Source organism: Massilia sp. DWR3-1-1, assembly GCF_049898325.1.
Taxonomy (GTDB): Bacteria; Pseudomonadota; Gammaproteobacteria; order Burkholderiales; family Burkholderiaceae_D; genus JAFCUW01.
Genome location: NZ_JAFCXL010000018.1, coordinates 1 through 105796, shown reverse-complemented (window position 1 = coordinate 105796; position 105796 = coordinate 1). Strand labels below are relative to the sequence as shown.

General features: G+C 65.1%; 113 protein-coding genes and 1 pseudogene. 60 read left to right on the top strand and 54 right to left on the bottom strand.

Going from position 1 to position 105796, the window contains the following annotated elements; translation table 11 throughout:
- Positions 1 to 425 precede the first annotated feature (425 nt).
- Positions 426 to 914, top strand: coding sequence for a hypothetical protein (locus ACP7EY_RS18415; RefSeq protein WP_426196154.1), 489 nt, complete (start codon positions 426 to 428; stop codon positions 912 to 914).
- Positions 915 to 1038: 124 nt separating this feature from the next.
- On the opposite strand, the gene ACP7EY_RS18410 is transcribed toward ACP7EY_RS18415, so the two are convergent.
- The 5 genes from ACP7EY_RS18410 to ACP7EY_RS18390 form a co-directional block, all read right to left on the bottom strand.
- Positions 1039 to 1947: a hypothetical protein gene (locus tag ACP7EY_RS18410; RefSeq protein WP_426196152.1), complete on the bottom strand. Its 909-nt coding sequence runs from the start codon at positions 1945 to 1947 to the stop codon at positions 1039 to 1041.
- A gap of 269 nt (positions 1948 to 2216) precedes the next feature.
- The gene (locus ACP7EY_RS18405; protein ID WP_426196150.1) at positions 2217 to 2999 is read right to left on the bottom strand and encodes a helix-turn-helix domain-containing protein; all 783 of its coding nucleotides are present in this window, start codon (positions 2997 to 2999) and stop codon (positions 2217 to 2219) included.
- A gap of 30 nt (positions 3000 to 3029) precedes the next feature.
- Positions 3030 to 3686: a response regulator gene (locus ACP7EY_RS18400; protein ID WP_426196149.1), complete on the bottom strand. Its 657-nt coding sequence runs from the start codon at positions 3684 to 3686 to the stop codon at positions 3030 to 3032.
- Positions 3676 to 4476 carry a sensor histidine kinase gene (locus ACP7EY_RS18395; protein ID WP_426196148.1) on the bottom strand — a complete coding sequence of 267 codons (801 nt, stop codon included), beginning with the start codon at positions 4474 to 4476 and terminating at the stop codon, positions 3676 to 3678. Before ACP7EY_RS18395 ends, ACP7EY_RS18400 begins: the two co-directional genes overlap by 11 nt.
- A complete protein-coding gene (locus tag ACP7EY_RS18390) occupies positions 4473 to 5522 on the bottom strand; it encodes a diguanylate cyclase domain-containing protein (RefSeq protein WP_426196147.1) in 1050 nt (349 codons plus the stop codon). The genes ACP7EY_RS18395 and ACP7EY_RS18390 overlap by 4 nt, the downstream gene beginning before the upstream one ends.
- Positions 5523 to 6179: 657 nt before the next feature.
- Between ACP7EY_RS18390 and ACP7EY_RS18385 the strand changes: the two genes are divergently transcribed.
- Together ACP7EY_RS18385 and ACP7EY_RS18380 are read left to right on the top strand one after the other, a co-directional pair.
- Positions 6180 to 6749, top strand: coding sequence for a sigma-70 family RNA polymerase sigma factor (locus tag ACP7EY_RS18385; protein WP_426196146.1), 570 nt, complete (start codon positions 6180 to 6182; stop codon positions 6747 to 6749).
- Positions 6750 to 6973: 224 nt separating this feature from the next.
- A complete protein-coding gene (locus tag ACP7EY_RS18380) occupies positions 6974 to 7363 on the top strand; it encodes a hypothetical protein (RefSeq protein WP_426196145.1) in 390 nt (129 codons plus the stop codon).
- Positions 7364 to 7831: 468 nt separating this feature from the next.
- Here the strand turns inward: ACP7EY_RS18380 and ACP7EY_RS18375 are convergent, their stop codons facing one another.
- Entirely contained in the window at positions 7832 to 9046 is a 1215-nt protein-coding gene (locus ACP7EY_RS18375; protein WP_426196143.1) for a hypothetical protein, read from the bottom strand.
- Between the two features lie 113 nt (positions 9047 to 9159).
- On the opposite strand from ACP7EY_RS18375, the gene fumC reads away from it, so the two are divergent.
- The 3 genes from fumC (at position 9160) to ACP7EY_RS18360 (ending at position 11268) form a co-directional block, all read left to right on the top strand.
- Positions 9160 to 10548 carry a class II fumarate hydratase gene (gene fumC, locus ACP7EY_RS18370; RefSeq protein WP_426196141.1) on the top strand — a complete coding sequence of 463 codons (1389 nt, stop codon included), beginning with the start codon at positions 9160 to 9162 and terminating at the stop codon, positions 10546 to 10548.
- Between the two features lie 61 nt (positions 10549 to 10609).
- A complete protein-coding gene (locus tag ACP7EY_RS18365) occupies positions 10610 to 10843 on the top strand; it encodes an RNA-binding S4 domain-containing protein (RefSeq protein WP_426196139.1) in 234 nt (77 codons plus the stop codon).
- 140 nt (positions 10844 to 10983) lie between these two features.
- Complete coding sequence (locus tag ACP7EY_RS18360) at positions 10984 to 11268, top strand: hypothetical protein (protein ID WP_426196137.1); 285 nt, start codon at positions 10984 to 10986, stop codon at positions 11266 to 11268.
- A 67-nt stretch (positions 11269 to 11335) separates the two neighbouring features.
- Here the strand turns inward: ACP7EY_RS18360 and ACP7EY_RS18355 are convergent, their stop codons facing one another.
- The 8 genes from ACP7EY_RS18355 to ACP7EY_RS18320 all read right to left on the bottom strand — a co-directional run bounded on the left by ACP7EY_RS18355 (position 11336) and on the right by ACP7EY_RS18320 (position 17821).
- Complete coding sequence (locus ACP7EY_RS18355) at positions 11336 to 12982, bottom strand: DUF692 family multinuclear iron-containing protein (RefSeq protein WP_426196135.1); 1647 nt, start codon at positions 12980 to 12982, stop codon at positions 11336 to 11338.
- 14 nt (positions 12983 to 12996) lie between these two features.
- Positions 12997 to 13278: a DUF2282 domain-containing protein gene (locus ACP7EY_RS18350; RefSeq protein ID WP_426196133.1), complete on the bottom strand. Its 282-nt coding sequence runs from the start codon at positions 13276 to 13278 to the stop codon at positions 12997 to 12999.
- 51 nt (positions 13279 to 13329) lie between these two features.
- Complete coding sequence (locus ACP7EY_RS18345) at positions 13330 to 13530, bottom strand: YjfB family protein (protein WP_426196131.1); 201 nt, start codon at positions 13528 to 13530, stop codon at positions 13330 to 13332.
- Positions 13531 to 13594: 64 nt separating this feature from the next.
- A complete protein-coding gene (gene mobB / locus ACP7EY_RS18340; RefSeq protein WP_426196129.1) occupies positions 13595 to 14077 on the bottom strand; it encodes a molybdopterin-guanine dinucleotide biosynthesis protein B in 483 nt (160 codons plus the stop codon).
- A gap of 25 nt (positions 14078 to 14102) precedes the next feature.
- Positions 14103 to 14759, bottom strand: a complete 657-nt coding sequence (locus tag ACP7EY_RS18335) for a general secretion pathway protein GspB (protein ID WP_426196127.1) — start codon at positions 14757 to 14759, stop codon at positions 14103 to 14105.
- Entirely contained in the window at positions 14760 to 16364 is a 1605-nt protein-coding gene (locus tag ACP7EY_RS18330) for an AAA family ATPase (protein ID WP_426196125.1), read from the bottom strand. It abuts the gene before it with no gap.
- Positions 16365 to 16377: 13 nt separating this feature from the next.
- A complete protein-coding gene (locus tag ACP7EY_RS18325; protein WP_426196123.1) occupies positions 16378 to 16863 on the bottom strand; it encodes a hypothetical protein in 486 nt (161 codons plus the stop codon).
- A 34-nt stretch (positions 16864 to 16897) separates the two neighbouring features.
- The gene (locus tag ACP7EY_RS18320; protein WP_426196162.1) at positions 16898 to 17821 is read right to left on the bottom strand and encodes a LysR substrate-binding domain-containing protein; all 924 of its coding nucleotides are present in this window, start codon (positions 17819 to 17821) and stop codon (positions 16898 to 16900) included.
- A gap of 158 nt (positions 17822 to 17979) precedes the next feature.
- On the opposite strand from ACP7EY_RS18320, the gene ACP7EY_RS18315 reads away from it, so the two are divergent.
- From ACP7EY_RS18315 to ACP7EY_RS18275, 9 genes are all read left to right on the top strand, one after another.
- Positions 17980 to 18246, top strand: a complete 267-nt coding sequence (locus ACP7EY_RS18315) for a hypothetical protein (protein WP_426196122.1) — start codon at positions 17980 to 17982, stop codon at positions 18244 to 18246.
- A 222-nt stretch (positions 18247 to 18468) separates the two neighbouring features.
- Complete coding sequence (locus ACP7EY_RS18310; RefSeq protein WP_426196121.1) at positions 18469 to 19320, top strand: SDR family NAD(P)-dependent oxidoreductase; 852 nt, start codon at positions 18469 to 18471, stop codon at positions 19318 to 19320.
- 32 nt (positions 19321 to 19352) lie between these two features.
- Entirely contained in the window at positions 19353 to 20285 is a 933-nt protein-coding gene (locus tag ACP7EY_RS18305) for an AraC family transcriptional regulator N-terminal domain-containing protein (protein WP_426196119.1), read from the top strand.
- A gap of 112 nt (positions 20286 to 20397) precedes the next feature.
- Positions 20398 to 22389, top strand: coding sequence for a CocE/NonD family hydrolase (locus ACP7EY_RS18300; protein ID WP_426196117.1), 1992 nt, complete (start codon positions 20398 to 20400; stop codon positions 22387 to 22389).
- Between the two features lie 227 nt (positions 22390 to 22616).
- Positions 22617 to 23498 (top strand): BadF/BadG/BcrA/BcrD ATPase family protein, encoded by an 882-nt coding sequence (locus ACP7EY_RS18295; RefSeq protein ID WP_426196115.1) that lies wholly within the window; start codon positions 22617 to 22619, stop codon positions 23496 to 23498.
- Positions 23499 to 23503: 5 nt separating this feature from the next.
- Positions 23504 to 24610, top strand: a complete 1107-nt coding sequence (gene nagA, locus ACP7EY_RS18290) for an N-acetylglucosamine-6-phosphate deacetylase (protein WP_426196113.1) — start codon at positions 23504 to 23506, stop codon at positions 24608 to 24610.
- Between the two features lies 1 nt (position 24611).
- Positions 24612 to 25622: an SIS domain-containing protein gene (locus ACP7EY_RS18285; RefSeq protein ID WP_426196160.1), complete on the top strand. Its 1011-nt coding sequence runs from the start codon at positions 24612 to 24614 to the stop codon at positions 25620 to 25622.
- Between the two features lie 2 nt (positions 25623 to 25624).
- A complete protein-coding gene (nagZ, locus tag ACP7EY_RS18280; RefSeq protein WP_426196111.1) occupies positions 25625 to 27115 on the top strand; it encodes a beta-N-acetylhexosaminidase in 1491 nt (496 codons plus the stop codon).
- A 188-nt stretch (positions 27116 to 27303) separates the two neighbouring features.
- Positions 27304 to 28611 carry a tetratricopeptide repeat protein gene (locus tag ACP7EY_RS18275; protein ID WP_426196109.1) on the top strand — a complete coding sequence of 436 codons (1308 nt, stop codon included), beginning with the start codon at positions 27304 to 27306 and terminating at the stop codon, positions 28609 to 28611.
- A 101-nt stretch (positions 28612 to 28712) separates the two neighbouring features.
- On the opposite strand, the gene ACP7EY_RS18270 is transcribed toward ACP7EY_RS18275, so the two are convergent.
- Positions 28713 to 29723 carry an IS1595 family transposase gene (locus tag ACP7EY_RS18270; protein WP_426196107.1) on the bottom strand — a complete coding sequence of 337 codons (1011 nt, stop codon included), beginning with the start codon at positions 29721 to 29723 and terminating at the stop codon, positions 28713 to 28715.
- 487 nt (positions 29724 to 30210) lie between these two features.
- Here ACP7EY_RS18270 and ACP7EY_RS18265 point away from each other — a divergent pair, with 487 nt between their 5' ends.
- Positions 30211 to 31281, top strand: coding sequence for a flavodoxin family protein (locus tag ACP7EY_RS18265; protein ID WP_426196105.1), 1071 nt, complete (start codon positions 30211 to 30213; stop codon positions 31279 to 31281).
- Between the two features lie 14 nt (positions 31282 to 31295).
- On the opposite strand, the gene ACP7EY_RS18260 is transcribed toward ACP7EY_RS18265, so the two are convergent.
- The 10 genes from ACP7EY_RS18260 to rpsP all read right to left on the bottom strand — a co-directional run bounded on the left by ACP7EY_RS18260 (position 31296) and on the right by rpsP (position 40136).
- The gene (locus ACP7EY_RS18260) at positions 31296 to 32084 is read right to left on the bottom strand and encodes an SDR family oxidoreductase (RefSeq protein ID WP_426196103.1); all 789 of its coding nucleotides are present in this window, start codon (positions 32082 to 32084) and stop codon (positions 31296 to 31298) included.
- A gap of 111 nt (positions 32085 to 32195) precedes the next feature.
- Entirely contained in the window at positions 32196 to 34946 is a 2751-nt protein-coding gene (locus tag ACP7EY_RS18255; protein WP_426196101.1) for a M16 family metallopeptidase, read from the bottom strand.
- Between the two features lie 139 nt (positions 34947 to 35085).
- On the bottom strand, positions 35086 to 35535 hold the full coding sequence (locus ACP7EY_RS18250) for a CBS domain-containing protein (protein WP_426196099.1): 450 nt from the start codon (positions 35533 to 35535) through the stop codon (positions 35086 to 35088).
- A gap of 82 nt (positions 35536 to 35617) precedes the next feature.
- Positions 35618 to 35962, bottom strand: a complete 345-nt coding sequence (locus tag ACP7EY_RS18245) for a DUF3579 domain-containing protein (RefSeq protein ID WP_426196097.1) — start codon at positions 35960 to 35962, stop codon at positions 35618 to 35620.
- A 161-nt stretch (positions 35963 to 36123) separates the two neighbouring features.
- Positions 36124 to 37086 carry a CobD/CbiB family protein gene (locus ACP7EY_RS18240; RefSeq protein WP_426196095.1) on the bottom strand — a complete coding sequence of 321 codons (963 nt, stop codon included), beginning with the start codon at positions 37084 to 37086 and terminating at the stop codon, positions 36124 to 36126.
- Between the two features lie 121 nt (positions 37087 to 37207).
- Positions 37208 to 37870 (bottom strand): CoA pyrophosphatase, encoded by a 663-nt coding sequence (locus ACP7EY_RS18235; protein ID WP_426196093.1) that lies wholly within the window; start codon positions 37868 to 37870, stop codon positions 37208 to 37210.
- Positions 37871 to 37966: 96 nt separating this feature from the next.
- Positions 37967 to 38353, bottom strand: a complete 387-nt coding sequence (gene rplS, locus ACP7EY_RS18230; RefSeq protein WP_426196091.1) for a 50S ribosomal protein L19 — start codon at positions 38351 to 38353, stop codon at positions 37967 to 37969.
- A 164-nt stretch (positions 38354 to 38517) separates the two neighbouring features.
- Entirely contained in the window at positions 38518 to 39279 is a 762-nt protein-coding gene (gene trmD / locus ACP7EY_RS18225) for a tRNA (guanosine(37)-N1)-methyltransferase TrmD (protein ID WP_426196089.1), read from the bottom strand.
- Positions 39280 to 39311: 32 nt separating this feature from the next.
- Positions 39312 to 39860: a ribosome maturation factor RimM gene (gene rimM, locus ACP7EY_RS18220; RefSeq protein ID WP_426196088.1), complete on the bottom strand. Its 549-nt coding sequence runs from the start codon at positions 39858 to 39860 to the stop codon at positions 39312 to 39314.
- An 18-nt stretch (positions 39861 to 39878) separates the two neighbouring features.
- Entirely contained in the window at positions 39879 to 40136 is a 258-nt protein-coding gene (gene rpsP / locus ACP7EY_RS18215) for a 30S ribosomal protein S16 (protein WP_426196158.1), read from the bottom strand.
- 221 nt (positions 40137 to 40357) lie between these two features.
- Between rpsP and ACP7EY_RS18210 the strand changes: the two genes are divergently transcribed.
- On the top strand, positions 40358 to 40780 hold the full coding sequence (locus ACP7EY_RS18210; protein WP_426196086.1) for a hypothetical protein: 423 nt from the start codon (positions 40358 to 40360) through the stop codon (positions 40778 to 40780).
- 33 nt (positions 40781 to 40813) lie between these two features.
- Here the strand turns inward: ACP7EY_RS18210 and ACP7EY_RS18205 are convergent, their stop codons facing one another.
- The 9 genes from ACP7EY_RS18205 to ACP7EY_RS18165 form a co-directional block, all read right to left on the bottom strand.
- Positions 40814 to 42808 carry a hypothetical protein gene (locus ACP7EY_RS18205; protein WP_426196084.1) on the bottom strand — a complete coding sequence of 665 codons (1995 nt, stop codon included), beginning with the start codon at positions 42806 to 42808 and terminating at the stop codon, positions 40814 to 40816.
- A gap of 273 nt (positions 42809 to 43081) precedes the next feature.
- Positions 43082 to 44884 carry an acyl-CoA dehydrogenase gene (locus tag ACP7EY_RS18200; protein WP_426196082.1) on the bottom strand — a complete coding sequence of 601 codons (1803 nt, stop codon included), beginning with the start codon at positions 44882 to 44884 and terminating at the stop codon, positions 43082 to 43084.
- 86 nt (positions 44885 to 44970) lie between these two features.
- Positions 44971 to 45903 (bottom strand): electron transfer flavoprotein subunit alpha/FixB family protein, encoded by a 933-nt coding sequence (locus tag ACP7EY_RS18195; protein ID WP_426196080.1) that lies wholly within the window; start codon positions 45901 to 45903, stop codon positions 44971 to 44973.
- A gap of 26 nt (positions 45904 to 45929) precedes the next feature.
- Positions 45930 to 46679 carry an electron transfer flavoprotein subunit beta/FixA family protein gene (locus ACP7EY_RS18190; RefSeq protein WP_426196078.1) on the bottom strand — a complete coding sequence of 250 codons (750 nt, stop codon included), beginning with the start codon at positions 46677 to 46679 and terminating at the stop codon, positions 45930 to 45932.
- A 213-nt stretch (positions 46680 to 46892) separates the two neighbouring features.
- The gene (locus tag ACP7EY_RS18185) at positions 46893 to 47150 is read right to left on the bottom strand and encodes a sulfurtransferase TusA family protein (RefSeq protein WP_426196076.1); all 258 of its coding nucleotides are present in this window, start codon (positions 47148 to 47150) and stop codon (positions 46893 to 46895) included.
- A gap of 143 nt (positions 47151 to 47293) precedes the next feature.
- Positions 47294 to 48199, bottom strand: coding sequence for a CPBP family intramembrane glutamic endopeptidase (locus tag ACP7EY_RS18180; RefSeq protein WP_426196074.1), 906 nt, complete (start codon positions 48197 to 48199; stop codon positions 47294 to 47296).
- Positions 48196 to 48669 (bottom strand): MarR family winged helix-turn-helix transcriptional regulator, encoded by a 474-nt coding sequence (locus tag ACP7EY_RS18175; RefSeq protein WP_426196073.1) that lies wholly within the window; start codon positions 48667 to 48669, stop codon positions 48196 to 48198. The genes ACP7EY_RS18180 and ACP7EY_RS18175 overlap by 4 nt, the downstream gene beginning before the upstream one ends.
- A 127-nt stretch (positions 48670 to 48796) precedes the next feature.
- On the bottom strand, positions 48797 to 48988 hold the full coding sequence (locus ACP7EY_RS18170) for an SDR family oxidoreductase (RefSeq protein ID WP_426196071.1): 192 nt from the start codon (positions 48986 to 48988) through the stop codon (positions 48797 to 48799).
- A 12-nt stretch (positions 48989 to 49000) separates the two neighbouring features.
- A complete protein-coding gene (locus ACP7EY_RS18165) occupies positions 49001 to 49153 on the bottom strand; it encodes a hypothetical protein (RefSeq protein ID WP_426196166.1) in 153 nt (50 codons plus the stop codon).
- Here ACP7EY_RS18165 and ACP7EY_RS18160 point away from each other — a divergent pair.
- Positions 49113 to 49280: pseudogene (locus ACP7EY_RS18160) on the top strand (transposase); the annotation flags it as partial. The gene ACP7EY_RS18165 and the pseudogene ACP7EY_RS18160 sit on opposite strands and share 41 nt — an antisense overlap.
- Here ACP7EY_RS18160 and ACP7EY_RS18155 read toward each other — a convergent pair.
- Positions 49279 to 49611 (bottom strand): hypothetical protein, encoded by a 333-nt coding sequence (locus ACP7EY_RS18155; RefSeq protein WP_426196164.1) that lies wholly within the window; start codon positions 49609 to 49611, stop codon positions 49279 to 49281. The pseudogene ACP7EY_RS18160 and the gene ACP7EY_RS18155 sit on opposite strands and share 2 nt — an antisense overlap.
- Before the next feature lie 480 nt (positions 49612 to 50091).
- Between ACP7EY_RS18155 and ACP7EY_RS18150 the strand changes: the two genes are divergently transcribed.
- Positions 50092 to 52104, top strand: coding sequence for a hypothetical protein (locus ACP7EY_RS18150; protein WP_426196069.1), 2013 nt, complete (start codon positions 50092 to 50094; stop codon positions 52102 to 52104).
- 182 nt (positions 52105 to 52286) lie between these two features.
- Here ACP7EY_RS18150 and alaS read toward each other — a convergent pair whose 3' ends face one another.
- The 3 genes from alaS to ACP7EY_RS18135 form a co-directional block, all read right to left on the bottom strand.
- Positions 52287 to 54896, bottom strand: coding sequence for an alanine--tRNA ligase (alaS, locus tag ACP7EY_RS18145; RefSeq protein ID WP_426196067.1), 2610 nt, complete (start codon positions 54894 to 54896; stop codon positions 52287 to 52289).
- A gap of 77 nt (positions 54897 to 54973) precedes the next feature.
- On the bottom strand, positions 54974 to 55708 hold the full coding sequence (ugpQ, locus tag ACP7EY_RS18140) for a glycerophosphodiester phosphodiesterase (protein ID WP_426196065.1): 735 nt from the start codon (positions 55706 to 55708) through the stop codon (positions 54974 to 54976).
- Positions 55692 to 55988: a DUF1294 domain-containing protein gene (locus ACP7EY_RS18135; protein WP_426196063.1), complete on the bottom strand. Its 297-nt coding sequence runs from the start codon at positions 55986 to 55988 to the stop codon at positions 55692 to 55694. Before ACP7EY_RS18135 ends, ugpQ begins: the two co-directional genes overlap by 17 nt.
- A gap of 159 nt (positions 55989 to 56147) precedes the next feature.
- Here ACP7EY_RS18135 and ACP7EY_RS18130 point away from each other — a divergent pair, with 159 nt between their 5' ends.
- Entirely contained in the window at positions 56148 to 56675 is a 528-nt protein-coding gene (locus ACP7EY_RS18130) for a hypothetical protein (protein ID WP_426196061.1), read from the top strand.
- Between the two features lie 63 nt (positions 56676 to 56738).
- Positions 56739 to 57137: a DUF3597 domain-containing protein gene (locus ACP7EY_RS18125; protein ID WP_426196059.1), complete on the top strand. Its 399-nt coding sequence runs from the start codon at positions 56739 to 56741 to the stop codon at positions 57135 to 57137.
- A gap of 22 nt (positions 57138 to 57159) precedes the next feature.
- On the opposite strand, the gene ACP7EY_RS18120 is transcribed toward ACP7EY_RS18125, so the two are convergent.
- Positions 57160 to 58209, bottom strand: a complete 1050-nt coding sequence (locus ACP7EY_RS18120) for a serine endopeptidase (RefSeq protein WP_426196057.1) — start codon at positions 58207 to 58209, stop codon at positions 57160 to 57162.
- Positions 58210 to 58335: 126 nt separating this feature from the next.
- Here ACP7EY_RS18120 and ACP7EY_RS18115 point away from each other — a divergent pair, with 126 nt between their 5' ends.
- Positions 58336 to 60069, top strand: a complete 1734-nt coding sequence (locus ACP7EY_RS18115; protein WP_426196055.1) for a cation:proton antiporter — start codon at positions 58336 to 58338, stop codon at positions 60067 to 60069.
- A gap of 28 nt (positions 60070 to 60097) precedes the next feature.
- Here the strand turns inward: ACP7EY_RS18115 and ACP7EY_RS18110 are convergent, their stop codons facing one another.
- The 4 genes from ACP7EY_RS18110 to ACP7EY_RS18095 all read right to left on the bottom strand — a co-directional run bounded on the left by ACP7EY_RS18110 (position 60098) and on the right by ACP7EY_RS18095 (position 64252).
- The gene (locus ACP7EY_RS18110) at positions 60098 to 60490 is read right to left on the bottom strand and encodes a VOC family protein (RefSeq protein ID WP_426196053.1); all 393 of its coding nucleotides are present in this window, start codon (positions 60488 to 60490) and stop codon (positions 60098 to 60100) included.
- Positions 60491 to 60572: 82 nt separating this feature from the next.
- Positions 60573 to 60923 carry a DUF4870 domain-containing protein gene (locus ACP7EY_RS18105; protein ID WP_426196051.1) on the bottom strand — a complete coding sequence of 117 codons (351 nt, stop codon included), beginning with the start codon at positions 60921 to 60923 and terminating at the stop codon, positions 60573 to 60575.
- 207 nt (positions 60924 to 61130) lie between these two features.
- A complete protein-coding gene (locus tag ACP7EY_RS18100) occupies positions 61131 to 62741 on the bottom strand; it encodes an FAD-dependent oxidoreductase (protein WP_426196050.1) in 1611 nt (536 codons plus the stop codon).
- Complete coding sequence (locus ACP7EY_RS18095; protein WP_426196048.1) at positions 62741 to 64252, bottom strand: polyamine aminopropyltransferase; 1512 nt, start codon at positions 64250 to 64252, stop codon at positions 62741 to 62743. Before ACP7EY_RS18095 ends, ACP7EY_RS18100 begins: the two co-directional genes overlap by 1 nt.
- Positions 64253 to 64318: 66 nt before the next feature.
- On the opposite strand from ACP7EY_RS18095, the gene ACP7EY_RS18090 reads away from it, so the two are divergent.
- The 6 genes from ACP7EY_RS18090 to ACP7EY_RS18065 are packed head-to-tail and all read left to right on the top strand — an operon-like array spanning position 64319 to position 69034.
- On the top strand, positions 64319 to 64705 hold the full coding sequence (locus ACP7EY_RS18090; protein WP_426196046.1) for a DUF350 domain-containing protein: 387 nt from the start codon (positions 64319 to 64321) through the stop codon (positions 64703 to 64705).
- A gap of 24 nt (positions 64706 to 64729) precedes the next feature.
- Entirely contained in the window at positions 64730 to 65770 is a 1041-nt protein-coding gene (locus tag ACP7EY_RS18085; RefSeq protein ID WP_426196044.1) for an SPFH domain-containing protein, read from the top strand.
- Between the two features lie 9 nt (positions 65771 to 65779).
- A complete protein-coding gene (locus ACP7EY_RS18080) occupies positions 65780 to 67222 on the top strand; it encodes a DUF4178 domain-containing protein (protein ID WP_426196042.1) in 1443 nt (480 codons plus the stop codon).
- Positions 67219 to 67410 (top strand): hypothetical protein, encoded by a 192-nt coding sequence (locus tag ACP7EY_RS18075; RefSeq protein ID WP_426196040.1) that lies wholly within the window; start codon positions 67219 to 67221, stop codon positions 67408 to 67410. The genes ACP7EY_RS18080 and ACP7EY_RS18075 overlap by 4 nt, the downstream gene beginning before the upstream one ends.
- Positions 67407 to 67802: an adenosylmethionine decarboxylase gene (gene speD, locus ACP7EY_RS18070; RefSeq protein ID WP_426196038.1), complete on the top strand. Its 396-nt coding sequence runs from the start codon at positions 67407 to 67409 to the stop codon at positions 67800 to 67802. The genes ACP7EY_RS18075 and speD overlap by 4 nt, the downstream gene beginning before the upstream one ends.
- Positions 67799 to 69034: a CaiB/BaiF CoA transferase family protein gene (locus ACP7EY_RS18065; RefSeq protein WP_426196036.1), complete on the top strand. Its 1236-nt coding sequence runs from the start codon at positions 67799 to 67801 to the stop codon at positions 69032 to 69034. The genes speD and ACP7EY_RS18065 overlap by 4 nt, the downstream gene beginning before the upstream one ends.
- A 9-nt stretch (positions 69035 to 69043) precedes the next feature.
- Here the strand turns inward: ACP7EY_RS18065 and ACP7EY_RS18060 are convergent, their stop codons facing one another.
- Both ACP7EY_RS18060 and ACP7EY_RS18055 read right to left on the bottom strand, forming a co-directional pair.
- Entirely contained in the window at positions 69044 to 69370 is a 327-nt protein-coding gene (locus ACP7EY_RS18060; RefSeq protein WP_426196034.1) for a hypothetical protein, read from the bottom strand.
- A 129-nt stretch (positions 69371 to 69499) separates the two neighbouring features.
- Positions 69500 to 70708: an MFS transporter gene (locus ACP7EY_RS18055; protein WP_426196032.1), complete on the bottom strand. Its 1209-nt coding sequence runs from the start codon at positions 70706 to 70708 to the stop codon at positions 69500 to 69502.
- 93 nt (positions 70709 to 70801) lie between these two features.
- Here ACP7EY_RS18055 and ACP7EY_RS18050 point away from each other — a divergent pair, with 93 nt between their 5' ends.
- Complete coding sequence (locus ACP7EY_RS18050; RefSeq protein WP_426196030.1) at positions 70802 to 71692, top strand: LysR family transcriptional regulator; 891 nt, start codon at positions 70802 to 70804, stop codon at positions 71690 to 71692.
- Here the strand turns inward: ACP7EY_RS18050 and ACP7EY_RS18045 are convergent.
- From ACP7EY_RS18045 to ACP7EY_RS18030, 4 genes are read right to left on the bottom strand one after another with little or no spacing between them, the layout of a single operon-like run.
- On the bottom strand, positions 71683 to 72573 hold the full coding sequence (locus ACP7EY_RS18045; RefSeq protein WP_426196156.1) for a hypothetical protein: 891 nt from the start codon (positions 72571 to 72573) through the stop codon (positions 71683 to 71685). The two genes, ACP7EY_RS18050 and ACP7EY_RS18045, sit on opposite strands and share 10 nt — an antisense overlap.
- Positions 72573 to 73352 (bottom strand): hypothetical protein, encoded by a 780-nt coding sequence (locus ACP7EY_RS18040; RefSeq protein WP_426196028.1) that lies wholly within the window; start codon positions 73350 to 73352, stop codon positions 72573 to 72575. Before ACP7EY_RS18040 ends, ACP7EY_RS18045 begins: the two co-directional genes overlap by 1 nt.
- A gap of 1 nt (position 73353) precedes the next feature.
- Positions 73354 to 73848: a hypothetical protein gene (locus ACP7EY_RS18035; protein WP_426196026.1), complete on the bottom strand. Its 495-nt coding sequence runs from the start codon at positions 73846 to 73848 to the stop codon at positions 73354 to 73356.
- Between the two features lie 22 nt (positions 73849 to 73870).
- Positions 73871 to 74161, bottom strand: a complete 291-nt coding sequence (locus tag ACP7EY_RS18030) for a DnaJ domain-containing protein (RefSeq protein ID WP_426196024.1) — start codon at positions 74159 to 74161, stop codon at positions 73871 to 73873.
- A 136-nt stretch (positions 74162 to 74297) separates the two neighbouring features.
- On the opposite strand from ACP7EY_RS18030, the gene ACP7EY_RS18025 reads away from it, so the two are divergent.
- The 4 genes from ACP7EY_RS18025 to ACP7EY_RS18010 all read left to right on the top strand — a co-directional run bounded on the left by ACP7EY_RS18025 (position 74298) and on the right by ACP7EY_RS18010 (position 79572).
- The gene (locus tag ACP7EY_RS18025; protein ID WP_426196022.1) at positions 74298 to 76058 is read left to right on the top strand and encodes a glutamine--tRNA ligase/YqeY domain fusion protein; all 1761 of its coding nucleotides are present in this window, start codon (positions 74298 to 74300) and stop codon (positions 76056 to 76058) included.
- Between the two features lie 128 nt (positions 76059 to 76186).
- On the top strand, positions 76187 to 78043 hold the full coding sequence (locus ACP7EY_RS18020; RefSeq protein ID WP_426196020.1) for a CHASE domain-containing protein: 1857 nt from the start codon (positions 76187 to 76189) through the stop codon (positions 78041 to 78043).
- Positions 78044 to 78337: 294 nt separating this feature from the next.
- Entirely contained in the window at positions 78338 to 78955 is a 618-nt protein-coding gene (locus tag ACP7EY_RS18015) for a glycine-rich domain-containing protein (RefSeq protein WP_426196018.1), read from the top strand.
- A gap of 188 nt (positions 78956 to 79143) precedes the next feature.
- On the top strand, positions 79144 to 79572 hold the full coding sequence (locus tag ACP7EY_RS18010) for a hypothetical protein (protein WP_426196016.1): 429 nt from the start codon (positions 79144 to 79146) through the stop codon (positions 79570 to 79572).
- Positions 79573 to 79591: 19 nt separating this feature from the next.
- On the opposite strand, the gene ACP7EY_RS18005 is transcribed toward ACP7EY_RS18010, so the two are convergent.
- The gene (locus ACP7EY_RS18005; RefSeq protein ID WP_426196014.1) at positions 79592 to 79849 is read right to left on the bottom strand and encodes a hypothetical protein; all 258 of its coding nucleotides are present in this window, start codon (positions 79847 to 79849) and stop codon (positions 79592 to 79594) included.
- 280 nt (positions 79850 to 80129) lie between these two features.
- Here ACP7EY_RS18005 and ACP7EY_RS18000 point away from each other — a divergent pair, with 280 nt between their 5' ends.
- A complete protein-coding gene (locus tag ACP7EY_RS18000) occupies positions 80130 to 80384 on the top strand; it encodes a hypothetical protein (RefSeq protein ID WP_426196012.1) in 255 nt (84 codons plus the stop codon).
- A gap of 9 nt (positions 80385 to 80393) precedes the next feature.
- On the opposite strand, the gene ACP7EY_RS17995 is transcribed toward ACP7EY_RS18000, so the two are convergent.
- On the bottom strand, positions 80394 to 81287 hold the full coding sequence (locus ACP7EY_RS17995; RefSeq protein WP_426196010.1) for an SDR family oxidoreductase: 894 nt from the start codon (positions 81285 to 81287) through the stop codon (positions 80394 to 80396).
- Positions 81288 to 81299: 12 nt separating this feature from the next.
- Here ACP7EY_RS17995 and ACP7EY_RS17990 point away from each other — a divergent pair, with 12 nt between their 5' ends.
- The 4 genes from ACP7EY_RS17990 (at position 81300) to ACP7EY_RS17975 (ending at position 84930) form a co-directional block, all read left to right on the top strand.
- Entirely contained in the window at positions 81300 to 82331 is a 1032-nt protein-coding gene (locus tag ACP7EY_RS17990; RefSeq protein ID WP_426196008.1) for a CDP-6-deoxy-delta-3,4-glucoseen reductase, read from the top strand.
- A gap of 98 nt (positions 82332 to 82429) precedes the next feature.
- Positions 82430 to 83710 (top strand): MFS transporter, encoded by a 1281-nt coding sequence (locus ACP7EY_RS17985; protein ID WP_426196006.1) that lies wholly within the window; start codon positions 82430 to 82432, stop codon positions 83708 to 83710.
- A gap of 57 nt (positions 83711 to 83767) precedes the next feature.
- Positions 83768 to 84430 (top strand): DUF1345 domain-containing protein, encoded by a 663-nt coding sequence (locus ACP7EY_RS17980; protein ID WP_426196004.1) that lies wholly within the window; start codon positions 83768 to 83770, stop codon positions 84428 to 84430.
- A 140-nt stretch (positions 84431 to 84570) separates the two neighbouring features.
- Complete coding sequence (locus ACP7EY_RS17975) at positions 84571 to 84930, top strand: HPF/RaiA family ribosome-associated protein (RefSeq protein WP_426196002.1); 360 nt, start codon at positions 84571 to 84573, stop codon at positions 84928 to 84930.
- Positions 84931 to 84982: 52 nt separating this feature from the next.
- On the opposite strand, the gene ACP7EY_RS17970 is transcribed toward ACP7EY_RS17975, so the two are convergent.
- Positions 84983 to 85783, bottom strand: coding sequence for a helical backbone metal receptor (locus tag ACP7EY_RS17970; protein ID WP_426196000.1), 801 nt, complete (start codon positions 85781 to 85783; stop codon positions 84983 to 84985).
- Between the two features lie 93 nt (positions 85784 to 85876).
- On the opposite strand from ACP7EY_RS17970, the gene ACP7EY_RS17965 reads away from it, so the two are divergent.
- Positions 85877 to 86824, top strand: coding sequence for a GGDEF domain-containing protein (locus ACP7EY_RS17965; RefSeq protein WP_426195998.1), 948 nt, complete (start codon positions 85877 to 85879; stop codon positions 86822 to 86824).
- A gap of 65 nt (positions 86825 to 86889) precedes the next feature.
- Positions 86890 to 88335, top strand: a complete 1446-nt coding sequence (sbcB, locus tag ACP7EY_RS17960) for an exodeoxyribonuclease I (protein ID WP_426195996.1) — start codon at positions 86890 to 86892, stop codon at positions 88333 to 88335.
- A gap of 15 nt (positions 88336 to 88350) precedes the next feature.
- Here the strand turns inward: sbcB and pyrF are convergent, their stop codons facing one another.
- Entirely contained in the window at positions 88351 to 89178 is an 828-nt protein-coding gene (pyrF, locus tag ACP7EY_RS17955) for an orotidine-5'-phosphate decarboxylase (RefSeq protein ID WP_426195994.1), read from the bottom strand.
- A gap of 164 nt (positions 89179 to 89342) precedes the next feature.
- Here pyrF and ACP7EY_RS17950 point away from each other — a divergent pair, with 164 nt between their 5' ends.
- From ACP7EY_RS17950 to ACP7EY_RS17895, 12 genes are all read left to right on the top strand, one after another.
- Positions 89343 to 89954 carry a LemA family protein gene (locus ACP7EY_RS17950; RefSeq protein WP_426195992.1) on the top strand — a complete coding sequence of 204 codons (612 nt, stop codon included), beginning with the start codon at positions 89343 to 89345 and terminating at the stop codon, positions 89952 to 89954.
- Between the two features lie 4 nt (positions 89955 to 89958).
- Positions 89959 to 90804, top strand: coding sequence for a TPM domain-containing protein (locus ACP7EY_RS17945; RefSeq protein WP_426195990.1), 846 nt, complete (start codon positions 89959 to 89961; stop codon positions 90802 to 90804).
- An 11-nt stretch (positions 90805 to 90815) separates the two neighbouring features.
- A complete protein-coding gene (locus ACP7EY_RS17940; RefSeq protein WP_426195988.1) occupies positions 90816 to 91337 on the top strand; it encodes a TPM domain-containing protein in 522 nt (173 codons plus the stop codon).
- Between the two features lie 70 nt (positions 91338 to 91407).
- Positions 91408 to 92172, top strand: a complete 765-nt coding sequence (locus tag ACP7EY_RS17935) for an SDR family NAD(P)-dependent oxidoreductase (RefSeq protein WP_426195986.1) — start codon at positions 91408 to 91410, stop codon at positions 92170 to 92172.
- Positions 92169 to 92633 (top strand): MarR family winged helix-turn-helix transcriptional regulator, encoded by a 465-nt coding sequence (locus tag ACP7EY_RS17930; RefSeq protein WP_426195985.1) that lies wholly within the window; start codon positions 92169 to 92171, stop codon positions 92631 to 92633. Before ACP7EY_RS17935 ends, ACP7EY_RS17930 begins: the two co-directional genes overlap by 4 nt.
- A 134-nt stretch (positions 92634 to 92767) precedes the next feature.
- Entirely contained in the window at positions 92768 to 93187 is a 420-nt protein-coding gene (locus ACP7EY_RS17925; RefSeq protein WP_426195983.1) for an organic hydroperoxide resistance protein, read from the top strand.
- 432 nt (positions 93188 to 93619) lie between these two features.
- A complete protein-coding gene (locus tag ACP7EY_RS17920) occupies positions 93620 to 93916 on the top strand; it encodes a transposase (protein WP_426195981.1) in 297 nt (98 codons plus the stop codon).
- Complete coding sequence (locus ACP7EY_RS17915) at positions 93913 to 94254, top strand: flagellin (protein WP_426195979.1); 342 nt, start codon at positions 93913 to 93915, stop codon at positions 94252 to 94254. The genes ACP7EY_RS17920 and ACP7EY_RS17915 overlap by 4 nt, the downstream gene beginning before the upstream one ends.
- A 286-nt stretch (positions 94255 to 94540) precedes the next feature.
- Positions 94541 to 94861, top strand: a complete 321-nt coding sequence (locus ACP7EY_RS17910; protein WP_426195977.1) for a hypothetical protein — start codon at positions 94541 to 94543, stop codon at positions 94859 to 94861.
- Positions 94862 to 94999: 138 nt separating this feature from the next.
- A complete protein-coding gene (locus ACP7EY_RS17905; RefSeq protein WP_426195975.1) occupies positions 95000 to 95416 on the top strand; it encodes a VanZ family protein in 417 nt (138 codons plus the stop codon).
- A 339-nt stretch (positions 95417 to 95755) separates the two neighbouring features.
- Positions 95756 to 96361 carry a hypothetical protein gene (locus ACP7EY_RS17900; protein ID WP_426195974.1) on the top strand — a complete coding sequence of 202 codons (606 nt, stop codon included), beginning with the start codon at positions 95756 to 95758 and terminating at the stop codon, positions 96359 to 96361.
- A gap of 305 nt (positions 96362 to 96666) precedes the next feature.
- Positions 96667 to 97524: a pirin family protein gene (locus tag ACP7EY_RS17895; protein ID WP_426195972.1), complete on the top strand. Its 858-nt coding sequence runs from the start codon at positions 96667 to 96669 to the stop codon at positions 97522 to 97524.
- Positions 97525 to 97544: 20 nt separating this feature from the next.
- On the opposite strand, the gene ACP7EY_RS17890 is transcribed toward ACP7EY_RS17895, so the two are convergent.
- Entirely contained in the window at positions 97545 to 97907 is a 363-nt protein-coding gene (locus ACP7EY_RS17890; protein ID WP_426195970.1) for a hypothetical protein, read from the bottom strand.
- A 406-nt stretch (positions 97908 to 98313) separates the two neighbouring features.
- Here ACP7EY_RS17890 and ACP7EY_RS17885 point away from each other — a divergent pair, with 406 nt between their 5' ends.
- The 8 genes from ACP7EY_RS17885 to ACP7EY_RS17850 all read left to right on the top strand — a co-directional run bounded on the left by ACP7EY_RS17885 (position 98314) and on the right by ACP7EY_RS17850 (position 105647).
- Positions 98314 to 99339 carry an asparaginase gene (locus tag ACP7EY_RS17885; protein WP_426195968.1) on the top strand — a complete coding sequence of 342 codons (1026 nt, stop codon included), beginning with the start codon at positions 98314 to 98316 and terminating at the stop codon, positions 99337 to 99339.
- Positions 99340 to 99597: 258 nt separating this feature from the next.
- Entirely contained in the window at positions 99598 to 100455 is an 858-nt protein-coding gene (locus ACP7EY_RS17880) for an alpha/beta hydrolase (protein WP_426195966.1), read from the top strand.
- Positions 100456 to 100613: 158 nt separating this feature from the next.
- The gene (locus ACP7EY_RS17875) at positions 100614 to 100880 is read left to right on the top strand and encodes a hypothetical protein (protein ID WP_426195965.1); all 267 of its coding nucleotides are present in this window, start codon (positions 100614 to 100616) and stop codon (positions 100878 to 100880) included.
- Between the two features lie 91 nt (positions 100881 to 100971).
- Entirely contained in the window at positions 100972 to 101664 is a 693-nt protein-coding gene (locus ACP7EY_RS17870) for an HAD family hydrolase (RefSeq protein WP_426195963.1), read from the top strand.
- Entirely contained in the window at positions 101661 to 102803 is a 1143-nt protein-coding gene (locus ACP7EY_RS17865; RefSeq protein WP_426195961.1) for an MGDG synthase family glycosyltransferase, read from the top strand. Before ACP7EY_RS17870 ends, ACP7EY_RS17865 begins: the two co-directional genes overlap by 4 nt.
- Positions 102800 to 103282: a hypothetical protein gene (locus tag ACP7EY_RS17860; RefSeq protein WP_426195959.1), complete on the top strand. Its 483-nt coding sequence runs from the start codon at positions 102800 to 102802 to the stop codon at positions 103280 to 103282. The genes ACP7EY_RS17865 and ACP7EY_RS17860 overlap by 4 nt, the downstream gene beginning before the upstream one ends.
- A 105-nt stretch (positions 103283 to 103387) precedes the next feature.
- Positions 103388 to 103702, top strand: a complete 315-nt coding sequence (locus ACP7EY_RS17855; RefSeq protein ID WP_426195957.1) for a hypothetical protein — start codon at positions 103388 to 103390, stop codon at positions 103700 to 103702.
- 298 nt (positions 103703 to 104000) lie between these two features.
- Positions 104001 to 105647, top strand: coding sequence for a methyl-accepting chemotaxis protein (locus ACP7EY_RS17850; protein WP_426195955.1), 1647 nt, complete (start codon positions 104001 to 104003; stop codon positions 105645 to 105647).
- Positions 105648 to 105796: the final 149 nt, after the last annotated feature.

Here is a 105796-nt window from a genome sequence, read left to right as displayed (position 1 = left end):
GCTGGGCCATCGACCTGCGCCGCATCGGCAACGCCGAGCGCTTCCTCGCAGCGGCGCTCGGTCACTTCAGCGCTTGAGCTCGAAAGAAACTCAACAGCTAACGGTGAAAGCGCCTTTTTTTTGCACGTAATAACTCGGCTCCCAGGTGTTGACTGAATGCGCGCGGCGCGTCAGTCAAGAGGCGATACATCAGAAAAGTTTTAACGGCCTGCTTATCTTGATCCTACACAAAAAATTTCCGAATACATACAGCAAATATCAAACTTTTGCGCGCGGCTAAACCGGATAATTCCTACTTGTCGTATCGCGACATGAAAGAATCGAAAGAGGTCAAGTATGTATCGATGCGCGCATCGCCGTCAACTCATCGCCCTGCACGCTTCCAATGTTGTCACGACGAAAACGGAGGCCCTATGGAAATATGGATGACTTCATCGACGGGAAATGCCAATTTATCCGCAGCTTTTCTGATGGCACAGCAGCTCCTCGAGCCAGCTTTCAACAAGCACTTTGCTCACATCAACTACGGTAAGGGCTTGATTGAACTGCAATATCATGCCCTCTTACACACAGCACAAACCCGCGTTTTCGGTGAAACAAAAAAATATATCAAAATGTCCCATACTGCACAGATTACTTCGCTGGTCGAGTTGCCACGCGACTTCGAGAATAGCGACATGATCGAAAAAATTGCGACTTCACTTACCAGATCGTTCGGCCGCCTCAAAAGTCTTCGGATCGATGATTTTGACTTGGAGAAATTTTCCGCTGATTACGCAAATTTCGCTGTCCGGGAGGGGTGGATTGCCTTACTTCCTCCGCAAGTAACTCTGAATGGGCAAGCGCTGTCCCGCGCAACGATCGAATACCTGCACAATCCGAAACGACGCATCTCTCGGAGCGGCACTGCCTGATAATGCGACCGGGAGACCGCTTGAACGCGGGGAAATCGAACATCGACGGGAACCGATATAACTGTCGGGGACAGCGCCGCTCCTGGCGCTCATCAAAAGGGATCAGTCATTCAGAACGCGAACATCAGGAATCGAATTCATTGGCGAAAATCACGCGATTGATATAGTTATCCAGGTGCTTAGGCAGTACAACGTTCACGGGTTTTTTGCGCGTCTGATAACAGGGCAAGAGGGAGTATTGCAACATTAACATCAGACGGTATTCCCGAGTCGGTGCCTGACCTTTGTGAATGCCTGAAGTATCGACCGCAAATGCGCTACCCATGCCACCAAGGGCTACGGCAAAGCGACTATGGTCGAACGATTCGGCCATCTCCTCGTCCGTCCAAAAACGTTGGCGCAAGGTCTGACCGCTGCAATGCGTGCCCTTGACGTAGACATGTGGGCCGCAAAACTCATCAACGTTGGTCAGGTAGACCATCACCTTGAGAAACCGCCAATCGTCTGTGTCTCGATGGAAGCGCTGCAGGTCGCTGACACCGGCCAGTTCAGGAGATGACCAGCGGATTACCATTGCTGACAAAGTTGGCTTGCACCCGATGTAATCTGTTGCTAGCCGGAGCAAACACGGACTGTTGGCAAGGGACAGTATATGCGGACATGCGATGACATCTGCCAGGCAAAAATCCGCTAAGCGCGTTCCCGGCGGGGCATTTTGCATGCAAAATGCCGCCCTGCTGATATCGCGGTCCGTCAGATATTTGTCGCGTAGAAAATCAACGATCTCAAGGCATTCTGCTTTTCCAAGCAATGTCCCAAGGGGTGCATAGCCATCACGGTGCAGTCTATCCTGTAGTGCCTTTTGCGTGTGCTCCCCGGCGCGATGGTCATCCCGCTGGTTGCGACGAACGTACTTGCAGATCATCGATACAAACAATGCGCGCAGTCGACTGTTAGTGACAATTCTGTTCAAGTAGAACGTCATGCAGTTGATCTGCCCGCTTATAGTGATACGCCGAAAGATATTTTTCATAATCGATGCATTCGAAATTATCTGCTGATGTACCGGTTGCCAGGTACGGATATGGCGTGCTCAGGCGATGACGCTGGGACCGGAACCTCGTTACCACCTAAAAAAATACGGATGATGACAATCGCGACGAGCGCGAACAAGGTCGCACCGACAACTACAAGGCGCGATCGATTTAACTGCCGCGTTACAAATAAACGTCGCTCACGTTTTCGCAATTCGTCCTCCCACGTAAAAAATCGATCGCATCAAAATTTCAGTAGCACCACGAGCTATCCTGAAATTAGCTGCGGCGTTCTAGTGACATCTAACACGGCGAGCAATTGCTCACGGTCGTGCACTTCCACCAGTCTTCCCGTAATCGAAACACCGTGATGTGCATTGAACCTGGCGATCAGGCGGCTCACGGTTTCCACTGTCGTGCCAAGATAGCTACCGATATCACCGCGCGTCATACTCAGGCGGAATGAACGACCGGAATAGCCTTGACGCTCGTATTTATTGCTCAGGTCAAGCAAAAAACTGGCAAATCGCTCATCAAGGTTGGACAGTGATAACACGCACGATCTTTCATGATCATCCGCAAGCGCACGGCTCATCGTCTTAACGAAGCGCTCGGTAAATTGGGGCGCATCGGCCATCGCCTGTTTCAGGTGACGATAAGAAACCTCACAAAGTTCGCTATTTTCAAGAGCCATCACTCGCACGCAGTGCACACCAGTAGCAATCGCATCCATGCCAATAATATCTCCCGGCATATAAAACTTTACTACATGCAAAATCCCGCTGGGATCGCGCCTGAGCATTTTCAACTGGCCAAATCGCACGATATACAGCATGTCGAATTTATCGTTTTCAGTGCACAGGATCGCGTTGCGATCAATCCTCCGTTTTCCATAAATTACGCTGTCGAACACTTCCGAATCAATCGCTTGAAACAGCGTCGGAACACAAGCTCGGCGAGCACCGCAGAGTGCACAAGTGGGCAGCTCTTTCACCGCAGCCGCCTCCCCCATCGCTGGCGCCCTGATGCAACCTTTGAAATCGTTCTCCATTACAAGTACTCCCAATGCCGGATGGGGCTATTATTTTCTGGGTGCGGGACCAACCAGTCCCTGTTCAATTGCGTAACGTGCGAGTTGAGCATTGCTGTGCAGGTGCAGTTTTTCCAGCAAGCGCGCACGATGCGTCGAAACTGTCTTGGGACTGCGGTCCAGTCTTGCTGCGATCGCCCCGATACTTTCCCCAGCAACGATCTGCATCATGATGTCGAACTCTCGAGGCGTGAGCGCATTTTTTCCGGCGATTTCACCGCGCTGGACCTGCCTGACCAGAAGGTCGTTCAAGAAATTACTGAATTGCTTTCCGCCGCCTGCCACCTTTCGCACGGCATGGATGAGCCCAGACAAACTCACACTCTTGGTCAGGTAGCCATCCGCACCCGCTTTCAATGCCCGCAGAGCATACATTTCCTCGCCATAAGTGCTGAGGATGACAACGGCGGTGTGAGGCGCCATTCTTTTAATATGCTGCAGGAGGGCCAATCCATTCTCGTCAGGGAGATCGATATCGACGAGGGCGACATCAACATGTCGAATAGCCAATTGAGTCATTGCCTCAGCTGCGCACATCGCTTCACCCACGACCTGGATATCGGCATCGGTCTCGATCATTTGGCGTACACCGGCAATCGCCATGGGATGGTCGTCGACCAGCAGTACCGAGATTGATTTAGCGCCCATAACAATAACCGAGTGGGATGGCGAGAGATATGCACATGCCATGGCCGGGATGCGTGTCGACACTCAACAGCCCGCCAGCCTCGGCAACCTGTTCGCGCATGCCAACCATGCCAAGCGAGCCGCCGCCCCGCACGTCGGCTGCAGGTGCCCCAACACCATCGTCCTGCGCAACGGCGATCAGTAGCTGATCACGTTGATAGACGCGTAAATTCAAATGAGATGCATGCGAATGCTTTTCAGCATTGGTGATCGCTTCGCTGACGACCCGGTAGATGATACGTGCATATTCCTCAACAAATGGCAGGCACTCGAGGCTGGCATCGGTATGAAATGTGACTTGAATGCTGCTACGCCGCGCCAGGCTTTTAGCCTGCCAGGCAAGGGCGCCCCACATACCCATCTGCTCAAGCAAGGTGGGACGAAGATCAGTGCCAATTTTGCAGATTGTCGTGAACGCGGCTTCGGCGAGAATTTCGGCATCGTACAGTAGCGTGTTGGCCACTTCACCACGGTGCAATTCCCGAGCGATGGCCACGCTGATACACGATTTGATGCCTGTCAACGCAGCACCCAGATCGTCGTGAATTTGTCGAGCCAGTTGCCGCCGCTCGCAGGCCAACAACTTATCGCGCACGATATCCTGCCGCCGCCTGCCAGGTAAAAAGCGGCGCGAGGTGGACGCTCCCCCTCCCTGAACCGCTCCCGCCGGCACGTCGCACTGACGATGCGACAATGAGGCGTCAGTCGGCGTATTGCGATGGGCGGCTTGAACGCTTTTTTTGCTGCTCATTTTTTTTCGCTCAGCAACGCGCCTGCGCGGTCGACGCCGTCGGAAGCGAAATCCTTCGACAACAAGGCGGGCAACTCATGCGGTGAAATCGTGCGCCGCCCAGCCGCTTCAATGTCCGGATCACAGATCGCCATCTGGCGCCCGCCCTGCCGCTTTGCGGTGTACATTGCCTCATCAGCACATGCGAGCAAAGTTTCTGCATCGCTCCCATGGTCAGGAAAAAATGCCAAGCCGACACTGCCGCCGATTCGGTAACATCCGGACTGCAGCGAGAAAGGCTGGGTCATCTGGTCGACGAGTTTCCTGCCGACTTCTCTGGCTGTGCCGCGGCGTGCTATCGATGGCAGAACTACCACAAACTCGTCCCCGCCGAATCGCCCGATGGTGTCGGAACAGCGTACGACACCCTGAAGCCGCGCTCCGACAGCGCGCAACAGGGCATCGCCAACCATATGTCCATGGCAATCGTTAATCGTCTTGAAACCGTCAAGATCGAGAAATAAAAGCGCCAACATCTCATTGGCATTCTGTGCCGAACGCAATCCGCTTTCCAGGGCGCTGAGCACCTGCGCCCTGCCGGCCAGGCCGGTGAGAGAGTCGCGGCCGGCACTTAGCCGTTCCAGATGCAATGCATGATCGGCATAAGTGAGGTCATGTAACACAGAAACATAGTTCTCAACGGCACCACTCCCGTCTCGCATCACGGTCGTCACTTCTTCGGCGCGATACGCAGATCCATCTGCACGGCGCACGCATAAATAACGCTTCCAGCCACCACCAAAAATTGATGACTCTTTTAGCGAACAAAAGCTTTTATATGATAAATTTTTGCTACTTGAAGTAAAAATTTCAGCAATTGAAACTCCGGATAAATCACGGAATCGAAAACCACTCTGCCTCTCGAATTCCAGATTTGTCCATACAACCCTTTCATCTTTGTCGATAATAATAATCGCATCCCCCGCCAATTCAATTGCCTTTTCCAGCAACGGATTTTTTAACGGCCCCTCGGCACCGGACTGAAAATCACAAGCGACTGCACCCATTCACATCTCCCGTACGTGAAATGATGAAACAGAGTTACTTATATTAGTTACTCTAGCTATATTATATATATTTAACAATTTCGTTATAACCAAGGCATATCGACGTGCCTCAATTAAATTCTTTATGGAAATTATTTTAATTGTTAAAAAATAAATTTAACTTTCCCAATTTCCTTGGTGACCATTCGGTGCACTGGCATTCCCTCTGACACGCAGTTTACAGTCATCAAAAATCTCACGGAAAACCAAAACTAGATCGCAATCAAGAATCACGACTGCTCCTATGCCGTTGGGGTAATCCAACGTCTTTCCTTCGACGCCCCCAAATCACTGTCTTCATGCTGCATATTCACAAGAAAAATGTCAATGAAATTTACTACTTGTGGTATTTATTTTACCAAGGTTACATTTCCTATTTGTAATGTTACATGCCGAAAGTAATTTTTTCTTTCCCTTTTTTACGTTGAAATTTTGATCGAATTTTTAAAAATTTCCTTAATGCCAGACACAAGATCGCACACCTTAAGTATTAAGAAATTAATTGGCGAGAATCAAAAAATAGATCGATGCTATTGACAAAGGTCGTCCATAAATTATTTGCACCGGATAAATTTTCCAGTAGGGGTTATTGCGCCTTTACATCCTGGAGAGACCATCGTGGACGAAAAAGAACTCGATCAGACTTTGATAGACAATGCAAAAATCGGAGACCTTGACAGCTTTTCAAAGCTGGTGGCCAAATACGAGCGACGGATTTATCGATTGGTCTATGGTGTTTTAAAGCATGACGAAGATACCGAGGACGTTACCCAGGAGACTTTCCTCAACGCATACAGAGCGCTGCACACATTTCGGGGCGATGCATTGTTCTATACATGGCTGTACAGAATCGCGCTGAACCGGGCATTCCATCGGCGCACGCAGCAGCGCGTGCTCAGCACCCACTTTGAATCGAATGGCGAAGAAGTGCTAACGGCTGAACATGGATGGGACGAAGAGACGCCTAACGAGAGCCCTGCTGGGCGGCTTGAACAAAAGCAAGCACTACAAATTGTCGAGCGAATCCTCACGGAGATGCCGGAGCAATTCGCCGACGCCCTCATCCTGCGCGTGCTTGACGGTATGAGCTATGGGGAAATTTCCCAGATTCGGACAATCTCGCTGAACACGGTGAGAACCCGCATTTTCCGGGCACGGGCAATACTTGCAGAACGAATCAAAGAGTGAACATCTATACGCGGGTCATCCACGTGGCCTCGAGAATAAATTGATGTGAACAGCGCTTTTCCACGTTGCTTGGAAAAGCAAGATATTTCCACTTGGTCCACGTCAGGGATGCAGTGCTTCGAGCGCCTACGCTGTGATTGCGCGTCACAGTTTTGGCGGCAGGCTTAGCCCGGTAGCCTCAATACCCGGGCACCATGACTCACTACCGGGATTGAGGGAGGCGTATGTTAATTCGCTTGATTGCTGCGCATCCGGCGCTCTTCGTCGACGGATTGCCGCCTTTTACATCGACGCTGCCCGAGGGCTGGTATGCCATTGCCCACACCTTATGTTGTTCCATCGAGGACCGCCTGACACGGGAGCAACTGGCAATCTGCAGCGTCGCCCGCATCACGGCGTCCTTGGGCAAACTTGATTTTACAATGATGGGTATTTACCCAAAGGCGATCGATTTGCTCATTGATGGGGCGGGCTTGCTCAGCAGAGTGACCTGCCAGGAGTGCGGCGAGCGCCCGGCCCGCTTCCGCGGCAGCAAGGTCAATAGGACACTGTGCAATTTCTGCGAATTGGAGCGCTGCATCCGTGAAAATCGTGCCTGGGCACCGAAGCATTAACATGATGAGGGGCCGACGATCGATGCATCGCTCGGTGGATCACGAGCCACCGACAGGCAATGCTGCTACACCGTGTCGATGCCGCTGCCAATGCGCGATTTACGACGATTTTTATATGCATAAAGCGCGAGCCCATAACTTGAGCAATCGGTTCGCGCAGAAATTGCATCTGGAGAAAGGCGAAAGAAGGCTTTCTTGCTTCGCCCGAACAGTATTCTGGAGACCGAGCGCCAGGTATCTCCTGGCGTCGTCTCTGGCCGGTTGCATCCGGCGCCCCGTCGCACTGGTTGGCTGCGGGACCGCTTCCACGACAGGCGTTTCCTCAACGGTTGTCTGGTGCTCGCGCCACCTATCGTTGGTGACTGCGCAGACCCGTGTCGCGTCGTGAAATTAGTATAGCGTAAAAAACAATCTTGTGTAGACAAATTCCCCTAACGAATCAGGGGGCCTGTTGTGCCCACAGCAGCGTCAATGGGCCGGCACCGTATTGGCCACCGGCGCCTCTTCCACCGGCGCCGCCGCCGGCGCCGCACGGCCCGGCATCAGGCGGTTCTTGACGCTGGCGATCAAGCTGGGCTTGGGCGGCACAGGATCGGCGGCGGCGGCCGTGACGGGGTCATCCGTTTTACGCTTGGATGCGGCTTTTTTGCGCTGACGCAGCATCATCACGCCCAGGCCGGCAACCAGGCTGAGGATGATGGCGGCAACGATGCCGATCACCAGCCATGGCCGGCCGGCACTGGGCTCAGGCGGCGCCGAGCCCATCGGCACCAGCTTCGGTGGCAGCGGCTTGGGCGCCGGCTTGACCACGGGCGCGGGCGCCTCGTGCGCTGCCGAAGCCGCAGCGGACGCCTCGTGCCCCGCTGCAGCGGGCGCTTCGTGCCCCGCCGTCGCCGACGCTGCGTGCGCGGCCACCGCTGACGCTGCGCCACCTTGCAAGGCGGCGCTCAGGTGCTTGACCTTGTCTTCCAGTTCCGCCAGGTGGGCGTTCAAGGCGGCATTCTTGGCGTCGAGGGCGGCACACACGCCCGCATCGGCACTGGCCACGCGGGGCCCGCACGCGGGCGCGGCGCGCTGCAGCGTCTGCCGATGGGGCGCGGCGGCGGGCAGCGGGACGAACGGCAGCGCGGCGACCACTTTCGGCATCACCACCTTGGGCACGTGCGGCGCTTGCGCTTGCAGGTGCGCCACCGCCACTGGCGGCGGCGGCACGACGGGCGCCACCGCGGGCAAGGGCAGCGGCGCTGGCGGGACCAGCACCGGCGGCGGCGGCGGCGGCGGCGGCGGCGCCGGATTCGGATCGGGGGTCAGCCACAAGGTCAGTTGGCGCACCGATTTCTGGCCGTTTTCGCCCAACGAGAAGAAAATCGGCAGGTGATCACCTTTCACCGGCATCGACGAACTGATGTGCAGATAGCGACGCCCATCGCGCCGGAAGGTGGTGATATTGGCACCGGCCAGGGCCGGATGCATGGCAATGTTGGCGCCCCGATACACCTCGGCGTCGGCCAGCCCGGCCTGGATGGGCACGCTGTCGCTGGCCGCCCCCAGCAGTTCAATATCTGCCGACAGGGGCTGGCCGATGTGCGAGCGCAGGTGGGCGTCGCCCAGTTCGACGGCGTCGGCGAGGACGGGCAAGGCGGCGCACAGCGCGGCGACGAGACAACAATAGCGAAAATGCATGAAATCGATCTTTGACGATGCTCAGCGGGTGGCAAACAGTGACACCCCAGTATGGTTAACGCGCGTTGGAGTAAACTCTTTAGTTCGGGACCCAATTAAAACCAGGATTCATCATGGCAAGCAGGATTGAGAAAGACAGTTTTGGCCCGATCGAGGTGGCCGCGGAGCGTTTGTGGGGCGCGCAAACCCAGCGCTCCCTGCACCACTTCCATATTTCTACCGAGCGCATGGGGCCGGAATTGATCGGGGCGCTGGCGCAAGTGAAGCGGGCCGCCGCCGAAGTGAACCGCTCGCTGGGCAAACTCGACGACCGCCTGGCCGACGCCATCATCGCCGCCGCCGACGAAGTGCTGGCCGGCGCGCATGCCGACGAATTTCCGCTGGCCGTGTGGCAGACCGGTTCGGGCACCCAGTCGAACATGAACATGAACGAGGTACTGGCCAACCGCGCCTCGGAACTGCTCGGTGGCGAGCGGGGCGAAGGCCGCCTGCTGCATCCGAACGACCACGTCAACATGGGCCAGTCGTCGAACGACATCTTTCCCACCGCCATGCACGTGGCCGCCGCCCAGGCGCTGCTGCAGGCGGTGTTGCCGGCACTGGCACAACTGCGCGGCACGGTCGAGCGCAAGGCGGGCGAGTTTGCCGACATCGTCAAGATCGGCCGCACCCATTTGCAGGATGCCACGCCGCTGACGCTGGGCCAGGAATTTTCCGGCTACGCCGCCCAGCTCGAATACGCCGGACACCAACTGCAGCACGCCCTGCCCGGCGTGCTGCTGCTGGCCGCCGGTGGCACCGCCGTCGGCACCGGCCTGAACGCCCATCCCCAGTTCGCCGGCCGGATTGCCAATGAACTGGCAACGCGCACCGGGATCGGCTTCATGACGGCGCCCAACAAGTTCGCCGCCCTGGCCGGCCACGACGCCCTGGTGGCCGCGCACGGTGCCCTGAAAACCCTGGCCACGGCGCTGATGAAAATGGCCAACGACGTGCGCTGGATGGCCTCCGGGCCCCGCTCGGGCCTGGGAGAAATCAGCATCCCCGAAAACGAGCCGGGCAGCTCCATCATGCCCGGCAAGGTCAATCCCACCCAGTGCGAAGCGCTGACCATGCTGTGCTGCCAGGTGTTCGGCAACGACGTCGCCATCACCATCGGCGCCGCCTCGGGCAATTTCGAGTTGAACGTGTTCAAGCCGATGATCATTCACAATTTCCTGCAAAGCGCACGCCTGCTGGCCGATGGCATGCGCTCGTTCGACGCCTATTGCGTGCAGGGCATCGAGCCGAACCTGGAGCGCATCGCCGAACTGATGGCGCGCTCGCTGATGCTGGTGACGGCACTGGCGCCGCACATCGGCTATGACCGCGCGGCGCAGATCGCCAAGCTGGCCCAGCACGAAGGCTTGACCCTGAAACAGGCCGCCCTGCAACTGGGCTTTGTCACCGAACAGCAGTTCGACCAATGGATCGTGCCAATCGACATGACCCGCCCTGGCTAATTCCCCCCAGCACGATCATGTGTGCGTTTTTTAACAAACAATATTATTTCATTAAGATATTATGCAGAAACTGACTTTTGAACTCAACAGTGACTTCGTGGAAGTGAACCAGCTGCTCAAACTGGTCGGCCTGGTCGACAGCGGTGGCGCCGGCAAGAACCTGGTGGCCAGCGGTGCCATCAAGGTCGACGGCCAGCCGGAATCGCGCAAGACGGCCAAGATCCGCGCGGGCCAGGTGGTCAGCGTGGGCGATGTGCGCATCAGCGTGGTGGCGGGCGAGCCGGAAGGCGCCTGACAGCGGCAGTCACGACTGCGCTGCGTCAGCTTCGGAACGCGGTGAGCGAGGGGGCGCCGCGCAGGTTTGTGGAAACACAACACTGCTCGCGTTTGCTTGCTTATATTATAAGACGTGACTAACCGGCCAAAGGGGATGCCATGAACGGGCCCAACGATAACCAGCCAACCCAGCAGCGGCTGATCGGCGATCTGCGTGCCGTCATCGAGAATGCGGAAGAGTTGCTGAAAAATACGGACCAGTACACCAGCATGCTGTACCAGGGCGCGCGCGCCAAACTGGCGCAGGCCTTGAGCGCCGCCACCGATGAACTGGCGCGTTTCGAAGAGGCCCAACTCGAGCGCATGATGGTGGCCACCCAGGCCGCCAGCGTCCAGCACGCCGACAGCACCGGCGAAGCGCGCATCTTGCGGGCGTTTCATTAATTAAGTAACGTCACGCTCGACCGGCAACGGCGCCCCCCCCGCGGCGCCGTTGTTGCGTCGATCGCCATCACACCAGGCAGCCCAGCGCCACCCACTGCGCCAGCGCCGCACCGATGTCGAACGCCGGCTCGTGCGCAAAGGCGGCGTCGAGTGCGCTGCCCACCGTGCCGCCGCGCGCGAGGCAGTCAATCGCGGCCCAGCGCGCCGGCGTCAGCGCCACCACCTGGGCCTGCCAGCGGGGCCGCACCACGATCAGCTGTTCGGGCGACGCCATCGTCGGTGGAAATGCCTGGCCGTGGTGGGCCTGCCACAAGCTCGCCACTGCCCACGGCGAGGCCAGCAGGCTGGCCGCCGGATGCCAGCCAAAGCGCGCCGCCTCGCACTGCGCGGGCGACAAGGCCGCCAGCGCGTCCGCGCGCAGCGCCTCCGTATCGGGCGCAAAATACGCCCGGTGCACGGCCCATTCGAGGCGCGCCATGTCGGCCAGGTAGGGATAGCCGGCGGCCGGCGCGAACCGTTCCAGGAATGGCGCCAGCGCGGCGCCGAAGCGGTGCAGGTCGGCGTCGGCCGACGGCTGCGCCAGGCCAAAAGCGCCGCTCAAGCCCTCGAAAAATTCCTCACCCACCAATTGGCGCAGCACCGGATAGGCGCCCGCCAGGGTCTTGTGCCAGGTGCCGGCCAGCTGGCCCCGGTACATGGCCAGCCGGGCGCTGACGGCCGCGCCGTCGCCGGCGAAATCAGCGATATCGACGCCGCTGCGATCGAACAGGGCCGCGCCGAAGCGCCGCTGGCGCCCGGCCAGGTCGGCCTCGTCCACGGGCCAGGACGGCGCCGGCCGGGTCGACCAAACGGCCAGCGCGCCCGCTGCGGCAGTTTCGGCAGCGGCGGCAGCTCCGGCAACTGCGGCCGCGATGGCGCGCGCCTTGTCGACTTCGGCCAGCAGCACGGGTAGCGGCGGCACATCGGTGTCCCATTCGATCAGCGCCGGCGTCGCCCCGAAGGTGGCCAGCGCGTCCCGGTACAGCGCCCACACCGCCTCGGCAATTGGCGCCCCATGGTGGTCGACCAGCGCGGTGGGCGTGACGAGGTGGCCAGCCAGGTGGATTTCGCCCACCGTGCCCGGCGCCAGCGCGGCCAGCGTCGTTAGCGCAGCGCGCGCGTCCTCGCCATGGTTGCACTGGTTGACGTACAGGTTGTTCACATCGAGCAGCAGGCCACAGCCCGTGCGGCGCGCCAGCGCGGCCAGAAACTGCGCTTCGTTCATCGCATCGTCGCGGTAGCGCAGATAGGTCGAGACGTTTTCCAGCAGGATGGTGCGGCCCAGCGCCTCCTGCACCTGCTCGACGCGGTTGGCCACGAGTTCAAAGGCGGCGCGGCCCAGCGGCAGGGGCAACAGTTCGTTGAGCTGGCGGTCGGCCAGCGCGCCCCAGCTCAGGTGCTCGGAAATGAGCACCGGCTCGATGCGCTCGGCCAGGCGGCGCACGCGCTCGAGATGGTCGGTGGAAAAACCGTGCGCCGAGCCCAGTCCCAGGCCGACGCCGTGCAGGCTGACGGGATAGTCGCGGCGCAGACGTTGCAGGACCTGGCCGTCCCAGCCGGACAGGTGCAGGAAATTTTCAGTGTGCACTTCGAGCCAGCCGACGGCCGGCCGCTGCTCGAGGAATTGGCGGTAATGGGGCGCGCGCAGGCCGACACCGACGCCCAGTTCGGCCATGGCGGCGCGACCGATTATTTGGCGACGGCGCCCATGGCGGCAGCGCCCTTGCCATCGGCCAGTTTGCCGCCGGCCTTCAGGCAGCTGCCCTTGACGACATATTTCCACTCGTGGATGCTGTTGTCGGCCTTGGCCATGCCGGCGCAACCGTGCGCGCCGTCAGCGGCGGCGCAATCGTTCTGCCCTGCCTTGGCCACGCCGAAGCACTGCTCCTTGTCGACTTTTTTGTCGTCGGCGGCGGCGGCGGTGCAGACGCTCGCCAGGGCGGCGGCAAGGAGAAGATGGCGTTGGTTCATGGTCGCTCCAGTGGAATGTAGAGCGATTCTACACTGTCGCCACCGCGCGCGTCAGGCCTTGGTGTTGATGGTGTTTCCCAGGTGCGAAGGCAGATTTTGCACCGACGGCGCCGGCTGCACGGCGTCGAGCAACTGGGTGGCGGTGGAGGCGGCGATGTCCTGCGATTTCTTCAGCATGGCCAGACCGACTTCCTGCGCATTGCCTGTTTCGGCCATGCTCGTTGAGAGTTTTGCAATACCGGCGATGTCCATGGGAGTCTCCTGTGGTGGGCGTCTACTTCGGTAACGGTCCCCGCGCACAAAACTTTAATGGTATTTACAGGCGATCGTTCAACCAGGCCAGCACCGCCTGCGGACGGTTCAGGTCCAGCCAGGCGACGGCGGCCGGCGCATCGGCCGGGCGCGGCGCATCCGAGGCCACCGCGACGATGTGCGCATCGTTGACGTACAGGGCCGGCTTGCCCAGCGACGGCCGGAACACTTCGAGCTTGTCGATCGGCTCCCACTTGTAGCCCTCCACCACCGTCAGGTCGGCCGGCGCCAGGCGCGCCAGGTGCTCGGTGAGCGACGGCTCCGGCTCGCCGCGCAGTTCGCGCATGACGGCCAGGCGAAACGGCGAAGCGAGCATCACTTCGGCGGCGCCGGCCATGCGCAGGCGCGCGCTGTCCTTGTGGGGCGGCTCGAGCAGGACATCGTGGTGGCTGTGCTTGATGACATTGATGCGCAGACCGCGCGCGGCCAGCGCGCCCACCAGGTGCTCGAGCAAGGTGGTCTTGCCGCTGCCGGACCAGCCGACCACGCCGAGAACCGTGTTCGTATTCGTATCAGTAGGCGACTTTATAGCGGGTTCCCCTGTAGTTCATCAAGGCCGCCCTTGGCAGCAGCTTTTCCAGCACCAGCCCGGGCGCGACTTCCTCGCCTTCGTGGCGCAACACCTTGTCGATCAGGACCAGCCGGTCGGCCGGATTGCTCGAATACATATAGCCGCCGAAGCGCACCTGCGGAATCGCCGCGCGCACATTGTCGGGCAAGTCGCGCAGCGCTGGCAGGTGTTCGTCGTCGACGCTGGCCGCGGCCGGCGCTGGCCCATTGGCGGGGGCGGCGGCATTGACGGGGGCGGCGGCAGCGACCGGCGCGGCGCGTGGCGGCGCCGGTGGCGCTGCCTTCGGAAGCGCCGGCGTCGATGCCGGCGCCACCGCCAGCGGCGGCGCGCTCGCGGGCGCCACGCTGAGCGCGGCGGGCGCTGGCGCTAGCGCTGGCGCGGTCGTGGTCGGCGCCGGTGCCGGCGCGCGCAGCGCCCACACCACGGCGCCCACCACCAGCGCGGCGGCCACCCCGGCCCCGGCGCCGATCCATGCCACGCCGCGCGCGCGCGCCGCGCGTGGCGCCGGCGTCCCCACCGGCACCGCGTCGAGCGTGGGCGCATGGCCCAACTGGCGCTCGGCCTGGGCCTTTTTCAGTGCTTCGAGAATGTATGACATCTATCGTCCCTGCGGTTTGGCCGCCAGCAAGCGGGGCTCGGCCACGCCTGCCAGCTGGTTCAGGCGCATGTAGGTGCGCGGCCCGGCGACGCCGTCCGCTTTCAGATTTTGCTCGGACTGGAACTGGCGCAGCTGGGTGCGCGCGCGGCGGTCGAACGCAATCCCCAGCGCCGGCGCCGGCGTGCCGTTGACCTCGGCCAGGCGGGCGGCGATCCAGTCGACATCGGCGCCCGTATCGTCCAGCGTGACCTGGTCGCGAAAGCCGCGCGGCGCCGACCACACGGTGGTGTACTGGCCGTCGAAGCGGGCCGCCACCGAGGCCACGCTAAGCTGCTGGGTGACGCCGTTCATGCGCAGGGTCGCCGTCGAATCGGTCAGCTTGACCAGCACCACGTAGCCGACCTGCGCGCCTTCGTGCAAGGTGAGAATCGCCGGACGATCGAGCAGGCGCAGTTCGTACAGCCCGCCCTTGCCCTGGTGGCAGTGCAGATTGACCTTCAGCGCCGCCTGGCACGGCGTGCCGGCGCCCAGTTTGGCGCCCCACAGGGCGGCCAGTTCGGGCAAGGCGTCGTCGATGCTGCCATAGGCTGGGGTGGCGACCGCTGCCGGGACGACAGGCGCCGCTCTTGGCGTGGCGGGCGTGGCCGGTGCTGTCGCCACCGCTTTCGGCGCCGGCGCTGGCGCGGTCCTGGCCGCCAGTTGCCACAGCCCCGCGCCGGCGGCGGCGCCGGTCAGCAGCAGCGCGGCGGCCAGCGCCCAGCGCCGCCGGCCGGCCGCGCCAGGGGCGGCGCCGAACACCTCGGCGGCGGCGCGGCGCAGGATTGGTCGGCTCACCTGCGCGGCATTTTCCACGTAGGCACCGAGCAGGGCGCGGTCGCACAGCAGGTTAATGCGGCGCGGCACGCCGCCGGTGAGCGCATGAATCAGGCCCATCAGGCGACGCGGGAAGGGCCTGACGGCGCCGGCACCGGCCACCGCCAGGCGGTGCGCCACGTAGCTGTTGGTTTCCTGCGCCGACAGGGAACCCAGGTGGTAGCGGGCGATCACCCGCTGCGCCAGTTGCTCCAGTTCGGGCCGCGCCAGCATGGCGCGCAACTCGGGCTGGCCGATCAGGATAATCTGCAGCAGCTTGCGCTCGCTCGTTTCCAGGTTCGTCAGCAGGCGCAGTTGTTCGAGCACGTCGGCCGACAGGTTCTGCGCTTCGTCGATCACCAGCACATTGTTCAGGCCGCGCGCGTGGCTCTCGAGCAGGTAGGCGTTGATGGCGTCGACATAGGTTTTCACGCTGACCGCGCCGGCTCCCGCGGGCGCGAGCGTGATGCCGAATTCATCGCAGATCGACAGCAGCAGCTCTTCCACCGACAGTTTTGGGTTGAAGATGTAGGCCAGCTTGCAATCGGGCGGAATCTGCTCGATGAAGCAGCGGCACACGGTGGTCTTGCCGGCGCCGATTTCTCCCGTCAGCAGGACGAAGCCGCCGCCGCTGCCCACGCCATAGAGCAGGTGTGCCAGCGCCTCGCGGTGACGCTCGCTCATGAACAGATAGCGCGGATCGGGCGCGATCGAGAACGGCGGCTGCTTGAGGTTGAAAAATTGGGTGTACATGGACTCGACTGGACTATTGGGCGGGCGGCAGCGGCTTGTATTTGAGGCAGTAAATCTTCGATTTATCCTTGAAATAGACGATCTGGCTGCCCGGCTGCGCTTCGCGCACGGGGTATTTTGTCGCATCCTGCGGACGGTGACGGGGTCCGGCCTGCAGCCGGATCATCTCGTCGAGCTTGTCGGGCTCGACATCGATCACGGCGGCCAGGAACACCACCTCGCTGCTGTCGTCGCTGACCATCACCTCGTTCACCTGCGCGCCCCACAGATTGGCTTCCACCTTGAACCACCAGGCGCCCCCTTCGCGCTTGTAGGACGGGCCGAAATGCTCGACCAGCCAGCCGTAAAAATAGGCGTTGTCGAGCTGGCTACGGCACAGCAGCGCGCTGCCAATGACCTGGCTGAAGGTCGATGGCGCCGCGCCGGCGGGCGCCGCGATCAGGGACCATGACAGCGCCAGCGCGACGCCGGCGCGCTCGAATACTCTGTGCTGGGGCATGCGGGTGTCCGGACGAAGGGGAAGCTGCAGCGCATTATGCCATGCCGGCGCCTAACCACGGATCGCTCTCGGGATGGGGGAACTGCGCGCTCATGAAGTCGACAAAGCCGCGCACCTTGGCCGAGAGCAGCCTGCGGCTCGGGTACACCATCATCACCGACAGCTGCCCCAGGCGCTGGCCCGGCAGCAGCCGCACCAGCCGGCCCCGGTCGAAATCGTCCTTCACCGAAAACGAGGTTTGCAGCATCACCCCCATGCCGGCCAGTGCCGCGTGGCGCAGCACCACGCCGCTGTTGGAGACCATGCGGCTGTGCACCGGCACGCTGACCTGCTTGCCCTCCCACTCGACCATCCAGTGGTGGCGCAGCTGTTCGTAGGCGAAGTTCAGGCACGGGTGCGCCGCCACCTCGAGCGGGGTGGCCGGCGCGCCGTGGCGCGCCACATACTCGGGAGACGCGCACAGCACCACCGTCGACATGGCCAGCCGGCGCGCGATCAGGGTGCTGTCGAACTTCTGCAGGTCGATGAAGATGCCGACGTCGTACGCCTCCTGCACCAGGTCGACGTCGTGATCGGACAGCGTCACGTCGAGCACCACGCCGGGCATGCTGGCGGCAAAATGCGGCAGCAGCGCCGCCAGCTGGGCCTGGCCGAAGCCGGGCTGGCAGTAGATGCGCAGGTTGCCGGTGGGCTGGCGCGCGCTGCTCGAGGCGATGGCGTCGGCGTCGTCGATGTCGGAGAGGATATGGCGCACCCGCTCGACATACTGGGCGCCCGTCTCGGTCAGCGACAGGCGGCGCGTGGTGCGATTGAGCAGGCGCGTGCCCAGGTGCGCCTCGAGATCGGCGACGTTGCGGGTGACCACGGCGGCCGACATGTCAAGGGCGGCGGCGGCGCGCGCGAAGCTGCCCAGTTCGACAACGCGGACGAACACGCGCATGGATGCCAGACGGTCGATGATGCCCCCTATTATTGCTGAATGCGAAATTGTGCATTGCGATTATTCGTCTTTTTTGTGCCAAACGCAAGTAGTAGACTGCTTCACATGGAAAGATCACCAGGTCTTCCGCGCCGCAGCCGCTGGCTGGACGCTCATTCATTTTCAGGAGCCACACCATGCATGCCAAATCCCTCGTCGCCGCCGCACTGTTTGCCGCCGCCCTCAGCCCAGCGTTTGCCGCCGATGCCGCCCCTGCCGCCGCAACCCCGGCTGCCTCCGCCGCCGCAGTGAGCGTGACCGCCCAGGCGCTGAACCTGCAAAACGTCGCCAGCGTGGCCATTCCCGCCGGTCGCAGCCGCGCCGAGGTGCATGCCGAAGCGGTCGACTTCGTGGCCCACTACAAAACCATGCTGGAAGTGCAGCTGGAACTGGCCAAGAACTAATCACCCTGTCAAATACGGCGGCGCCAGCGTGCGTCGTCGACCAGATGCACAAGGGCCGGGTCGAGAACGACCTGGCCCTTTTTTTGCGTGCGGCGTCCGCAGCCTGCTCGCACGATTGCACCATTGCGCCAGCACCCTGGAGTTTCAGGCAAGCGCGCCACGCTGCCAACTTTTACCATGCTCTTCGTCGCCACCCCGGTGGTTCATCAACGGAGCATCAGCATGAGTCAGCAAACGATCGACAAAGTATGGTTCGTCACGGGCGCCGCCCGCGGCATCGGCGCCCGCGTGGTCGAAGCGGCCCTGGCGGCGGGCGACCGGGTGGTCGCCAGCGGGCGCGATCTGGCGCAGTTGCAGGCCGCGTTCGGCCACGTCGATGGCGCGCGCATCGCGCTGCTGCGGCTTGATGTCGCCAGCGCCGACAGCGCCCTCGCAGCGACCACGGCGGCGCTGGCCTGCTTCGGCCGCATCGACGTGCTGGTCAACAACGCCGCCTACGGCCTGCTTGGCAATTTCGAAGAACTGAGCAGCGCCGAGATCGAGCAGCAGTTCGCCGTCAACGTCCACGGCGTCATGCACATGCTGCGCGCCGTCCTGCCGGCCATGCGCGCGCGCCGCTCGGGCCATGTGATCAATATCTCGTCGATTGCCGGCGTGACCGGCTTCGACGGCGCCGCGGTCTACTGCGCCAGCAAATATGCCATCGAAGGGCTGTCGGCATCGCTGGCGCTGGAACTGGCCCCGTTCGGCATCGCCGTCACCGTCGTCGAGCCGGGCTTTTTCCGCACCGACTTCCTCGACGCCTCCTCGGTACGCTACGGCGCCGCCTCGATCGACGACTACGCGGCGCGCGGCAAGGTGGCCGATGCCTACGGCGCCTACCACGGCAAGCAGCCGGGCGATCCGGTCAAGCTGGGCGCGGCGATCGTCGAGCTGGCGGCGATGCAGCCGCCGCCGCGCCAGTTCCTCGCTGGCAGCGACGCCCTCGCCATGGCCGGCGCGGCGCTGGCGGCGCGCCACGCCGAAATGCAGGCCAGCGCGGCCCTGTCGGCATCGACCGATCATCGCGATTGATGGCCCATGCCGGGCGCCTGTATGCTGTGCAGATGGACCCCGATCACAGCAATCCCCTCGACGCCGGTGTGCGGCGCCTGGCCGCGCAGCTGCTTGCGGCCGCGCCGCGCGACGGCAGTTTCGCGCTGGGGGTGGGCGGCGCCCACGCCGTGCGCACCTCGGCCGTCAGTAGCGAACTGGTGCATGGCATGCACCGCCCCGCCCTTTGCATCGTCGCCCAGGGCGCCAAGACGGTCATGCTGGGCACGCAATCGTTCGACTACGATCCTTCGCGCATGCTGATTTTTTCGCTCGATGTGCCGATCGCCGCGATGATCCGGCAAGCCAGCGTGGCGGCGCCCTACCTGTCCTTGCGGATCGACTTCGACCTGGTCCGCCTGGCCGAATTGATCCTGCAGGTCTACCCGGACGGCGTGCCGCCGCTGCGCCAGCAGCACGCCGTCTACGTGGCCCAGGCCAGCGCGGCGATCATCGACGCCGCCACGCGGCTGGCGGCGCTGGCCCGGCAGCCGGACGACGCCGCCTTGCTGGCGCCCTTGATCGTCGATGAAATCCTGATTCGCCTGCTGCGCAGCCCCTTCGGCGGCCGCCTGGCCCAGCTGGGGCACGTCGAATCGCACCGGGTGTCCCGGGTGGTGGCGTGGATCCGCGACCATTTCGATCAGCCGATGCGGGTCGATGACATGGCCGAACTGGCACACATGAGCGCGTCGTCGCTGCACCAGCAATTCAAATCGCTCACGTCGATGAGTCCCCTGCAATTTCAGAAAACCCTGCGCCTGCAGGAAGCGCGCCGCCTGATGCTCGCCACCGGCGTCGACGCCGGCATCGCCGGCCAGCAGGTCGGCTACCTGAGCGCGTCTCAATTTAGCCGCGAATACGCGCGCCACTTCGGCAGCGCGCCCTCGCGCGACATGCTGCGCCTGCGCAGCGGCGGCGTCGATGCCGTCGCCTTTACCCAGTAGGCGGCGCCGGCCCGGGCCTTTATGATACTGTGTCCGCGGCCAGCCAAGTGCCTGGCTTCAAGCGCGTATTTACGGCCGCTTCATGCCGTCCACCAGTTCAACAAGGCCCGCCATGCCGTCACGTTTTGCCCGCCGTCTCAGCCCCGTCGCACTCGCCACCACCATGCTGCTGGCCGCCGCCGCCCATGCGCAGACCACCCCGGCCGTCGCCGCTCCCGCGCTGTACCCGAACTATCCGTCGGAGACGCCCGCCGAATTTGTCCCCGTCACCGCCAGCTTCAATTACATCAAGCGCGCGGTGATGGTGCCGATGCGCGACGGCACCCGGCTCAATACCATCGTCATCATCCCGCGCAACGCGCGCGGCGCGCCGATGCTGCTCACCCGCACGCCGTATGACGCCAATGGCCTGGTCAGCCACGCCGACAGTTCCGACCTGGGCACGATCCTGCAAGGCTACGACAATGCCGCCGACGTCATCGTCGACGGCGGCTACATCCGCGTGGTGCAGGACGTGCGCGGCAAGCACGGCTCCGAAGGCGACTACGTGATGAACCGGCCGCTCGCCGGCCCCCTGAATCCGACCCCGGTCGACCATTCCACCGATACCTGGGACACCATCGAGTGGCTGACCAGGAATGTGCCGGAATCGAACGGCAAGGTGGGCATCATCGGCATCTCGTACGACGGCTTCCTGCCGCTGATGGCGCTGGTCAATCCCCATCCGGCGCTCAAGGTGTCGGTGCCGATGAATCCGATGGTCGACGGCTGGATGGGCGACGACTGGTTTCATCACGGCGCCTTCCGCCAGATCAATCTGTCGTACATGCTCGAGCAGGTGGTCACCCGTCGCGGCGACGCCAAGTGGTTCACCGGCACCCACGACGATTACGACACCTTCCTGCGCGCCGGCTCGGCCGGTGAACTGGCGCGCCAGCGCGGCGTGACGCAAAGCGGCTTCTGGAAAAAGCTGACGGCCCACCCCGCCTACGACAGCTTCTGGCAGGAACAGGCGATGGACAAGATCCTGGCGCGCCAGCCGGTGACGGTGCCGACCCTGCTGGTGCACAGCCTGTGGGATGCCGAAGACATCTACGGGGCGATTGCCGTGTACAAGGCGATCAAACCGAAGGACAGCGCCAACGACAAGGTGTTCCTGGTGATGGGGCCGTGGTCGCACGGCGGCGGCATCGGCGACGGCAGCAAACTGGGCGCCCTCAATTTCAACGCCGACACCGCCCTGCACTTTCGCCAGGAGATCCTGCGTCCCTTCCTCGACCGCTACCTGAAGGACGCACCGGCCGGCGCCCCCGCCCCGGTCCAGATCGCCCCGGTGTCGGCGTTCGAGACGGGCACCAACAAGTGGCGCAGCCTGCCATCGTGGCCGGCCGGCTGCGCCAGCGGCTGCGCCATCCGGCCGACCCCGCTGCGGCTGGCGGCCAATCAGCGCCTGGTGCTGGGCGGCGCCGCCGCGCCGGGCGCCGCGCGGGCCTACGACGAGTACATCGCCGATCCGGCCAAGCCGGTGCCGTACCGCGCCCGCCCCCTCAACTACGGCTACGACGAAGCGAAGGGCCAGACCTGGCCGCGCTGGCTGGCCGACGACCAGCGCGAGGCGTCCGGCCGCACCGACGTGCTGACGTTTACCACCGAGGTGCTGACGGCGCCCGTGAAAATCGCCGGCGAGCCGGTCGCCAAACTGGTCGCCTCCACCAGCGGCACCGACGCCGACTGGGTGGTCAAGGTGATCGACCTGTACCCGGACCAGGTGGGCAGCGATGCGGCCATGGGCGGCTACCAGTTGATGATCTCGGCCGACATCTTCCGCGGCCGCTACCGCGAGAGCTACCAGCACGCCAGGCCGCTCGCCGCCAACCAGGCGCTCGGCTATCAGTTCGCCCTGCCCACGGCCAACCACGTGTTCCTGCCGGGCCACCGCATCATGGTGCAGATCCAGTCGAGCTGGTTCCCCCTGTACGACCGCAATCCGCAGACCTTCGTGCCCAGCATTTTCGAGGCCACACCGGCCGACTACAAGAAGGCCACGCAGCGGATTTACCACAGCAGCTTTGTCGAGCTGCCCGTGGTCGAAGCGGCGCGCTGACAGGGCGCGGGGCGGCGCCCTCGGCGCCGCCCCCTCATCAATACCAGCCAACAAACCAGTTGGCACCCCTTCCATCGAATATTCGATATTAATCAAGGCATTACAGAATTCCCGGACGCCGACGAATCGATACCAAAATCAGCATCATCAATACCAATTAAATACCTATTGACAGCACCAGCGGCCCTACCTATAGTGGCCCGATTCTCCCCATCGGGCTATTCACCATGATCGACTATCTCATCGGCGTCGACGGCGGCGGTACCGGCACCCGGGTGCGCCTGGCGCGCGCCGACGGTACCGAGCTGGCGCAAGGGCACGCCGGCCCGTCCGCCCTCGCCCACGGCATCGACAATGCATGGCGCGCCGTCACGGCGGCGGTGCACGAAGTGTTCGCCAACGCCGGCCTGGCCGTGCCGCCCTGGTCCGCCGTCGCCATCGGCCTGGGCCTGTCCGGTGTCCACAACAAGGACTGGGCCGCCGCCTTTATCGCCGCCCAGCCCGGCTACGGCGCCATCGTGCTCGACACCGACGCCACCACCACCCTGCTGGGCGCCCATGCCGGCGCGCCGGGGGTGATCGTCGCCATCGGCACCGGCAGCGTGGGCCAGGCCCAACTGCCCGACGGCAGCATGCGCGAAGCGGGCGGCTGGGGTTTTCCCGCCGGCGACGAAGCGAGCGGCGGCTGGATCGGCCTGCGCGCCGTCAACCTGGTCGAGCGGGTGGTCGACGGGCGCGCGCCCGGCTCGGCGTTTGCCGCCGCACTGATCGACGCCTGCGGCGGCTCGCGCGACGCCATCCAGCGCTGGCTGGGTGGCGCCAACCAGACCGCCTACGCGCAACTGGCGCCGATCGTCGTCGCCCACGCCGCATCCGACCCCGCCGCCCACGCCATGCTCGAAGCGGCCGGCCTCGAAGTGGCCAGCCTGGCGCGCGCGCTCGATCCCGACGGCCAATTGCCGCTGGCCCTGTGCGGCGGCCTGGGTGCACCCCTGCGCGCATTCCTGCCGCCGCAACTGGCGGCCCGCTGCGGCACGCCGCAAGGCGACGCCGCCAGCGGCGCCCTGCGCATGATCGCCCGGCACCTGCAACCGAACCTACAAGGCTGACACCCATGCGCACTTCCGTTTCCGGCAATATCCTCACCCCCGAAGGCTGGGTCCACGGCAGCATCGACTTCGCGCGCCGCATCGTCGCCATCGACGGCGCGGCGGTCGACCCGGACGCCAACGGCGACCCGTTCATCCTGCCCGGCTTCATCGACCTGCACGTGCATGGCGGCGGCGGCCGCGACGTCATGGAAGGGGGCGACGCCGCCCACGTGATCGCCGCCGTCCACGCCCGGCACGGCACCACCAGCCTGCTGGCGACGACGATGACGGCGCCGCCGGCCGACATCGTCGCCGCCCTGCAGGCGCTGGGCCAGGCCTGCGCCAATCCGCGCAAGGGCGGCGCGCGCATTCTCGGGGTACACCTGGAAGGGCCCTTCATCAACCCCGGCAAGCTCGGTGCGCAGCCCGATTTCGCCAGCGTCGCCAGCATCGACGACGTCGCCGCCCTGCAGGCGCACGCGCCGCTGCGGCTGATCACGGTGGCGCCGGAAATGCCGGGCCACCTGGCGCTGGTGCGCGCCCTGACCGAGGCCGGCATGCGCGTGCAGATCGGCCACACCACCGGCAGCTACGAGGACGGCGTGGCCGCGCTGGCCCACGGCGCCTCAGGTTTCACCCACCTGTTCAACGCCATGAACCCGCTGCACCACCGCAGCCCCGGCATGGTGGGCGCAGCGCTGGCGCACGCCGACTATGCCGAGATCATCCCCGACCTGCTGCACGTGCACCCGGGCGCCATCGCCGTGGCCCTGCGCGCGATTCCCCACCTGTACTGCGTGACCGATTCGACCGCCGCCACCGGCATGCCCGATGGCCAGTACATGCTGGGCCGCCAGGTGGTCCACAAGTGCATGGGCGGCGTGCGCCTGACCGACGGCACCCTGGCCGGCAGCACCCTCACCATGGACCAGGCGCTGCGCAACCTGGTCCAGACGATGGGCCTGGACCTGGCCGACGCCTCGAAGCGGGTGTCGACCAATGCCGCCGATTACCTGGGTGAAGCGGAGCGGGGGCGGCTGCTGGCCGGCTGCTTCGCCGACCTCGTCGTGCTGGACCGCGGCCTGAATCTCCAGGCCGTGTATATCGAAGGAGAAGCGTGTGAGCTCTAAAATGCTGGAAGAAGCCCTGTCCGCGGGTCAATGCGTGGCGCGCCAGCTGGCGCAGGATGCCGACCGTTACGCAGAACTGGGTCGCAAGCTGCGCTCGACCAATTTCAATACCGCCCTGACCATCGCGCGCGGCAGCTCAGACCACGCCGCCAACTACTGCGCCTACCTGATCATGGCGCGCCTGGGCCGGGTGGTGGCGTCGCTGCCGATGTCGCTGCTGACCCTGTACAAGTCGCCGCTGCTCACGCGCGACACGCTCACCATCGCCATTTCGCAATCGGGCCAGAGTCCCGACGTCGTCGAGCCGACCGCCTACTTCCGCGACGGCGGCGCCACCACGGTGGCGCTGGTCAACGACATCGACTCGCCGCTGGCCCACGCCGCCGAATGGGCCATGCCGCTGCACGCGGGCAAGGAGCACAGCGTGGCCGCCACCAAGAGCTTCATCACCAGCCTGGTGGCCGGCGCGCGCCTGGTGGCGCACTGGCAGAACGACGCCGAACTCAAGGCGGGCCTGGAGGCGCTGCCGGACGATCTGGCCGTGGCCGGCGGCAGCGACTGGTCGGCCGCCATCGAGGTGCTGGCGCCGGCGCGCAACATCATGGTGGTCGGACGCGGCATCAGTTTTCCCATCGCCCTCGAAGCGGCCCTGAAACTCAAAGAGACCTCGGCCCTGCAGGCCGAAGCGTTCAGCGGCGCCGAGATCAAGCACGGCCCGATGGCGCTGATCGAAGACGGCTATCCGCTGCTGATCTTCGCCACCCGCGGCCCGGCCCAGGCCGGCCTGCTGCAACTGGCTGCCGAAATGCGCGGGCGCGGCGCGCGCGTGCTGCTGGCCGCCCCCGCCGATGTCGCCGAGCGCGACCTGACGCTGCCGCTGGCCGCCCATGCCGACCTCGACCCTATCGTCGCCGTGCAGGCCTTCTATGTCATGGCCGCGCAACTGGCCAAGGCACGCGGCATGGACCCGGACCGGCCGCGCCACCTGAGCAAAGTCACCAGGACCAATTGAGCATGCGCGCCCCTCTGACTTCCCGTGAACGCGCGGGCCGGCTGATCATGGTGCGCATCGGCGGCACCGAGCTCGATGCCGCCACCAGCGCCCTGCTGCAGGCGAACGCCGTGCGCGGCGCCTGCCTGTTTCGCAACAACATGCGCGACGCCGCCCAGTTGACGGCCCTGAACGGCGCACTGCGCGCCGTGATGGGCGACGGCGCCCTGCTCGCCCTCGACCAGGAAGGCGGCGCCGTGGTGCGCTCGACCTGGGTACCGGCGCCGCCATCGGCGATGGCGCTGGGTGCGGCCGACGACACCGACCTGGCGCGCCGCACCGGCGCCGCCGTCGGCCGCGCCGTCAAGGCGCTGGGCTTCAACTGGAACTTCGCGCCCGTGCTGGACCTGAACAACAACCCGCACAATCCCGTCATCGCCGAGCGCTCGTTCGGCGCCGACCCGCAGCGCGCCACCGCGCTGGCGCTGGCCTGGATGGCCGGCAGCGAGAGCGCCGGCGTGGCCTGCTGCGTCAAGCACTTTCCCGGCCACGGCGACACCAGCGTCGACTCGCACCGCGACCTGCCCACGGTCGACAAGCCACTGGCCGAACTGGCGCAGTGCGAACTGGCACCGTTCCGCCAGGCGGCGGCCCACGCGCCGGCGATGATGACGGCGCATATCATCTACCCCACCCTGGACGCCGAGTTCCCCGCCACCATGTCGCGCCCCATCCTCACCGGGCTGCTGCGCGAACAATGGGGCTACCAGGGGGTCATCATCACCGATGCCATGGACATGCACGCCATCGCCCACCGCTATGGCGCCGGCGCGGCCGCCGTCAGGGCGCTGGCGGCCGGCGCCGACATGGTCATGGCGCTGGGCGACGCTGCCGCCGTCGAGCAGACCATCGCCGCGATCGCCGCCGCCATCGACGACGGCACCCTGGCCGACGCCGATGTGGACGCCAGGCTGGCGCGCCTGGACGGCCTCGCCCTGGCCTATCCGTGCGCGCCGCGCGCCTATGCGGAAGACGCCGATGACCGCCTGCTGATGGCCGAAGGCTGGCGGCGGGGACTGACCGCCTATGGCGCGCCGCGGCGCCCCGCACCAGGGGCCAGGCTGCGCCTGGTGATGCGCCAGGACCGGGTCAGCGACGGCGTCTCCGAGCCGGGCGTGTCGGCAGCGAGCCTGGCGGCCTCGCTGGGCCGCTTGTACGACGTCGAGCTGCGCACGTTCGCCGACGCCGAGCAGTTCGACTGGTCCGCCCTGCCGTCCGATGGTCGCTACACGGTGCTGGCCTCGACCTCGCGCCTGCGCTACGGGCCGGCCGCCAGGGCGCAGTTCCGGCCCGACCTGCACCTGGCCTTGTGGAATCCGTACCAGGCGCTCGACATCGACGCCCCCGCACTGATCACGTATGGCTTCGCGGCGCCGGCGCTGGCTGCGGTCAATGACTGGCTGGGCGGCACGGCCGAAGCGCAGGGCAGCGCGCCGGTACCCGGTTTCGCCTGAGGGGCGCCGCCGTCACATTCTGTTGCAAGCAATTGCGAGCGGCGTTGCCGGCCTTTATGGGACAATACGCTCTTCCGCCTGGCCTTGTCTTTTTGTCAGGCATTATGCGGCGCAAGAAAATCCGTGCTGCGTAACACCTGACGCAGTCGAGCGCATTTTATGTTTGTCTTTGAATAGAAGGGTTGTCCATGTCTCAATTTCGCCTTGCCCGCATCAGCTTGATGCTTGCCGCCATCGGCCTGAACGCTGTGCCCGCATTGATGAGCGGCGCCCATGCCCAGAAAGCGCCGGCCGCCGCTGCCGCGCCTGTCGCACCGGCGGACACGGTCCGCCCCGAATTGTTCAAGCTGCTCGATCCCGCTGCTGTCAAGCAGTTGTTGGCCGACAAGAATTTCGCCGAGATGCAAAACCGCGTCAGCCAGGCCGAAGCCTTCCCCGCCAAGACCCCCTACGAAATCTACGTGCTCGACCGCATGAAGATCGCGCTCGGCTCGGCCACCAGCAACGACGCCATGGTCATGGCCGGGCTGGAAGCGGCGATTGCGTCGGGCAGGATGCCCGCGCCCGACCAGGCCGAGTTTGTGCTGGCGCTGGGCAATTACCACTACAACGCGAAGAACTATGTCAAAGCCATCGAGTGGTTCAAGCGCTACCAGAAAGACAGCGCCACCCCGGCCAAGGCCACCCCCGCGCTGATTCGCTCCTACTACCTGAGCAACGACTTCGCCACCGCCAAGGCGATGCTGGTGCCGGCCATTGCCGACACGGAAAAAGCCGGCCAGGCCCCTTCCGCCGAAGACCTGCGCCTGCTCGCCAGTGCCGCCTCCAAGGTCAAGGACACAGCCGTCTACGTCAGCACGCTGGAAAAACTGGTGGCGATGTATCCGACGGACGAATACTGGGCGGACCTGCTGCACCGGGTCCCGGCCAAGCCGGGCTACAACCAGGCCCATGACGTCGATATCCTGCGCCTGCAAATGGTGGCGGTGAAACAGATGGCCGCGGAAGAATATGTCGAACTGGCCGAACTCGATCTGCTGGCCGGCTTCCCCACCGAAGCGAAAAAAGTCATCGATGCCGGTTACGCTGCGGGCGTGCTGGGCAGCGGCGCCAACGCCGCCAAGCACAAGCAGTTGCGCGATCGCGCCACCAAGGGCGCCGCCGACGACGCCAAGAACATCGCCAGCGGCGAAGCAAGCGCGGCCAAGGCGAAGGATGGTGTCGGCCTGGTCAATCTCGGTTATGCCTACGTCACGATGGACCAGTTCGACAAAGGCCTTCCCCTGATGGAGCAAGGCATCGCCAAGGGCATCAACAAGCGCCCCGACGATTACAAGCTGCGCCTGGGCATCGCCTACGCCAAGGCAGGCCGCAAGGCCGAAGCGCTCAAGGCCTTCGACCAGATCAAGGGCGACGACGGCGCCACCGACCTGGCGCGCTACTGGGCGCTGTGGGTCAATCGCGCCGCGCCGGCAGCGCCGGTGGCGGGCAAGTAAGGACAGCGGCCACGCAAGGCCGCCGACAGCGGGCAGGGCGAATCGCCCTGCCCGCTTTTTTTTTGGCGCTTTCACCGTTAGCTGTTGAGTTTCTTTCGAGCTCAAGCGCTGAAGTGACCGAGCGCCGCTGCGAGGAAGCGCTCGGCGTTGCCGATGCGGCGCAGGTCGATGGCCCAGCACCAGCCCAGGTAATTGTCCAGATAGCGCGTGGCCACGCCGTTGAAGTGATGGAGCCACCGTTTAAAGCGGCTGTGATAAGCGTTGACGTTTTGAATGTGAATGGCTTCACGTACACGAACGCCCTGGCGCAGCTTGATGCTTTGATGGTCGATGCCCGCCTCGCGCGCGAATTTTTTATAGGCCGCATTGGCGTCGCTCACGAGCAGCACATCGCGCTGCAGTTTTGGTAGCAGGTGGGTGTGCAAGGCGTCGGCTTTGAGGGCGCCGCGCCCGGCAATAAAATCGATGGTGGCGCCGCCCCGGTCGCGCGCCACCACGATGTTGACCAGTTGCCTGGATATGCCCCGTTTCGACGCGACGCCGCCGCGCTTGCGGGGCGCTCTGCCCAGCGGTGTATTTTCCTGCCCGCTTTCCTGATCCTTTTTCGGCCCCTTGTCCTGATCACTTTCCTGCTTATTACTCTGCTGGCTGCTCTGCTGGTTGCTCTGCGGGTTACTTTGCTGCTTGCTCTGCTTCTTACCCTGCCGGTTCCCCTTCTCCGATTCGAGCAAAAACGTCTCGTCGGCCTCGGTGATGCCTTGCAGTGTGGCGGGTCGGTCGAACTTGACCCAGTGCAGGAAGCGGTGGCGCCATCTAAAACTGGTATTGGCGTGCACCTGCACTTTCTCGGCGGCGCTTTTGACGGTGCAGGCCGGGTCGCGCAGGCAATCGCAATACGCGAGCCACTTGCCCTTGAGGCGCAGGCGCGCCAGTGGCGTGCCCGTTAAACCATTAAAAGTTTTTCCACAGGCGCGGCAGCGATAGCGCTGCAGGCCATTGGCGACGCCGTGGCGGCCGAACTGGCGCGATGCGCAGCGGGGACACACGCTGCGCGCACGGGAGATCTGATCGATCAGCGCGGCAATGCGCTCGCCGTTGACGAGCGCCGACATGAAACAGCACACGGCCAGCCTCTGGTGCGTATCAAGAACCTATCCCGGTAGGTCGGAGTCGCTGCTTGCCGGTGCGCCGCTGCGACGCCTGGCAAGCGATGGCGGGCCGTCATATATGACTTGCCTCGTCTTCGCATGGCTCGCCATGCGTCATCCTCGCGCCTTGCCCTCGGCTGCCATGCATCGCAATCCGCTTCCTCCTACCTACCGGGATAGGTTCTAAAGGCGCGCAGCCGGGAGAACAGGCGGGTGAAATTAGGACGGACCTGCTTGCCTTGTGCCACGCTGCTTTCCCATCACGGTGGTGGAGCAGGTTTGACCTCAGCAATTCAAATCGGTTCGGGGTCGACCCACAGCAAACGGTGAAAGCGCCCTTTTTTTGGCTTGCCCATGAAGCCTGTGCTCGCTTGTGTTAGTTGGCCAACCTTGTGCGGCGCGCAATTGGCCGATACTCGTTCCACATCATTCATACTGGAGCGAGACGACCATGACGGAAGTACGCAAGGGACAGGCTGCGGCCAAGCTGGGCAAGGACGAATTTCACCTGGTATTTACGCGCTCGTTCAGCGATCCCCGCTTCGAGGCCGTGCGCGACGAGCTGGCCAAGGTGGAAGCCATCGCCTTCGCCAACTACCAGCAATCGCGCAAGGCGCCGGTGACGGTCAAGGCGGGCCCCGGCTTTGCCGATCCCGACTACGACTTGTCGATCGAATGGCAAGCGACACGCGAACAGTTGCTGGCAGCCGAGCGCCAGCAAAAGGACCCGGCCGGCCGCTCGCGGGTGCTGCTCATTAACGCATCGGCGCGCAACGACGGCAGCTGTCCTGGCGAAATATCGAAGAGCTTTCGCATGACCGAACTGGCCCGCGCCATTCTCGAGGCGGACGGCATCGAGGTCGACGTGCTCGACCTGAGCCGCATGACGTCCGATTACGACCGCCATATCCATCCGTGCAAGGGCTGCGCCTCCACCGCCATGCCGCTGTGCCACTGGCCGTGCAGCTGTTACCCGAACCAGTCGCTGCACCAGACGAGCGACTGGATGAACGAGATCTACCAGCAATGGGTGGCCGCGCACGGCGTCATCATCGTGACCCCCGTGTACTGGTACCAGACCCCGGCCGTATTAAAACTGATGATCGACCGGCTCGTCTGCGCCGACGGCGGCAATCCCGACCCCACCACCACCCACGGCAAGGACGCCGAGAAAGCGAAGGCGCTCGAGTTGCAGGGCTGGGATTACCCCAAACACCTGGCCGAGCGAGCCTACGGCCTGGTCGTGCATGGCGATGTGGCCGGCATCGAAGGGGTGCGGCGCGGTCTGTCGGACTGGCTGGACTGGATGGGCCTGATCGACGCGGGGCCCGCCGCCAAACTGGACCGGTTCATCGGCTACTACGAATCGTATGCCGAAAGCCACGACGCCTTCGACGCCGATCAGGCCTTCCAGGAAGAGGTGAGAAATGTGGCGCGCGCGGTGTCGGCCGCGGTCAAGCAACTGCGGGCGGGCACCTTGTCCAAGCCCGACCGCCATCTGACACGGCCGCGCCCCAAGTAAGGCGCCCGCCGCCATCAGATCGCCGTCAAGCCACCGTCGATGGTCAGCTGGTGGCCCGTCACGAACGAGGACTGTTCCGAGCACAGCCAGAGCGCCGCGTTGGCGATCTCCGCCACTTCGCCGAAGCGGCCGATCGGGTGCAAGTTGCGCAGCTTCTTTTCGCGCGCCGGGTCGCGCTCGAGCGCGCGCGCCAGCATCGGCGTGTTGACCACGCCGGGACAAATACTGTTGATGCGAATGCCCAGGCGGCCGTACTCGGCCGCCGCCGTCTTGGTCAGGCCGATCACCGCGTGCTTGCTGGCCGAGTAGACCGCCTGGGTGGGCGCGCCCACCAGGCCGGCCACCGAGGCGGTGTTGACGATCGCCCCGCCACCTTCCTGCTTGAGCATCTGGCGGATCTGGTACTTCATGCACAGCCAGGTGCCCTTGACGTTGACGTCCATGATGCGGTCGAACAGCGCTTCCTCGCCCTCGGCCAGCGGCAGCGACTCTTCCTCGATGCCGGCATTATTGAAAGCGCAGTCGAGGCGGCCGTAATAGGCCACCGTCTTGTCGACCAGCGCTTCGACATCGGCGGCGCGCGCCACGTTCGCTTGCACGAACAGGGCCTTGCCGCCCGCTTCGACGATCATGGCGGCGGTGGCGTGGCCGCCATCGACCGAGGTGTCGGCCACCACCACGCAGGCGCCGGCGCGGCCAAAGGCCAGTGCCGCGGCGCGGCCGATGCCGGCGGCGGCGCCGGTCACCATCACGACCTTGCCATCGAACGTTTTCTCGTGCTGCTGCTTTATCTTGCCCACCATTGCCGACTCCGTTGTTGAACAGGAGAACTTAATCGTTCCCTACGGCAACATCATACTGCGACAAGGCCCGCCAGGCAAACCAACAAATGCCCTTAGGCAACAATAAAGCCCTTATTTTGTTGGTGCTGTGGCCTTTTTGACGTCGCCGGCAATTACGACTGTCAGCTTCGATGGATCGATGACCTTGCGAAAGGCGGCATTGAGCTGCGCCAGGGTGACCGCCATCAGGCGCTGCTCGAACTGCGCACTCCAGGTAAAGCTGGCATTGCGGTGCAAATAGGCCGCCCAGCCGGCCGCCAGCACGGCGTCGTCGGCGCGGTTTTGCAGGCGCTGCTGCATCAGCCCCGACTTCGCGCCCGTCAGCTCGGCCTGGGTGAAGCCGTCCTTGAGCGCCCTGGCCAGCTCCTGCTGAACGGCTTGCTCGACGCGCGCCAGGTTGGGTGGCGCGGCGATGGCGCTGATCATGAAGGCGCCCGCCCGGTCGAGCTCACCGGCGGCCAGTTGCGAGCCGCCCCCGTACGACAGGCCGTCTTTCTGGCGGATGCGGTCGAGCAGGCGCGATTTCAGGCCGCCTTCGCCGAAAATATAGTTGGCGATGGTCAGCGCCGGATAGTCGGGGTCGTCGATGTTCAGGTCCAGGTTCTGGCGCGCGACCAGCACGCCGTTTTCCTTGTCGGGCGTGTCGAGCAGGCGGCGCACGGGCGCGACCACCTCGGCCCGGCGCAGCACCGGCGCCACCGGCGTGAGCGGCTGCCACTTGCCGAACAATTCTTCGATGACGGGAATGATGGCGTCGGCATCGAAGTCGCCGACGATGGCCAGTTCGGCCGGCGCCGCGCCATAAAAGTCGCGGTGAAATGCCTTGATCTGGTCGAGCGTGGCGGCGCGGGTGTCGGCCAGGTCGTCGTCGATGGTGCCGTCGTAGCGGACGTCGCCGCGCGGGTAGGTATTGAAGTGCTCGGCCAGCGCGCGCGACGCCACCGCCTGCGGCTCACTGCGGTTGGCCTCGATCGCCACCAGCGTCTGCGCGCGCAACTGCTCCAGTTCGGTCGCGGAAAAAGCGGGCGACTTCAACACCTGCGCCGCCAGCCGCAGGGCCTCGGCCAGGTGGCTGCGGGTGGTTTCGAACTGGTGCGGTCCGCCCGTCATGCGCAGCGCGTCGAAGGCGTCGGTCAGCGCCACCCGGTCATGGCGGGTGGTGCCGCGCGCGAGCATGGAGGCGGTCAGCGAGGGCACGGCGCCCTTGCCGAACAGGGTGGCGGGGTCGCCGAAGTGCTGTACCAGCTCGACCGAGACCGATTCGCCCCGGTTCTTTTTCGGCAGCAGCGCCACGCGCACGCCGCCGATGGTGAGCAGGCGCGTGCGTTGCATGATGTTGGCCTGGCTGGGATCGAAGTCCTCCGACACCAGCGAGGTCGCCTTCGGCGTGAAATTGGCCAGCAGGCTCGCTACCGCGGGCGCGGCGGGAATCTCGGCGCGCCGGGTGGCGTCGTCCGGCAGAAAATAGCCGGTGACGCGGTTGTCGCGCCGCAGGTAGCCATCGGCCGCCTTGGCCACCTCTTGCGCGCTGATGGTGGCCACGCGCTCGCGGCCAACGAAATACAGGCGCCAGTCGCCCAGTGCGATCGCCTCCGACAGCGCCACCCCGACCTGCTGGGGATCATTCAGGCTCTTGTCAATCTCGTTGTTGATCGTGCGCCGCACCCGCTCCATTTCGTCGGTGCTGGGCGGGGTGGCGGCGAAGCTTTCGATGGCGGTGGTCATGGTGGCGGCCACCTTGTCGATCGGGTCGCCCTTCTTGACGATGGCGCCGAACACCTGCAGGCCGGGGGCATAGCCGGTCTGGCCGAACGAGAACACCTGGCTGGCCATGCCGCTGTCGATGAGCAGCTTGTGCAGGCGCGAGGCGGGGCCGTTGCCGAGGATGTCGGCGCTGAAGGCCAGCACGTCGCTGTCGTCGTGCAGCGCCGAAGGCACGTGGTAGGCGACGGCGACGATCTGCACGTCGCCCTGGCGGCGCACCTCGAAGGAACGGGCGCCGTCCTGGGTCGGCTCGACCGTCCAGTACTTGGGCAGCTCGCGGCGGGGCCGGGCAAGGGCGCCGAATTTTTGCGCGATGAAGGCCAGCGTGGCATGGGGATCGAATTTGCCGGCCACCAGCAGCACCGCGTTGTCGGGCTGGTACCAGGTTTTATAGAAGGCCTGCAGATTGCCGATGCCGACGTTTTCGATGTCGCTGCGGTTGCCGATGGTCGAGCGGCCGTAGCTGTGCCAGTCGTAGGCCACGCTTTGCAGGCGCTTGAGCAGCACCGAGGACGGCGAATTTTCGCCGCTTTCGTACTCGTTGCGCACCACCGTCATCTCGGAATCGAGATCGCGCCGGGCGATGAAAGAGCCGGTCATGCGGTCGGCTTCCATCTGCAGCGCCCATTGCAGGTTGTCGCCCGTGGCCTGGAACACCTCGTAGTAATTGGTGCGGTCGAGCGAGGTGGTGCCGTTGAACTGCATGCCCCGTTCGGCGAACTGGCGGGTGATGTCGCGATTGCGCGGCGATCCCTTGAACATCAGGTGCTCGAGCAAATGCGCCATGCCCGTTTCGCCGTAGTTCTCGTGGCGCGAGCCGACCAGGTAGGTGACGTTGACGGTGATGGTGGGCTTGGAATTGTCGGGAAACAGCAGCACCTTCAGGCCGTTCTGCAGCCGGTATTCGGTGATCCCTTCGACGGACGGGCCCACCGTGACGCCCTTGGGCAGCACCAGCGGCTTGAGCGCCACAGCGGCGGCGCTGGCGTGGGTGGCGGCGCCGAGCGCGCCGGCAAGCAGGAAGGCGCAGGCAAGGCGCCCGCTATTGAACAGCATCATGGTCTCTCGCGTGGTGGGAAGTGCCGCCGCAGAGGTGGCTCCCGGCGCGTCCGGACAAAGGCGGGACGGCGCCGTGCGTCGCCGGGCGAGCGCATGCGCGATAGTAGCAGAGCGGCGGCGCCGGTGGCTGAAGGCGCCCTTAATGACGGGCGCGGCGCTCCTGGGCCTGCTGGTGCGGCGCGATGCGCGCCAGTTCGCTCATCTCTTCGGCCAGGAAGCCCAGCAGATCGTCGGCGCTGACGATGCCCGACAGGCGGCCGCTGCCGTCGACCACGGGCAGGCGGCGCACGCCGCGCCGGTGCATGCGCTCGATCGTCTCGTAGACATCGTCGTCGGCATGGCAGGTATCGAGGTCGTCGCTCATGATGTCGCCCACGAGCAGGCTGGCCGGGTCGAGGCCCAGGGCGATGACGGAGACGACGATGTCGCGGTCGGTAAGGATGCCGACCGGTAGCTTGTCATCGTCGGGCTGGTCGATGACGACCAGGTCGCCCACGTGGTGCTGGCGCATTTTCATGGCGGCGTCCTGGACGGAATCGTCGCGCGTGCAAAAGATCGTGGAAGTGGTGCAGATTTCGCCGATACGCATGATGCTCTCCCGGCGGCCCCATGCCGCTGATGCTATCAGCATAGCGGGGAATCGACGGATTGGAAGAGGACGCGCGGTGGGACTACCGGGCAGGCGGCTTCGGTTTGACGTCGGGCAGCTCGCACGCTTCGACCACTTGCAAGTCGTTGTCCTTGGCGAAGTCGACCACGAAGTGATAGGCCAGCGGTTCGATGTTTTTCAGGGCCTTGTCGACGACGACGGCGCGCACGCCGTTGAGCATGGTGGGGCGCACATAGGGCGAAAACGCCAGGCGGGCATTTCTTACCCCTTCCGGCTGGAAGCACGACATGGCGCCACTCAAGCGGTCGGCCCAGTCACTGGGACGAAATTGCTTGCCGTCGCTGGTGAGGCCGAGAATGAAAAATTCCTCAGCGACATCGATCTTGGTTTGCGGTGTTTCGGCCATGGGGCGGCGGGTCTCGGGGAGAATGCGGCGTGGAAGGGCCCGGACAATTTCAACCGGGCAGCTGACGCAGTATTATATCTTATAGAAGACTTGAAGTCCCCTTTATGGTCGGGCGCCCTGCGCCGGCGCCCGCCTGTCTCCCCCAAGCTGCCAAGGCCCGTTTAACCGAGCCAGACTGCGCCGGACAGCAGCAACAATATCATCATCCACAGCAACAAGGCGCGCCACACCAGGCCCACGGTGCTCTGCAAGGCGCGGATGGTGGGCTCGACGCCGGGCAAGACGTCGGCGTCGGCCTCGCTGCTGTCGACCGTGGCCGCGTCGGGCGGCAAGGTGACGCCGGAGGCATTCTCGAACGGCGAACCGAGCCGCACGCCCATGGCGCCGCCGCCGGCGGTGAGGATGATGCCCTTGGCCTGGTCGACCCAGCGGTGGGCGAAGTTGCGCCAGGCATAGATGGCATCTTCGAAATTGCCCACCACGGCGAACGCCACCGCCGTCATGCGCACGGGCAGCCAGTCGATCCAGTAAAACGCCTTGGCGGCGAACTGGCCGAACGCTTCGTTGTGCATGTGGTCCGGCTCGTTCCAGGCGCGGGCCAGGTATTCGGCCACCCGGTACATCACGGCGCAGGCGGGCCCGAGCGGCATGAGAAACCAGAAAAACACGCCGAACACATTGCGGTGGGTCGTCACCAGCGCCTTTTCCACGGCGATGCGGGAAATCTCGCCCGACTCCATGCCGACCGTGTCGATCCTGGCCCAGTCGGCCAGCAAGGTGCGCGCGGTGGCTTCGTCGCCGTTGTTGAGGGCGATCTGGATCGAGGTGAAATAATGGCTGTAGTGGCGAAAACCCAGCGTCAGGTAGACGATCAGCACGTTCCAGGCGAAGGCGGCGAAGGTCAGATTGTAGTGATTTAACACCCAGTAGATCAGCGCCGTGGGCACCATCAGGGCGCCCATCATCAGGAACCAGCCCAGCCGGCCGTCGGCGGCGCTGCCGGCGTTGAACCAGGTTTCCATGCGTATGGCGAAACTTTTGATCTCGGCATAAATCATGTTATCTGAGCGCAAGGGCTTCAACTGCTCGATCAGCAGCGCGCACAGAATGGAAAGAAAAGTCATCGAACGTCCTTGGTAATAAACGGCAATACTGCCCGGCCCCGCTAAGATAGCGCAGAGATGGAGCGGAATCAACTTGGCGTGCGGAGAAGATCCAGAACCGGGGCTGCTGCGCGGGCGCGCGTCAGGCGCGCAGGAAGTGAAACAGGTTGCGGATCATGCCGGCGGTGGCGCCCCAAATGAAGTAATCGTCGTAGGGCATCGCATAAAAGCGCCGCCGCGCGCCCGCTGGCAGCACGTAGGACAGGCGCTGGTGGTGGGCGCCATCCATCAGGAAGGCCAGCGGCACCTCGAAGATATCGGCCACTTCATTGCTTTCGGCGGTCAGCTCGAACGGCGGGGCCAGCAATCCTACCACGGGCACAACGTGGTAGCCGGTGCCGGTCAGATAATCGGGCATGGTGCCGATCAGCTCGACATGGCGGGCGTCCAGGCCGATTTCCTCCTGCGCCTCGCGCAAGGCAGTGGCGGCGGCGCCCAGGTCGTATTTTTCCGCGCGCCCGCCGGGAAAGCTGATCTGGCCCGGATGGTTGTTCAGGTGCGCCGTGCGGCGCGTGAGCAGCATGGTCAGGCCCTCGGCGCGCTCGACCAGGGGAATGAGCACGGCGGCCGGGGTCATCACGGCGCGCGGGCCCACCGATTCGTCGAGCTCCTCGGGCGTCCACGGCGGCGGCACGGCAAAGCGCTGGCGCAGGGCCGCCGCCGTCAGCGCCGCCGGCGCCACGGGCGCCTCGCCGGCGATGCTGTCGATCGGTAACTGTTCGGGGTCGAAGGGAAGCTTGGGCAAGCGCGAAATTCCTTGGTAAAAAAGCAAAAAAGGCATCCAGTGGATGCCTTTTCCAGGCACGCAAGGTGCCTTCGGTGTGCAACGCTGTCGCTAATATTACTTGGCGACTGCTGGCGTTGCAACGCGACGTTGTGGCAGCTTTTCTTTGATACGTGCCGACTTGCCCGAACGCTCACGCAGATAGTACAGCTTGGCGCGACGGACATCGCCGCGACGCTTGACTTCAATCGAAGCGATCAGTGGCGAATACAGTTGGAACGTACGCTCGACGCCTTCGCCGGACGAGATCTTACGAACGATGAAGTTCGAGTTCAGGCCACGGTTACGACGGGAGATGACCACGCCTTCGTATGCCTGGGCGCGCTTGCGGGTGCCTTCGACGACGTTGACGTTGACGACGACGGTGTCGCCTGGTGCAAAGTCAGGGATGGTCTTGCCCAGACGGGCAATCTCTTCCTGCTCGAGAGTTTGAATCAGATTCATGGTAAAACTCCTGTAACCATCGTGCTGGCGCTGCAATGCCCAGTAGAGGATGGGGTTGATACGGACGGGCCACATGCCCGCCGGGTGCTGCACCTGCGTGGCCGGTTTTGCGAAACCGGCCAAAAACTCTTGCCTGGCCGCTTTTCGCAACCGGCCAACAACGCTTACGTGGCCGACTTCGGGAAATCGGCCAAAAACTTTTCATCGTGCTTGCTCAGGCGCCCATCGGCGCGTGCCGCCGCCAGCAGATCGGGCCGCTTGCGCGCGGTTGCCTCAAGCATCCGCTGGCGCCGCCACTTGACGATCTCGGCATGGTTGCCGCCCATCAGCACAGCGGGGACGGCCACCCCTTCATACACGTCGGGACGGGTGTAATGGGGCGAATCGAGCAGGCCGTTGACAAAGCTGTCTTCGACCGCCGAGGCATCGTCGCCTAGCACGCCGGGCAACTGCCGCACCACCGCATCCATCAGCGCCATCGCCGGCAATTCGCCGCCGGAGAGGACAAAATCGCCCAGGCTGATTTCTTCGTCGACCATTTTGTCGAGCAAGCGCTGGTCGACCGCTTCGTAGCGGCCGCACAACACGATCAAGCCCGGCTCGTTCTTCAGTGCCATCACCTTCGCATGCGTGAGCGGCGCGCCCTGGGGCGACATGAACACCACCCGCGGAGCCGGCAGACCGAGGTCCACCTGGCGCTGCCTGGCTGCGTTGATGGCCGCTTCCAGCGGGCGCGCCAGCATCACCATGCCGGGGCCGCCGCCGTACGGGCGGTCGTCCACGGTGCGGTGGTTATCGACGGTGAAATCACGGGGATTCCACACCGTCAGGCCCCACTTGTGCTGCTCGTGCGCGCGGCGGGTGACACCCGACTGCGTCAACGCGGCAAACATCTCCGGAAACAGGCTGACCACATCAAACTGCATGGTGTTCTCGCTGCGAATGCGGGCGACCCGGATTAATAATCGAGGCCCCAGTCGAGGACAATGACCTTGCCTGCCAAATCGACCGACTTGACGTACTGGTCGACGTAGGGCACCAACCGCTCCTGCACTGGCTGATCGGCCAGCGCCACCGGCGCGATGCGCAGAATCGACTGTGCGCCATTGTCCATCATGTCGCTGACCGTGCCGAGCGCTTCGCCCTGCAGGTTAACGACGTTCAATCCGATCAGATCGGACCAATAAAACTCATCTTCCGCCAGTTGCGGGAACTCGCTGCGGGGAATCGATACGGATGCACCCTTGAGTGCCTCCGAGGCATCGCGCCCCACCACGCCGACCAACTGGGCGACGACGTCGCCGCCGTGAATCTTGGCAGTCCGCACGGAGACGGATTGCTGGTTTGGCTTGTTCAGCCACCAGGTTTTGACACTCATCAGGGCATCGGCATCGGTCGAAAACGGCGTGACGCGGATTGAACCGGTGACGCCGTAAGGGCCTGATACGTACCCGACCTGAACCAGGTCGGCGGGAAGGGACCCCGCTGCTGCCGCTGAATCGGTCAAAATGGCCTGGCTAGTAAATTACGCTGCTGCTGGAACGGCTGGCTGCTGAGCAACCAGACGGGCAACGGTTGGCGACAATTGTGCGCCAACGCCTTGCCAGTAGGCCAGACGGTCCGCGGTAATGCGCAGACCGACTTCGCCACCGGATGCCATCGGGTTGTAGAAACCGATGCGCTCGATGAAGCGGCCGTCGCGGCGATTGCGCGAGTCCGTTGCAACGATGTTGAAGAACGGGCGCTTCTTGGCGCCTCCACGTGCTAAACGAATAACGACCATAATTAAATCCAAAAAGTTATGCTGAGCGGAAAAAGCCGACAATTATAGCGCGCAATGCCGCACAGCAGCAAGCAATAAAGAACTCAGGGCGCGCAATTCGGTCCGAAGTCGAGCATTATCGCCGATTTCGGCCCGCACGGGCAAAGCCATTTTGTCGAAAAAATCACGGCAGGCCACCGTTTTGCCCGATACTGCATGCTTTACTGACATCAAGCGTCTCCATGTCCCTGCCCCGCCCCCACAAGAACAAGACCCTGGCCACCCTGCTGGCCGCCGCGCTGGGCGCCGCCGGCGTGCACCGCCTGTACCTGCGCGGCGGGCGCGACGCGCTGCTGACTGTACACCTGGCCTTGCTGGCGGCGAGCGCGCTGCTGTTGCTGCTGGCGCCCCACATCAACCTGTTTTACCGCTTGCTGCCGCTGATTGTGTCGATGATCGCCGGCTTTCTGCAGGCGCTGGTGCTGGGGGTGATGGCGGACGAGAAATTCGACGCCGCTTTCAATCCGGACAGCGAAGGGCGAAGCGACTCGCGCTGGCCGCTGGCGCTGCTGCTGGTGGCGACCATGCTGGTGGGAACGACGGTGCTGATTTCGACGATGGCGCGCTTGTTCGACCTGCTCTATACGGGTGGGGCGTACGGCTGACGCAGACGCCAGCCCTGCCCCACCGCACGCAAGTTAATGGGGGCGACGCAGCCCCTGCACATCGTCGCGCGCGCTGCGCGTGCTGACCGCCGGCGCCAGCGTACGCAAGCTCGACGGCGTGGCGCCGAACATGGGGCTGATCGTCAGGTTCGCCGTCCAGCTCGCCCCCGGCGTCATCAGGATCGGCGCAGGCAGGCGGTCGACGGCGCTCACGTCGATCCACGGCGCCACCTGCTGCAACACCAGCTTGATGCGCGGCTTGATGGCCGCTTCGGCGATACGGCCCCGCTCACCCCAGCGCACCAGCACCTGCGAGGCCGTCTGGCCATCGAGCACCAGGTCGCTGTAGGCGTAGTCGTAGACGATGCCGTGGCGGTAACTCATCATGAATTCCTCGAACAGCATGGCCAGGTCTTCACGCGAGTTGCTATCAGCGCTGATCGAATAGGCGTAATCGTCGGAGGCGCGGTCGCTGCTGAAGAAACGCCCGATGTCGGTGGCCGTGTAGGCTTTCTGCTGGGCGGTGGCGGTGGCGCCCCGGTACAGCACCTGGCCCAGCGCCTTCATTTCGCTCGACTGCAGCGGGTACTGGAACGCCAGCATGTCCGATGGCAAGCTGTTCGCCGTCAGCCGCGGCAGCACATTGGCATAGATCGACAGGCCGGGATTGAGCGCGCGCTCGGCAGGCGAAATGAAATCGCTGGCGTGGCTGAGCTCGTGGTACAGCAGGCGGCCCAGGTCCGTGATCAGATCAGCGCTGGCGCGGCTGCGCCGCTGCGTGCTGGGATAACTGGCGCGCGCGTAGTCATTGTTTTTTACCTGGCGGCCCAGGCTGGTGAAATTGAGACCGTCGGCGTAAGCCAGGCGGTAATCGGGTACCTCGGTGACGACGTCGCGCTGCTGCGGGGTCAGCCACAGGTTGTTCGCGTCCAGGTAGATCGCCCCCGTGGCCGGCTGGTAATAGCTGGGACGCACGTGCGAGCCGATGACGATGGCGGTGACGCCGGACAGCAGGCGGCGGAAGTCGCCGTTGACGTCCTGGGTCAGCAGGAAATTTTCAAAATTCGCGCCCAGGAAATCGTGCGACACCAGCACCCGCCCCATCACCTGCGCCACCGAGGGCACGGCGCCGGCACCCGCCTCCGTTTGCAGCAGCGGCAGGGTCGCGGTGCTGCAGAAATTGGTGGCGCTGCTGTTGGCGTAGTACACGCCGATGTCGTAGGTGCAGCGGGCCAGCACGCCGGCATACACGCCGGCGGCGCGGTAGGCATGGACGCGCTCGGTCTGGTCGAACAGGTAGCCGTTCGGCTTGGCCGCCTGCACCTCGACGCCCACCGTCACCTCGTCCGTGTCCTGGCGGCCACTGCTGGTGGTGAGCAGCGCGCGAAATTTCAGCACCGTGTCGGCCGTCACCTGGGGCGACTTGAACATCAGCAGTTGCGGCTCGGTGGTGTCGAGCGTCACGGTGGGCCCGGCGATCTGGGTCCAGGTGATGCTGGTGACATTGTCCCCGCCGACCACGGTGGGCCAGGCGCGCACCGAGGTGTCGGTATCGGCCCGCACCGAGTGGTCGGCGCGCACATTGATGTAGCTGCCGGTGGGTGCGCTGCTGACGAGGACGTCGGCGCTGGCGCTGGCGCTGCGGCCATCGACGAGCGTGACGTTGGCGCGCAGGCGCACGCTACCGGCGACGCTGGGCTCGAAGGCGACGGTGGCGCTGCGCGCGGCCTGCAGTTCGAGCGCCGCGCCGCTCTCCTGTACCCAGCTGACATCGGCCATGGCGCCGCTGCAGGCCTGCACGGTGGCGCCAGCGGTCTTGCCGGCGGCCACGCTGGTGTCGGCGATGATGCGCACCACGCACTCGGTGGGCGCGGGCGTCACGGGGACCGGATCGGCGCTGGTGCCGGCGCCGCCGCCACCGCCGCCGCAGGCGCTGAGCACGCTGCCGGCGAGCAGGCTGAGCAAGATGGCGCCGCGTGGACGTGGACGGGAAAGGGGCTGGGTGTCGAACGGTGTCATCGTATTCACAAGAATCCTGTTGTCGGGTGCGCGGGGGAATACACGCTGCAAAAGAGTTGCATAGCGTAATTTTGCCCGCCGATCGGAGCGTTACGATACATCAAAAAAAGCCGTCAATTTGCGCACAATGTAACAGCCGGGAAAATAATTTTCCCCGGTCCGCAAGGGGCAAGATGGGGTCGCGGCGCACCCTGCCCCAACTACAAAAAAGGAGGTGATCCGCATGGACCGCCTCCCTCTTTACGCCAATCGATCCGGCCGCGCCGCGGCCGTGGCAGCGCCTTAGAACTGCGCCTCGGTCAGGGCCATCACGCCGGCGCTGCCGCCGACGATGGCGCTGCGCAGGCTGCCCGCCTGCGACAGCTGGTGGTCGGCAAAGAAGCGCGCAGTGCCGATCTTGGCCTGATAGAAGCTGGCGTCGCCCTCGCCTGCGTCGAGCTTGCTCTGGGCGATCAGGGCGGCGCGCGCCATCTGCCAGCCGCCCAGCACGATGCCGGCCAGGCGCAGGTAAGGCACGCTGCCGGCGAACACGGCGGTCACATCGGTCTTGATGTTGGCGACCATGAATTCGACCACCGCTTCGAGCGCCGCGCTGCCTTGCGCCAGCTGGGCGCCGATGGCGGCGAAATGCGCGCCGCCCGGCAGCGCGCCGGCTTCCAGCAATTGCGCTTCGGTGGCGCGCACTTGCGCCAGGATCGCGCGGGCGACGGCGCCGCCATCGCGCACCGTCTTGCGGCCGACCAGGTCGTTGGCCTGGATCGCCGTGGTGCCCTCGTAGATGGTGAGGATCTTGGCGTCGCGGTAATGCTGGGCGGCGCCCGTCTCTTCGATGAAGCCCATGCCACCGTGCACTTGCACGCCGTCGCGGGTGACGTCCTGGGCCATCTCGGTCGACCAGCCCTTGATGATCGGCACCAGGTATTCGTAGACGGCCAGGTTGGCCGCGCGCGTCTCCGCGTCCGCATGGTGGTGCGCCAGGTCCGACAGGCCGGCGCCGACGTAGGCCAGGGCGCGCGCCGCTTCCGTTTGCGCGCGCATCGACATGAGCATGCGGCGCACGTCGGGGTGGTGAATGATGGTGACGGGACCGCTGGAACCGGCCACGTCGCGCGACTGCACGCGGTCCTTGGCGAAGGCCACCGCCTGCTGGTAGGCACGCTCGGCCAGGCCGATGCCCTGCAGGCCGACGCCGAAGCGGGCCGCGTTCATCATGATGAACATGTATTCGAGGCCACGGTTTTCCTCGCCCACCAGGGTGCCGATGGCGCCGCCGTGGTCGCCGAACTGCAGCACCGCGGTCGGGCTGGCCTTGATGCCCAGCTTGTGCTCGATCGAGACGCAGTGGGCGTCGTTGCGCGCGCCCAGCGAACCATCGGCATTGACGAGGAACTTCGGCACCACGAACAGCGAGATGCCCTTGACGCCGGCGGGGGCGTCAGGGGTGCGCGCCAGCACCAGGTGGACGATGTTGTCGGCCATGTCGTGCTCACCGTAGGTGATGTAGATCTTGGTGCCGAACACTTTGTAGGTGCCGTCGTCCTGCGGCACGGCGCGGGTGCGCACGGCGGCCAGGTCGGAGCCCGCCTGCGGCTCCGTCAGGTTCATGGTGCCCGTCCATTTACCGGAAATCAAGGGCTCCAGGTAGATCGCTTTTTGCGCGTCGGAGCCGGCCGTGATCAGCGCTTCGATGGCGCCGTCCGACAGCAGCGCCACCAGCGCGAACGAGATCGAGGCGGCATTGAGCATTTCGATGCACGGCGTGGCGACCAGCTTGGGCAAGCCCTGGCCGCCGAACGCGACCGGGTGCTGCACGCCCTGCCAGCCCGCTTCGGCAAAGCTCTTGAAGGCGCCCTTGAAGCCGGCGGCGGTGGTGACCTGGCCGTCGTGCCAGAAGCTGGGCTTGACGTCGCTGGGATAGTTGAGGGGCGCGACGACGTTGCCGCAAAATTTGGCGTTTTCTTCCAGCACCGCTTCGACGGTGTCGGCGGTGGCGTCTTCACAGCCGGGCAACTGGTTGATGGTCGACAGGGCGGCCAGTTCGTTGAGCACGAACAGCATGTCTTTGAGGGGGGCTTGATAGCTCATTGGATCTTTCGAATGGGTTCTGAAAGGAACAACGTCGTTCGCGCATCAGCGGGAACGACGTCGACGTCACGGCAAATTGAAGGGCATCAACCGAGCTGTTTGACCAGCTCGGGCACCACCTCGAACAGATCGCCCACGATGCCGTAGTCGGCCACCGAGAAGATCGGCGCTTCCGGATCCTTGTTGATGGCGACGATGGTTTTCGAGTCCTTCATGCCGGCCAGATGCTGGATGGCGCCGGAAATACCGACCGCGATGTACAGCGCCGGGGCGACGATCTTGCCGGTCTGGCCCACTTGCCAGTCGTTCGGCACGAAGCCGGCATCGACGGCGGCGCGCGAGGCGCCCATGGCGGCGCCGAGCTTGTCGGCGAGCGGCTCGAGAATCTTGAAGTTGTCGCCCGAGCCCATGCCGCGGCCGCCGGAGACGATGACCTTGGCGGCAGTGAGCTCCGGACGGTCGGACTTGGCCAGCTCGCGGCCGACGAAGCGCGAGGTGCCCGCATCGGCCACGGCGACGACGGTTTCGACGGCGGCCGCGCCACCAGTGGCCGGTGCCGCGTCAAAGCCGGTGCCGCGCACGGTGATCACTTTGACCTTGTCGCTCGAGCGCACGGTGGCGATGGCGTTACCGGCGTAGATGGGGCGCTCGAAGGTATCGGGCGCGTCGACCTTGGTGATTTCGGAAATCTGCGCAACGTCGAGCTTGGCAGCCACGCGCGGCAGGATGTTCTTGCCGTAGGCGGTGGCCGGGGCCAGGATGTGCGAGTAGGCATCGGCGATGGCCAGCGTCTGCGCGGCGACGTTTTCGGCCAGGCCGTCGGCAAAGTGGGCGGCATCGGCCACCAGTACTTTGCTCACGCCGGCAATGGCGGCGGCAGCGCTGGCGGCGGCGCCGCAATTGCTGCCGGCGACCAGGATGTGGACCTCGCCACCGCAGGCTAACGCGGCGGTGACGGTGTGGTGGGTGCTTCCCTTCAGGGAGGCGTTGTCGTGTTCGGCGATGACTAAGGCGACCATGTTGTGTCCCTGTTCTAGAATTTTAATTAGATGACTTTGGCTTCGGTACGCAGCTTGGCGACCAGGGTGGCCGCATCGGCCACCTTGATACCGGCCGAACGCTTGGCCGGCTCGACCACTTTGAGCGTGGTCAGGCGGGGCGTCACATCGACGCCGAGTTCTTCCGGCTTGAGGATGTCGAGCTGCTTCTTCTTCGCCTTCATGATGTTCGGCAAAGTAACGTAGCGGGGCTCGTTCAGGCGCAGGTCGGTGGTGACGATGGCCGGCAGGGTCAGCGCCAGCGTTTCCAGGCCGCCGTCGACTTCGCGGGTGACGGTGACGGTGTCGCCTTCGAGCACGACTTTCGAGGCAAACGTCGCCTGTGGCCAGCCCAGCAAGGCTGCCAGCATCTGGCCCACCTGGTTGGAGTCGTCATCGATGGCTTGCTTGCCCAGGATGATCAATTGCGGCTGTTCCTTGTCGGCCACCGCCTTGAGCAGCTTGGCAACGGCCAGCGGCTCCAGGTCCGGGGTGGTTTCGACCAGGATGGCGCGGTCGGCGCCGATGGCCATGCCGGTACGCAAGGTTTCCTGGGCCTGGGTCACGCCGCAGGTCACTGCGATCACTTCCGTGACCTTGCCCGCTTCCTTCAAGCGCATCGCTTCTTCGAGCGCGATCTCGTCGAACGGGTTCATCGACATTTTGACGTTGGCGGTTTCGACGCCGCTGCCATCGGATTTGACGCGGACCTTGACGTTATAGTCGACCACACGCTTGACGGGGACCAGGACTTTCATGGGAGACCTTTTTTGAAAATGGGATTTCGTTGACTGACGAGTGGCGTAGATTATAAGAGAAAAACGCCGTCAGGACGAAATTAAAGCACGATCGTGCGATTTTAGGCTAGAAGAAAACCCCTAAAGCGGGGCGTGGATGCTGAAATTCGCCGGCGACAGGTCGGCGACCTGCCCCGGGAGCATTGCACCAAATAGATGCAATGTAAGCAGCACTTACTTACGGCGCATCAAAAAGGTGAACTCGAGACCATTTTGACTGTGAGCAAGTAAGGCATTGCCGGTCTGTTTGGCAAACGCCTGGAAGTCACGGACAGAGCCGGAATCGGTGGCGACGATGCGCAGCACTTCGCCCGTCTGCATCTCGGCGAGGGCCTTTTTGGCCTTCAGAATCGGCAGGGGACAGTTCAGGCCGCGGGCGTCGAGCTCTTTTTGGTAGGCCGTGACGTCGTTGTCGAAAGTGGCAGTGCTCATCGATTGGTTCGCTTGGTTGGTTACGGGAGTCATGCACCCATACTACTCCTATTCGCCGATTATGACGCAGCGCACCAAAATAAACCACACTCGTTGCAAAACCACAACGAGCATATCCAAAATGAAAACTTTACGGTAGCAATTTACTGTATTGCGCGCTGGCCCCAGCGCGCCGGCAGCACCTGGCCGGCCGCCCTCGCCCGCCAGAACAGGCCCATGAACAGTGCGCCAATCACCAGTGCCGTCACCACCGACGCTTCGAGGCCGTAGGCGCCGCCGGTGAGCCAGTCGGGGCCGGACAGTTCGCCGCCGATGAGTCCCTTGGCGGGGTGGCCCGAGACGACGATGGAAAAAATCGACCCCAGCGTGAAGTTCCAGGCGGCGTGAATGCCCACGCACAGCCACAGGCGCCGCGTGAGCATCCAGGCGGCGCTGAACATCAGGCCGGCCAGCGCCGTGTTGACCAGGCCCAGCGCGTTGATGCCCTCGCCCAGGTGCGCCAGCGCAAACAGCACGGCCGACAGCAGCAGCGCGGGCACGCTGCCCAGCGAGCGCTCGACGATGCGGAAGATCAGCGCGCGAAATAAGATTTCCTCGAACAGGCCCACAAACAGCATCTCGGCCAGCGCCGAAGCGATTCCCACCGTCCACGGATGGAAGGCGACGATGCGGTAGCCACCGCTGGCGGCCAGCAGCGCCATGGCGGCGCTGACGGCCCCCGCGCCCAGCCACACGCCGACGCCGAATTCGGCCGGCGCGCCGCCGCGGGCCAGTTCGGTGAGCGGGCGCCGCTCCATCGCCTTGACGAAGCCCACGTAGACCAGTAACAACAGCGCGCTCATGAGCAGGTGCGGCCACACCAGGCGCTGTGCCGGCAGCGGCGCGATGGCCTTGATGGCCGCATAGCCGAGGGCGGCGGTGAGCCCGATCGCGAGCACGCCGAGCACGATGCGCACGGGCGCCGAAAAGAATATGCGGCGGGCGCGCGAGGTGGACAGGCTCGGCAAATTCGGCGCGGCGGGCAATTCGTCCAGCGATACGCGACTCATGATGGCTCCTTGTGGTGATTGATGCGGGCGGCGCGGATGCGCTCGATGTACGGTGTCGCCTGCAGCGCGGCGATGGCCTCGGCCAGGCACTGCGACAGGGGAAAGGCAAGCTCGGCGTCGAGGCTGGCGGCGGCGCGCGCGGTGGCGGCCCAGCACACCTGCAACTGCGGCAGCAGGGCCTGGCCTTGCGCGCTGAGCGTGACGAGGCGCTGGCGCGCGTCGCGTCCCCTGACGATCGCCACCAGGCCCTCTTTGCGCATCAGCGCCACCGTCTGGGTGGCGGCCGGCTGGGTGATGCCGGCAAACGCGGCGACTTCACCGATCGAGGCGCTGCCATGTTCGCCCAGCACGCGCATCACGGGGGTGTAGCGGGGCCGGTAGGCCAGCCCTGCTTCGTCGTAGGCAGCAGCCACATCGCCATCGAGCAGGTCGATGAGGTGGCGCAATTGGGTTCCCAGTCCTTGTTTCATGGTTAGATCATACGCGGCTTATATAAGCGCTTATACATTTATTTTTGAAGCCTTGTTCGCAGTCATCAAAGCGCATCCGTGCAGGCCGTTCCGGCTTGCCGGCTGTCGCATGGATACCGGTGCGCGTCTATTCGGGCGATACGCCGCACACGCGAATGCCTTCGGTCGCCAGTTCGCGCGCCAAGCCCGGCGTAAACGCCTCAACCGCCGCTTTGCTCGCTGCATGGTGCACGTAGTCGCCGGGGCTGCCGGTGAGCGCGGCGACCAAAGACAAGTTGACGATGACACCGCCGGTCGCGCACTGGCGCAATGCGGCCACGGCGGCGCGGGATCAATGCATCGTGCCAGGCACATTGATGCGAAACACCTGTTCAATGATGGCGGGGTCGGTGTTCATGAACACACCAATGCGGCCGGTAATACCCGCATGGTTGACCAGCGCCCCGCTAAGCCAGTCCTGGCGCCGCAACTGGGCCCGCGTCATACCTTTCTTCGACTACCCGCCGGAGATCCGCAAGGTGATCCACACCACGAACGCAATCGAATCGCTTGATATGCGCCTGCGAAAAGTCACCAAAGCCCGCAGCGCCTTTCCGACCGACGAAGCCGTCAGCGCAGATGCGCAAGCGCTTTCGACAGCAGATCCAGCACGCCCATCAGGCACGCCGCCTTCGATGCGGCGGCGTTGTCCAACACGGGATCATGATAAATGCGGACGCTGCTGCCGGTCTCGTCCGAGCGCGCCTCATAGTAAGGCAGGTCCCTGGAAGCCGCGTCGATTTTGCGCACCTGTACGCCGTGTAGCGCCGTGCCCGGCGCGCTGTCTGGCTTGCACGCGTCTTGCAGCTGTCGGGGGCTTGCTACGGCACCGGCTGCATTGCATGCCATCGCAAGCAGCAATCCCGGAAACAGGCGGTTCATCGTCTGGCGCACATAAGGCATGAAGTTGGGGTCCTGGGTTGGCACGTCAAAAGCTTGTCGCGGATCGCGAGTCGCCTGCGGCGTCGAGATGGGTGCGCATCAGCCGACAGATTATTGACAGGCCAGTACGGCAGCAAGCACGCACAGATCAGGCCAAAGACCGGTTTTGGCTGGTCGAACACCATCCTTGGCCAAGGTAGTGTACGGACAATGTTGCATTATTGGAAAATAGAAATTTAATGGGGCATTCATGCGCATTCAATACCAGCGGTCCGGCTTGCACCGAAGATGCGGGGACATTGCTGAAGACGTCGCCGGCGAATTTCAGGACCTTACTGACACAGCCTGGCTCAGAAGCTGACACGCTGCGAAGATAAGATTTTCAGGGCACGTTCACACGACCTGGGCCTATTTTGTTGCTATTTATAATATTGAGCTTGTCTGCCAAGCTTTGCATAACGTAAAGTACTCCCAGGCAATTTATTTCTTAGTGGGGAGCACATGGTTTCAAAGCGGTTTTGGTTGGTAGCGCTGATGGCGACGACGCTTGGCGGATGCGGTGGGGGCGGCGGCGGTGGAGGTAGTGCAAGCATACCGGCGCAGGCACCCGTGCCAAGCCCGGTACCGATACAGCCCGCCGCCCCGGTCACCAGCGGTCTGGTGCCTGCAGCGCCTGCGCTCGGCGCCGTGCTGTACGCCAATGCGGCACCCCTGCGCGTGATGCGTGCCGGCGCGCGCTGGACCTACCACGGGGTCGATAAGCCCGCTGGCGAATCGGCAACAGACTTCAATTACTATACAAACACCGTCACTCAGGTAGCCAATGGCAGCGCGGTTACCGAAATCGGCAGCCTTCCGTTCAACGATGTGGGGGAAAGTAACCCGGTCCGCTTCGAAGGTGGCGCTTACATTTCAACAAACCTGTTGATGCTCGCTGCGAACCTCCCTGCGCAGGCCGTCGATCTAGTCGAATTGCGCTCGCCCGTCAGGATCAACGATCAATATGTCAGTCTTGATAAGCGTATAGCGGACAGTGGCAGGGACTTCGATGGCGACAAGGTCAATGAAGCTCTCGATGTTGCCGTGTACAGCACTGTGATGGGTGAAGAACTCGTTGATCTGCCGAACCGGCGGCAGGTGAAGGCCGTCCGGGTCAATATGAATTTTCACGTCCGCGTCAAATACAGCAAAACTGCTACCGACTCGCCAATCTACGAGGCCAGGCAGAGCACTTGGTACGCGCCGGGCATCGGTATCGTGAAGAGCCGAATAGAAGCGCCAAACAACACCGCCGGTTTACCGAACCGGGTTGCCACGGAGATCCTGGAGAATTGGGACGGACTGACGGAAGGGCTGGGCCATTTGGACACGGTGGTGGCTGTGTCTCCTGCCGGATCCTCACTCTCCGGGTCGCCCCTGCAATATGTCGGTGACGTCGTTTCCTTTGACACTACGGCTGTCGCGATCGGCCAGATTCCAAACCAACCCTCCAACCAGGGCTTGGCGGTAGCGCAGCTCGATCCGCTCGGAAAAGTCGTCGCCGCGCGCGCCTATGAGCGCACGGAATTGTTCCCCGGCACAGATTTCTTTTGGGAGCCGCATGCAATCCGTGTCGGCAACGAACTAAGAATATTTGCACATACCAGCGACCAGCAACTGTCGATGGTGAGCCTGGATGCCACCGGCCAGCGAATTGTGCGGCAAGCCGTACCAGTGTTCAACGATGTGCAGCTCGGCTACGACACCGACCGCACCAGCTACAGGCTTGCCACCGACAGCACCGGGATCTGGATCGGCTGGCTGCGCGCCACCTGGGACGGTCAGATCTCCAGGCGCTCGCTCGCGGCGCAACATTTCGACGCAAATGGCCTGCCTCTCGGAACGGCGATTGCCGTCACCGCGCCGGCTGCGTTCGACATGTCCAGATTGAACATGGCGCTCGACGGCGCCCGGCTCGCATTTTCGTGGCATGCCAGCAATCTGCAGCCCAGCTGGCGTCTGGCGATGATCAATACCAGCACGGGCGCCAGCATTACCGACCAGGTTATGGGCATTAGCTTCGACACATGCCGGTTTCTGAACACTGTCGCCTTGACGCAGGGACTGGCGATGAGTTGTTCAGACATGAGCGGCATCGGGGCTGCACGCCTCGACGGCAACGGTAACCCAGTTCTTCTGCCAGGCGCCACGCTCCAATCGAGCAAGCTGCAAGCACCGTGGCTGCTGCCGATCGGCGGGACGTTCGGCGTGTATGGCCGCGAATCCGGACAATTGTTTGCCAGCATACTTCAAAGTGGTCAACTATGGCCTGAAGGCAGAAGCGACAGCAGCTTCACGACGCTTTTCGAAACCGCCGGCTCTGGCCCGTTGGCAGCCATCGAGCCGACGCTGCTGGCCCGAATTGCACCAGCGGTCAGCGTACAATCCGTGGTGAAGGTCGGCAACCGCCTGCTGGTAATCGGCGCCGACCGATTTGGCAGCATGAACACCACTGTCGTCTGGCTGGCTAACTAAATATCCCGAGGAGCCGTACGCGAACTATCTGATCGCCCCGCCATTTCGGCAAGGACGACACAGAAATTTTCCTGAACGCTGCACCGGGCAATGCCCCGATTGAACAGTGAACGCGCTCGTAAAAAAAACGCCCCGCTTGTCAAGCGGGGCGCCATCGGATAATCACACCATGCAGGCCGGTATTACACCCGCTGCTGCACCCAGCCCGCCACTGCGGCCAGGGCCGCTGCCAGGCCGCTCGGGTCGGTGCCGCCCGCCTGCGCCATATCGGGCCGGCCGCCACCCTTGCCGCCCACCTGCTGCGCAACGAAGTTGACCAGTTCGCCCGCCTTGACCCTGGCGGTGGCGTCCGCCGTCACGCCGGCGATCAGGCTCACTTTGCCGTCGGTGACGCTGGCAAGCACGATCGCCGCGGTTTTCAGCTTGTCCTTGAGCTTGTCCATGGTCTCGCGCAAGGTGGCGACGTCGGCGCCGTCGAGCGTGGCCGCCAGAACCTTGATGCCGTTGACGTCGACGGCCTGCGTGAGCAGTTCATCGCCCTGCCCCGCCGCCAGCTTCGACTTGAGCGCCGCCAGTTCCTTCTCGAGCGACTTGACCTGCTCCTGCACCTGGCCGATGCGCGCGGTCAGCTCCTCCGGATTGGTCTTGAGGGCGCCAGCCGCTTCCTGCAGGCGCCGATTGAGGTTCTGCACCAGCGCCAGCGCGCCTTCTCCCGTCACCGCCTCGAGACGGCGGATGCCGGCGGCGACGCCGCCTTCGGCGATGATCTTGAACAGGCCGATGTCGCCCGTGCGGACGACGTGGACGCCACCGCACAATTCCTTCGAGGAGCCGATGTCGAGCACGCGCACTTCGTCGCCGTATTTTTCGCCGAACAGCGCCATCGCGCCATGCTTGACGGCGTCGTCGAACGACATGTTATGCGCCTGGGTGGCGTGGTTCTGCAAGATCTCGCGGTTGACGATGGTTTCGACCTGGGCGATCTGCTCCTGCGTGACAGGGGCGTTGTGGCTGAAGTCGAAACGGGTCTTGTCGGCGTCGACCAGCGAACCCTTTTGCGCCACGTGGCTGCCCAGCACTTCGCGCAGCGCCTTGTGCATCAGGTGGGTGGCCGAGTGATTGCGGATGGTGCGGCCGCGCTTGTCCTCATCGACCCGCGCATCGACATGGTCGCCCACGCGCAGCACGCCGTCGACCAGCACGCCGTGGTGGCCGAACACATCGGCCTGCACCTTGAGCGTGTCTTCGACTTCAAACAGGCCGCCGGCGGCGCGCAAGCTGCCCTGGTCGCCCACCTGGCCGCCCGACTCGGCGTAGAACGGGGTGGTGTCGAGCACCACGATGCCGCCCTGGCCCGCGTGCAGCTTGGGCACGGCAACGCCGTCGGCGTACAGGGCGATGACGGTGGCCTGGTGCGCCAGCGCGTCGTAGCCGATGAAGCGGGTCTTGGCGCCGGAATACTCGACGCTGGCGGCCATCTTGAACTTGCCGGCGGCGCGCGCGGTTTTCTTTTGCTGCTCCATCGCGGCGGCAAAGCCCGCCTCGTCGATCGTCACGCCCCGTTCACGGCAGATGTCGGCGGTGAGGTCGAGCGGGAAACCGTAGGTGTCGTACAGGGTGAAGGCGGTGGCGCCGTCGAGATTCTTGCTGTCCTTGGCCAACTGCGCCTCGAGGATCTTCATGCCGTGTTCCAGCGTTTCGCCAAAGCGCTCTTCTTCCTGGCGGATGGTCTGGATGACGCGCTGTTTTGCGTCCGTCAGTTCCGGATAGGCGCTGCCCATCTGGAGGTCGAGGTCGTCGACGAGCTTGTAGAAGAACGGTTTGCTCTGGCCCAGCATGTGGCCGTGGCGCAGGGCGCGGCGGATGATGCGGCGCAGGACGTAGCCGTGGCCTTCGGGGCCGGGAATGATGCCGTCGACGATCAGGAAGGCGGCCGCGCGGATATGGTCGGCGATCACGCGCAGCGATTTGCTTTCCAGGTCAGTGGCGCCGGTTTCGCGGGCGGCGGCGGCGATCAGGGCCTGGAACAGGTCGATTTCGTAGTTGCTGTGCACGTGCTGGAGCACGGCGGCCAGGCGCTCGAGGCCCATGCCGGTGTCGACGCACGGCTTGGGCAGCTTGTTCATCACGCCCGCTTCGTCGCGGTAGAACTGCATGAACACCAGGTTCCAGATTTCGATGAAGCGGTCGCCGTCTTCGTCGGGCGAGCCCGGTGGGCCGCCGGGAATGTCGGCGCCGTGATCGTAGAAAATCTCGGTGCAGGGGCCGCACGGGCCGACGTCGGCCATCTGCCAGAAATTGTCGGATGCGTAGCGCGATCCCTTGTTGTCGCCGATGCGGATGATGCGCTCGACGGGCACGCCGATTTCCGTGGCCCAGATGTCGTAGGCTTCGTCGTCCTCGAAATACACGGTGACGGTGAGCTTGTCGGCCGGCAGGCCATACACCTTGGTCAACAGCTCCCAGGCGTAGTGAATGGCGTCGCGCTTGAAGTAATCGCCGAAGCTGAAGTTGCCCAGCATTTCAAAGAAGGTGTGGTGACGCGCCGTGTAGCCGACGTTTTCCAGGTCGTTGTGCTTGCCGCCGGCGCGCACGCAGCGCTGCACCGAGGTGGCGCGCGTGTAGGGCCGGCTGTCGGTGCCGATGAACACGTCCTTGAACTGCACCATGCCGCTGTTGGTGAGCAGCATGGTCGGGTCGTTGCCCGGCACCAGTGGGCTCGAACGGACGATCGTGTGGCCTTTGGAAGCGAAGAAGCCGAGGAATTTGTCGCGGATTTCAGATGATTTCATGGGGTTTGGCGAACAGTTGGGCGGTGAAAGCGGCATGCTTTAAAACAGCGATTATAGCCCAGGGCGAGGGCGCCGGCTCAGGCGAAGTCGGGCCCGAGCAGGTCGATGCGGTCGGTGCACACGGCGTCCACGCCCATCGCGAACAGGCGCCGTGCGCGCGCCGCGCTGTTGACGGTGTAGCACAACAGGCCAAAGCCGGCACCCTTGATCGCCGCCGCGGTGGCCCCGTCCAGGCGCCGGTGGTTGCAGTGGATGGCGACCGCGCCGAGCCGACCGGCGCGCGCCTGCCAGTCGGTCGGCACGGCGTCGAACAGCAGCGCGCGCGCCAGGCCGGGCGCGCTGTCCTGCGCCGCCGCCAGCGCCGGTTCGCTAAACGAGGACAACAAGGGCGCCACGCCGACCTCGCCCAGCGCCGCCGCCGCCGCTGCCGCCACCACCGCGCCCGTGATCGCCTCGAAGCCGGGTGCCGGCTTGATCTCGATGTTCATCCACAGGCCATGGGCCTGGCAGAACGCGGCCACCTCGGTGAACAGGGGCACGCGCTCGCCGGCGAAGCGGGCCCCGAACCAGCTGCCCGCATCCATCTGCCTCAACTCGGCGGCGTCGTAGTCGAACACGTGGCCGGCGCCGGCCACGGTGCGGCCCAGGTACGGGTCGTGCAGTACCACCGGCACGCCGTCGCGCGCGAGCATGACGTCGAATTCGACGGCGCGAAAGCCGTGCGCCAGGCCGCAGGCAAAGCCGGCGATGGTGTTTTCGGGCGCCAGGCGGCCGCCGCCCCGGTGCGCCACCATTTTAGGATATGACCACATGCTCGTTCACATACAGGGTCAGGTAAACCAGGGCCGCCACGATCGTCACATTGAGCAGCACGGTGGCCCAGAACAGCCACAGGAAGGAGGCCTTGCTGCTCTTGTGGCGCAGCCAGCGCTGGGCCAGCAAGGCGCCCGGCCAGCCGAAGGCCAGCCCCGTCCACAGCAGGGCGCGCTCGGAAATGCGGCGCCGCCCGGCGCCGGCCGCCCGCTTGTCGATCGCGTACATCACGAAGCAGACCACGCTGGCCAGCGCGTACAGCAGTAATAGATATTCCATCGCAGCCCCCCCGGCAAAGGCCTGATCTTACCAGTCAGGCATCAACCATCATCTTTCGCCGTCCCACGGTGCAGTACCGAACAGAGAGGGACGGCCGGCGCCCCTACTCTTGGCTTCCCCGGCGCCACGCGCGCCACCCACACACTTCTGGAGGCTGACATGAGTTTTGATCTGGGCAATCTGCTGCAACAATACGCCAGCAACAATCCCGCCACCCCCGACCAGGCCGTCGACGACTTCGACCGCGTCGCCGCCAGCGCCCCCAGCGAGCAGTTGGCCCAGGGCGTGAGCCAGGCGTTCCGCTCCGACGACACCCCGCCCTTCCCGCAAATGCTGGGCAATCTGTTTGGCAACAGCAATTCCGGCCAGCAGGCGGGCATGCTCAATCAATTAATCGGCAGCATAGGCCCGGGCGTGCTGGCCTCGCTGGCCGGCGGCGTACTGGGCAATATCCTGGGCGGCGACCGCCAGGCGCCAGCGGCGCCGCAGATCACCCCCGAGCAGGCCTCGCAGTTGTCGCCCCAACAGGTGCAGGACATCGCCGCGCAGGCCGAGCAGGACAATCCCGGCATCGTCGACCGCATGGGCGCGTTCTATGCGCAGCACCCGCAACTGGTCAAGGGCCTGGGCGGCGCCGCGCTGGCCATCGCCCTGGGCCACATGGCGCAAGGCATGCGCCGCAACTAAGCGCGTTTTCCACCGTCTTACCGATACCACCCCACCCCACTAACCACAATAAGGCATACCATCATGGGCATTCTGAGCAACATTTTCCATAAAATCTTCCCATCCTCGCACCCTGCCAACACGGGCGCGGCCCCGGCAGCGCCAGCACCGACGGCGGCCCCGGCCCCGGCCACCACCGCTGCACCGGCAAGTGCGCCGGCGCCCATCGCCGAAGTCGATGTCGCCGCGATCCTCAACAATATGCCGGGCGCGGCCGCGCTGAACTGGCGCACCTCGATCGTCGACCTGCTCAAGCTGGTCGGCCTCGACAGCAGCCTGCAATCGCGCAAGGAACTGGCGCAGGAGCTGCACTACACGGGCGACACCAACGATTCGGCCAGCATGAACATCTGGCTGCACCGCCAGGTCATGAACAAGCTCGCCGCCAACGGCGGCAAGGTCCCGGCCGAGCTGAAGGACTGAGTCTCCCCTCGCGACTGACGCCTCAGCCGCCCTGGCTGAGGCTGGCCGGTGTGCCGCAGGCGAAGCAATAGCGCGCAAACGCACTCTTGCGCGCTGCGCAGTGTCCACAGCGGTCGAACAGGCCGATGCCGCAATGGGGGCAGAAATCGGTCTTGCCGTCCTTCAAGTCAACGCTGCGTTCGCAGCCAGGACAGATATTCTTTGCCAGCCGTGCCATCGCCGTGTCGTAGCTGAGCGTCTCGCGCCGCTGCTCTTCGGGCAGCGCCTCGACCAGCTTCTGGCGCGCGAGGTAGGCTTGCAGCGACTTGATGGCGTAGCGCCCCGCCAGCGCCGTCACGATAATGCCGACGATGTAACGCACGTAGCCGCCATAGCTGGGCAGATACGGCACCAGCTCGACAAAAAAAGCAAACACGGCGAAGAAAATGAAGCCCCACACGAACGGCCAGTAGGCGTTCTTGCGCTTCCTGGCGAACAGCCAGCCAGCGAGCAGCAGCAGCGGCAAGGTCACCGCCAGGCGGTACAGGAACACCCGCGTTTCGTGCCGTTGCGCGACCACCTCGTAACGCTCGGCGGCGGCCTCGCGCAAGCGCTGGGCGTCGTCCGTGGCGCGCGCGCCGGCCTGGCGGGCGTCCAGTTGCGCCTGTTCCTGCGCCTGCACCACCGCCAGCGCGGCGCGCTCGGTGCCCTTGAGCTGGTCGATACTGCGGGTGCGGGCGAGCAGTTCGGGGTCCCGGTCGGCCCGCTCGGTGGCGCGCCGGGTGGCCAGCCAGTTCTGCAGGCTGGCCTGGGCGCTGGCGGTATTCGAGGCGGCCACCTTGTGCTGCTGCTGCGCCTGCTCCAGCGCCTCCCCGGCCGCCGCGCGGCGCTTGTCGGCCCGCTCGATGGCGCCCTGCACGGCGGCCCACTGGCCCGGTTCGATAAAACTTTCCATCGATGGCGGCGCCTGGACCTGCCACAGGTTTTCCACCACCTTGCCGCCCAGCCCGATCAAGAAGGCCGCGAACACCAGCGCCACCAGCCACAAGCCCCGTTCCATCCACGTCTGCGTCAAGCGCAATCCCTTGGCCATGCGATTCTCCTGTTGTGTTGCTCGTACGGCAAAGATTGCCAGTGATGCATGCAAAGCGCCAGCATAATCGGCGGTGGCCCCGCGCAGCGTTAAAATGCAGCAATCATTGACTGTCCGGGATTCCCAGTGCAAGACCACGCTTTCCCCTTCTTGCGCGAAATCCTGCTGTTTCTGACGCTGGCGGGCATCTTGATGCCCCTGCTGCAGCGCCTGCGCATCAACCAGGTGCTCGGTTTCCTGGCGGTCGGCGCCGTGGTCGGGCCGTTCGGCCTGGGCCTGCTGGCCGAGCGCTATCCCACGCTGGCGTATTTCACGTTCCCCCGCCTCGACGGGGTCAATGTGCTGGCCGAACTGGGCGTGCTGTTCCTGATGTTCATGATCGGCCTCGAATTGTCGGCGGCGCGCCTGTGGGCCATGCGGCGCTGGGTGTTCGGTGGCGGCACCGCCCAGGTGCTCGTCAGCGCGGCCCTGCTGGGCGGGGCGCTGGCCCTGTTCGGGCTGGGCTGGCGCGCCGCTGTCGTGCTGGGGCTGGTGCTGTCGCTGTCCTCGACCGCCGTGGTGATGCAATTGATGGCGGCGCGCCAGACCACCACCAGCACCCTGGGCCAGGCCGCCTTTGCCATCCTGATGCTGCAAGACCTGGCGGTGGTGCCCTTGCTGATCCTGATTGGCGTGCTCAGCGGCAGCGGTGACGGCAATCCCGCCATGCTGGCCGCCACCACCATCGCCAAGGCGGGCCTGGCCATCGCCCTGATCTACCTGGTGGGCGGGCGCATCGTGCGGCCCCTGTTTCGCAACCTGGTGCGCCACCACCAGAGCGACGTCTTCATGGCGCTGATCCTGCTGACGACGCTGGGCATTGCCGGCATCAGCGCCGCCGCCGGCCTGTCGATGGCGCTGGGCGCCCTGATCGCCGGCGTGCTGCTGGCCGAAACCGAGTTCAAGCACGAGATCGAACTGATGATCGAGCCGTTCCGGGGTCTGTTGATGGGCTTGTTCTTCATGACCGTCGGCATGGGCACCGACGTCAGCCAGATCGCCCGCGCGCCCCTGCTGCTGGCGGCCATGCTGCTCACGCTGGTGACGCTCAAGACCGCCGTCACCAGCGTCGTGTTGCGGCGCGGCGGCCTGCCGTGGGGGCGCGCCGTCGAAGGCGGCCTGCTGCTGGCCCAGGGCGGCGAATTCGCCTTCATCGCGGTCGGCTACGCGCTGGCCGGCCACCTGATCGACGGCGCGCTCGAGCAGCAGGTGATGCTGGTGGTAACGCTCAGCCTGTTCATCACGCCGCTGCTGGCGCGCCTGGGCAAAAACATCGGCGACGCCAGCACCCTGCGCCAGCAGGGCGCCGCCGTACAGGTCGATGGCCCGGCGCCGCACGCGGGCGGTCACGTCATCATCGCCGGTTACGGCAGGGTCGGACAGATGCTGGGGAAATTGCTGGCGACGCAGCACCTGCCCTACCTCGCCTTCGAGGCCGATGCCGTGCTGGTGGCGGCCCTGCGCAAACAGGGCCATCCCGTTCACTTCGGCGACGCCGCCCGCGCCGAACTGCTGCGCCGCGTGCAGGCGGGCCAGGCGCGCGCCATCGTGCTGACGATGGACCACCCGCAATCGTCGCTGCAGGCGGTGCAGGGCATCCGCCGCGAATTCCCCGACGTGCCCCTGTTTGCGCGGGCGCGCGACGAACAGCAGGCGCGCCTGCTCAAGGCCGCCGGCGCCACGCTGGTGGTGCCGGAAACGCTCGAGGCAAGCTTGCAGTTATCGGCCTTCGTGCTCGAGGCGATGGGGCTGGACCAGGCGGCCAGCGATGCGCTGATCGACCGCGAGCGCTCGCTGTTCAACGCCGCCCTGTCGCCCTGAGCGCTGGCGCTGGCCTAGACTTACCGGCTTACTTGACGCGGTACAGCGCGCACAGCTTGTGGCCATCCGGGTCGCGCACATAGGCCAGGTGCAGGGCGCCCATGGCGCCTTCGCGCAGGCCGGGCGGCTCTTCGCAGGTCTGGCCGCCATTGGCGAGCGCGGTGGCGTGAAACAGCTGCACCTGCTCGGGCGAGTCGCACTTGAAGCCGATGGTCGAGCCGTTCGAACTGGTCGCCACTTCATCGTTGATCGGTTCGCTGACGGCGAAGCTGTTGCCCGCGTGGCGGTAGAACAAGCGGGTGTGGCCCGAGGCGGCCACGTTGCGCACGGGCGCGCCGCCACCGAGGATGCCGAGCACGGCGTCGTAAAAACGTTGCGAGCGGTCGATGTCGTTCGTGCCGATCATGATGTGATTGAACATGCTGTCTCCATATTGCCCGAGGGGGTCTGCGGGCTTGTGCTCAGAGTATAAGGCAGGCGCGGCCGCGGGCCGCGCCGGCGTCTTACTTGATCAGGCGAATCGTCATCGGATAGCTGTAGACGACGCCATTGCTGGCCTTGACGGCGGCAACGATACTGAGAATCAGGTTGGCCAGCGCGACGATCCAGAACAGGAACAGGCCGATCAGCACGAAGGACAAAATGAAGCAGACAAAATACATGATCAGCACGGTGATCTGAAAATTCAGCGCTTCTCTGGCGTTGTCGGTCGTAAAAGTATCGGCATCGCCCTTCTTGATCAGGTACACCACCAGCGGCGCGAGCCAGCTGAAGAAAATCGCCCCGATGTGCACCAGGATTGCCATGGTTTTGTCACCGCTGGCCTTGTTGACCGGCACGCTGTTATCCATCATGTACTTCTCCAGGCTAATTTTTCTCGAGGGAGCGCGTCGGCCGCGCGGCCGCTGGTAGCGCGAAAGGTGCTGCACCGGCAGGCCTGATCTTGCACGCGCCGGCACCGTGGGCGAGGCCCATTTTGGCCTTCAAATTGTACTGCCTTTATTAAATAAACACTATTAAATAGTCGCCAATCCGATGCCATCAAGGCAGCGCGCCGGCGCTCACCGCCGGACGACTTTGCGGGCCGCCGTGCAGCCCCACCAGGCCGCCTCCTCGAACACGGAAAAGCCCGACAGGTCGGCGTGCGCAAACACGATCGGGCCGTCGTGCGCGCGCAGCGCCGCCGTCCCCGCATTGCTGCGAAAGCCCGGCAGCGGCGCGGCCATCGCGTGCCCGCGCAAGGTGATGTCGACGCGTTCGACGCAAGGGGCGAACTTCCAGCCGTAGGCCGCTTGCAGGTCGGCGCTGGCCAGCTCGACGAGCTGGGCCGGGGTGGCCGTCATCATCCACTTGCGCGCCTGCGCGGGCGTGCGGTCCGACAGCGCCACGTAGGCGCTAAATACGGTCTGCGTCGGCGGCGCCTGGCGGATGTCCTGGTGGGTCGAGACCACGTAGCCCAGGCCCGGCTCCTGGTAGACCACGTTGTCCCAGGCCAGCGGCGCCTCGGGCAGCTCGGCGGGAAAGTCCTTCATCAGGAAATTGGCCACCAGCCACGGCGCGTACACCGGCATGTGCGCCTTCGCATCGAAGCCGAGCGCGCCGATGTGCTCGACCACGCGCGCCGCCACCATCAGCGGCATGGCGCAGACGGCCTTTCTCGCCTTGACCAGGTAGCTGGTGGGGTGGCCGTCGACCAGCGTGAAACACAGGGCCTCGACGCCGCCGCCCGCCTGGCGCAGCGAGGCCACCGTGCCGGCGCGGCGGGCGATGGCCGATTTTTGCGCCAGCGCCGCCGCCACCGGCGCCATCCCGCCCGGCCAGGTCAGCCAGGCGCCATTGCCGGCGTTGGCCGCCTGCCCCCAGCGGCTGCAGTAGTAATGCAGGCCGGCCCAGGCCGACACCTGGTCGTAGCGCCTGCCGTAGTCGTCGCGGCAGCAGTAATTGAGGTACCAGTGCAGGGTCGGCGCCGTGTAGCCCTGCTGGTCGAGCCACTGCTTGAGGGTGATGCGATCGAGCGCGTCGAAGGCCGGGTCGCGCGAGGACAGCACGGTGGGGAACACGAAAATGCGGCGGCCGTCGCTCCCGCGCAGCGCGCGCAGGCGCTCGACTTCGGCGAAAAAACGCCGGTGCTGGGCCAGTTCGGCCGCGTCGACGCCGTGGGTGGGCAGGAAGCCGTCCTGCCAGGCGCCCCGGTACAACAGGCGCTCTTCCGGTCCGTGCAAAATGAAGCGCTCGTCGTAGGTGGGTTTTTCGCCATACGGATCCGCTTGCAGGATGCCCAGGTCGAACAGGATCTCGCGCACGTGGCGCGACTCGGGCGACGGCAGCGGCAGGTAGTGGCCGCCGGTGGGAAATTCGAGCGCGCCGAAGCGGCCGCCGGCGGCGTTGCCGAAGGGCTGGGGGCCGTCGATCATCAAGGCATCCCGGTGGCCGTCGCGCTGCAACTGCCAGGCGCAGGCCAGGCCGGCAATGCCGGAACCGGCGATGACGACGTCGGTCTCGACGACAAAGGCGGGCGCCGGCAGGGCCGCGCCCGAACGCAGGAAGTGGCCCTCAGCGCGGCCCGGATAGTGCACGCTGGCGTCGATCTCCTGCCAACGCTGAAAGACGCCCGCGCCGGCCGCCGCCGCCAGCGCCGCGCCGCCGGCGGCGATGAAGGTGCGCCGTTCCATCAGCGGATCACCTGGCGCCAGTCCTGCTCGAATTCATGCACCAGCGACTGCGTGTTGAGGCGGTTCGGCGCCATCTCCAGCTTGGGCATGTCGGGCGGGAAGGCGAACATCTCGCGCGTGGTCGCCTCGTTGAGAAAGCGCAGCGGCAGGCGGTAACGGGTGGGCGGCGTGTAATCCTGCTGCGCCGACGCCAGCACGAAACCCCACTCGCCGAACGAGGGCACGTAGGCGTGGTAGGGATAGGTCTTCATGCCCACTGCGCGCAAGGTGGCGTCAATGGTCCAGTAGGCGTGCGGGGCAAAAAATGGCGAGGTCGATTGCACCACCACCAGGCCGTTGACGGCGACGTGCTTTTTCACCATGCCGTAAAACGGCACCGAGTACAGCTTGCCCAGGGCGAAGCTGGACGGGTCGGGAAAATCGATGATGGCGGCGTCGAACATGGCCGTGCTGTTTTGCAGCCAGATGGCGGCGTCGGCGTTGACGACGCTCACGCGCCGATCGGAAAACGCGCCGTGATTGAGCCGCGCCAGCTCGGGCCGCGTGGTGAATGCGGCCGTCATGGCCGGATCGAGGTCGACCACGGTGACGTGCTCGATGTTCGGATAGCGCAGGATCTCGCGCAGCGCCAGGCCGTCGCCGCCGCCCAGCACCAGCACCCGCTTGGCCCACGGCAGGCGCTCAAGCGCCGGGTGCACCAGCGCCTCGTGGTAGCGGTACTCGTCGCGCGAGGAAAACTGCAGGTTGCCGTTGATGTACAGGCGCGTGTCGTCGCGCCACCTGGTGATCACCAGCCGTTGGTACGGCGTGGTGGTGGCGTAGACGATCTCGTCGCCGAACAGGCCATGCTCGCCCCACTGCACCATCCGGTCCGACAGGGCAAAGCCGGCCACCAGCACCAGCATGACGATGCCGGCGCGCAGGGCGCGCCCGGCCACCCCGGTCAGCTCGGCGCGAAACGCGTGCAGGGTCCAGAAGCCGACCGCCACGTTGAGCATGCCGAACAGGAATCCCGTGCGCACCAGCCCCAGGTGGGGCGCCAGCACCAGCGGGAACAGCAGCGAGACGGCCAGCGCGCCCAGGTAGTCGAAAGTGAGCACGCGGCTGACCAGTTCATTGAAGGCGGTCTGGCGCTCGTTCAGGGCGCGCATCACCAGCGGCACCTCCATGCCGACGAGGGCGCCGACCATGAACACGAGCACATAGAGCAGGGTGCGAAACGGCGCCGCCATCCACGAGAACGTCATGAACAGGATGGCCGCAGACAGCCCGCCGATCAGGCCCACGGCCAGCTCGATGTCGATGAAGCGGGCCAGCACATCCTCGTCGCGCACGTACTTGGAAAAGTGGGCGCCCACGCCCATGGCGAACAGGTAGCAGCCGATAATGGTGGAAAACTGCAGCACCGAATCGCCCAGCAGATAGCTCGACAGGGCGCCGGCGATGAGTTCGTAGGCCAGCCCGCACGAGGCCACCACGAAGACGGAGAGAATGAGAATTCGTTTGGTCATGAATCGTCTTTTGTTCTAAGATTGCCCTGTCCTGTCAGTCTGACTATATTAACTAAGGGAAACCTGATGCCCGCCATCCTAGCCTATCTGTTGCACCTTTTGACGGCGGCTGCCATGGTAGTGGTATTTTTCGTGTTTTACACGCGGGTGACGCCCTTCAATGAAGTCCTGCTGATCCGCCAGGGCAACCAGGCGGCCGCGTTTTCGCTGGGCGGGGCGCTGGTCGGCTTTGCCGTGACGATCGCCTCGGCCCTGCTGCACACGGCCGACTATGTCCAGTTCACGGGCTGGGCGGTGGGCGCCATGCTGGTGCAGGTGCTCGTCTACGCGAGCGCCACGCGCCTGCTGAACATGTCGAAGGACCAGATCGAGGCCGACAACAAGGCCTTCGGCGTGCTGCTGGGCGCCATTTCCCTGTCGATCGGCCTGATCAACGCCGGCTGCATTTCCTGACCCTCGTCCTCACCGGAGACCACCATGTCATTTGGCTCATTCATCAAGAAGCAGTTCATCGACGTCCTGCAATGGAACGAAGAGAGCGAGGGCGTGCTCGCCTGGCGCTTTCCCATGCAGGATTTCGAGATCCAGAACGGCGCCATCCTCAACGTGCGCGAGTCGCAGGTGGCGGTGTTCGTCAACGAGGGCACCATCGCCGACGTGTTCGGCCCCGGCACCCACAAGCTCACCACCAATACCCTGCCCCTGCTGACCAACCTGAAAAACTGGGACAAATTGTTCGACTCGCCCTTCAAGTCGGACGTGTACTTTTTCAGCACGCGCGTGCAGACGGGGCGCAAATGGGGCACGCCGCAGCCGATCACCATCCGCGACAAGGATTTCGACATGATCCGCGTGCGCGCCTTCGGCATGTTCTCGTACCGGGTGGCCGACGCGCGCACCTTCTTCACCGAGATCAGCGGCACCCGCGAGGTGTTCACCCGCGACCAGGTGGAAGACCAGCTGCGCGGCATCATGCTCTCGACCATGGCCAGCTCGCTGGGCAGCGCCAACGTGGCCTTCCTCGACATGGCGGCCAACCAGGCGCTGATGGCGCAGCAGGTCAAGGGCGACCTGGCCAGCGCCTTCGCCCGCTACGGCGTGGGCCTGGACGAATTTAACGTCGCCTCGGTCAGCCTGCCGGAAGAACTGCAGGCGGCCCTCGACGAGCGCATCGGCGCCGGCATGAAGGGCGGCCTGTCGGCCGACAAGATGGGCGGCTTCACCCGCTTCCAGGTGGCCAGCAGCATTCCGCTGGCGGCGCAGAACGAAGGCGGCATGGCCGGCATCGGCGCCGGCCTGGGCGCCGGGGTGGCGGTGGGCCAGGCGATGGCGCAGGGTTTGTCGGGGGCATTCGCGCCCGCCGCCGCCCCTGCCGCCGCACCTGCCGCACCGGCCGCCCCGGCGGAATCAATCGAAGAACGCCTGGGCAAGCTCAAGAACCTGCTCGACAAGGGCCTGATCTCCGCCGCCGACTACGACAGCAGCAAGGCCGAACTGCTGAAAAAATTGATCGGTTAAGCGCACTTCATGCAAATCGTCGCCTGCCCCAGTTGCGGCGCCCAGGTCCAGTTCAAGTCGCACGCCTCCGTGGTGGCCGTGTGCGAGTACTGCCGCGCCACCGTCATGAAGGATGCCGACGCCGTCAAGGACCTGGGCAAGATGTCGGCGGTGCTGGAAGACTACACGCGCCTGCAGATCGGCAGCGCCGGCACCCTGGCCGGGCGCGGTTTCAGCGTGGTCGGGCGCATCCAGCTGAAATACGCGGCCGGCATGTGGAACGAGTGGTACCTGCTGTTCGACGACGGCGCCACCGGCTGGCTGGGCGATTCGTCGGGCCAGTACACGGTCACCACGGCGATGGACGCCACCAGCGCCCTGCCCGCGTTTGAGGACATCGTCGCGGGGCGCCACTACAACATCAACGACGAGCGTTTTACTGCCGCCGAAACGCGCAGCGCCAGCTGCATCGGCGGCCAGGGCGAGCTGCCCTTCAAGGTGGGTGCCGGCTGGCAGACGCGGGTGGCCGACCTGCGCCACGGCAGCGCCTTCGTCACCCTCGATTACGCCGATGGCGACACCCCGGTGCTGTACAAGGGCCTGGCCGTCACGCTCGAGCAGATGCAGTGCCAGCTGCTGCGCGACGACGAGCAGATCCGCCAGACGGCGGGCCGCTACCGCGGCCGCCTGGAAGCGCTCGACTGCCCGTCCTGCGGCAGCGCCATCGGCTACCTGCCCGGCGTGACCACCAGCCTGGTGTGCCCGGCCTGCCAGGCGGTGCTCGACGCCAGCACCCCGCAAGCGCAGATCCTGGCCCAGAGCGCCAACGTGACGGGCGTGCGCACCACCCTGGCGCTGGGCGCGACGGCCACCATCGGCAAGGTGACGTGGCAGCTGATCGGCGCCATGACGCGCGCCGACGACGAAGGCAGCGGCTGGACCGAGTACCTGCTCTACAACACGGCCGCCGGCTTTTTCTGGCTGGTGGAAACGGACCAGGGCTGGTCGCGCTCGGCCGTGATGGCGAGCTGGCCCGAGTGGGCCTCCGTCAAGGCCGACAGCGCCAGCATCGACCAGGTCAGCTTTCGCAAGCTGTACGACTATCCGGCCACGGTGCAGTGGGCCGCCGGCGCGTTCAACTGGCGCGTGGCGGCCGGCGACGTGGTGCGGGTGTTCGAATTCGAAAGCGGCCAGACCCGGCTGGCGGCCGAACTGACCGGCGAGGAGCTGACCTGGTCGCGCTCGACGCCGGTGGCCTTCGACCAGGTGCGCAGCTGGTTCGGCGACACGCCGGCCGCCATCGCCCCGAAAAAACCGCCCTCGACGGGCAGCGCCACCCGCTTCGCCCTGTGGATCCTGGGCTTGAATGCGATTCCCCTGCTTTTCAACTTTTCGGGAACGATCTTCTGGGTCGTCATCGCCATCGTCGCCATCTACCTGTCCGAGCATTTTTTCGGCGCCAAGAACCCATGAACGGCAAACAATTCCTGTTCGCCCTGCTCGTCACCGTCGTCACCACCGGCGCCAGCTGGGTCAAGCTGATCGCCGCGCCGTCGAGCGGCGGCAGCGCGCGCGGCAGCAGCTGGAGTTCCGGCAGCGGCGGCGGCAGCTACGGCGGTGGCGGCGGTTACAGTGGCGGTGGCGGCGGCGGCCACAAGTGAGCGCGCCACCGCTAGCCCATCGCCCCACCGGCCAGCACCTGCTGGCCGACCTGCACGGCGTCGATGCCGCCCTGCTCACTTGCACGGCATCCATCGACGCCCTGCTGCGCCACGCCGCGCTGGCTGCCGGCGCCACCATCGTGCACGGCCACTTCCACAGCTTCGGCCCGCAACAGGGCGTCACCGGCGTGCTGCTGCTGGCCGAATCGCACATCTCGATTCACACCTGGCCCGAGTGGCGCTTCGCCGCCCTCGACGTGTTCATGTGCGGCGAAGCCGCGCCGCAACTGGCGCTCGAGGCGATCGCGCGCCAGTTGCGGCCAGAGCACATCGACATCAACAACATCGCCCGCGGCAGCAGTGCGCCGGCCATCGACAAGGTTCAGCCATGACAGCATCTCTTCCCAAGGCCCTGGGCCACATCCGCGTGCTCGATTTGTCGCGCGTGCTGGCCGGCCCCTGGTGTTCGCAAAACCTGGCCGACCTGGGCGCCGACATCATCAAGATCGAACGCCCCGGCAGCGGCGACGACACGCGCGCCTGGGGGCCGCCCTACGCGCGCGACGCCGACGGCGCCAACACCAGCGAAGCGGCGTACTACCTGGCCGCCAACCGCGGCAAACGCTCCGTTACCTGCGACATCGCCACCAGCGAAGGCCAGGCGCTGGTGCGCGAACTGGCGCTGCACGCCGACGTGGTGCTGGAGAACTTCAAGGTGGGCCACCTGCACCGCTACGGTCTCGATTACGCGTCCCTGAAGGCGCTCAAGCCGGACCTGGTCTACTGTTCGGTGACGGGCTTCGGCCAGGACGGCCCGTACGCGCACCGCGCCGGCTACGATTTCCTCATCCAGGGCATGGGCGGCTTCATGTCGATCACGGGCGAGCGCGACGAGCTGCCCGGTGGCGGCCCGCAAAAGGCGGGGGTGGCCATCGTCGACCTGATGACGGGCATGTACGCCACCGTCGCCGTGCTGGCGGCGCTGACCCACCGCGACCGCACGGGCGAAGGCCAGCACATCGACATGGCCCTGCTCGACGTGCAGGTGGCGATGCTGGCCAATATGGCCAGCAATTACCACACCACGGGCGTGGCCCCCAAGCGCTACGGCAATGCGCACGCCAACATCGTGCCCTACCAGAGTTTTGCCTGCCAGGACGGCCACATCATCGTCGCCACCGGCAACGACAGCCAGTACCGCAAGTTCGTCGAGGCGGGCGGCTGCCCCGAACTGGCCACCGACCCGCGCTTTACCAGCAATCGCCTGCGGGTCGAGCACCGCGCTATTCTCGTGCCCTTGCTCGACGCGATGGTGGCGCGCCAGCCGCGCGCAGAATGGATTGCGCGCCTCGAAGCGGTGGGCGTACCGTGCGGCCCCATCAACGATATCGCCGACGTGTTCGACAACGAGCAGGTGATCGCCCGCGGCATCGCCGTCGAGCTGCCCCACCCGACGGCGGGTACCGTCACGCTGGTGCGCAGCCCCATGAAAATGTCGGCCACGCCGGTGGGGGCGGACACGGCGCCGCCCCTGCTGGGCCAGCATACCGATGAGGTGTTAAGCGAGGTGTTGGGGCGCAGCGCCGCCGACATTGCGGCGCTGCGCGAACGCGGCGTGGTGTAAGCGACGCGCTCAGTGCAGCTGGTGCTTGAGCTGCGACAGCTCCGCGTGCACTTTCGACACGGCCGTTTCCAGCTGCGTCGAAATATGCTCGTCCGAGCGGCTCATGCGGCGCGCTTCGTCGCCCATGTCTTCAAGGCGGTCGATGCATTCGATGATGCGGGCCTGCTCGCTGCCGCGGATGATGGCGTCGGCCGCGCGCGCCTCGTCGGCCATCTTGTGGAGGTAGGCGCGCAGTTGCGGCGGGCTGTCGGTGGCGGCGTCGCAGGCCCGTTCGGCGTCGCCGATGGTGCGCACGATGGTGGTGAAGCGTTGCTTGATTTCGCTGGTTTGCAACATGATGAGGCTCCTCCTGGTAGCGCCGTCCGTTTGGCGTGAACCCGGTCTGTCGTCCTGGACGGCGTGAACGCATACCGTGCGCAAATTATGCGCCGCCGCCAGCGGACGCAGCGCGCGGTTTGTGTGCGCTCATGCCACCGGATCGAGCGCCACCGGCAGCACGGGCGCCAGCGAGCGCAGGCGCAGGGCGATCAGGAAGCTCGCGCCCAGGATGGCGCCCAGCAGTCCCACCACGCCGGACCAGCCGGCCGCGCTCCAGACGGTGCCGCAGAGCGAGCCGACAACGCTCGATCCCAGGTAGTAAAACAGCAGGTAGAGGGCCGAGGCGAGCGCCTTCGGTTCGCGCGCGCGCCGGCCCACCCAGCTGCTGGCCACCGAGTGCGAGGCGAAAAAGCCGAAGGTGAACAGGCCGATGCCGGGCACGATCAGCCAGGCCGACGCAGACAAGGTCAGCAGCAGCCCCGTCAGCATCACCCCCATCACCAGCCACAGCACGTTGCGCCGGCCCAGCCGGTCGGCCAGCCGCCCCGCCCAGACGGAACTGAAAATACCCAGCAAATACATGCCCGACAAGAGGCCGACGCCCGTCTGGCTCCAGCCGAACTCGCTGCCCAGCATGCGAAAACCGATGAAGTTGTACAGACTGACAAAACAGCCCATCAGCAGGAAGGCCAGCGCGAACAGCCACGGCAGGCCGGGGTCGCGCAGGTGCTGGAGAACGCCGGCCACGAGCGCGTCCCGCCCCCGCTGGCCCTGGCGGAAATGCTTCGACGGCGGCAGGCTGCGGCGAAACTCCCAGGCCGCGTACAGCCCGGCCGCACCGATGCCGGCCAGCGCGTAGCGCCACGAATAAAAATCGCTGATCACCGAGGTCAGTACCCGGCCCAGCATGCCGCCGAAGGCGCTGCCGCCAATGTACAACCCCATCGACAGGCCCAGCGAGGTCGGTTCGATTTCTTCGCCCAGGTAGGCCATGGCGATCGATGGCATGCCGCCCAGCGCCACCCCCAGCAGGGCGCGCAGCACCAGCAGTTGCGGGTAGGTGTGGGCGAACGCGCAGGCCAGCGTCAGCACGGCGCCGCCCAGCATGGCGCCCACCATCATGGGGGTGCGGCCGACGCGGTCGGAGACGATCGAGGACAGCACCAGCGAGATCGCCAGCGCCGCCGTCGACACCGACAGCGACAGGCTGCTTTGCGCCGGCGTCAGGGTGAATTCGCGCGCCATCAGCGGCATCAGCGGCTGCACGCAGTACAGCAGCGCGAAGGTGGAAAAGCCGCCGAACACCATGGCGCGGTTGATGCGTTTGAATTCCGGGCTGCCGGCGTGGACGCTCATGGGACACTTATCAAGGTAAAAGTTGATCTTAGGATTGCGCTGTAATACTGTCCAATATATATTTCAGGCGTCTCTCATACTTAAACAAGATTAATGGAACTGCGCCAGCTACGTTACTTCATCGCCGTGGCCGAAGAGCTGCACTTTACGCGGGCGGCGGCGCGCCTGCACATCGGCCAGCCGCCCCTCAGTCACGCCATCGCGATGCTTGAACAGGATGTGGGCGCGCGCCTGCTCGAACGCAGCAAGCGCTGGGTGCGCCTGACGGAGGCGGGACGGCTGTTCCTGGTCGACGCCCGCCGCATCGTGGCGCTGGCCGAGCAGGCCCGGCTGACGGCGCAGCGGGCCGAGCGGGGCGAACTGGGCGAGCTGCGCATCGGTTTTACCTACTCGACGCCGCTGACGCCCCTGTTCGCCGCCGCCATCAACGCCTACCGCCAGGCCTATCCGCACGTGACGCTGATCCTGCAGGAGCTGGCCACCCTGCGCCAGCTCGAAGGGCTCGAGCAGCGCAGCATCGACCTGGGCTTCATCCGCCCGCCCGAGCTGCCGATCCCGCCCACCATCCGTACCACGGCGCTGCGCGAAGACCCGCTGGTGGTGGTGCTGCCCAGCCGCCACCGGCTGGCGGCCAGGTCCGTGCTGGCGATCGCCGAACTGGCCGATGAATCGTTCGTGATGTATCCGCAAGGGGCGGGAACGGGGATTTATCCGCAGATTTTCCGGCTGTGCCGCGAGGCCGGCTTCGTGCCGCGCATCACCCAGACCGCCAACGAATCGTCGACCATCATCGGCCTGGTGGCGGCCGGCAGCGGCATCACCCTGCTGCCAGCCGCGTTCGAGCGAATTGGCCTCGAGGGGGTCAGCTACCGGCCGCTGTCGGACAAGGGCGCCATCACCATGCTGTACCTGGCGCAGCGGGAAGAAGCGGCCGCGCCGCTGGTGGCGGCTTTTGTCGACATGCTGCTACAGATTCAATCGTAGTCGGCGTCGAGCTCCGAGCCCGCGTAATTTTCCAGCTCGGCGAACAGGGTTTTCATCGCCGTGCGGCTGCGGATTTTTTGCAGCACCGTGCAATGCTCGCGGTAATTGGCGATGCGGTCGGCCAGCACCGCCTGGTGCTGGGCGGGCACCTGCGCCATCAGCGCGGCCCAGCCCGCCTCGAAGTCCGGCTTGTTGGCGCGCACCGACTTGACCAGCGCCTCGAACGCCTTCTGTCCCGTGCGCGCGACAATCTGGCCGTCGCCGGCGACGGCGAAAATGACGGCCAGCGCAATGACACCCTCGGCGTTCAGGTCCGGGTCGAGGATCGGCCCGCGCGAGTGGTGGCGGCGCAGCCAGGCGGCGGCGCGCACGATCGCCTGCACGCCCTTGCGCTCGTGCAGTTGCAGGGCGTAGCGCTCGTGGCCCGACCAGTTCTGGCCCGGATCGGCGTAGCACAGGTCGACAAACAGCTCTTTCAGGCGGCGCTGCAGGTAGACCGGGTCCTGGTCGTACTCGCTGACCAGGCTGTCCTCGGGCAGGGCCGACAAGTCCTTGACGAGCCGGAAGCCCGCCTGGAAGGCGTGCTCGGCGCCGTGTTCGATGAGGAAATCGAGCGCCGCTTCGTCGCCCTCGTGCTCGAGCGCGTGATCGAGCCCCAGCGAGACGCCGCCGATGGCCAGAAAAAACGCGCGCTGGATGCCCTCGGCGGTCTTGTCGTTGGTAAATTTCTCGGCAACCATGGCGGTGATGCCCGCCAGTTCATCGGCCAGGATGACGATCTCGTCGTCGACCGGGCGCGCCGCCGCGGCGCGGATGGCCCGCACCAGGCGCGGCAGGTGTTCCTCGACGATGGCAAGCTGGCCTGTTCCTGCCGGGGCCATCACGAGAAAATATCCGTGCCGAGGCTCTTGCGCGCGCCCCGCTTGGGCACGTTGCTACGGGTGGACGGCACCTGCTTGCGCAAGCGGTACAGCAATTCCTTGGTCGAGCGCTGCATGAAATTGGGTTCCTCGTCCGGGTCGTCCGAAAACTCGGCGTCGGCCAGGTCGGCGCTGTGGCGGAAGTCGGGGAACAGCTCGAACAGGGCGCGGTCCCAGCCATCTTCGCTGGCGCGCGCCAGTTCGATCGCCAGCGGCACCAGGTCGCTGTCGGACGAGGTCTGGCCCGTCATGTAGGGGCCTTTCGAGATGATCTCGTCGGCCACTTCGAGGATGTCGCGGGGCGCCATCGAAAACAGGATGGCGAAAATGGTCGCGCCATGGTCCGAGCTCGAGGCGGCCGCCAGCAGCGCGGCCCGGCGCTCTTCGTCGTCGGTGGAAAACACCACGCCGTGCACGTGCGAAAACAGGCTCTCGGCGACGCGCTCGGGATCGTCCTCGATGTTGTCGTCGGACCAGGTGGCGGCGAAAAACGCCAGGCTGTCGGCCCAGGCCTGGGGCGGCACCAGCAAGGTCGCCAGCGAGGTCTTGCCGCCGTCAAAGCCGGCCAGGTGCAAGGCCGTCACTTGCGGCGGCAAGTTACTGAGCACCTCGACCACGGCCAGGTCGCCGTGCTCTTCGACGGCATCGGAAAACGCCTGCTCGGCATGCGACAGCGAGCCGGCCAGCACCAGCTCGCTGACCTGCCGCGACAGCGCCGGCAAATGGGATGTGGTGGCCATGTCAGTCCTCCTTGTCGAACATCTGGGCGAAGTCGTCGGTGACGTCGTCATCGTCGTGCTCGTCGTCGCCGTCGTCGTCGCGGCTCAGTTGCTCGAGCGACTGGTCGTCGTCGTCCCACTTGCGCGGGTTCTTGAACAGGAACGCCGTGATGATGGCCTGGCGCGCCAGTTCCGGGTGCGCGGCGGTCATGCCGGCAAACATTTTTTCGGCCTCGCCCGCGCAGGCGGCCATGGCGATGACGGCGGCGGCGTCGCCCCCTTCGTACTCTTCGGCTTCTTTCAGCAAGCCTTTCGGGTCGCTGAAGCTGATGTGGTCAACCAGCGCGAAGCTCATCATGTTGACGTCTTCGATGCCGCCACCGGCCGCGTATTCGCTGGCCAGGGCGTCCTGCATCAGCTTGTAGTTCTTGCGATCGGGCGGATCGCCCAGGATGCCGTCGATCTGGCCTTCGAGCTCGCGCGACTGGTAAGCAAATTCAGGGTGTACTTTTCTCATTACCAACTTTCAAAACAAGGGGTCAGGCGGGCAGCGCCACGCCATTCAGGCTGAACAGGGAACGCACCAGCTCGTACGCTTCCGCTTCGGCGTCGAGGATGATGCGGTGATTCACGCTCTGGTCGTAATCGGCGCGCTTGGCCCGGTCCGACAAAATTTCGTAGGCCTTGGTGACGCTTTTGAAGCGCACCTCGGCGGCCGGGGCGTCATTGCGGTCCGGGTGGTAGCGCATCGCCAGGGCGCGGTAGACTTTTTTGATCTCGTCGGCGCTGGCGTTGGGGGCGACACCGAGGACGGCGTATAAATTTTCCAAGTGGGAACTCCGGCAGCAAGCCAAAACCGTTAAAGCGAGATTATGCTATATAACAGGCGGGCCCGCCCATAGCGGCGCCCAAGTGCTGCCGTCGATACGGTAAAATGCAGCGATCTTATCCACATTCGCCCCTCCCATGAGCATTGATAAAAATAATACGGCGACCAGCCCGAACGCGGCGCCACTGACGTCCAATTTCCTGCGCGCCATCGTCGAAGCGGACCTGGCGGCAGGCACCCACGCGAGCACCGGCCTGCCCCCCGTCATCACCCGTTTCCCCCCCGAGCCCAACGGCTACCTGCACATCGGTCACGCCAAGTCGATCTGCCTGAACTTCGGCATGGCGCGCGACTACAACGGCGTGTGCCACCTGCGCTTTGACGACACCAACCCCGCCAAGGAAGAGCAGGAATACGTCGACACCATCATCGACAGCGTCAAGTGGCTCGGTTTCAACTGGGAACGCGACGGCCAGAGCCACCTGTACTACGCCTCCGACTATTTCGAGCAGCTCTACGCGATGGCCGAATACCTGATCACGGCCGGCTTTGCCTATGTGGACAGCCAGAGCGCCGACCAGATCAAGCTCAACCGCGGCAATTTCGGCACGCCCGGCACCAATTCGCCGTTCCGCGACCGTCCCGCCGCAGAATCGCTGCAACTGTTCCGCGACATGAAGGCCGGCAAATACCAGGACGGCGAACACATCGTGCGCGCCCGGATCAGCGACGACGCCATGGCCGCGCCCAACATGAACCTGCGCGACCCGGCCATCTACCGGATCCGCCATGCGCACCACCACCGCACGGGCGACGCCTGGTGCATCTACCCGATGTACGACTACACGCACCCGATCTCGGATGCCATCGAACACATCACGCAGTCGCTGTGCACGCTCGAATTCCAGGATCACCGGCCGTTCTACGACTGGCTGCTGGCCACCCTCGCCGCCGGCGGCTTCTTCCAGCAGCCGCTGCCGCGCCAGTACGAGTTCGCCCGCCTCAACCTGACCTACGTCGTCACCAGCAAGCGCAAGCTGCGCCAGCTCGTCGATGAGCACATCGTCAGCGGCTGGGACGATCCGCGCATGCCCACCATCGTCGGCCTGCGCCGGCGCGGCTACACGCCCGAATCGATCCAGCTGTTTTGCGAGCGCATCGGCGTGTCGAAGGCCGACGGCTGGATCGACATGAGAACCCTCGAAGGCGCCCTGCGCGACGACCTCGATCCGAAGGCGCCGCGCGCCACGGCCGTGCTGCGTCCCCTGAAACTGATCATCGACAATTTCCCGGAAAACCACGCGGAGCCGTGCACCTCGCCCGTCCACCCCCATTTTCCGGAGCGGGGCCTGCGCAGCTTCCCCATCACGCGCGAACTGTGGATCGAGCAGGAAGATTTCATGGAAGTGCCCGTCAAGGGCTATTTCCGCTTCTTCCCGCCGATCGGCGACGCGCCCGGCAGCCGGGTGCGCCTGCGCCACGGTTACGTTGTCGAATGTGTCGGCTTCGACAAGGACGCCGATGGCGCCGTCAGCGCCGTGCACGTGACCTACTTTGAAGACAGCAAGTCCGGCACGGAAGGCTCGAACAGCTACAAGGTCAAGGGCAATATCCACTGGGTCAGCGCGGCCACCGCCGTCGAAGCCGAAGTGCGCCTGTACGACCGCCTGTTCACGGACGCGCAACCGGACGCGGGCGGCAAGGATTTCATCGCCGCCCTCAATCCGCGCGCGCTCGAAGTCGTCACCGCTTTCCTGGAGCCGGGCATGCGCGACGCCCAGCCCGACCAGCGCTTCCAGTTCGAGCGCCATGGCTATTTTGTGGCCGACCGGGTCGACAGCAGCGCTGGCAAGCCCGTGTTCAACCGCATCACCACGCTCAAGGACAGCTGGAAGTAAGCGCAAAGTAAGTGCGGCCGGGCGCGCCTGGCCCATCCTGACAATGCTGCTAGGTTCGCCCGCCGCCGCAGGCGCGTAACTTAATCCATGTCAACGTCGTCACAGCCGACGCGTCCATGGAGTGCGTCATGCGAGATCCTGTCAGCTATCTGCCCCACCGTTTCGCCAGCAGCGGCGCCATTGCCGGCGGCCTGCTGCTGTCGTTGCTGGTGGGCGCGGCGTTCTACACGATCACCGCCGGCATCATCGAACGCGATGCCAGCCGGCGCTTCACCAACATGGCGCGCAGTGTCAAGCTGACCGTCGACGGGCGCATCAAGAGCTATACGGACGTGCTGCGCGGCAGCGCCAGCCTGTTTGCCACCTCGAAGGGGCTCACGCGCGAACAGTTTCATCGCTACGTGGAGGGCCTCGCGCTCGAGCGCGAGTTTCCCGGCGTCGAAACGATCAACTTTGCCCGCTACGTCGACGGCGCCGAGCGCGCCCGCTTCGAACGCCAGATGAACGAGGACGTGACCGAGTTCGCTTCCGGCTATCCGGCCTTCGCCATCACCCCGCCCGGAAACCGGCCCTACTACACGGTGCTGACCTACATCGAACCGATTTCCGCCTGGGCGCAGCGCTTCGGCTGGGACATCTCGGCGCGCGGCAATGCGGCCGCGCTGGAAGTGGCGCGCGACACGGGCCAATTGTCGGCCTCGGGGGTGCCGATCGCCCCCCTGTCGGGCGTGTTCAAGGTGGGCCTGGCGATGCGCCTGCCGATCTACCGCAGCGACATGCCCGACACCAGCGTGGCCAGCCGGCGCGCCTATTACCTGGGCTCGGTCGGAATCGGCTTTTCCGTCAACAAGCTGGTAGTGGGCGTGCTTGACCAGTTGCCCGCGCGCGCAGTGCGCATGATCATCACCGACGTCACCAATGACCGCGGCAGCCGCGACAGCGATGGCAAGTCGCGCCTGCTGTTCGACAGCGCGGCCCGGCCCGGCGTGGCCGTGCGCCCGCCGGCGGCGGGCAAGGACGATTTCACGGAAAGGCTGGAAATGAATTTCGGCAAGCGGCGCTGGCTCGCCGATTTTTCCGTCCAGCGCAGCTACCTGTACAGCAACTTCGACACCTTGCTGCCGTGGGCGGCCATGCTGCTGGGCGCGGTCAGCTGCGGCCTGCTGACCACCTTGTTCCAGATCATTTCCTCGTCGCGCCGGCACGCCGTCGACCTGGCCCAGACGATGACCCAGGAACTGCGCGCCAGCGAAGCGAAGTTGCAGTGGTCAAACGAAAACCTGCGTCGCCTGGCGGCCCACGTCAACAATATTCGCGAAGACGAGCGCAAACGGATCGCCCGCGAGATCCACGACGACCTGGGGCAAAACCTGCTGGCCCTGCGCATCGAGGCGGACATGCTGTCGCAGCGCACCAGCGCGCGCCAGCCGCGCCTGCATGAACGGGCGCTGGCGACCTTGCGCCAGATCGACGCCACCATCAAGAGCGTGCGCCAGATCATCAATGACCTGCGCCCGAACGTGCTCGACCTGGGCGTCAATGCCGCCGTCGACTGGCAAATCAGCGAATTTCGGCGCCGCACCGGCATCGACTGCCAGCTGATCGAAAACGATGAGGAAATCGCTGTCAGCGACGAGTGCGCCACGGCCCTGTTCCGCATCTTGCAAGAATCGCTGAGCAATATTTCACGGCATGCCAAGGCGACCCGGGTGAAGGTCGAGTTGAGCGTGGCCCATGGCGCCATTTCGATGACGGTGAGCGACAACGGCGTGGGCGTGCGCCACAGCGGGCGCCACAAGGCGGGCTCGTTCGGCCTGGTCGGCATCGAAGAGCGGATGAACATCCTCAATGGCGAATTCAGCCTGGTCAGCAGCCCCGGCGGCGGCACCACCATCCACATCGCCATGCCGGTCGACGCCGACCCGGCGCGGGCGCCCTGGCCCGCGGGCACCGCCGCGCGGCAAGCGAGCGCCACCCTCGCGTGAGCGAGGCCGTAGGCGACATTTCGCTGTAGTGCAAGCGGAAAAACGCCTTAGGACCAATCCGTCGCGTTCGGAATACAGTCGAAAAACCGTTGATCAATGTCAAGTTAAACCCGCTTCCAGTCAGCAACAATGAGCGGACTGTTTGACACCGAGCACGGTGCGGCAGTGCCCACGAGGGCGGACTTTAGCTGGCAGGACGATCGGATTTCTCCTCAGGAAATGTACGTCACGATGCCGCAACGGGCCAGTATCCGCCTACACAATGATCTACCTTCCGACACCAAGGATGACGCCATGAACTCGATCAATGCAATGCACGACATCGCCAAACTCGACCTGGATGCGATCAAGGTCAAGCTGATGCACCAGCAATCCGGCGAGGGCTGGACGGCCGCGCACGCCGATGCCATCGAAGTGGAATACCGCCGCTTCCTGTGCATGATGCACATGTACCCGCAAGAGCCTATCGCCCCGCTGGTGGACGTCGACACCTTCTGGCACTACCACATCCTCGACACCCGCAAATATGCGGCCGATTGCCAGCAGGCCTTCGGCTACTTCCTGCACCACCATCCCTACGTGGGACTGGGCGAGGACGACGCCGCCGACCACCCCGCGTTTGGCGCGCGCATGCATGCGCTGTACCGGGCCACCTTCGGCGAAGCCTGCCTGAGCGGCGCGCACGCCACCGCCTGGTGCTCGCTCAACGACGGCGCCAGCGCCCGGCAGACGGCTTGGTGCTCGCTCGACGACAAGGCGGGGACCGCGCGCACAGGGGCAGAAGCAAGCGGCACGGCATGGTGCTCCGCCACCGCCAAAGGCCTGGGCACGGCGTGGTGCTCGCTTGGCGCCAGCGCGCAAACGAGCGCCTGGTGCTCGGCGGCGAACAGCGCCACGCTGCTGGCCGCCTGATCGGGGCAAGGCGGGCACGATTCCTGAGACCATTGATAAAGATCAATGTCTCACAGGCTAGGGAGTGGATAGTTTGATTTCCGTCAGTCTTTGCAAGCAAACAATTGAAGATTGCGCAAGCGGCTGACGGATTGCTGCCATCAGGCGGCGACCGCCCTTTTATCCATCCCGACGACCGAGGAGTCACCATGAATGTGAAACGCGCCCGTGTACTGATTGCACCGCTTGCAGCGCTTGACCTGTCAACCGTTCGTACGCGCCTGATGCACCCGCGCGCAGGGCTGGGCTGGACAGAAGCGCGCAGCGTGGCCGCCGAAATGGCGTACCGCGAATTTTTGCTGTTCGCCAGGGACAACCCTGGCGCCACGCCCTCGCCGGCACCCGACGTCGACGCGTTCTGGCACTGCCACATCCTCGACACCGTCAAGTACGCGCGCGACTGCGCCGACACCTTCGGCTATTTCCTGCACCACGGGCCCGACGTCGAGTTCGATGAGGATGACGACGATGCGGCGCGCGCCAGCTACTGCGCACTGACGCGGCCGGCCAGCTACTGCGCCCTGACGCGACCGGCCAGTTATTGCGCGCGCGTGGCGCTCAGCGCGCCGCTTTGCTGAGCGCCCCGCGCTGCCCGCCTTACGCCGCCGACGGCTCCGGCGGACTGGCCATCAGGGCCCGCAGTTCGCGGATGCTGATGGCGCTCGCTTCATGCATGCGCAGCAAGATGGTGGCGCCGATGGGCAGGGTCCGGTGACGGATCTTGCTGATGACGGGCGGGGCCACTTCGAGCACGCGCGAGAGCGCGGCGTCGTTTTTCAACTTCAGTTTGGCGATGATCGCGTCGAGCACCTTGGCCGGGTTGTAGACGGCCATATTGGTCGATTGCTTGCTCATTGTCGTAATCCTTTCAAGATCGCAGGCACACCAGCGTACGGGGTGCCGTGTTAAATGGAGTCGTCCGCGGGAAGAAGTCGATTGCTTCAGCAGACCCAATGAGCATACACGGCAGCAAGGCCGATTACTTAAGCGAGCCTTATCGTACCGACCACACCATGCAGAATGAATTTCCGCACAGAAATTGCCCGGCCGGCGCGCCGCGACCGCACCGGCGCTTGCGTTAGAATGGCGCTCTGCCCGTAATGGGTTTAATTTCACCAACAACAGGCGCCGCGAAATGACATACGAAGAATTCCTCGATGAGGTCACGACTTTATTGACTGAAATATACGAGCTCGACGATGCCGCCGCCATCAAGCTCGTCGTCGATGCCCAGGACGCCGAGTATTTCGTCGCCCACGACGACCACGAAGCCATGCGCACGATCGAACGCGCCAAGGACGACGCCAAGGCGCTGTTCGAGCAGCGCAAGCAAAAGGTACTGACGCAGCAAAAGCAGCAGCAGCGCCGCGCCCAGCAAAAAAAACAATAGGCCGCCGGCTTACCCGCTGGCGGCCATCGCCGCCAGCGCCGGCCCGATCTGCGGGTAGCGCAAGCGCACGCCCAACTCGCGCTTGATGCGATCGTTGCCGATGCGCCGCGATTCGCTCATAAAACTGAGCAACTGCGGCGACACCTGCTGCGCCAGCGCCGCGCGCGCCAGCCGCGGTGGACGGGCCATGCCGAAAGCGTCGGCCACCGCGTCGAAATACGCCGCCATCTGCAGTTGCGTGTCATCGACGGCGTTGTAGATCCGTCCCGGCAGGCCCCGCACCAGCGCCAGCGCGACGATGCGGGCCAGGTCGTCGGCATGGATATGGTTGGTAAAGACGTCGTCGGCCGCCGCCAGCGCGGGCGTGCCCAGGCGCAAGCGCTCAAGCGGCAAGCGCTCGCGTGCATAGATGCCGGGCGCGCGCACGATGGCCAGGCTGCTGCCGCTGCCCCGGGCCCACTGGCGCAGCACGCGCTCGGCGTCGACGCGGCGGATGGCACGCGCGTTGCGCGGCGCCAGCGGGCGCGTTTCGTCGATCAATTCCCCCTGGCAATCGCCGTACACGCCACTGGTGCTCACATAAACGAGGCGCGCGCCGTCGGGTAAAATGGCGGCCAGCTTGCGGCTGCGCTGGTCGAGCACCCCCTGCCCCGGCGGCGGCGCCAGGTGCACGATGTGGCGGGCCAGCCCTTTCAGGCGCCGCAGGCTGGCGCGCTGGTCGAGGTTGGCGACAATCGGCACGGCGCCGGCCGCGCGCAGGGCCGCGCAACGTTCAGGGCTGCTGGTGACGGCAAACACCCGAAAGCGCGCGCGCACCAGCGGCAACAGGCGCATGCCGACGTCGCCGCAACCGATGATAAGCAGGCGCGGCCGCTTAAATTTTTGCTTGTTCAATGGTTTCATGAGGGAGATTGTATGACGTTCCAGATCACGGTTGCACCAAGCGGCCACCGCTTCACCTGCGAAGCCGGTGAAACGGTGTTGGGTGCGGCGATTCGGGCCGGCATCGGCTTGCCCTATGGCTGCAAGAACGGCGCCTGCGGTTCCTGCAAGGGCAAGGTGCTCGAAGGCGCCGTCAGCCACCGCGCCCACCAGCAGCGCGCCCTGTCGGCCGACGAAGCGGCAGCCGGCTTTGCCCTGTTTTGCTGCGCCACCACCGAGGCCGACCTGGTCATCGAAGCGCGCGAAGTGGCCGGCAGCACCGACTATCCGGTGCGCAAGATGCCTGCGCGCGTCGCCAGGCTCGACAAAGTCGCGCCCGACGTCATCGTCGTGAGCCTGCAGCTGCCCGCCAATGAAGCGCTGGCCTACCGCGCCGGCCAGTACCTCGAATTGCTGTTCAAGGATGGCAAGCGGCGCGCCTACAGCATCGCCAACGCCCCGTCGAGCCTGGAGTCGCCCGTCACCCTGCACATCCGCCACATGCCGGGCGGCCTGTTCACGGACGCGCTGTTTTCCACCATGAAAGAGCGCGACATTGTGCGCTTCGAAGGCCCGCTGGGCACCTTTTATTTGCGCGAAGACTCCAGCAAGCCCATCGTGCTGCTGGCCTCGGGCACGGGCTTCGCGCCCGTCAAGGCGCTGATCGAACACCTGATCCACCTCAAGTCCGAGCGCCCCGTCAGCCTGTACTGGGGCGGTCGCCGTCCGCAGGACCTGTACATGCACGCCCTGTGCGAGCAATGGGCGCAGATCCTGCCCCACTTCCGCTACGTGCCGGTGGTGTCGGCGCCGCTGCCGGAAGACCACTGGACCGGCCGCACCGGCTTCGTCCACGCCGCCGTCATCGACGATGTGCCCGATATGGCCGGCCTGCAGGTGTATGCCTGCGGCGCCCCCGTCATGATCGAAGCGGCGCAACGCGATTTCGTCGCCCGCTGCGGCTTGCCGGCCGACGAATTTTTTGCCGATGCGTTTACCAGCGAAGCGGACCTGGCCAGGCCGTAAATACACGCCGGCGACGCGCCGGCGGCGGCAGGGCCGGCGCCGGCAAGGCGTGGCTGAATCGGGCATAATTGCGCGCTGCTTCCCCGTCGAAAGTCCGCATGTCCGAGCAGTCCGCCGCCAGTTCCGCCGCCACCGTCCTGCGCAACCGCAATTTCGCCTTTTACCTGTCCTCGCGCGTGCTGGGCACCCTGGCCGTGCAAATGCAAAGCGTGGCCATCGGCTGGCAAGTCTATGACATCACCGGCAGCCTGTACGACCTGGGCCTGATCGGGCTGGCCCAGTTCGCCCCGTTCCTGGTCCTGATCCTGCCGGCCGGCCATGTCGCCGACCGCTACAACCGCCGCAGCGTGATCGCCGTCTGCCTGGCCCTGCAATTGCTGGTATCGATCCTGCTGCTGCTCTTTAGCGTCAGCGGCAGCGCCGTCGTGTGGCCCGTGTTCGCCATCCTGGTGCTGTTTGGCAGCGCACGCGCCTTCATGATGCCGGCCTCGCAGGCGATCCTGAAAAACCTGGTGCCGCTCGAGAGCTTCAGCCAGGCGGTGGCGCTCAGTTCCTCGGCCTTTCACGTGGCCGTCATCACCGGCCCCGTGCTCGGTGGCCTGCTCTACCTGGCGGGACCGAAATGCGTGTACATGGTGTCCGCCGCCCTGCTGCTGATCGCCACCGTCCTGATGACGCGCACCAAAAGCCGTACGCAGGTCCACAGCAGCGGACCGGCCAGCTGGCACACGGTGCTCGAAGGGATGCGCTTTGTCCGCTCGCGGCCCATCATCCTGGGCGCCATTTCGCTCGACCTGTTCGCCGTGCTGTTCGGCGGCGCCACCGCGCTGCTGCCGGCGTATGCGCGCGACGTGCTGCAGGCGGGGCCAACGGGCCTGGGCCTGCTGCGCACCGCGCCCGGCGCCGGCGCCGCCCTGTGCTCGGTCGTGCTGGCGATCCGGCCGATCCGCCGCCACGTGGGCCTGTGGATGTTCGGCGGCGTCGGCCTGTTCGGCCTGGCCACGGTGGTGCTGGGCGCCACGAGCAGCCTGGCCATTGCCCTGGCCGCGCTGTTCCTGCTGGGCGTGGGCGACATGGTCAGCGTCTACATCCGCCACCTGCTGGTCCAGTATGAAACGCCCGACGACATCCGCGGCCGCGTCAGCGCCGTCAGCGCCGTGTTCATCGGCGCCTCGAATGAACTGGGCGAATTCGAATCGGGGCTGGCCGCTGGCTGGCTGGGCCTGGTCAGGGCCATCGTCGCGGGCGGTGTCGCCACCCTGGTGGTGACGGGATTGTGGGCCTGGAAATTTCCCGTGCTATCGCGCATGGACCGCTTTCCCCACCACGAAAAGGAAGAGCAAGAGGCCCTGGACAAGCAGCATGCCGCGGTTAAATAATGCTTCCCGTCACTGCTGTGGAATAATCCGCCCATTTCCATTCCCGATCGGCAAGCAATGAATTCAAGCACCTGGCACAGCTTCATTTCCAGCCGCCCCAACATGCTCGCGTCGACCCTGATCGGCGCCGTCACCGCCGCCGCGCTGCCCGCCGACATGCACTGGGTCAGCCGCGCGCTGATCGCCTGGAACGTGGCGGTATGGTGCTTCCTGATCATCATGATGCGCATCGTGGTGACCTCGGACAGCGCGCAGGTCAACGCGCGCGCCGACAAGGAAGACGAGAACGCGGGCGTGGTGCTGCTGGTGCTGGTGATCGCCTCCGTGTGCAGCCTGACGGCGATTTTTGTGGAACTGGCCCAGCTGGCCGATGCCAGGGGCGCCGAGCGGGCCGGCCGCTACGCGCTGACGGTGAGCACCCTGATCGGCTCGTGGCTGCTGGTGGGCGTGCTGTTCTGCTTTCATTACGCGCACAAGTACTACCGCTGCGACGGCACCGAATTGCCTCTCAAGTTCCCCGATGACGAGGAGCAGCCCGACTACTGGGACTTCCTGTATTTCTCGTTCACCATCTCGGTGGCGGTGCAGACCTCGGACGTGCAAGTGATGGGGTCGAAGATGCGCAAGCTGGTGCTGGGCCACTCGGTGCTGAACTTTTTTTTCAACCTGGTGGTGCTGGGCCTGTCGATCAATATCGCCGCCGGCCTGCTCAAGAGCTGAGTGCGCTGGCGTACGACGGGGCAAGCGCCGATCGGTGTAAGATCAGGCAGGTGCGCAGAGCAGCCAGGGCGCGCGGCAGCAGCGCTTGCGTCAAGCGCCCATGGTTGGGGCAGCACCTGAACAACCACCAAGGAGTCACTATGCAAATCAATATCAACACCGACAAAACCATCGAACGTCATAACGGCCTGGACGAACACGTCGAGACCGTCGTCAAGGCGGCCGTGGCCCGCTTTGGTGAACAGATCACCCGCGTGGAAGTGCACCTTTCCGCCGACAACAGCCAGAAATCCACCGACGGCGGCAACCGCTGCATGCTCGAAGCGCGCGTGACCAATTACCAGCCGATCGCCGTCACCGAACACGGCGCCACCTTGCACCAGGCGATCAGCGGCGCAGCCGACAAGCTCAAGCGTGCAATCGACAGCGCGCTGGGCCGCCTGCACGACAAGCAGTTGCACAAAACCCCCGTCATCGCCGAACCCGCCGAAGAAGAATAAGCGGCCCCCTCGACTGCCTGGTGCGGGCTCGACCAGGCAGCATGCCCTCCCCTCACACCTGGCCGCTCAGCGTACCCAGGTACTGCAGTGCCTGCACCGCGCGGCTGCCATACCACGACATCATTTCACCATCGACCAGCAGTACCGGCTTGCCGATCTGCTGTTCCAGCGCGTCCGCGTGCGCCTCGGTAAACCGATACGGTTCCGTCGACAGCAGCACGCCGTCGATGCCGTCGACCAACGCGGCATCCCAGCGAAAACACGGGTAGCGCTTCGGGTCCGGCAAGGCCGGCACGCGCCAGCCGATCAAGTCCATCATGCGGGCGATATAGGTGTCGGCCGACACCGCCATCCACGGGTCCTGCCAAATACAATAGAGCATGGTGCGCGGCGGGCCTTTCGGCAGTGCCAGCAGGCGCGCGTAAGCGGCCTCGAACTGCGCGCACCAGCGCTCGGCCGCCGCTTCCACGGCAAATAGTGCCCCCATCAAGCGCGCCAGCGCCAGGTTGTCGCGCGGCGCCAGCGGGTGCGTGACGACGACGTGTGGCACGATGTGCGCCAGGGCATCGGCGGTGGGCCTGGTATTTTCGTCGATGTTGACGATCACGTGGGTGGGTGCCAGCCGGCGGATTTTTTCCAGGTTCACATCCTTGGTGCCGCCCACCTTGGCGATCGACCTCACCTGCGCGGCCGGGTGGATGCAAAAGCCGGTGCGGCCCACCAGTTGCCCGGCCAGGCCCAGCTCGCACAACAACTCCGTGATCGACGGCACCAGGCAAACGATGCGGGCGGCGCCGTCGCGCACGTGGCGCACGCCGGCGGCATCGACCAAGTGCGCGGCGGCGACTATCATGAAAGCTGACGGCCAGCGCCGGCTTGTTCGTGTTGCAATGAGTTATGATGACTGTGCATACACGAATTATACGTACAAGACAGAAAGATCACTGTGGATCACATCGGCACCTTCGCCGCCTCCTCCTATCGCCTCTGCGACCTGCAACTGTTCGGCGGCGTCGATGAAAACCAGTTACGCCCCCTGCTGGCCGGCTGCAGCATCTGCCGCCTGCCGCGCGACCAGCGCCTGGAAGACACCTTCCGCGCCCGCCTGTTCATCGTCCTGAGCGGCGCGCTGGCCGAAACGGCCACCGATGGCACCGTCAGCAAGATCTTGCCGGGGGAGAGCGTGGGCGAGCAGTCGGTGCTGGACGAAACGACCAACCTGGCCGACATCCGCGCCACGGCCGACAGCGACCTGCTGGTCATCGACGGCGACCTGGTCTGGCAGCTGATCGACGGTCTCAATGGCGTCGCCCGCAACCTGCTGCGCATGCTGTCGTTTCGCATCCGCGCCGCCAGCGCCACCTCGCGCAAGCGCCAGAAGCTGGGCGAATTTTATCGCCAGCTGTCGATGAACGACGGCTTGACGGGCTTGTACAACCGCGCCTGGCTCAACGACATGCTGCCGAAAATGATCGGCAAGGCGCGCCGCGACGGCCTGCCCCTGTCACTGGTGATGATCGATCTCGACCATTTCAAGCGCTTCAACGACAGCCACGGCCACCTGGCCGGCGACGACGCCTTGCGCGGCGCCGCCGGGGTGATCGCCAAGGCGCTGCGCCCGTCCGACTTCGCGGTCCGTTACGGTGGCGAAGAAATGCTGGTGATCCTGCCCGACACGAGCGAAAAGCTGGCCAGCATGGTGGCCGAGCGCCTGTGCCAGCGCCTGCGCCAGGTGGTGGTGTTCAAGGACATGCGCCTGCCCCTGCCGCACCTGACCGGTTCGCTCGGGGTGGCCCGACTGGTCGAGACGATGGACGAAACGGGGCTGATCGCCGCCGCCGATGCCGCCCTGTACCGGGCCAAGGAAGCGGGGCGCAACCAGGTGCACATGTGATGGCGCCACTGGCGGCAGCGGGCGATTCGTGACACCATACGCCGGCCTTCACTCGCCTCCCCCCCATGACCACGCATACCTTTCTCTGGCACGACTATGAAACCTTCGGCGCCGTGCCGCGTCGCGATCGTCCGGCCCAGTTCGCCGCGATCCGCACCGATGCCGATCTCAACGAGATTGGCGAGCCGATCATGCTGTACTGCCAGCCGGCACCGGATTTTTTACCGGACCCGCAGTCCTGCCTGATCACCGGCATCACCCCGCAGCAATGCCAGCAATGGGGCGTGCCCGAGCACCAGTTCGCCGCCACCGTCGAAGCGGCGTTCAGCCAGTCGGGCACCATCGGGGTGGGCTACAACACCATCCGCTTCGACGATGAAGTCACGCGCTTTCTGTTCTGGCGCAACCTGATCGATCCCTACGCGCGCGAATGGCAAAACCAGTGCGGCCGCTGGGACTTGCTCGACGTGGTGCGCATGACGTATGCGCTGCGCCCGGAAGGCATCGAATGGCCGCTGCGCGAGGATGGCAAGCCGAGTTTCCGCCTGGAAGACCTGGCGCGCGCCAACGGCTTGCTGCACGAAGCGGCGCACGACGCCCTGTCCGACGTGCGCGCCACCATCGCGCTGGCGCGCCTGATCCGCGATCGCCAGCCCAAGCTGTTTGCGTTCTGCCTGGGCCTGCACAAGAAAGACAAGGTCGCCACTGAAATCGGCCTGCACCTGGCGCCCGCCGCGCGCCAGCCCTTCCTGCACGTGTCGGGCATGTTTCCCGTCGAACGCGGTTGCCTGGCGATCGTCTTTCCGCTGGCGGCCCACCCCACCAACAAGAATGAAATCCTGGTGTGGGACTGCGCCCACGACCCGGCCGAACTGTTCGGCCTCGATGCCGACACGGTGCGCCTGCGCATGTTCACCCGCAGCGCCGACTTGCCCGAAGGGGTAGGCCGGCTGCCCATCAAGAGCGTGCACATCAACAAGTCGCCGATGCTGGTGTCTAACTTGAAAACCCTCAGTCCCGCCATGGCCGCGCGCTGGGGCATCGACGTCGAACAGGGCCGTGCCAACGCGCGCGCGGTGGCCGCCGGGCCCGACCTGTCGAGCCTGTGGGCGCAGGTGTACCGGCGTCCCGCCGCCGCCCCGCTCGACGTCGACGAAGACCTGTATGGCGGTTTTGTCGGCAACAACGACCGCCGCACCCTCGACAGCCTGCGCGCGCTGACGCCGCAAAAGCTGGCGGCGGCGCGGCCCGCGTTCGACGACGAACGTCTCGACGAATTGCTGTTTCGTTTTCGGGCGCGCAACTATCCGGAGACCCTGGGCGAGGCCGAACGGTTTTCGTGGGAGCAGCACCGCGCGGCGCGCCTGTTCGACGGCGCCGGCGCCGCCCGCACCATCGAACAGCTGTTTGCGGAGATCGATGTGCTGTCCGAGGACGCCGACGAGCGCGCCGAGACCATTCTTGGCGAACTGTACGATTACGCCGAGTCGATCGCGCCGACCCGGCGTTAAGGTTTGTTGCGCGACCTACGCGCCCTGGCGGTGCGCGTTGACGTCGTCGCGGGTGGCCAGCGCCACCCGCCGCGCCGCCGCGGCGAAATCTTCGCCCGCGGCCGGGCTGGCGTACAGGATCGCCCGTGAGGAACTGATCATCAAGCCCGTGCCGGCCGCCGTCTGGCCACCGGCCACGGTGGCGGCCACATCGCCCCCTTGCGCGCCGATGCCCGGCACCAGGATGGGCATCGCGCCCACCAGTGCCCGCACCTGCGCCAGTTCGTCGGGGAAGGTGGCGCCCACCACCAGCGCGCACTGGCCGTTGCGGTTCCACTGATTGGCCACCATGGCCGCCACGTGCTGGTACAGGGGACGCCCGCCGACGTCGAGAAACTGCAGGTCCGAGCCGCCCGGGTTGGAGGTGCGGCACAGGATGATCTGGCCGCGGTCTTGCCAGGCCAGGTAAGGTTCGACCGAATCGAAGCCCATGTAGGGACTGAGGGTGACGGCGTCGGCGCCGTAGCGGTCGTAGGCTTCGCGCGCGTACTGGTGGGCGGTGGCGCCGATGTCGCCCCGCTTGGCGTCGAGCAGCAGCGGCACGTGCGGATAGTTGGCGCGCAGGTAGGCGCACACTTGTTCGAGCTGGGCTTCGGCGCCGAGGGCGGCAAAGTAGGCGATCTGCGGCTTGAAGGCGCAGGCCAGGTCGGCGGTGGCGTCGATGATCGCCTTGCAAAAGTCGAAGATGGCCGCGGGCTTGCCGTGCATGGCGCCGGGAAACTTCGACGGGTCGGGATCGAGACCGACGCACAACAAGGAATTGCTGGTGGTCCACGCCGTGGACAGCTTGTCGATGAAATTCACGCCCGACCTTTCTGGAAAATTACAAACGCGACATTGTACCGTGCCCGCAGCAGTATCCGGCGGCGCCGTCGCGCCCCCGCGCACTTGCGCACACGCTTAAAACGACGGTGCGCGGCCATTTCAGGTATATTTTATTCATTCGACAACCCGCCAGGACCAACCCCATGATTTCTCAACGTTTTTCCCGCTGGACCCGCCTGCTGCTGACCGTGTCGCTGCTGGCATCAATCCTGTCCGGCTGCGGCTACAACCAGTTCCAGTCGAAGGACGAGGCGACCAAGGCCGCGTGGAGCGAAGTGGTCAACCAGTACCAGCGGCGCGCCGACCTGATTCCCAACCTGGTCAACACCGTCAAGGGCTATGCCTCGCACGAAAAAGACACGCTCGAAGCGGTGACGCGGGCGCGCGCCTCGGCCACCAGCATGCAGGTGACGCCGGAAGTGCTGAACGATCCGGCCGCGTTCGAAAAATACCAGCAGGCGCAGGGGCAACTGACGCAGGCGCTGTCGCGCCTGATGGTGGTGACGGAGCAGTATCCGAACCTGAAAGCCGACGCCGGCTTTCGCGACCTGCAGTCGCAGCTCGAAGGCACCGAGAACCGCATCACCGTGGCGCGCCAGCGTTACATCGTCGCCGTGCAGGACTACAACGTCACCGTGCGCAGCTTTCCGAACAACCTGACGGCGATGGCGTTCGGCTACAAGGCCAAGCCCGCGTTCACGGTGGAAAACGAGAAAGCCATTTCCACCGCGCCGTCCGTCAACTTCGGCAAGTGATCCCATGCCGTCTTCGCGCCTGATCCTGAACCTGCGCACCGCGCCGTCCGCGCCGGGCTGGCTGCGCGCGCTCTGCACGGCGGCGCTGGCCATGCTGCTCGCGGTGGCCGCGCCGGCCATGGCGCAGCAGCCGGTGCCAAAACTCGCCGCGCTCGTCACCGACCAGGGCGGCATGCTCGATGCGGCCCAGCGCCAGAAGCTCGAAGCGGTGCTCACTGACTACCAGGCCCGGACCGGCAGCCAGATCGCCGTGCTGACCGTCAACACCACCGAGCCCGAGCAGATCGAGCAATACAGCATCCGCGTGGCCGACGCCTGGAAACTGGGCCGCAAGGGCGTCGATGACGGCGTGCTGCTGGTGGTGGCCAAGAACAATCCGGCCGCGCTGCGCCGCTTGCGCATCGAAGCGGGGCGCGGGGTGCAGGGCGTGCTCACGGATGCGAAATCGAAACAGGTGCTGCAGGATGTGATCGCGCCGTATTTCCAGAAAAACCAGTTTTACGAAGGCCTGGTGGCCGGCGTGGGCGCCATCGCCACCCTGCTCAACCAGGAGCAATTTCCCGCCGCGCCGCAGCCGGCGCCGGCCGAACGTGCCGCAGGCGGCTTCGGCTGGCTGCCCATGATATTGATCGGTGTGTTTGTCCTCGCCAGTGTGTTCCGCCCCCGCGGTGCGCGTCTCGCGCGCGGCGGCTGGGGCGGCAACGCCACCGGCTTCATCCTCGGCACCGCCCTGGGCAGCCTGGGCCGCGGCGGCGGCGGTGGCGGCGGATTCGGCGGCGGCGGCGGTGGCGGATTCGGTGGTGGCGGCGGCGGCAGTTTCGACGGCGGCGGCGCCTCGGGGAACTGGTAATGGAGAACCTGATGGAGAACCATATGCCACCACCGAACCGCCTCGCCCGCACCTGGCGCCACCTGACGACGGGCGCCGGCCACGGCCGCCGCGCCTTCCCGCAAGATGCCCTGGCCGACATCGCCAGCGCCATCAAGGCGGGCGAGCAAACCCACCGCAGCGAACTGCGCCTGATCGTCGAAGCGGCGCTGCCGCTCGACCTGGTGTGGGCCGGCGTGGGCAACCGCCAGCGCGCGCTGGCCCTGTTCGCCGAACACGGCGTGTGGGATACGGAAGACAACTGTGGCGTGCTGATCTACATCAATCTGGCCGAGCGCGCCGTCGACATCGTCGCCGACCGGGCGATCGGCCGTAAAATCGATCCGGCGACCTGGCAAGCGGTGTGCACCACCATGACGGCAGGGTTCGCCCGCGGCGAGTTTCGCGTCAGCACGCTTGCCGCCATCGACAAGGTCAACACCTTGCTGCGCGCGCAATTTCCCGCCACGGGGCCGCGCGACAACGAGTTGCCCGACAGCCCGCTGGTGCTCTAGCGCTTTACCCATGGGCGCTGCCCCGGCAGCCGTTTACAATCGAGTCTTCTGCCCCCATTGAAAGCGTTCCATGAAATTAGCCGATCGAGTTGCCATCATCACGGGCGCGACCCAGGGCATCGGCCTCGCCTGCGCCCAGCGCCTGCGCCAGGAGGGCGCCAAGGTCATGCTGGTCGATATCAAGCCGGACGGTGCGGCAGCGGCTGCCGCACTGGGCCCTGACGCCGCCTTCTTCGCCGGCGACGTGGGACAGAAGGCCGACGTCGATGCCATGATCGCGCTGACCATGCAGCGCTTCGGCCGCATCGATATTCTCATCAACAATGCCGGCATCACCCATGCCGCCGACTTCCTCGACCTGGCCGAGGATGATTTCGACCGGGTCATCCGTACCAACCTGAAATCGATGTTCCTGTGCGGCCAGGCGGCGGCCCGCGAGATGGTCAAGCAGGGCAGCGGCGCCATCATCAACATGTCGAGCGTCAATGCGCAACTGGCCATCCCCAACCAGGTCCCCTACGTGGTCTCGAAGGGGGGCATCAACCAGCTGACCAAGGTGATGGCGCTCAGCCTGGCGCCGTACGGCATCCGCGTCAACGGCATCGGCCCCGGCACCATCCTGACCGAACTGGCGCAGCAAGCCGTCATGGGCAGCCCCGAAGCGCGCCACACCATCCTGTCGCGTACACCCCTGGGCCGTTGCGGCGAGCCGCACGAAGTCGCCGCCCTCGCCGCCTTCCTCGCCAGCGACGACGCCTCCTACATGACGGGCCAGACCATCTACGCCGACGGCGGCCGGCTGGCGCTCAATTACACGGTCAAGGTGGCCCCATGAGCGCAGGCCCGGACGACGCGGCGCTCGCCAGCACCAACCTGCTGGGGCTCGACAACCAGTTTTGCTTCGCGCTCTATTCCGCCTCCCATGCCGTCACCAAGACCTACAAACCGCTGCTCGACGTGCTGGGCCTGACTTACCCGCAATACCTGGTCATGCTGGTGCTGTGGGAGCACGACGGCATCCTGGTCAAGGACATCGGCGCCCGCCTGTTTCTCGACTCCGGCACGCTCACGCCGCTACTGAAGCGTCTCGAAAGCAGTGGCTTGCTCGAACGCAAGCGCGATCCCCATGACGAACGCCAGGTGCGCATTTCCCTCACCGGGCCCGGGCACGCCCTGCGCGGCCAGGCCACCGATATTCCCGGACAAATGCTGTGCGCGACCGGCAAGGACGTGCCGGCGCTGGTGGAATTGCGCCAGGGCCTGGCGCAGGTACGTGACACCATGCTCAAGCCTTAAGCGACAGGCAAGGCGCGGCGCCGGTTCGGCTATGCCACCGATAGCTTTAATTAAATTGCACACAATTAAATTGCGCGCTATTATTACTACATCGGCACTGCACTGGCACTGCCCTCATCCACCAGGAGTCTCTCATGCAAGTTCTTTACACCGCAGTATCGCGCGCCACCGGCGGCCGTGACGGCCGTGCCACCTCCAGCGACCAGGCGCTCGACGTCGCCCTGGCTGCGCCAAAGGAACTGGGTGGCAACGGCGCCGCCGGCACCAACCCTGAGCAACTGTTTGCGGCAGGCTATGCCGCGTGCTTCCTGTCGGCCATGAAATTTGTCGCCGGCGCGCTCAAGACCCCGGTGCCTCAGGACGCCGCGGTGACTGCGCAGGTCGATATCGGCCCGAACGGCAACGGCGGCTTCGGCCTGGCCGTGCGCCTGCAAGTGAGCACGCCCGGCATGGCGCCGGAAGCGGCGGCAGCGCTCGTCGCCAAGGCCCACGAAGTGTGCCCGTACTCGAACGCCACCCGCGGCAATATCGAAGTGACGATCTCGGCAGTCTGAGATATTCCCAAAATAAATATCTGATATCTCAACTGTCAATTGGACGAATATCTAGCAGGACCGCATACTGCACCTGTCTCCACTATTCTCCTCCAAGAAAATAGTCTTCAGCCCGCTTTCATCAGCGGGCTTTTTTTTGTCCGCGCGCTGCACCGGGCGCCGACAAATTGTTTTACGCTATGTCATTCCAGTGTCATATGGCGTAACTATACTGAATTCAGCTGCTTTACACGCCACCGATATGCGTGATTGCAGCCAGGCGCGTTGCCCGCGGTAGCGCGCCACTCGAATTCTCAGCCTGGCCCCTACGGGTTTGCCCTCCACCACGGAGGGCATTTTTTTTGGCGCGTTCACCGTTGGCTGTGGGTCGTCCCCGAACCGATTTGAACTGCCGAGGTCAAACCTGCTCCACCAACGTGATGGGAGAGCCGCGTGGCACAAGGCAAGCAGGTCCGTCCTGATTTCACCCGCCTGTTTTCCCGACTGCGCGCCTTCAATACGCACCAGAGGCTGGCCGTGTGCTGCTTCATGTCGGCGCTCGTCAACGGCGAGCGCATCGCCGCGCTGATCGACCAGATCGCCCGCGCGTGCAGCGCGTGTCCCCGCTGCGCATCGCGCCAATCCGGCCGCCACGGCTTCGCCAATGGCCTGCTGCGCTACCGCTGCAGCGCCTGCGGAAAAACTTTTAATGGTTTGACGGGCACGCCTCTGGCGCTTCGTCATCAATGACCTTCCAGATCGGCGCCAGCGCCGCTCAAGCCATGACCGCCAGCGGTCCCGGTGCCCTGTCGGCCACTGCAAACGCCACCATCGGCTTGCTCGACAGCTCCATCGCCGCTGTCAGCACCGTGCGTTCGGCGCTGGGCGCGGCCTCGAACCGCCTCGACCACGTCTGCAATAATTTGTCGGGCATCAGCACCAAGGCCTCAACCGGCCGCATCATGGACGTCGACTTCGCCTCGGAAAGCGCGAGCATGACCTCGAAGCAGATGTTGATGCAAGCCGGTACCGCCATGCTCAAGCAGAGCAACAGCATGGCGTCGATGGTGATGTCGCTGCTGCAGTAATGCGCCCGCTGTCCTGATTTTTCGAAGAGCCAACCGTTGACCCGGTTGGCTTTTTTTGGTGTAGCCGCATGCGCCGAACCGACGGCGGGCTGATCGGGTCGATCAGCACAGCCCGGGCACCGAGCGTATCAATCTGCCAAGGTTTTTTTTGGCAATTTTCGCGCATGGCCTTCAAGCGCTTTCAACTGTCGCTCTGAATAGCTTGAAGGCGGCTGGCAATCAGCTATATTGAAGTTCCTCGCCCGGTGCGCCTTGCCAGGCCGGTTCCATCGAAGGAGCAGATCGGATGACCCAACCGCCCTTTTTCACCCCGTCCGCTCATGCCGGCCATCCTTTATACGGGCGTCGGCGCGACCAACCAGGCGAAGCGCTGCTGCTGACCGAACTCAATCCCCATTCGGTCGTCGATTGCCCGGAGGACCGCAAGACGCCGCTCGAACTGCAGAGTTTCGGCACCGTTCGCGAGCCCTGCCCCAAGTGTCAGAAAGCCTGCCTGAACCTGATCTTGCGTCAGACCCATGTCCACACGGCGCACTTGCTGTGCCTCGATTGCCGCAGCTGCTACGATGCCCACTATGCCGGTGGCGCGCCGGCGCTGACCATCTGACGGCGCCGCCGCGGCGCTGGCGCTCGCCCCATGGGCACGCCCGAACAGGGCACGCTGCCACAGCACCTTAGGGAACACGCTGCCGGGCGGCAAGTCGTGCTATTCTCGCCGTTTCGCGTTCGCGTTTGTCGCCCTCCCATGCCTGCCTTTTTGCGTCTGCTGCGCCTGCTTCTTATCGACCCGTCCATCAGCCATATCCGTATCCGCCTGGCCTGCCTGGCTTACCTGGCGATCCTCGTGCTGGGCTCGATCCCTGGCGCCCGCGCCGGCATCGGCCATTTCGCCAGCGGCGTCGTGCTCCATTCGCTCGCCTATGCCGGGCTGACCCTGCTGATTTTCTGCGGCATCAACGGCAGCGCCGCCCGCCGCGCCGTCGCCAGCGTGCTGGCGATCGCCGCGATGGGCGCCGCCGACGAGTTCGTCCAAAGCTTCTTTTCCTACCGCGGCGCCACGGTTGGCGACTGGCTGGTCGATTGCGCCGCCGCGCTCGTCAGCGCCGCCGTGCTCTACCTGCTGTGGCCGCGCGTAACGCTGGCGCCCGCTCGCGTGCCCTGACCTCGCTGCGCGACCGGCGCCCTGCCGGTCGCCTGCTGCCATGATTTAATCTGCCACAGACGCCGCTAAAGCCGGCTGAACCTCTGCCATGTGCCACCACTCTTACCGGAGTGGCTTCGTCGCACCGTCACGCATCAGGTTTCACAACACCGCCACGTCGCCGCAGCCTTGGCGCTGCAATTTGTTGCAATGCTGCAATGCTGGGTAACGACTATTTGATGTGGGTCAGTACCACCTTGTACCTACCTGAACGTCGCCGCGTTTCGCCGCTCTCATAAAAGTGGCAAGCCGGATCGTCACGTACCCCCACTGTAACGATACCAACCGAAGGAGTTGATCATGAATCGAAAACAACAGAGCGTCGTACTGGCGGGCATGCTGGCGGTCACGCTGGCAGGCTGTAGTGGAATGCGCGGAGGCACCAGCGACAGCAGCGCGTCCACCATGGGCACCAGTACCAGCCCAGCCCCCAGCGCCACGGGCAGCGGCAGCACGGGCGACAACGCCAGCGGCAGCAATTACGGTGGTGCTGGCAACACGGCAGCCACGGCAGCCACGGCCGCCACGGCCGGCGCCGATACAAGCGCCAGTGGCACCATGGGCACGTCCGGTACGGCCGGCAGCACGGCCAGCGGCGCCACGGCGGGCAGCACCGGCGCGCAGTCGTCAATGCCAGCGACGAGCGCGGCTGCCGCCAGCCACAACGCCACTGTCGCCCTGATCGAAGCGGTGCCCCGCGCCGGCAGCGGCGGCGCCACCGGCAGCAGCGGCAGCAGTGGCACCACGGGCAGCGGCGCCACCGGTGCCGGAACCGGCGAGGAGCGCGCCTACCGCATCACCTTGCGCATGGACGATGGCACCACCCGCGTCATCACCCAAAGCACCCTGCCCGTCTTCCGCTCCGGCGACCGGGTCAATCTTTCGGGCGACGTCGTCAGCCAATAAGCCCTCGCGGAGGCGGCGCGCAGCGGCCACGCTGTCGGTCGGCGTGGCAACAGCGGCCGGCCAGGCACCGCTTGGTGGTGTCGCGGCCGGCATGCCGGTCGCGTCCGCCGGGCGCGCCTGCTGTCGAGGCCGCTGCGCGGACGCCGCCACGCAAGGGCACTGGCCGCGCCGGGCAGCGCCAGCTGGCGCTGGCTGGCGCCGGCGCGATCATGCTTGCCTCGTCGCCCGCACGAGCGTGTTGCGCCACGTTCGGGCGCTTTCAGGTACTGTCTTGCTCATTACATATTCGCAAGGAGCACGACAGCATGAGCGATAAGACCATCAAACGGCTGCATGAAGCGGTCCGTGACGATATCGGTGACCTGCTGACCCAGCGCCCCCTGCCCCACCCGCACCTGGCGCAACTCGATCCGTTTCTTTTCCTCAATCACCATGGTCCACAGACCTACCCCCCGCACAACCACGGGCTGCCGTTCGGTCCCCATCCGCACCGGGGCTTCGAAACCGTCACCTTCATTCTTGACGGCATGCTCACCCACCAGGACAGCGCGGGCCACGAAAGCATCATTCGCGCCGGCGGTGTCCAGTGGATGACGGCAGGGCGCGGCATCGTGCACGCCGAAGTGTCGCCCCAGGTATTCCTCGACGAGGGCGGCCCCATCGAACTGCTGCAACTGTGGGTGAACCTGCCCGGCCGTTTCAAGATGTGCGAACCGGCCTACACGGGCTTGCAGGTCGAGCAGATTCCCGCCCTGCCGGCCGGTCACGGTGCCACCTTGCACCTGATCGCCGGGCAGTGGCAGGGCCACAGTGGTCCGGTGAACTCGATGACGGGGGTGTTCATGAGCACCATCGACTTGCCGGGCGGCGCCGAAGTGCGTCTCGACGGCTTGCTGGCGCGCACCGTGTTCCTGTACGTCGTGCGCGGCGCCGTGACCATCGTGGGCCAGCGCGTGGCGGGCGCCACCCTGGTCGAGCTCAACGATGAAGGCGAGGCCGTCGATGTGCGGGCCGAACAAGACAGCCTGATCGTATTCGGGCATGCCGAACCGATCGGTGAACCGGTGGTATCGCACGGGCCGTTCGTCATGAATACCCGCCAGGAAATCAACCAGGCCATCATCGACTACCAGGCGGGACGCTTCGGCGCGCCATTGCGCTGAAGCGTCCCGCCTGGCCGGGATCAGCGACCGCTGACGACGACATCGGTGGCAAACGGCAGCTGATCGAAGCGCAGTTGCACGTCGGTGCCGCGCAGGGCGAAACGGTTGGCGTCGATCGGCACCAGTTCGGCCTTGCGCTGGCCCATTTCAGCAAACAGGCGACGATGCTCGTACGACACCCGCATGGTGTCGCCATTGTTCAGATCGTAATTGCCCGCAAAACCGGCGGCGGCGGCGCCCGGCAGCCGCGGCGCACTGGCAGCGATGGTTTGGACTGCCACCATCGCGTTGCCCGCTTCCACGGTGGACGATGGCGCGGCGCTGGCGCCGAGGGTGACGGTGGCGGTGGCGAGGGCGAGGGCAAGTTGGGTGCGGATACGCATGATGATTCCTGTCGAAAAAGTTGGGTGAAATTACGCCGTGTGCGCCGCCGTTCCCAGGGAATCGGCGCGGCGCCCGCAGGCTTCTGCTGGCTCGCCGGAACCGTTATTGGCCTGGCGATGAATGCAGTCTAGCCAGCGCCGCCAACGGCGGCCCGCGCCATCGACCGAAACGCCGAACGGCGCGACAGAACGTCAAAAAGCGCTGATGAAGTGTGCTGTGTGCATACAAACTGGCCCCTCGCCGCCAGCAGGGCGCCCTCTGCACGCTGGCCTGCCGCAACATGGCGGGCTGTGCGCTGTCAGCGGCCGGGTCCCCGCTGGCGCCGGGCGACGATCAGCGCGCAAGGCCAGCGGCGCACGCCGATCTCGATTACAGTGAGGGTTTCCACCAGGCCCGTCCCCGCCCATGTTCCCGGTCCCCCTTGTTGAAACCACCCGCGGCTTTCCTGACAGCGGCTATACGGCAGAAAATGTGCACTGCGGCTCGATTGCCGTCGTCGATGCCCGTGGAAAATTGCTGTGGCGCGCAGGCGATCCGCACGCCATGACCTATACCCGCTCCGCCCTCAAACCGTTTCAGGCGCTGCCCTTCCTGTGCGCGGACGGCCCCGCGCAGTGTGGTTTCAGCCCCGATGAAGTGGCCTTGCTGTGCGCCAGCCACTCGGGCGAAGCCATGCACGTGGCGGGCGTGGAATCGATGCTCGCCAAGATCGGTCTCGACGAGCACAGCCTGGCCTGCGGCTGCCATGCGCCCCTGTATTACGACAGCGTCGGCATGGCGGCGCCGGCCGGCGTTGCCTGGCGCCAGGTGCACCACAACTGCTCCGGCAAGCACAGCGGGTTCCTGGCCTGGTGCCGCCTGCACGGTGCCCCCGTCGACCAGTACCTGGCGCGCAGCCACCCGCTCCAGCAGGCAATACGCGCTGCCGTGGCCAGCCTGGCCAACATGCCGGAGGCGGCCATGCCCGTGGGCCTGGACGGCTGCTCGGCGCCCAACTACGCGCTGCCGCTGTCGCGCCTGGCGCACATGTTCGCGCGACTGGCCCAGGGCGGGGCCGACCCGCAACTTGGCGCGCCGCTGGGCCAGCTGTTCGATGCCATGACGGCGCACCCGGCACTGGTGTCAGGCCAGGCCCGTTCCGACCTCGCCTACATGCAAGCCGGTGGCGGCGACTGGGTCAGCAAGGTGGGCGCCGACGCCGTCCAGACCATCGGCATCCGTTCGGCCGGCATTGGCATCGCCATCAAGATTGCCGACGGCGCCACCCGCAGCCTGCAGACGGCCACCTTCGCCGTACTCGACCAGCTGGGCCTGCTCGATGTCCGCCAGCGGGCGCTGCTGGAGAACTACCGCGCGCCCGTCCTGCGCAATGTGCGCGGCGCAACCGTGGGCACGGTGCGCGCCGTCTTCGCCTTGCAGCGCGCCCCCTGATCGCCGCTGCCGGGGCGCGCCCCTGCCCTGTGGCCTGCGCAGTATCACGTCCGCCATGTCGCGTTCCCCCATCAGGCCTGATCGTCATCAAGGCGCACACGCAGCAATTGTGGGTAGATGAACTGAAGTCCCACAAAATTCGGCGGCGATGGCGCTGGCGTGGCGCGCCCGCCACGCCAGCGCGATAATTTCACCATGCGCCGTGCATGAGAACGGCGGGCGCTGCAAAAGCGCGGGCGGACGGGTAGACTAATGCAAATGAACAATACTAAAAAAGTGGCCGGTCTGGCCGGCCTGGCCAGCGTGCTGTGGCTGGGCTTGCTCACGGCAGTGGCGGCCAGCCAGCGGCGGCTGGTATTTAATCCCACCATCAAGCGCGAAGTGGACCATCCCCGCAGCAGCGGCCACCGCACTCGCTCGGTGGTGCTGCGCACCCGCGACGGCACCAAGCTGTCGGGCTGGTTGATGACGCCCTCGGTGATCGGCCCGCGCCCGGCCGTGGTGTACTTCGGCGGCCGCTCCGAAGAGGTGTCGTGGGTGGCGCGCGATGCCGGCAAACTGTTTCCTGGCATGACGGTCCTTGCCGTCAATTACCGCGGCTACGGCAACTCGCAAGGCAATCCTGACGAGCAACTGATGATCGAGGATGGTTGCATGCTGTTCGACTGGCTGGGCGAACGCCCCCATGTCGATCCGCAGCGCATCGGCATCGTCGGACGCAGCCTGGGGTCGGGCGTGGCGGTGCAGGTGGCGATGCAGCGCCCGGCGCACGCGCTGGTGCTCATCACCCCCTACGATTCCATCCTGGCCATTGCCAAGCGGCGCTTTCGCACCATGCCCATCGAGTACGTGCTGCGCCACCGTTTCGAATCGGTCAAGTATGCGCCTTCGCTGCTGGCGCCCACCTACGTGCTGCGCGCCGCCGTCGATGACATCGTGCCCCATTCGCACACCGATTTGCTGGTGGCGCAACTGGGCAGCCTGCACACCGATGAAACCGTGCCCGATTCGGATCACATGAATATTCCCTACCTGGAGGCGACCCAGAGCCGCATCGCCGCGTTTTTGAGCGCGCAGTTTGCCCTGCCCAGGGCGATGCCGCTGACACCGCCCTGAGCGGTAGAGCGGCCGCGCGCCCGCGCTCCGCGGCTTCCTCTATTCAATTATGCGGTCTGTCGCACATACCGCGTGCCGGCGCGGCGGTATCCTTCGCCATCGCAAGGACGCTGACCGGCAATCGGACGCGTCAAAGCTCACTATCAGAAAGTACCGCCATGCACATCAAATTCGCCCGCATCACCCTCGCGCTCACCCTCGCCGCCAGCGCCGGCTTCGCCAGTGCCGGTTGCCTCAAGGGTGCCGTCGTCGGCGGGGTCGCCGGGCATGTCGCCGGCAGCCACGGCGTGGTCGGCGCCGCCGCCGGTTGCGCCATCGGCCACCACATGAGCAAGAAAAAAGAGAAAGAGCAGGCAGCCCAGCAACAGGCCGCCGCCCAGGCGCAAGCGAATGCCCAGGCCCAGGCTGCGCCGAAGAAAAAATAAGCGCACTGTCACGCCAGCGTCATATTCGCCGCCTACGATAAGTGCCAGGGCTCGCATGGGCGAGCCCGGCCAGAATCTTTGCACGGCGGATATGACGAACCACTCCAAGCGCCTGTTGATCCTCGATGCCGATGGCACCACCATCGACGCCTACAGCGCCATCGAAGCGACCTTCCTGCAACATGGCATGACCCTCGGCGACGAGGACCGCTTTCAAAAACGCCATCGCCTGTTCAAGTACCTGGGCGGCTTGCGCGAATTCCCCACCAATCTCAAAAAACAACTGGGCAAGCAGAGCCGCAAGGAACTGATCGGCACCCTCACCGAGGTCTACCGCAACGAAGCGCGCCTGTACCCTGGCATTGCCCCGCTGCTGCAACGCTTGATCGCCACGCCCGACCTGGTGGTCGGCATCGTCACCCGCAACATCACCAACGCGCCCGAAGACACCCTGCGCCTGCTGTTCGAGCGCCACGGCATCGATGTCGCGCGGCTGGGCTTTCTCACCCATATCCCCCTCAAGCAGGACAAGACCACCACGTTTCGCGCCCTGCGCGAGCAGCACGGCATCAACCCCGCGCGCAGCTATATGTGCGGCGATGAGCACAAGGATTATTTTGCGGCGGTGCGCACCGGCATGCATCCTTTCATGGTCTCGTACGGCTTCGAGGACCACCAGCGCCTGACGGTCAAGTTCGACGTACCCGACGAGCTCATTTCGCGCACGCCCGACGCCCTGTGCAAGCGGGTGCTGCACGGGCTCGACATCGCCGCCCACGGATGAAGCCCTTCCACCTGGTCGTGCTGAGCGTGTCGGCCGGCGCCGGCCACCTGCGCGCCGCCGCCGCCGTCTGCGAACAGGCGCAGGCGGCGGGCCTGGCCAGCACCCACATCGACGTGATGCACCAGGTACCGGCCTGGTTCCGCTGGCTGTATGCGGACCTGTACGGCACGCTGGTGAACCGGGCGCCGCTGCTGTGGCGCTGGCTGTACGGACGGATGAACCACGCCGGCCGCCACGGCCGCCTGCAGCGCCTGCGCCGCCTCCTCGAGCACCGCCTGAGCGCGCGCTGGCTGGCGCAGGTGGCGGCGCTGGCGCCGGACGCCATCCTGTGCACCCATTTCCTGCCCGCTGAAGTGCTGGCGCGGCACGCCGGCGCTGGCGGCGCGGCCTGCCCCATTTTTGTCCACGTCACCGATTTCGACCTGCACGCCATGTGGGTGCAACCGGGCGTGGACGGCTACTTTGTCGGCTGCGACGAAGTGGCGTTCCAGTTGCGCCGCGCCGGCGTGGCCGGCGCGTGCATCACCGTCAGCGGGATGGCGCTGATGCAGGCATTTGCGCTGGCGACGCCGTCGCCACAGGGCTTGCAGCACTACTTCGAGGGCGCCGCCTTGCCGCTGTTGCCTGTCGTGTTGCTGATGGGCGGTGGCGGCGGCTTTGGCGGTCTCGAGCAGCTTGCCCGACAATTGCTGGAAGCGGAAAGCGGCTTTCGCCTGCTGGTCGTGGCCGGAAAAAATGAGGCGGCCCTGGCGGCCTTGCAGGCGCTCGCGCCCGCCTGGCCGGGGCGGCTGGCGGCGCTGGGATTCACCGACCAGGTGGCCACGCTGATGGGCGGCGCCGACATCGTCATCACCAAGCCGGGCGGCCTGACCAGCGCCGAATGCCTGGCCGTCGGCGTGGCGATGATCGTCAACGCGCCCATTCCCGGCCAGGAAGAGCGCAATGCCGACTACCTGCTCGAACAGGGGGTGGCCCTGAAAGCCGTCGATGCCGTCACTCTCGCCTGGCGCCTGCGCCAGTTGCTGGCCCATCCGCAGCAGCGGCGCGCCATGGCGGCGCGCGCGCGCAGCCTGGGCCGGCCGGCGGCCGCCCGCCAGATCGTCGAGGCCATCGTCGGCCGGCGCAAGGCGGCATCATGATGCTGAGCACGCCCATTGCGCAGCTGGTCGCAACAGTGCTGTTCACCCTGTTGCTGGCGTTTTTTTTCGCCAAGGTCGAAGTGCACATCGAGGGGCCGCATGGATGGGCCGCCAATCTGCCCACCTGGCGCATCGAACAGCATGTCCTGCTCGACCTGTTCTGGGGCGGGCGCGCCATGACGGGCTACCACGCCTGGGTATTTTCCTGCATCGCGCTGTTCTTTCACCTGCCGCCCGTGTTCAGCGGCGACTGGTCATGGCACGGCGAATGCCGCGTGCTGGCCTCGCTGATGCTGTTCTGGGTGGCGGAAGATTACCTGTGGTTCGTGATCAACCCGGCGGCCGGCTGGCGCCGCTTCAACCGGCAATTCGCCACCTGGCACAAGATCTGGTGGTGGGTGGCGCCGGCCGACTACTGGCTGTTCCTGACCCTGGCCGCGCTCTTGTACGGCTGGTGGCTGAGAGCGGCGAGCCTTTGATGCAGCGCGCACTTGCCCGACCGGGCGTGCGCTGTCCGTTTGGCAATGGGTGTAACTTGTTTGCGCGGACCCCGCCACGTCGTTCAATCAAACAAGAGGCAAAAAATGAAAATCACACTGTTCCTGTCGGCATCGTTGTTGGCCCTCAGCGGCATCGCCAGCGCACAAACGGCCGTTGAAATTACCGACCCGGCAAAAATCGCCGAAATCGAACGCCACGCCCAGCAACTGGGGGCCCAGCCCATGGCCGCAACGCCATTGGCCCATCCGCACGGGGACCACATGGGCCGGGGCGATCGCATGCACCGCAAGCACATGCGCAAGCACGCGCGCGAGATGTGTCACCACAAGAACATGCATCGCCATGGCGCACCGATGAGGCCGGCGCCGGACATGCCAGCCCCGCCGCCACCGACCTGAGCCGACCTGCACAAGCGCTGGCGCACCGCGCACTTGCGGGCGTGGGCGCCAGTGCCGTTCGGGCTCGCCCACGCCCGCACAGGGCGGTTTGAGGGGCCTGAAATTTTACAATGTTGCTATAAGCGGTCAGACAGGACAGGTGAAGCTTATGCAAAACATCACCCTATGTGCGAATCGCCGACCATATGTTCCGTACAGAAAGTAATTCTTCAGGTGCTATGTTAAAGTCACAGAGTTGCCCAAAAGCACTAAAGCAGTCGCGGCGGACGCTCTCTCGAACATCACCTGAAAAAAAACTATGAACGGTACTTCCATCCGCACCCGCCTGGCATGGGGATTCGGCAGCGTATTCGCTTTGCTGCTGATCCTGAGCCTGCTCGCCAGCCTGCGCGTCAATCGCATCGACGAGACCCTCAACCGCATCAATAACGTGAACAACGTCAAACAGCGCCATGCCATCAATTTCCGCGGCAGCGTACATGACCGTGCCATCGCCGTGCGCGACGTGGTACTGGCGCCCGATGTCGCCGCCGCCGGTGTCCACCTGGCATTGATCGAGCGCCTGGCGCAGAAATACACGGATTCGGCCGGTCCGCTCGATGCCATGTTCAATGGCGCCAGCGCTGTCTCCGCAGAAGAAAAAACGGCGCTGGCAGGCATCAAGGCGGCCGAACAGCAGGCCCAGCCGTTAATTGCCAAGGTCATCGCCCTGCGCCAGGCCGACAATCTGCCGGAGGCCAATGCCTTGCTGGCAAGCCAGGCCGGGCCCGCGTTCGTCGCCTGGCTGGCCAGCATCAACCGCCTGATCGACCTCGAAGAAAAAATGAACCAGGGCGAAGCGGCCAACGCCACCGAGCTGGCCCATTCGTTCCAGGTATGGATCATGGCGCTGAGCGCGATCGCCGTGGCGATCGGCTCGGCTGCGGCCTGGGTCATCACGCGCGGCATGCTGCGCCAGTTGGGCGGCGAACCGGCCTACGCCATGCAGATTGCCGGCGAGATTGCTGCCGGCAACCTGGCCGTCGATATTCATACCCGTGCCGGCGACACCGGCAGCCTGATCTTGGCCATGAAAAGCATGCGCGACAGCCTGGTCGAAATCGTCTCGCAAGTGCGGGCCGGCACCGCCAATATTGCCACGGCCTCCGTCGAAATTGCCGCCGGCAACCAGGATCTTTCTGGCCGCACGGAATCGCAAGCGGACACCCTGGAAAAAACCGCCAGCGCCATGGAAGAGTTGACCTCGACCGTGCGTCAAAACGCCAGCAATGCCAGCCAGGCCAACGTGCTGGCGGTGTCGGCCTCGGAAGTGGCGGTGCGGGGTGGCGCGGTGGTCTCCCAGGTGGTCGAGACGATGGCGTCGATCAATGAGTCGTCGAAAAAAATCGTCGAGATCATCAGCGTGATCGACGGCATCGCCTTCCAGACCAACATCCTCGCCCTCAATGCCGCCGTGGAAGCGGCGCGCGCCGGCGAGCAGGGCCGCGGCTTTGCCGTGGTGGCCACCGAGGTGCGCAATCTGGCCCAGCGCTCGGCGGCGGCGGCGCAGGAAATCAAGTCCCTGATCGGCGACTCCGTGCAGCGCGTCGAAGTAGGCGCCCGCCTGGTCAACCAGGCCGGCACCACCATGGAAGACATCGTCCAGAGCGTCCGCCGCGTCACCGACATCATGAACGAGATCAGTGTGGCCACCCAGGAACAGACTGACGGTATCGTCATGGTCAACGAAGCGATTGGCCAGATGGACGACGCCACCCAGCGCAACGCCGCCCTGGTCGAGCAGGCCACGGCCGCATCGACCCAGTTGCACGACGAAGCGCACGCGCTGTCGGCGGTGGTGAGTATTTTCAAGCTGACCGCGCACGGCCCATCGGCCGCCGGTGCTGCCCGCCAGCGGCCGGGCCGGCAGGCCACGCCGGTCCGGATCGGCGTGCACGCTGCCTGATCAATGGCACCAGCGGGGCCCCGCGCCATGAAAAAGGCGCTTTCACCGTTAGCTGTTGAGTTTCTTTCGAGCTCAAGCGCTGAAGTGACCGAGCGCCGCTGCGAGGAAGCGCTCGGCGTTGCCGATGCGGCGCAGGTCGATGGCCCAGC

Coding starts and splice junctions, on each gene's coding strand:
- ACP7EY_RS18365 (WP_426196139.1), top strand. CDS start 10,610: ATGCAGAAACTGACTTTTGAACTCAACAGTGACTTCGTGGAAGTGAAC.
- ACP7EY_RS18190 (WP_426196078.1), bottom strand. CDS start 46,679: ATGAAAGTCCTGGTCCCCGTCAAGCGTGTGGTCGACTATAACGTCAAG.
- ACP7EY_RS18210 (WP_426196086.1), top strand. CDS start 40,358: ATGTCCCTGCCCCGCCCCCACAAGAACAAGACCCTGGCCACCCTGCTG.
- ACP7EY_RS18330 (WP_426196125.1), bottom strand. CDS start 16,364: ATGTACACCCAATTTTTCAACCTCAAGCAGCCGCCGTTCTCGATCGCG.
- ACP7EY_RS18055 (WP_426196032.1), bottom strand. CDS start 70,708: ATGAGCGTCCACGCCGGCAGCCCGGAATTCAAACGCATCAACCGCGCC.
- ACP7EY_RS18195 (WP_426196080.1), bottom strand. CDS start 45,903: ATGGTCGCCTTAGTCATCGCCGAACACGACAACGCCTCCCTGAAGGGA.
- nagZ (WP_426196111.1), top strand. CDS start 25,625: ATGCGCGCCCCTCTGACTTCCCGTGAACGCGCGGGCCGGCTGATCATG.
- ACP7EY_RS17890 (WP_426195970.1), bottom strand. CDS start 97,907: ATGCGTATCCGCACCCAACTTGCCCTCGCCCTCGCCACCGCCACCGTC.
- ACP7EY_RS17850 (WP_426195955.1), top strand. CDS start 104,001: ATGAACGGTACTTCCATCCGCACCCGCCTGGCATGGGGATTCGGCAGC.
- ACP7EY_RS18060 (WP_426196034.1), bottom strand. CDS start 69,370: ATGTTGCAAACCAGCGAAATCAAGCAACGCTTCACCACCATCGTGCGC.
- ACP7EY_RS17870 (WP_426195963.1), top strand. CDS start 100,972: ATGACGAACCACTCCAAGCGCCTGTTGATCCTCGATGCCGATGGCACC.
- ACP7EY_RS18050 (WP_426196030.1), top strand. CDS start 70,802: ATGGAACTGCGCCAGCTACGTTACTTCATCGCCGTGGCCGAAGAGCTG.
- ACP7EY_RS18265 (WP_426196105.1), top strand. CDS start 30,211: ATGACGGAAGTACGCAAGGGACAGGCTGCGGCCAAGCTGGGCAAGGAC.
- ACP7EY_RS17855 (WP_426195957.1), top strand. CDS start 103,388: ATGAAAATCACACTGTTCCTGTCGGCATCGTTGTTGGCCCTCAGCGGC.
- ACP7EY_RS18405 (WP_426196150.1), bottom strand. CDS start 2,999: ATGGAGAACGATTTCAAAGGTTGCATCAGGGCGCCAGCGATGGGGGAG.
- ACP7EY_RS18400 (WP_426196149.1), bottom strand. CDS start 3,686: ATGGGCGCTAAATCAATCTCGGTACTGCTGGTCGACGACCATCCCATG.
- ACP7EY_RS17900 (WP_426195974.1), top strand. CDS start 95,756: ATGAATCGAAAACAACAGAGCGTCGTACTGGCGGGCATGCTGGCGGTC.
- ACP7EY_RS17940 (WP_426195988.1), top strand. CDS start 90,816: ATGGAGAACCATATGCCACCACCGAACCGCCTCGCCCGCACCTGGCGC.
- trmD (WP_426196089.1), bottom strand. CDS start 39,279: ATGCAGTTTGATGTGGTCAGCCTGTTTCCGGAGATGTTTGCCGCGTTG.
- ACP7EY_RS18250 (WP_426196099.1), bottom strand. CDS start 35,535: ATGCGTATCGGCGAAATCTGCACCACTTCCACGATCTTTTGCACGCGC.
- ACP7EY_RS17915 (WP_426195979.1), top strand. CDS start 93,913: ATGACCTTCCAGATCGGCGCCAGCGCCGCTCAAGCCATGACCGCCAGC.
- ACP7EY_RS18020 (WP_426196020.1), top strand. CDS start 76,187: ATGCGAGATCCTGTCAGCTATCTGCCCCACCGTTTCGCCAGCAGCGGC.
- ACP7EY_RS18090 (WP_426196046.1), top strand. CDS start 64,319: ATGCCCGCCATCCTAGCCTATCTGTTGCACCTTTTGACGGCGGCTGCC.
- ACP7EY_RS17985 (WP_426196006.1), top strand. CDS start 82,430: ATGTCCGAGCAGTCCGCCGCCAGTTCCGCCGCCACCGTCCTGCGCAAC.
- ACP7EY_RS18200 (WP_426196082.1), bottom strand. CDS start 44,884: ATGAGCTATCAAGCCCCCCTCAAAGACATGCTGTTCGTGCTCAACGAA.
- ACP7EY_RS18010 (WP_426196016.1), top strand. CDS start 79,144: ATGAATGTGAAACGCGCCCGTGTACTGATTGCACCGCTTGCAGCGCTT.
- ACP7EY_RS18285 (WP_426196160.1), top strand. CDS start 24,612: ATGCTGGAAGAAGCCCTGTCCGCGGGTCAATGCGTGGCGCGCCAGCTG.
- ACP7EY_RS17980 (WP_426196004.1), top strand. CDS start 83,768: ATGAATTCAAGCACCTGGCACAGCTTCATTTCCAGCCGCCCCAACATG.
- ACP7EY_RS18085 (WP_426196044.1), top strand. CDS start 64,730: ATGTCATTTGGCTCATTCATCAAGAAGCAGTTCATCGACGTCCTGCAA.
- ACP7EY_RS17995 (WP_426196010.1), bottom strand. CDS start 81,287: ATGAAACCATTGAACAAGCAAAAATTTAAGCGGCCGCGCCTGCTTATC.
- ACP7EY_RS18135 (WP_426196063.1), bottom strand. CDS start 55,988: ATGGAATATCTATTACTGCTGTACGCGCTGGCCAGCGTGGTCTGCTTC.
- ACP7EY_RS18185 (WP_426196076.1), bottom strand. CDS start 47,150: ATGAGCACTGCCACTTTCGACAACGACGTCACGGCCTACCAAAAAGAG.
- ACP7EY_RS18065 (WP_426196036.1), top strand. CDS start 67,799: ATGACAGCATCTCTTCCCAAGGCCCTGGGCCACATCCGCGTGCTCGAT.
- ACP7EY_RS18245 (WP_426196097.1), bottom strand. CDS start 35,962: ATGGCCGAAACACCGCAAACCAAGATCGATGTCGCTGAGGAATTTTTC.
- ACP7EY_RS17865 (WP_426195961.1), top strand. CDS start 101,661: ATGAAGCCCTTCCACCTGGTCGTGCTGAGCGTGTCGGCCGGCGCCGGC.
- ACP7EY_RS17895 (WP_426195972.1), top strand. CDS start 96,667: ATGAGCGATAAGACCATCAAACGGCTGCATGAAGCGGTCCGTGACGAT.
- ACP7EY_RS17990 (WP_426196008.1), top strand. CDS start 81,300: ATGACGTTCCAGATCACGGTTGCACCAAGCGGCCACCGCTTCACCTGC.
- ACP7EY_RS17910 (WP_426195977.1), top strand. CDS start 94,541: ATGACCCAACCGCCCTTTTTCACCCCGTCCGCTCATGCCGGCCATCCT.
- ACP7EY_RS18045 (WP_426196156.1), bottom strand. CDS start 72,573: ATGGCCCCGGCAGGAACAGGCCAGCTTGCCATCGTCGAGGAACACCTG.
- ACP7EY_RS18015 (WP_426196018.1), top strand. CDS start 78,338: ATGAACTCGATCAATGCAATGCACGACATCGCCAAACTCGACCTGGAT.
- fumC (WP_426196141.1), top strand. CDS start 9,160: ATGGCAAGCAGGATTGAGAAAGACAGTTTTGGCCCGATCGAGGTGGCC.
- ACP7EY_RS17950 (WP_426195992.1), top strand. CDS start 89,343: ATGATTTCTCAACGTTTTTCCCGCTGGACCCGCCTGCTGCTGACCGTG.
- ACP7EY_RS18360 (WP_426196137.1), top strand. CDS start 10,984: ATGAACGGGCCCAACGATAACCAGCCAACCCAGCAGCGGCTGATCGGC.
- ACP7EY_RS17935 (WP_426195986.1), top strand. CDS start 91,408: ATGAAATTAGCCGATCGAGTTGCCATCATCACGGGCGCGACCCAGGGC.
- ACP7EY_RS17860 (WP_426195959.1), top strand. CDS start 102,800: ATGATGCTGAGCACGCCCATTGCGCAGCTGGTCGCAACAGTGCTGTTC.
- ACP7EY_RS18100 (WP_426196050.1), bottom strand. CDS start 62,741: ATGGAACGGCGCACCTTCATCGCCGCCGGCGGCGCGGCGCTGGCGGCG.
- ACP7EY_RS18300 (WP_426196117.1), top strand. CDS start 20,398: ATGCCGTCACGTTTTGCCCGCCGTCTCAGCCCCGTCGCACTCGCCACC.
- ACP7EY_RS18120 (WP_426196057.1), bottom strand. CDS start 58,209: ATGGCCAAGGGATTGCGCTTGACGCAGACGTGGATGGAACGGGGCTTG.
- ACP7EY_RS18005 (WP_426196014.1), bottom strand. CDS start 79,849: ATGAGCAAGCAATCGACCAATATGGCCGTCTACAACCCGGCCAAGGTG.
- ACP7EY_RS18255 (WP_426196101.1), bottom strand. CDS start 34,946: ATGATGCTGTTCAATAGCGGGCGCCTTGCCTGCGCCTTCCTGCTTGCC.
- ACP7EY_RS17925 (WP_426195983.1), top strand. CDS start 92,768: ATGCAAGTTCTTTACACCGCAGTATCGCGCGCCACCGGCGGCCGTGAC.
- ACP7EY_RS18025 (WP_426196022.1), top strand. CDS start 74,298: ATGAGCATTGATAAAAATAATACGGCGACCAGCCCGAACGCGGCGCCA.
- ugpQ (WP_426196065.1), bottom strand. CDS start 55,708: ATGTGGTCATATCCTAAAATGGTGGCGCACCGGGGCGGCGGCCGCCTG.
- ACP7EY_RS18305 (WP_426196119.1), top strand. CDS start 19,353: ATGGACCCCGATCACAGCAATCCCCTCGACGCCGGTGTGCGGCGCCTG.
- ACP7EY_RS18325 (WP_426196123.1), bottom strand. CDS start 16,863: ATGCCCCAGCACAGAGTATTCGAGCGCGCCGGCGTCGCGCTGGCGCTG.
- ACP7EY_RS18110 (WP_426196053.1), bottom strand. CDS start 60,490: ATGTTCAATCACATCATGATCGGCACGAACGACATCGACCGCTCGCAA.
- ACP7EY_RS18180 (WP_426196074.1), bottom strand. CDS start 48,199: ATGAGTCGCGTATCGCTGGACGAATTGCCCGCCGCGCCGAATTTGCCG.
- ACP7EY_RS18240 (WP_426196095.1), bottom strand. CDS start 37,086: ATGACTTTTCTTTCCATTCTGTGCGCGCTGCTGATCGAGCAGTTGAAG.
- ACP7EY_RS18410 (WP_426196152.1), bottom strand. CDS start 1,947: ATGAAAAATATCTTTCGGCGTATCACTATAAGCGGGCAGATCAACTGC.
- rpsP (WP_426196158.1), bottom strand. CDS start 40,136: ATGGTCGTTATTCGTTTAGCACGTGGAGGCGCCAAGAAGCGCCCGTTC.
- ACP7EY_RS18345 (WP_426196131.1), bottom strand. CDS start 13,530: ATGGACATCGCCGGTATTGCAAAACTCTCAACGAGCATGGCCGAAACA.
- ACP7EY_RS18355 (WP_426196135.1), bottom strand. CDS start 12,982: ATGGCCGAACTGGGCGTCGGTGTCGGCCTGCGCGCGCCCCATTACCGC.
- ACP7EY_RS17905 (WP_426195975.1), top strand. CDS start 95,000: ATGCCTGCCTTTTTGCGTCTGCTGCGCCTGCTTCTTATCGACCCGTCC.
- ACP7EY_RS17930 (WP_426195985.1), top strand. CDS start 92,169: ATGAGCGCAGGCCCGGACGACGCGGCGCTCGCCAGCACCAACCTGCTG.
- ACP7EY_RS18415 (WP_426196154.1), top strand. CDS start 426: ATGACTTCATCGACGGGAAATGCCAATTTATCCGCAGCTTTTCTGATG.
- ACP7EY_RS17875 (WP_426195965.1), top strand. CDS start 100,614: ATGCACATCAAATTCGCCCGCATCACCCTCGCGCTCACCCTCGCCGCC.
- rplS (WP_426196091.1), bottom strand. CDS start 38,353: ATGAATCTGATTCAAACTCTCGAGCAGGAAGAGATTGCCCGTCTGGGC.
- ACP7EY_RS18095 (WP_426196048.1), bottom strand. CDS start 64,252: ATGACCAAACGAATTCTCATTCTCTCCGTCTTCGTGGTGGCCTCGTGC.
- ACP7EY_RS18165 (WP_426196166.1), bottom strand. CDS start 49,153: ATGACGCGGGCCCAGTTGCGGCGCCAGGACTGGCTTAGCGGGGCGCTG.
- ACP7EY_RS18270 (WP_426196107.1), bottom strand. CDS start 29,723: ATGTCGGCGCTCGTCAACGGCGAGCGCATTGCCGCGCTGATCGATCAG.
- ACP7EY_RS18175 (WP_426196073.1), bottom strand. CDS start 48,669: ATGAAACAAGGACTGGGAACCCAATTGCGCCACCTCATCGACCTGCTC.
- ACP7EY_RS17885 (WP_426195968.1), top strand. CDS start 98,314: ATGTTCCCGGTCCCCCTTGTTGAAACCACCCGCGGCTTTCCTGACAGC.
- ACP7EY_RS17880 (WP_426195966.1), top strand. CDS start 99,598: ATGAACAATACTAAAAAAGTGGCCGGTCTGGCCGGCCTGGCCAGCGTG.
- ACP7EY_RS18035 (WP_426196026.1), bottom strand. CDS start 73,848: ATGAGAAAAGTACACCCTGAATTTGCTTACCAGTCGCGCGAGCTCGAA.
- ACP7EY_RS18080 (WP_426196042.1), top strand. CDS start 65,780: ATGCAAATCGTCGCCTGCCCCAGTTGCGGCGCCCAGGTCCAGTTCAAG.
- ACP7EY_RS18350 (WP_426196133.1), bottom strand. CDS start 13,278: ATGAACCAACGCCATCTTCTCCTTGCCGCCGCCCTGGCGAGCGTCTGC.
- ACP7EY_RS18150 (WP_426196069.1), top strand. CDS start 50,092: ATGGTTTCAAAGCGGTTTTGGTTGGTAGCGCTGATGGCGACGACGCTT.
- ACP7EY_RS18125 (WP_426196059.1), top strand. CDS start 56,739: ATGGGCATTCTGAGCAACATTTTCCATAAAATCTTCCCATCCTCGCAC.
- alaS (WP_426196067.1), bottom strand. CDS start 54,896: ATGAAATCATCTGAAATCCGCGACAAATTCCTCGGCTTCTTCGCTTCC.
- ACP7EY_RS18075 (WP_426196040.1), top strand. CDS start 67,219: ATGAACGGCAAACAATTCCTGTTCGCCCTGCTCGTCACCGTCGTCACC.
- ACP7EY_RS18310 (WP_426196121.1), top strand. CDS start 18,469: ATGAGTCAGCAAACGATCGACAAAGTATGGTTCGTCACGGGCGCCGCC.
- ACP7EY_RS18295 (WP_426196115.1), top strand. CDS start 22,617: ATGATCGACTATCTCATCGGCGTCGACGGCGGCGGTACCGGCACCCGG.
- ACP7EY_RS17945 (WP_426195990.1), top strand. CDS start 89,959: ATGCCGTCTTCGCGCCTGATCCTGAACCTGCGCACCGCGCCGTCCGCG.
- ACP7EY_RS18155 (WP_426196164.1), bottom strand. CDS start 49,611: ATGCCTTATGTGCGCCAGACGATGAACCGCCTGTTTCCGGGATTGCTG.
- ACP7EY_RS18260 (WP_426196103.1), bottom strand. CDS start 32,084: ATGGTGGGCAAGATAAAGCAGCAGCACGAGAAAACGTTCGATGGCAAG.
- ACP7EY_RS17970 (WP_426196000.1), bottom strand. CDS start 85,783: ATGATAGTCGCCGCCGCGCACTTGGTCGATGCCGCCGGCGTGCGCCAC.
- ACP7EY_RS18105 (WP_426196051.1), bottom strand. CDS start 60,923: ATGATGGATAACAGCGTGCCGGTCAACAAGGCCAGCGGTGACAAAACC.
- ACP7EY_RS18315 (WP_426196122.1), top strand. CDS start 17,980: ATGCATGCCAAATCCCTCGTCGCCGCCGCACTGTTTGCCGCCGCCCTC.
- ACP7EY_RS18375 (WP_426196143.1), bottom strand. CDS start 9,046: ATGCATTTTCGCTATTGTTGTCTCGTCGCCGCGCTGTGCGCCGCCTTG.
- sbcB (WP_426195996.1), top strand. CDS start 86,890: ATGACCACGCATACCTTTCTCTGGCACGACTATGAAACCTTCGGCGCC.
- ACP7EY_RS17975 (WP_426196002.1), top strand. CDS start 84,571: ATGCAAATCAATATCAACACCGACAAAACCATCGAACGTCATAACGGC.
- nagA (WP_426196113.1), top strand. CDS start 23,504: ATGCGCACTTCCGTTTCCGGCAATATCCTCACCCCCGAAGGCTGGGTC.
- ACP7EY_RS18380 (WP_426196145.1), top strand. CDS start 6,974: ATGTTAATTCGCTTGATTGCTGCGCATCCGGCGCTCTTCGTCGACGGA.
- ACP7EY_RS18000 (WP_426196012.1), top strand. CDS start 80,130: ATGACATACGAAGAATTCCTCGATGAGGTCACGACTTTATTGACTGAA.
- ACP7EY_RS18395 (WP_426196148.1), bottom strand. CDS start 4,476: ATGAGCAGCAAAAAAAGCGTTCAAGCCGCCCATCGCAATACGCCGACT.
- ACP7EY_RS18390 (WP_426196147.1), bottom strand. CDS start 5,522: ATGGGTGCAGTCGCTTGTGATTTTCAGTCCGGTGCCGAGGGGCCGTTA.
- ACP7EY_RS18275 (WP_426196109.1), top strand. CDS start 27,304: ATGTCTCAATTTCGCCTTGCCCGCATCAGCTTGATGCTTGCCGCCATC.
- ACP7EY_RS18040 (WP_426196028.1), bottom strand. CDS start 73,352: ATGGCCACCACATCCCATTTGCCGGCGCTGTCGCGGCAGGTCAGCGAG.
- ACP7EY_RS18130 (WP_426196061.1), top strand. CDS start 56,148: ATGAGTTTTGATCTGGGCAATCTGCTGCAACAATACGCCAGCAACAAT.
- ACP7EY_RS18335 (WP_426196127.1), bottom strand. CDS start 14,759: ATGTCATACATTCTCGAAGCACTGAAAAAGGCCCAGGCCGAGCGCCAG.